The sequence below is a fragment of the Neorhizobium sp. P12A genome (assembly GCF_008365395.1).
Taxonomy (GTDB): domain Bacteria; phylum Pseudomonadota; class Alphaproteobacteria; order Rhizobiales; family Rhizobiaceae; genus Rhizobium.
Window position 1 is genome coordinate 1 of record NZ_QOVX01000021.1, and the last position, 87,586, is coordinate 87,586.

Genomic DNA, 87,586 nt, shown 5'->3' on the forward strand with positions numbered 1-87,586 from the left:
TCATCTTGCCAATGCGATGGCGGCGGGAGGCATTGTGCTTGAAAGGCATTGTCACGAAGACCGGTTATTGCGATTGCCGATCACCTACGACAACGCCATTAACGATCCGCGCACCAACGCCGCGTTGCACGCTTTATCCGTCGATATGGCGCGAGGACGGCTGCCGCAGTCATTTCATCGTCTGGCGTGATCATATCGTATGGTGCGGGCGCTTCGAATACGGCAATGAAGAACCGTCCTATGATGGTCGCCTCGAAGCCAAGGTCATCGCCGCACTGGATGAGGCGACCTATCGTAGCGGCTCCGATATCGCCATCGATATCGATGAGATCCCGTGGGATGTTCTGAGGGTCTTGCGGCGACTAGTCCGGGCGGGATGGTCGAAGAAGGCGATAAGGACCGGCGAGGGCATTTTCGGCTTGCGGGTGGCTGACAGCAATGGCGTGGACTCGTTTGAAAATACCCGCTTAAATCTAGGCCGCTGCCTTCATTACAGTACAGACGCTCGCTTCAGGTCGTCATGCTCGAATGCACTGGCCATACGATTGATTTCGCTATTGCGCGCGCCAACCGCCTTGGCCGTATCTCGCCAGGTCGAGGTAACGGTCGCCACCTCCTTGATGATGGTTCGTCCTTGCGCAAGCGTGAGCGCAAAATATCCTGATGCAGCCTCCAGGAGATCGAGCGAGCAGGTGCCTTCGTCGAGATCGATATTGGTGGACAGCACCCGTGCCTTAAGATCGGTCGGAACGGGATTGAGATCGTAGGACGGCGACAACGACCAGCCCGCCTTTCCCAGCCACAGGAACCCGTGATTGCGCAGATGATCGTCGACATTGGAGATCAGCACGTTGAAGACTACCCGCCGATAAAGAGCGTGGGCGTCGGTCTTTCCTTGGGCGCCGTGCTCCGCGAGCGCATCGACAATTTCGGGATAACTGCCGCGCTCGCCGTCCCTGGCATTCATCATCGCCATTGCCGACAGAAACGGAATGCGAATGACGCCATTGCGGTCGAAGCGTCGAGACAACATGACGGCTTTTCCGGCCACTTCGATTAGTTCGTGCCTTGGGGTCACTATACCGGCCTGATCGGCGAGCCTAAGTGCGATCTCCTCCCAGGTCTCCATGCTGTATTCGTCGGTCTCCTTCGGAAACTTGGCGATGGAAAGATGGCCATGCTGATCGACAACTGAGGCTTTCGGTCGCGCGCCGCCCAGTGACGAACCCGGAGCGAAAATGAGCCGGAGGTCTTCGTCCGTCTCCTCGTCACGCAGAATGCGCTCGGTGATCTGCAGAAGCCGACCAAGCTCGATGACGGCGGGAACACCGTTCTGGATGGGAGCCTGGAAGACCTCCTCTCCGACCCGCCGGAATCGAAGCGCGCCTAGGCGGGTTTCGTCGGCAATACCCAGCAGGTAGTCGCTTTCGGCGAGGGTGCGAACAGCTCGCGCCTCGCGTTCCGCGCTGCGACGCTCCGCGCGTTGCATAAGCCGTCGCCCCCAGCTGTCAGGAGCAGAGTCTCCAATCGACCCGAACGTTGCCAATCCTGCCGGCGGAGCGAAGGCCCCGCGGGTCAATGCGAGCGCGGGTTCCAGCGAGAAGCGATCAGGATCCTTCAGCCAGGCATCGTCATACTCGAACAGTATAGTCTCAGACCCGCGGATGCGATTGCTCCTTGCAAGACCAATTCTACGAGTCTCTCCAGTAAGGTCGATATGAACCTCGAAGTCAGCCATCGCGAGACGATCCCGACGCTGGCTTCAAGCGAACGCGCTTTGGCAGATCTGCACGTGCAAGCGCCTGGCCAACACTGTCGTTGCTGATGTCAGCAACCTGGGCCAGCTCGTCGAGCAGCCCTAATGCCTGGAGGACGCCCGCGTAGATACCGATGCTGACATTCGTGTCGCCCGCCTCGATCTTTTGCAGCGTCGAGCGCGAGGTAAATGCTCGTTCCGCCACCACAGCCATCGGCAGCTTACGTCGACGACGAGCATCCTGGATATCCGCACCGAGCTTTCGCAAAGCTCGCCTGACGGCCGCCGATGGTTGATGTGGGGTAGGCATGTGAGACCTTCACGCTACAGAAATTGACATTATGTAGCACGAAGCTAACAATATTTCCAGTATGGTTTACCGCTCTGTCAGAAGAGTAGGCTGTGTGTGCGGGTGCTTCACCGGACCTTTGCGACAGCCGTTACCTGCCTACCTGTTCGTTCTGGACGTTACATTCTTTGTTAAAGGAGAGCTTTTAATTCCGCTCGCCCTCGGCATTGGGGCCGAAAGGAATATTAGCATGCCAAAACAAGATATTGCATCACGTCAGTTTCCACGAGAAATCTCCGAATATTGCGAAGTCCGTATCGCGCCGATCGCATCGAAGCGGGTCCTGGGAAATATCAAGCCCTACCTCGTCAGCCTGATCATCTATCGTAAGTCGCCGCCCTTGCTGAATGGCCGCATCAACTGGGCGGCCATCGCCGATGCCTGCGGGATCGGAGACGACTTGACGCCGGAATTGAAAAACCAGCTGCGCCCCGCTCTCGACGCCATCCTCCGATGGCTGCGCATGCCGCCCGTGGCGGAAGACGTTCGACCGTCCAAGTCGAAAACCAAATCGCCCAAACCCGTTCGTCGCGCGCCAGCGCGAACCGCATCCTCCACCCGCAAGCCCCAACGGCTGGGCAGCGACAATACGCCGCCTCAAGCCGCCCCAGCATCGCCAGGCCCGCAGCCAAAACCGATCCAGGAATTTCCCGAGCCGCTGTTTGATGCGGCGGATGATCCCGAGAGTTTTCAGGACGCGCTCGTCTACCAGATGCGCCGCTTCGGCGACAGTTACTGGCAGCTCTATCGCGCGATCATTCGTCTCGGGGAGACTTTCGACCACAAGACTCTGTTGTCATGGATTCAAGGTGAACGCGCACCGAGATCGATTGCCAGTTTCGATGTCCTCGCCCGTATTGAGCGGCGCTACCGACTGACGCCAGGATATTTCAAGGCTAAGCTTCCGCATCAGTCGCGCTCGCTCGGGACCGGGCGATCCTGATGGTCGCCTTTGCCTCCGGCGGCCGCAGGCGTAGTGAGATCGCCGGGTTACGCGTCGAGCAGCTATCTGTCGAAACGCCGATCGAGGTGGCCGACGGCCCTCCCCTCCCCTCTTTGGCTATCCATCTCGGCCGCACCAAGACGTCCACTGGGGAGCAGGACGAGGTCGTCTATCTGACCGGCCGGCCAATCGATGCGCTCAACGCATAGCTGATTGCCGCGAAAATCGATGCGGGCAGCGTGTTTCGAAAAATCGATCGCTGGGGCAATGTCTCCAGGCGCTCACTCGATCCGAGCGCCATCAACGACATCGTCAAGCGGCGGGCGGAGCTGGCCGGGTTGGAGGTCGGAGAGTTTTCGGCGCACGGCCTGCGGTCGGGATATTTGACCGAGGCCGCAAACCGCGGCATCCCGCTGCCCGAAGCCATGGAGCAATCTCGCCACCGCTCCGTGCAGCAGGCATCAAGCTACTATAACAACGCAACCCGAAGAAGCGGTCGAGCCGCTCGCATGCTTTAGCCGGAGTCCGGTCGAAGCATTCATTGATTGTTCCAACTTGGCATGAGTTGCTCCCAAGGCACCGAAGGTTTCGCCCACGATTTCGATCGAAGTTGGTCGTCGTCACGCCCTTTTTTCGATGTGTCACACCTCGCCTACCCCGAGGGGTCGAGCAGTCACACCGTCAAGGCGCTTCGGCGTCCAATACGAGATTGCGATCGTAGCTGATGGTTTCAAGCGCAACCGGGAAATCGAACTCGCAATGCCCTTGTTCGTATTGGCTCACGGCCTGCACGAGTTTCCCCGATGCTTTCGATACCCAGATGTTGATGCTTGCCATCCAGCCATTTCGTTCCCAATGGGCGGAATAGCGTAGCGTCGGTTCACCGTGCAGATCTTCGCTGTCCTGAAGTCGGCAGGCCGTAAAAACTGGACGACCAGTCTTTCCATCAATCGCCGTTTGAACGGGGACGGGGAAGGACCGCTTCCACAGACCATGCTCGATTTTGATAAAGGAATTGCGATCGATCATTTGCCATTCGAGGTGCAGTCTCGGATTTGCATTGGGGGCTACTTCGTAGATTTTGCTGACGAAGCTGTCGGAGCTGTGGAATGATTCATAGGCTCTGTTCACATCGTAGCAAGACTGATCCTCTGTAGCGATCTCCGAGGAACGAGTTGTTGGTTCATTGTTGAGCGCCGCATCTTCTATCGCCGGTCCCGAAACGGCGGCATTTTCCTTTTCACCACCATTCACTTGGGGTTTGGCGCGTGGCCCGTATCCTTTCGCTCGTTCGCAATAGTGTAGCTTCGTCGCTAGAGCGAACATTACTCAATAACGAAGCCTGGAAGACAGCGCCGTCGAATAGCCGCGGCAACTAGAACCGGGCCGCGCCGGCTACTGTGCGGCGGCGGTTGGCGTGCTTGTCGACTCTGACCAAATGGCGTGGCCTCGGCGGCCCTTTACCTCCCCCGCCCTGAAATCTGCCATTCGTCTGGCAGGCCGAGCCACCCTTCGACCGCGCCGCCGCAAGAGTACTAGGGCCGTCACCGCCGACGTGCTTGTTCGGCTCATTGCCACTTGCCCGCGCGGCAGCCTGCGTGACCTGGGCGACCAGGCGATCCTGATGGTCGCCTTCGGATCCCGTCGCCTGCGCAGCGAGATCGCATCGCTTCATCGAGAGCAGATCAGCTTGGATGAGCCGGTCGTTCTCAAGGATGGAACCAGCCTACCTTTCGCGACGTCGCAGAATACAGAGTTCTGCGATGGCGTAATTCCCCTGTTGGCGCATTCCGGCCGACCCAGAACATTCCGCTGATCTTGGAAGACCAAGCAGCTATCATCAGAGCGCAATCGATTCCGCAAAACCACGCCGATCGACAGGCGGGAATCGCAGCAGAAATATGGGCCGACGCATCTGATCCCTTCAGCGTCGTGCGGCAAAGAACACATTCGACACCAACATTTGAGTAGGATTCTATCCCATCGCGTGATATAAAATGTGCGGATCGATAGGAGTCCAGTCCATGCGTTCGACGCAACAATTAAGCATCACGTTGCCCTTGGAAATGGCCAATCTCGTTAAGCAGCGAGTCTCCAACGGCGACTATGTCTCGGAAAGTGAAGTCATTCGTGAAGGTCTCCGAGCTCTGCAGGAGCGCGAGAGCGCGGTAGAGCACTGGCTCCGCACAAACGTCGCTGACACCTACGACGCTTACAGAGCCGATCCTACCAAAGCACGGCCGATCGACGAAGCCTGGAAGCAGCTTGAGGCAGGTATGGATGACATCGACCAGGAAGAAGGTTGATGAATCGCTACCATATTCGCCTCACGCCAGAGGCGGAGTTGGATTTACTGCACATCTATCGCTTCGTCCGCAAGAAAGCCGCATCTAACACTGTCGCTCGCTCCTACATAGCTCGCATCAGAGCATTCATGGAGGAATTTGAGGCTTTTCCCCAGCGGGGTACGACCCGCGACCATATCAGGCCGGGTTTGCGCATTGTCGGTTTCGAACGCCGGGTTAGTATAGCATTTGTGGTTGAACCAACCGAAGTTGTTATTCTCCGTGTCCTTTATGCAGGACAAGAGTTCGAAGGCGGATAGGCATCGACGAATATCGATAGCATTTGATCAGGCTCCGCAAATCAGCCAAAAAAGGGCTTCAGGCAGGACCGAGATCCGTCCGGAATCGCCGATCTGGAGCACGTTCGTGACCAAGCCGGAAAAATCAAAGGATGCTCTCGAGCGCCGCGCCGAAGAACGCGGCACTATTGCCGCGGCTCTGCCCATCGAACGCCGCGACGCTATCGCCGAACTGCTCACCGACCAAGATGTCGAAACACAATGCCGTTCATCCATGTCAGTGAAGACAGGAGATCGAACAGATAATTGCCTGCTGGCGGCCACACGCCGCGCCAGCCAGCTGATGGCGAACGCGCGCAAATCTGCTGCCCTACGGCCACTCTGATTGGGTTCAAGCAGGCGATCGGCGCCACTGCATGATCACAGTGAGAGATACCGCCACGAATGCCAGAGTCACAGCAAGATCGGGAAGCAAACCCAACGGCCCCCAGTAAGAAACACCTCTGATCGCATACGACATTTCGAGACCTCCTGGCAGAAGCTCCGTCGGATAAAGGATCATTGGGGCCAATCTCGCCAATTGCAAAATCCCGAGCAAACATAGCGTCCACGGCAGAAATGTCGAAACAGGCCCGCGATCAGTGGCCTCCGGAACCCACAACAGCGAAACGACTATGAAAACAGATAGAAATAGCGTTGTCACCGCCGCCCATGGCGTGCCGAACCGCCCAAATAGTTCGGGTGCCTGCAAAACAACGCGAATGTTTCCAATAATGATAAGGCTGGCGAATACCATGTACCAACGGGGCAATTTCAACCACTGCAACCGGCGTACAGCCGTCCAGACAACGCAAAGTAACACAACAACGAGAGCGGGCAGAGCAATAAACAAGATGATAAGGAGGCCAACGTCGCCGCAGCCCCCTCCGAGATCCCCGTGACAGGCAAGATCTGCACCACCGACAACCGCCAAAGGAGACAAGATCATGAAGGCAAGCAGAAGTGCGCCGCACAGAAGAAGCCGGCGGCGGTAAATTGTTGCGGGCATCGGCGCCCTCCTTCTTCACCTGAAGCGAATGTCTGTTGAAAGTCGTTAAGTATCCAATTTCGAGTTTACTGCAGTGGTATTTTTACTTCCTTAAAGTTGTCTAAAATCACTGTCATTCAACGTGCCGGATCGGCTTAAGATTCTCTGTCATCACAAGACAATTCGTCAATGCGCAAAGATTTGTAAGCACGAGATCACTGGTTCATTTTTCGGCGAATCTCACCGCAGAATTTTTGGACCGTTCTCACGCCGGCCACGCAGAAGCGCCACCAAATTCGTTATCGGAAGCTATAGGTACAAGCTGGTTGTACGCGAAGATTGGCCATGCTATCGTCCGCAGATCAAGGCTGGAGACCGCGATGCCGCAGACACGCTACAAGATCAGCGAGGCGCGCAAAAATTTCGCCGAGGTGCTGGAACGCGCCAACCAGGGCGAGGAAATTGTCATCATGCGCGGCAACGAAGTCTATGCCCGTATCGGTCCCGGATCGCCTGGCAACAAGCGGCCATTCGGCTTACTGCGCCACCGCGCCTTGCCCGATGACCTCTTCGACGAAAAGGATCTTGCACAGGAAGCGATCGATGCCGGCGACGGGAATGACGACGTGGGCGTGTTTCAGGGCAAGCCTGCTGGCGATGGAAACCGCCCGTGAGGGTGCTCCTCGACAGCCATGCCGTCTATTGGTGGACGATCGGCAGTGACCGGCTTTCGGCGACCGCACGATCCCTCATCGAAGACAAGGGCAACATCGTCCTCGTCAGCGCCGTGACCTTCTACGAGCTCAACAACAAGATGCGCTTGAAGAAACTCGATCTCAAATCACAGGAACTGCGCGCCGCCGTCGCTGACAGCGGCTTGCAGACGCTGGCGATCACCGATCTTCATGCCGAATTGGCGGCCTCCTTTGATTGGGACCATCGTGATCCCTGGGATCGGATCCTTGCCGCGCAGACAAGGCTTGAGCATTGCGCCTTGGTCTCGACAGACGTGGTGTTCGACGCCGTGCTGCACGAGCGGATGTGGTGAGGACGCGGGATGAGAGTCACCGGCGTCACGGTCAATGCTCTTCTGCCGGGCGGGGCAACTTTAAGCGGAATGATCCCCGATAGCGTCTCTGCCGAAACGCGGTCCCAGTTGCTCGATCCCCAGATCATCGTCCCGCCATTGCTTTGGCTGGCGTCGTCTGATGCAGATGGGGTCACGGGTAAACGCATCGTCGCAACACAATGGTCGCAAACGGAGCCGCCAGCGGATCAGACTGGATGGTCATAGCTGCCTTTTATTGGTCGCGCACTCCTGGACCAGGAAGAACCGGCATCTGACAAAACCTGTTCCGTCGATGGCGACGGAATAGAGAGGTCATTCCAACGTCGCCCACGTTTTGGCGGCACGTCATCGCGAAAGCCGACTTCCTGTACGGCCCGCGCGATGCATCTGGAAACGACACCTCTGAGAAATCAACGTCAGTTGGGTGTTTGCCGTCCCGGACGACGTTCCGGCACGGTCGCGCGCGAATTGGAACGACGGCTAAAATCTTGATGACCAGCGCCAGCAAGCGGCGCAGGTTTAGACGTCGCCTGTCGGAAGGCCCCAGTCCCGCCGAATTCCGCCGGAATCTTGGAATTGCAGCATAAGCCGTCCAAGAATTTATCCGCACCTCCAGGGGATCATCTTCTCACTTCGCCCCGACATGGGGTGCTGATAGTTCCGGTCAGCCGGATCACGGATATCCGCTTACGGGCGTCTGAGGCGTGATGGAAACCAAGACTTGCTGCGACCCCCGATCGCCACACGGGCCATTGATCGCACATGTCCGAGTTGTAACTTTATGTTACTGTGCGATGGAGACCCGAGTTCCACTATCAGCGACGATACGCAGGGTTCGGATCAGGTCAGCGGCGTCAAGTAAAGCGGCGCTTATCTCGTTGGCTGGCTGGTGCTCAACGGTCGTCTCAACCGCCTCGAGCTGGAAAAGAGCATCATGCTGGGTGTTGCTGCTGGGTATTCCGACGGCGTTCCGCAAACCGCGTACCGTGATGACCGCTCTCTGCAGCAGCCGCCGTGTTTCGGTGGTTGTTAGCTTGTCGGTTTCATTGGCGGCGCGCACGAGTTCGGAAACAAAATCGGTTATTGGACTCATGGGCTTTCACATCTCAGCATTTTTTCAACGCCTACCACTCCGTGGGGAAACGTTCCGGAGTCGTCCGAGCTCTGCTGTTCGAGAATGCGGCATACCCGTCGGCCAAGATGGTCGAGGAAAGTTCCTTCCATCAGGCTCCGATAGGTCTGGAAGCCGGGACCAGCCACCTCGATCGTTTGGCTCGCTTCTTGTGCCCGACGCCCCAGGAGACTCAAGTTCTCCTGGAACTCCTCCCAGGCCCTTACCATGTCCCGGTTGCGACAGACAGTCATGCAAGAAGTCTCCAATGATGATCAACCGCCCTCATTGATCCTGTCGGCGGTGATTGGCCGGTTGATTGGCGTCGTCAAGCAGTCAAAGAGAAGGCCCCACCGAGGCAGGGCCAATTGGTGTCTGTGGGGAGCCGGGAGATTGGTTCCGCGACGATGATGCGATCATTTCATCTCTTGTTCGTTAACGTTGCGGAGCAGGAATTTGCTGGACCGATCAGACCTCAGGAATCAATCGCGGAAAACATGAACCTTGGACAACCGATCTGAAATCGGGGCTTGATCGCGACAATGGCAAGCGGCAGAGCGGTTTAGGGGTGGTGCCAGTCCTCTCGCGAGCTTCATCCGGCTTACCGGGCGCAGGCGCACTATCCAGTTCCACATAAGCTCCGGAGCTCAGCACGACGGACGACAATCGCACTCGGCTTCTCGGCATCGCGTAGTTGGTCGCAAGTCCGATGGCAATGTTTTCGGCGTTATCAGCGATGCTCGGTGACACCCGGCTCGAGGAAGTGCTCTCGTCGCTTGCTAAGGTTCCCCGATCGGGTCGCCGAGGTGGCAAAAGGCGTTTCGGTCAGCGCAGGCGATTGACCAGCATTGCCGAGATAGCTGACGATGATCGGCGTGATCTCGCAATTGAGCGACGCCACTGTGCTCCCCTCCAAACGCCTTTCCATCCCCGGCGATATCATCACTCGTTTCTTCAACACGCATAGGCCCTGAGGACGAAGCTCCTCCGCCAATGAAGCTTGCCGTGACAACGGGAGGTCCACCCACCCTGCCTCTGTCCCACTCTCGGGAGACCTATGGGCTTTTGGTATAAAATCGGCCTCGGAGAGATTATTGCTCGCCCATTTCCGCCGCAGACGCCTCAGGACGTCCATTTCGATGCGCTTATGCCCTACCGAGCCTCGCTTCTTAAGAAACGCGCTCAGGCACCTCGCATTTCATCTACGCATTCATTATTTGTACAAAGCACCCCAAAGGCGCTCGAGAAAACCATGGCAAAACGGCAAGTCGCCAATCCGTCGCCGGGCCCAAAACGTCTTATCGGCTACGCGCGTGTCTCGACCGATGACCAGGTTCATGACGCACCGGCTTGACTCGGATAGGAAATGGCTACAAGGCGATTTTCAGCGTCCCAGCTGTAGTTTCGTTGCCCATCGGAGAGCAGGTTGCCATTGACGTCGCAGCTGTATGGCTGGCCGGTTAAATCCGTCAGTTGGTTGAGGTTATTAAGGGCGGCGGCCTGGGCAGCTGGACTCGGTACGGCCACCGCTGCATCGCTGGTCTGCCTGACGCCGGTAATGAAATTCTCCGGCGTCATGTCGAACGCAAAGTTTGTGAACTGGCCTGCGGTCAATCCAGTGTTAGCGATTCCCGCCAGCCGCCGATCATGCGTGTTGTCCAGATAGCTCCCGGTCGTCTTCAGACTGGAGGTCGCCGGCAGCAACTGTCGGGCGGTCAGCTGCTGTGTCTGCCCCAGATACTAAGCTGAAACGCCCCGAGATCGCTTGAATGATTGTCTATGCGGCCGATCGCATCATAGTGCCATGTCTCGGCGCCACTGCCGGAAATCTGCCGGCTGATAGACCGGCCGAGCGGATCATACCCGTAGGAGATCGTATGGGAACAGGTGCTCACGCCGATGGCCGTGAAGAATTCCTGCGCGATGTCCGGCAAACGAGACAGCATCGGACCGCGGCTCAAGAGCTGGTATCACTCGAGCTATTTGGAGAGCGCCTGACGAGAAACATATCTTCGCCGTAGTGATGAAGCCGGGTGTGATGCCGTCGGCATAACCATCGCACCTGCAACGGCTCATCATACTGATCCTGATGGGCATCGACCGATACGACACCGCAGACCTCGCAGGTTTGCTTTTCGAGGTCGCCAGCTTTCACGGCCCGCTGCACAGCAAGATGAGCGACATACTTGCCTGGATTTGAACGGCGCCAATTCGCTTGTCGTGTATCGATGTTCAGCATCGGCACCTCCGTATGTGCGCGTTTCAATCTGTTTTTAACATATTGATAGCACGATCTGGCGCCAATGGGGACCGGAGAATAGCCGCAAGATAGGCGCTCGGCATCTCCTGTCGGGTGTGTGGTTTGTCGAAGAGATTGCCAGTCGGCGATAAAAATGATTCAAGGCGCCATCATCTCAACAGAAACGTCGAGACATCGGGGCGCCCATGGCTGCGAAAACGACCCTCAACGCAAAGAACCTCGAAGCGCTCGGCATACAACGCCTGGCCGAGCTGCTCATCGAGATTTCCACTGGCAATGCCACGCACAAACGCCGCCTGCGTCTCGAGCTTGCCGGCAATCATTCCAGCGCCGAGATCGCCCGCGAAGTGCGCAAGCGGCTTTCGAGCATCGGCCGCGCCCGCACTTTTATCGACTGGCGAAAAGTGAAGGCGACCAGGCTGGATCTTGAAACTCAGCGCAAATTGATTGTTGAGACCGTCGCGAAGGACGATCCGACTGAGGCATTCGAGCTCATCTGGCAATTTCTAGCGCTGGCAGAATCGATCTTTGCCCGCTCCGACGATGGTAGCGGCACTCTGATCCAGATCTTTCATCACGCCTGCACGGACGCGGGTGTCCTCGCCAAGGCAGCAGCGATCAATAAAGACGGGCTTGCCGAAAAGGTGTTCATGGCGTTTCAGAACAATGGTTATGGCCAGTTCGATAGTCTGATTACGGCGATGGCGCCGGCGCTAGATGGCGCGGGACTGGAAAGTCTGAAAGCGCTGTTCGTGGCATGGTCTAAGGAACCGCAGGAAAAGTTAGCGAAGAAGGACCGCAAGATCATTGGCTGGAGCAGCCAGGGAGAGATCTATGAGGATGAAGTTTTCGGCCGCCACAAGGAACGCACCACCAGCTACGCGCTGCAGGCAATCGCCGATGCCCAGGGTGATGTCGATGCCTATATCGCCCAGCAACCGGAAAAGACCCGAACAGCGCCTACCGTGGCTGCCGAGATCGCCAAACGTCTGATTTCGGCAGGACGAGCTAAGGAGGCCCTCAAGGCACTCGATAGTGTCGATACCAAAAGGCACAACGAAGTTCCCTTTGAATGGCAGCTTGCGCGCGTCGAAGCATTGGAGGCGCTGGAGCGGGAAGACGAAGCCCAGGCGTTCCGGTGGCAGTGCTTCGAACAGTCGCTGAATGATGAACACCTCCGCGCCTATCTCAAACGCCTACCCGACTTCGACGATCTGGACGCTGAGGAAAGGGCATTCGCATACGCGCAACGCTTCGCAAACGTTCACCATGCTCTATATTTCTTCCTGCGTTGGCCCTCAGGCACTGAGGCGGCAAAGCTCGTGATGAAACGGCATATCGAGCTCGATGGCAATTATTACGAACTGATGACGCCGGCGGCAGAGGAGCTGTCGGAAAAACATCCGCTTGCCGCGACGCTGGTCTTACGGGCCATGATCGACTTCACGCTGGAGAGCGCAAGATCGAGCCGCTACAAGCATGCCGCACGGCATCTTTCAGAATGCCGGTCGCTGGCGAAGCAGGTCCATGATTTCGGTTCGATCAGCACGCACGAAACCTATCTCGCGAACCTGCGGCGCGTCCACGGTCGCAAATCAGGCTTTTGGGGCCTGCTGCCAACTCCCTGAAAAGGGGTTAGGGCGTCAGTCAAATTGCCTCACCATTTCTGCGGCGAAGTCAACGCATTGCTTGTCTGAACAACGATACCGAAATAGGGCCGAAAATCCACGGCAAAGTCGTCGAAGCGTGTATCCTGCCGAGAAAACCCTCAAGCTGCTGGTCGGGCGCCGTGCGATAGCCCGCCTCTCGCAAACGGAGGCATAGCCCTTCCAAATCGTCGATGAGCAAGGCGGAATGCGCGTTTCTTGCCGGGGTGAAATTCGGGTCGATGCCAAGATGAATTTTCACGCTTGAGCTTTCGAACCAATAGCCTCCACGGGAAGCCAGCTGCGCAGGCTTCGTCGTTTCTGAAAGTCCCAGCAATTCGCTGTAGAACGTTCGCCTTGCCTTCCTGCCCAGTTGGCATCGCCAGTTGGATATGATCAAATCCAGGGATGGTCACGTTCGTTCTGCCCGATAAATGGCGTGTCTGACGGCGTCCGCATTAGCGTCTCGGTCGAAGCGCCTCAAGCAGAGGACGTAGCTTGTGCTTGCGCCGATGCCGTTCGATCAAGAGGTTGATCTGTGTCATCCAATCGTCGAACCGATTGGCGGCATCATAGGCGCGTGCAGCCATTTCGAGCCACCTTGCGGCCAGGTCGTAGTGCGCCGATCGGCCGGCTTCCATGATGCCGGCAGCCATACGCCCGGCAATCTCTATCACCCAATCGGAATGGCTGGCGTGCGCAGCGTCAGCTAGCTGCATGAGAACTGCGTCGGACGGATTGTCGATCATGTTCGTCAGATCGACGGATTGTACCGCTTCATCGACCATGCCCTCGCCGAGATATATCTCAGTACGGTCACGAGCGTATTTCGCAGCCGCCAGACTTGCGAGAAGGTGGGACCGAAACGTGCTCCATTCCGCCCCTGCCAGGGCCGCGGTCGCCCTGAAATCCTCAAGCGACAAGCTGCGCTCAAAGGCTGCGCGCGCCGCATAAAAGGCAAGTGAACGCCTCCCCGACAGATCAGCAATGTCGCGCAACCAGCGCGCTAGGGTGACCGTTCCATACGAGGCTACGTCATCGGATCTCAGCGTCAGCCACCATTCGGCGATATCCAGCGCAGCGTCAATCTGTGATGCTTGCTTCAACAGCCGCGCAAACTCGAGCACCTCTTCGGCAGATCGGAATTTATTGCGTGCATGGTCTTGGGCATCCGCAATGCGTCCGAGCCGGATCAGCATCATAGCATGGTCACCATGGCGCCCAGCGGCGCTGGCAAGGTTGAGGAACGCCTCTGTATCTCCCTTTATATCGAGAACGCGCAGACGCGCCTCGGTCAACCGCGCCGTTGTCCAATCGCCACCGCCAGAAAGCGGCCAGGAGCGCGCCCGCCCGGCAAGAACATCCTGGAGACCCATCTCGTCCCAACCTTGATCAAGCGCGTCGATGGCAACCTGCAGATGTTCTTCGAGACCGTATTCGTAGAGCATGCCCTGCCACACATCTATCCGCATCATCAGCTCGTCACACTCTGCCGGGAGTAGATCGCTCATCAAAACTGCCTCGGCAATCATCTGCCCAAGCACGGGAAAGAACGCATGCAGCGTCTCGTCCCAGTCCGCCCGTTCGCGCCATACCGGCACGAGCGTCTCGGTCACCGCCTCGAGGATATTTAACGCATTGCGTCCGTCGCCCGCTTCGAGAAACGGCTTTGCCCTGTCGATCAGCGATCCGAAGGCTTCTTCGTCGACAATAATTTCATCATCACTCCGGCGGACCTTGGGAGAACCTCGCCCGGACAGCAGTGCCTTTGCCTGTCGCCTGATCGGTTCAGGATCAACGGCAGCTCGTTGTGCGCCCATTAGTCCGTCACCCGATTGACCGGTTGCCAGTTCCGTTTCGAGCCACGGTATGAACGCCGTATCTTCCTTGGCCCGCTTGACCAGCAGCTCAACCAGGGCTTCACGATCGAGTCCTTCCAGCATACCGGCGACGGAGGGTTTTTGTGTAATCGCGTCTGGAGCCGCGATATATTTGAGCAACACGGCGACGACGTGCTTGCAGGCACCGCCCCAGTCGTAGTGACAGGAGCACTGTGTGGCGGCCACGTTGTTATCAAGAAGTTCGACCGTGACGACATACGGCGTGTATTCGCTGCCTTCGACTTCGGCGATCAACTCGTCGCCGCGGCGTTCGAGCGCTAAAACGGCGCCATGCCGAACGTAGTCCCTGCCGCGCGCGAAAGACTCAGCCGTTGCCAAGGCGCGCACCGCGTTTTCATCGAGAGCCGTGTCCATCACTCGTCCCTTTGCTCCTCAAACGCGTCGCCGCTCCTATCGTAATCGAGACCTAATTCAGTAACCGACCCATAATTAACAAGAGCGCTGTCCCGACGAAATAGTCCAACATCATTCAACGCTCCGTCTATCTGACCGGACTGCCGGTCGGGGCCTCAACCGCTGGATGGCGGCCGCGAAGATCGACAAAGGCAGCGTGATCGGAAGGATCGCACGCTGGGGCACGGTTTCGAAGCGGGCACTCGATCCGCGGTCGGGCAATGCAATCCTGAATCAGCGGGAGAAGATGGCGGGGTTGGGGCCGGAGGAGTTTTCTGCGCACGGGCTGCGGCCTGGACATATCATTGAGGCCGCCAATCGCGGCATTCCACTGCCCGAGGTAATGGAGCAATCGCGTCATCGTTCCGTTCAGCAGGCTTCCAGTTATTACAACAATGCGACACGGCGTAGCGATCGGGCTGCCACCCTGCTATGAGGATAGTACGTGACTGATAACGTTGACTTATCTGGCGTTCTTCACGTTACAAAGAGATGCCCAGCTCCAGACCCTGGTATATTTCTTCCGGACCCCGACCCGCTCCATTCGTTACGTCGCAACCGGGGTCTTCTGGCCATAAGCGGCGCCGGTCGAAGCACCCACCTCCATCTCCATTAGTCGCTCGGCGGCGAAATCGATCGTCTCACGCAAAATATCGGCGTCGGGGGTCTTCTCTACGAGCGTGCGCAGGTTCATCATCACATCGGTCATCGGTGGTTCCTCCAATCAGGTTGGTGTGAGCAACCCGACTGTACCGGAGAACTTCGATGACCGCCGCTTCGGCGCGATTGAAAGCGCGCTCCCGAGCGGCTTCGTTACCGCCAAACTACACCACTCGGCAGGACACGACCCTCCTCCACTGCAAACGCACTGGTTAAATTCTCTGTCGCCTGCCGCGGGTTATCGCCGAATGGCCGTTTTTGTCTGGCAGGCATCCGCCGAAAGAGCCGCCCGCATGAAAGAATTCTCGATGACCACCTTTAATCCGATGGACCCTGTACACGCAGCAGCAAGAGCCTTCAGAGACGCTGTGAACGCGATATTTGACGCGAGGTTTGGCCTCCAGCCTGATCAATTCCATCGGCACGCCAATCGCTTGAAGAGACGCGCGATCGACCGGATGCGGGAAGAGTTGGCGCAAAGTCACGAGACGATAGACGGAATTCATAGCGCCGCCTTTCAGCTTGTTAACGGCGAAGCCAACGCAGATCCGGTCGCTCGCCAGAAGCTCGAGAACGCGCTGGTCGGTGCCGTCGAACTCGCTTTGATCGAGGATGGCCTTACGACCAGATGACCGCTCGCCCCTTCGCAACGTCAGATTTTGCATCAAAGGCTATTTTCGGCGCCTTGCTGAATGGAGAACCAAGTTGGGCAGCAGAAAAGCGGCCGCAGAAATACTCACCGGTCATTCTCTACGTCGTGATCGATCGGCGGAGATTAGATCGCTGCCCCTTGCAATCAATCTCGCAAGCTTCCCACAGCCTTTCGATCGGGCCTCCCGCAGTTGCCAATCATGAAGGGCCACGCGAGGAGTTTCATTGTATAGCCGAGGCATCCGCCACGTATCTCGGCATCATGCATGGGCGGCGGGGTCCACCAGCCAAGGGTTGGTACGTGTTGTCCGTGGACCGATACGATTTATAGCGACTGCTGCACCAGCCAGTTATCCCAGATTGAACCGAAGCTGTTGTTGTGTTCGACTGCACCGTCTCATCCGGGTCTGCGCAAGATCGGAGGGCTCCGTGGAACGATCGATACGTGTTCGTTTCGGGGTTAAAGGATCGATACCGGTTTGCGCACCGAGCGACGTGCTGCGCTGACAGCGTGATTATCTTTCCTCCCGCCCCGGGTCCCGCCACATCCTTATTGACCGCCGCCGGCAGCGGCGACGGTGAGGCTTGAGCGTAAGTCGAATCGTCAGGCGGAAGGCGTTCCAAGCGCTGGGATGCCCGCTCGATGCGCACCGGCACCGATGTCCAAAGTGGCGGGGCGGAGAGATTGGCGGTCGGGTGAGGATGCTCAACCACGATGAACGTGCTGGCGAGTTTCATCACGACAATGGCAGTTCCAACTACACCTGCCGCCAAGAATGCCATCAACGCCAGCGTCTTCATTCCGTGATCCCCTCCAGTGACAATCTTTCGAAACTGCGCCAACAAACGAGGAGCGGCGCGGTTCGTTCCCTGGCTCGGACTAAGGTCTGAACGAAACCGTGCGCCTGATTTGAAGGACTATGTGAGCGAAGAGTGCCACCGACCGGGGGAGAATCGGCATCTTTCGCGGCAGTTCTGACGATATCACCGCAATATACGCGGTCGCTAACCGTCAGCAGATTGAACGCGGACGCGCGTTATCCAGGCTGACGGGACTAAAGTCCGTATGCTGGAACCGATGTTGCGAAAACGCATTTCCCTCGCAGATCCGATCCCCACGCCGCTCCGGCGCTGGAATCGGACAAATAGGGAGAGAAGTCATGAACTCGAAAATTCTCATCGTTGTGGCCGCCGCCGGTAGCCTTCTAACCGGATCGGCCTTCGCTGCAAACTCGACCGTGACCGGCGCTGCCGGCGGCGCCGTAACGGGTGCTGTCGTTGGCGGCCCTGTCGGTGCCGCTGTCGGCGGTGTTGCAGGCGCCGTCATCGGCACTGCGCTCGCCCCGCCGGAACGGGTTGTCACCTACGTTCAGCAGCAGCCGATGCCTGCTGAAGACGTCGTTGTGCAGGACAAGATCGTCGTCGGCCACGAACTACCGGAATCGGTGGTTGTTACTCCGGTTCCTGACGATCCGTCCTTTGCCTATGCCGTGGTCAACCACCAACGCGTGATTGTGCAGCCGAAGACCCGCAAGGTCGTTCAGATTGTCGAGTGACGACTATGGAGGGGCCCTAGGGCCCCTCCTTCCTGTTCATGGGTGAATAGGTGCGGCGGGCGGCCACCTCTTCCGCCAAAACCTATTGAATTTGCTTGGTTTTTTGGATTTTTTTGTGTTGAAAATACCCGTTATCATGCCGGGTATTTTGCGGGCTTTGGCCCCAAGGCTACACCTTACATCCCTTGGCGTGCTGTTGATTCTGGATGGCCTGAACCTTTCCCTTCTCCACAGCGATATCTCCCGCCTTGTCGGCGCCGGTAAGACTAGAAACTGGCACACCAATCATGAACACGCCGAAGGCATCACCATTTGCTGCATTGTTCTGATCCTTCGACAGCGAGTCGAGCTTTGACTGTTCGGTCTTGAGGTTCGCGGCGAGCGCCGGACATCCATCGTTCTGGTACGCGGCCATAGGAATGTCGGCTGGCTCAATGGCGCCAGGTCGTTTTGCGCAAGAGGCAAGCGAAAGAAGGATAATAGCGGCGGTAAGCAATCTGCGATTCATAGTTGTCCCCAGCGTTGATGCTCGGAAACTAGCTTCAACTATTGCGGCAACGGAAGTGGCAGAAAGGCAACCAAACAAGATAATTGGTTATCGGGCTAAACGGCTCGCCCTGCGGTGTTATTTCGCCTGCTCTTCCCCCACGCCTCAGGGCGCTCCCTGCCGCGCGGTAAGCCGATCGCTCCGCCCGTCGGCATGCCCATCCAGTTGTTGTAGAACAGCCGAACAAGAGGCACCGGGCGCCCTCCGTGGAACTCATCGACCTCGGGCCACCCGGGCACCTTAACGAGCGCCGGCATGCGTTCCTTAACCCACTTGGCGGCGCGCTCCTTGCCGACAATCGCTTCAGCTATTTCAAGGTCGGTAGCGAAGAGCGGCAGGTGGTCGAATGGAGATGCGGACGATACTTGTGCCATAAATTCGACAATAAGCCTTTGATTTCATTAATTTCAGCTTATCGAGCTTAACCATCCTCGACAAGCAAACCTTAACCGGACCGGCGCAAGTTTCCTCCAACTAGAAAAGGAGGCCGACATGACGTACGGCATCATCTTCGTATCGGCACTGACGGCGCTGGTATTTGCCATTGCGGTAGTCGAAAAGGATCCACCAAGTGAAGCGGTGGCGACTCACGGCTGGTCACAGGACAGTCGAGCTCCCATCACCAAACACACAGCCGAATAGAGAAACCGCCGGCTGGTGAGGCCGACGGCGCCTGTTATCGATCTCTTGAAGGCGACTTGAGCTCCTCGCAACGCAACTGGTCACTGCCTGACAGGAACCGCCGTCGATTTCCCATCCTCATATCTTTATGCCGAGGACAGGTACCGTTTGTCTTATGAGGTTTGCAAAGTCCACAGGCAGCGATCCGCGGCCGTTTTCTTTTGTGGTGCATGATTTTCCCCGAACACGGTCGGTGCGCCCCAATGGCGCACGCGCATGTGTCGGAGATGGGAGGGACGAGTTCTCATAAGACATCACATAGCACGATCATGGCCAGCAAAAAACCCACCGGTTGGTAGCCGGTGGGTGCGCTTGTGGTGACGGTGGTGATAAAGGAGCCCGGCCGCGAGGCCGAGCGGCGCGCAGATCGCGCCTTAAAACTGTAGCGGGCGACGGCGTTGTGAAGCCACCGCCACCCGCCCGACCCGACGTGTCCAAGCACCGGGCCGCCCCGCGGGGTTCAGGAAACTGGCTGCAGTACCGATCCGAACACGTGCCTGTAGGGCCGGTCGCCTTTGTCGAAGAGGAAAATCTTATAGACCTCCCTGCCCTTCGCCGAGCGAGAGCGCTCCAGGACGACGGCAGGGGTTGATGCGAATATAACCGTCTGTCCAACGGTGAAGCGGTATGTGGCGACGTAGTTGCGGACGACTCGTCTGCCTAGCAGCGAGCGTGGCAAAAGACTTCTATTGGCGTGGGAAATCGGTGCGTGGACTGTCATGGCGCTCCTCGTTGCGTTAATGCTGTTCATTTGTTACAACACGATACAAAATACATCGACTTTCGACGAATTCAATAACTTTTACATAGGGTTGTAAAAAATGTCTATTACCGCTGCCCAATGCCGCGCCGCGCGTGGCCTCATAGGCTGGTCGCAGGGAGATCTTTGCGAAGCGGCGGACGTCGGTCGGGCTACGCTTGCCAATTTCGAGCTGGAAAAAAGCACTCCTTACGAGCGCACACTCCGTGATGTCCGCGCCGCCCTCGAATCGGCCGGCGTCATGTTCATTGACCAAAACGGCAATGGTCCTGGCGTTCGTCTACGGGATCGAACGAAAGGGACTTGATATTAGGCTGCCGCGGCTATCCTTTGATGCGCGGCACACCAACCGCAGCATTCACCACATCGAGGAGACTTTTGGCTCAACGACAAAGGAGAATGCTATGTGTTCACAAAGACTGAAGGGTTTGGCCAGGGTTCGCAAGCGCCCCGCGACAGGCAAGACCATCTACTACTGCTACGCCTGGCGCGGCGGGCCGCTCTTGCGCAACGATAGCGGCCCAATCCAGCCAGACGATCCGGCACTGCCCGCCGCCCATCAGGAGGCACATGAGCGACGTCGAAATCCCAACTCGACGACCATGGGCGGCCTTATCACGGCTTATCGCGCATCTGCAGATTTCAAACTGAAGGCGGCCCTGACAAGGCGCGAATACGATCGCTACCTCGACGATCTCCGCAGCGAATTCGGTAACCTCTCCATCGGCGATCTTGAAGCAAAGGAAACTCGTGTCCGGTTCAAGGCCTGGCGTGATGCCATGAGCGATCGGCCAAGAACAGCGGACTACGCGTGGTCCACGCTGTCCAGGGTACTCTCGTTCGGTAAAGACCGTGGCATTCTTTCCGTCAACATCGCCGAGCGAGGCGGGCGTCTCTATCGCGGCAACCGGCGCGACAAAATATGGAACTCGGCGGATATCAATGCCTTTCTGGCTGTTGCACCTCGCAGTCTTCAGCTCGCGATGCAGCTTGCAATCTGGACTGGCCAACGCAAGGCCGACCTGCTGAAGCTCAAGTGGAGTCAGTGTACTATTGACGTGATCCGCCTGAGGCAGGGCAAGACCGGCGCGCGGGTAGCCATTCCGATAGCCAAGCAACTCCGCGCTGAGCTCGACTTAGAGCCCCACGTCGCCGAGACCGTCCTGACGACAACGCGCTTCAAACGACCGTGGACGTCCGATGGATTCGACACGGCCTGGAAACTGGCGTGCAAAAATGCGGGCATAGAAGATCTGACCTTCCACGACCTGCGGGGGACTGCCGTCACTCGCCTCGCGTTAGCCGGATGCACCGCAGCCGAGATCGGCGCGCTGACCGGACACGCGATGCGTGACGTCGATTTGATTCTAGATGCGCATTACCTCGGCGGGCGCCCTGAACTAGCGCGGCGGGCGATCGAGAAATTGGAAGCCGTCTGAAGAGGAATGATTGCTCCGCATTGCATCACTACGGAACAAAAGCCAACCGGCCTCCATTACCCCTGTGACTTTTAGGAGGAAACAATATGGCTTACGAACCTAACGACCCTAACCGACCAAATCTGAATGATCCGAACCGCCCGGCTTCAGATCCGGAATTCATCCCAACGCAGAGACGATCTGGCATCGCAGCTTGGGTTGCTATCATCGCCATTGTCGCGGTGGCGGCCTTTGCGTGGTCGCAATGGGGTGGCACCGGAATCGACCGCAACACGACCGCTTCCACTACGGCAACTCAACCCGCGCCGGCTACGCCGGCGGCTCCTACTGGCAATACCGCCACACCTGCACCGGCGCCCGCAGCACCTGCCAACAACGGTCAGTAATGTGGCTTCTCGTTGACGCACCATGGGAGCCCGTCGTCCTGCATGACAGCAGACGACGGGCTTTTGCAATCCAATTGAAAAGCCGCCGCATTGCCGCGGACGATCAGCCGCGTTTTTGAGGCTCGTCGCCCTCCCGCCTAGCTAACTCCGCCTCGATCAACTCTCTAACGAATTGTGACCGCCGATTTTTCCCGACCAGCGCGTCGATTCTGGTGCAGGTACCTTCTGGCAATCGCACCAGCACCGCCTCCAGATCGAGCCGCGGCCGCCCCCTTCCTCTACCATTATCGTTGACCATCAGTCGCCCCGATTACCCATTAAGTGACATCACTTATTCCCATATTAAGCGATATCACTTAATCCTCCGTTGATGAGAACAGAGGAGGCTTGATGCTGACACAGCACGGATGGAAGGCGGCCAACGATAACGAGAAAAACCTTCGACGCCGCCGCTGACAGCTATCTGAGGATGGGCGGATCGCAGCGCTACGTGGCGCCGGTCGTCGAGTATTTCAGTGGGAGATTGGTGGCGACGATCGTCTCCACCGAGGTGCGGCAGACGGGGATAGAGGTTTTTCCTATCTGCAAGGCTGCCACCATTAATCGGCAGGTGCTGACGCCGGCGAGAGCAATCCTCAACCATGCCCACGAGTTGGGATGGTGCAGCGCGATCCGTGTTCGCTCCTTCAAGATCGAAAAGCCAGTAAAGCTTCCGGCAGTCAACGGCGAGTGGATGAGCAAGTTCATCAGCCAGGCGGACGCCGACGGCCTCTATCACCTGTCCGCCGTCGTCTTCTTTATGCAGGACTGTGCAGCGCGCGTGTCAGAGGCTTGCAACGTCTTGGGCGAACACGTCGATATCAAAAACAAGACGATAAGGCTGGCAAAGACAAAGACCGAAGAACGCGATGGCCTATCTCACGTACGAGTGCGCCTACCGCATCGCCCACCTGCCGATGAAGGACGGCGAGCGGGTTTTCCGCTACTCATCGAGGTGGTCTGTGAACGATCGCATTGCCGCGGTTTGCCGACGGGCGCAAATCGATTACCGGCCGTCGCACACAATAGGCAGACGCACATACGCAACGCGAGCGATCAAGCTTGGCGTCCCGATCAAGGTCGCGATGGACGGCGGCCGCTGGAAAACGCCGGCCGTGTTTCTCGGTTATGTCGACATCGACAATGCAGGTCGGATCGTTGCGGAAAAGATCAATTCGCATCGATATTCGAACCTCTAATTGACTCCGCTCAAAATGAGAACATAATAGGAACAAAACTACGGAGGTTTTCATGAGTGATATTGATCGCCCTGCCCTACAGCGCGCGCCCGAGCTGATCGCGCATCGCTGCCATTGTGGTGCCTACGCTGGGTTCGGGTTCTCCGCGCCAAGTCGGCGCCATCAGATGGAATGGTGGTGCTGGGCTCATTATCCCCACAAAGACCCCGACGCCCAGCGCGGGGCTGGTACGGTCGCCGAGCTCTTGGCGTCTTAGATGAGATGAGTGAAGTGCCTGAGCCGCGCTATCGTTGGCGCAAGACTTGGCCGGATGAAGCCGACCGCGACAGCTGGAAGACAGATTTCCAAGGATGGGATCGGCAGATCCCCGTCGGGCGCATCCGCTACGAGGCGAATGGTCTGAAACAAGGTTTCTGGCAATGGAGCGGGCACGGCCCGCGTGTGTGCCAACGGCTATTGCCACATCAAGGCTACGAGACAGACCCACGAGTAGCGGCGTTAAGACGGAAGACTATTACGATCGGCTGATGGCTCATAACGGGATCATCCGCTAGCGATCTGAAAAACCGCCGCGTTATCCTGTTTTTCCCTCAACCCCTTGTAGGAGGCATGGCGAAGCTTGCCATCATCCGTCCAGGCTCGGTACTCGATCTCGGCGATGAGCGTCGGTTGAACCCACACGACGCCCTTCCTCTTCAAATTGATCGGTGGTGTCACCGTCTTCAAACTGTCGAGATCGGCGGGGAGCTTGATCGTCGCTCGCTCTTTGAAGCCGGTCCCTACCCCGCCGACATAAACGAGCTCGTCACCTCGATAAGCGGCCAGCAACAGCCGGCCGATGCCACCGAGTGCCGCGGTCGACGGCTCATAGCCGACGATGAAGAAGCTGTCGCTCTGGATGCACTTGACCTTGACCCAATCGCCGAGACGGCCAGATCGGTAGGGCGCATCACGCCGCTTTGCGATGACACCTTCCAGGCCGTGCTCGCAGGCGGCATCAAAGAGCGCCTGCCCATCGCCTTCGAATTCTTCCGAAAGCCGAATACCGCCGGCACGATCCTTCAACAAACCTTCAAGCATGTGCCGGCGGTCGCTCAGGTCCATCCACGAGACGTCATGACCATCGAAGTAAAGCAGATCGAAGGCAAAAAACACGGCTTTCGATGCGTGACGCTCTCCGCTCCGTCCGCCGAGGGCCTGCTGCAGGGCGCCGAAATCTGATCGGCCCTGCTCATCGAGCACGACCGCCTCGCCGTCCAGGATAGCCGTCGTTCCGATCGAGGCCGCCTCTTCGGCAATCGAGGGGAAGCGATCGGTCCAGTCGTGCCCGCCGGGGGTGATGATCCGGACGCTACTCGGCTCAACGTGCACCGCTAGCCGATAGCCGTCCCACTTGATCTCGTAGAGCCAATCCGGCCCGATCGGCACTTTTGGCTTCAACACCGCTAAGCATGGCTCGATCCTGTCGGGCATTGGATCGAATTGAAGTTGCGGTTGATCCAGATCGAGCGGTCTGCGCGGCCGACTGCGCAGCGGAGCGTCGGTGTTGCGAAGGAGCGGTTGGGATGACTTACGCGGAACCTTTGTCATGTCTCGAAGTGCAACAGAGATCGGTCGAAGAGTCGAGTCGATTGGGAACTTTCCTTCACGCTGGAAATTAAATTAATGCTTACGTGTCCCCATGTAAGCAGAGCCAGGCGCCCTTGTTCCACCAGCATCACCCCGAGTGCCTGGCTCGTTTTCACGGGCGGGGTTGCCCCAAGAACTTCAGAACGATTGCTACTGTCGCTTCAGGGCATCACCCGACTGGGGAATTTCCCCGACCGCGCACCGGCCTATGTACTAGCTTGTCTGGAGAGACTGAGAGTAAGTCGCCACCTCTGGGGAATATGCGATGGGGTGGCGACACCAAATTAACGGCTTTTTAGAAACCGAGGTGCTTATGCCCGTACTTGGGCGTGTGGGTGAGCCGACTCTTCATGGCGACCGCTCAAAAAAAGCCAACAATGTGCTTACTCAGCGTGGGACAACTCGTATCCTTTGACAGTTGGCGCTGCCTCTCTGACCAGGACCTTCACCGATGAGATGCACAGAGCGGCAATCAACCCACCAGCGATGACATCAACAAGATAGTGGTTTGCGTTCGAGATTGCCGCAGCGGCCATAAATACGTTCAACAGCACAATCGGGTACCTAATCACCGGCACTTTCCAAACTGCCCAGCCGCAAAGAGCGGCTACACCAGCGTGCACGGACGGGAACGTGACAATGCCCGCAGCCTGGCTAAATGTAAAAAGGAAGCGTGGGGCATTTCGTACGGCATTGAATTGATCGAGAAAGAAAAATGCGAAGTGAGCGTCAATATTGTGGAGGTCTCTCTGATGAACGCCATACGTGACGTATGTCCCCAGCGCAGGGAACCAAGTCGAAATAATGCTAGAGACAAAACAAATTAGCGCATAGGAAACCACCATGGCATAAGCGCGCTCGGCACGCCCGATAGCTGCAAGCAATATTGGCAGACCCAGAAGTTGGAAAGCAAATGATTGGTAGGCAATTCCGAGCGTAAACGCTAGCCACGGTACCGAATCCACAAAATGAATGAAGCCGAACCAAGAAAAACCGAGTGCAGAGTCCATGCTCGACAGCCTAGCATCTGCCAGAGGCATCGCGATCCACGCTGCTAGATATGTGGAAATAACGACTGGCACCGTCAAGAGAACGCCAAGGAACGCACATTCTCCAATGCTTCGAAGCCGCGGCATGTCTCTCGCAGAGCAGTAGGCGCTGATGAATACAGCGCCCAGCCCCATTCCCGCCACCAGAGGTGCGAAGGAGCTATAATCAACGGGAAAGCCAGACAAATTTATCAACGAATATGTTGCGGAATACGCCAATATGGTCAACATCCACAGGGCAACACGGACCTTATGCAGAGAACATGGCATTCTGTCAGCTCCGTCTCCGGCCACGGCCGACCAGAAGTGGCTTGCAGTCGACCGTATTTATTCATCGAAAAATTGTATTATGAGCGATAAAACTACGCGTATTAGATTAAGAACTGACTATTCAGAAGTTACCAGATCTTGCCCAAGGCGAGCCGCTATGTACGAGGATTATCTCAAGCCGATGTTCTGGGGTGTGCTCATCTTCGCGTTGACCGGCGTGCCGGCTCTGCTTTTGGCGAAAGCGACCTTCGTGGCGGCGGTCTTCGTAAACAAATACTACCTGATAGCGTTGCCCATCGATCTCGTGGCGTGGATTGTGACCAGTCTGTTACTGATCCGCCTGGCCGAAAAGTGCTTTCGGCTCAGGTAGCCCCACCCCTATACGTGGTGACGGAACTTTCCCGCCCAGCAGAGCTTTGATTATCGCTTACATCCCAATGTGAGCAGAGCCAGGCTCGATCATCGCTGTTCCATCCCGAGGAGAGCCTGGCTCACCGCCCCTTGCTTCCCGCGCGGATGCTCGGGAACAATCTGAGCGCCGGCAGGTTGGGAATAGCTTGTATTCCTTTGCAAGCAGAGCCAGGCGCCCTTGTTTCCGCCAGCATCACCGCGAGTGCCTGGCTCGTCTAGCGGAAAACTCGCGTGCCGAATGTTGTCGGGGAATGCATATGGCTAAAGATGCCGATCAACCCAGCCGCTCTGATTGTGACATTCGCCGTTTGATAGCGATATTCTGCTTCACAGAGAGGTGAAACGATGAAACTGACGAAATCTGAAGTGTACCAACGCCTTGAGGCTGCCCTCGCGATACTTGGGGAAGAAGATTCCGAAGACGCGGAGGCTGATATGAGGCTCAGCACCGTGCGGATTCTGTTGAAGCATGCAATTGAAGAGCCGGCGGGGGAATTCGACAATGTCGCCCATGATATTACCGACAACTGACGTTGGCCCGTCGCTTCCTTGGGTCTCTTTTTGGTCATAGGTGGCGCCACCAGCTGGCAGCCGCCGCGGAATTGATTGGCAATAACCCGCGTCTGTGAGCTATGGCTGTACAGGCCGTTGTTAGTTCTCGCTGGAGAACAACTTACCGGCCTCGTCGGAGCCCGCTTTGTACCCCTCTGCGGGCTCCGACTGCCGCAGCTCTCGCTGTCCGCTACAAACCTCCCAGAATGCCTAAATTAGTCCTAGACGCGACATCGAGAACGATAAGCGAACGGAAGGAATACATTTCGCTCGCTCTCAGCCACGGCCCTCACCCCATGGCCAGACTTCGGTCCGATAGCTCGTCTGGATGATTTTCCGAACTCCCGCCCGCACTATTTCTCTTCCTATCGCCAGGGGACCAAGGGTCGCTGCCTCGGGGGAAGTATTGCGTTGTGGCAGCGATCCCCTCACTCTCACCTGTCGTAACGGGGGGCGGGCATGTTGAGGCGATATATTCATCCATCTGATCTTCCGCTCTTTTCGGAGGATCTCGATCGTTGCCAGAAGGTATTCGATATTGTCCGCGAAGAGTTGAGCATCGAGCGGGGAAGCGAAAAGGAAGAGGTTATCGCGGCCTCAATCATTCATTTCTATAAACAAGGTTTGCGAGACGAGATGCAGTTACTCATTTGGCGCGGACTGCCACGATCAGCTGAACGCTCGCCGCCCGTAATTCAAGTTGGCGAGTATGCCACTTGAAATTTCGCCAAAAGCGGGCATTCTTCGCGCGGGCCGACTACCCACCGGCCCACCTGCTGGAATGCTTGCTCTTACCCCGCCCTTGTGCGGGGTTCTTTTTGTCTCCCCTTTCCCAGGGTGCGCGATGGCGGAACTGGATATTAAAATCCATTGTTGGTGGCCCGGGTCGACGTTTGCGCGAATCCCGGCTGCTTTGATCCATTGGTTTGGCAACTACCGCGGGTTAGCTCACCGCCGACTCGTTCGAGGAAACTACTGAGACTTAATCGAAATCCCTCGCCGCTGGGACGTCTGGTCGAAACACCATTGCGACAAGGGATTTAAACTTTTCGCTGTATCCGAATCCAGATGGACATGGCACCTCGGAAAAATTCGAGGCCGTTCCCTGAATCCTAAGGGCATGTCGAAGATGCTATGCGCGAGTCAGTTAACGATTCAATCGAAACATGCGCGAAAATTTGAATGACCAGCCCGTTTGAAAAGCTTTCGGAAGTGATGACGCCTGCCCAGGTGGTCGCGGTATTTCAATCCAAGGGGATAATCATCTCCGAACGAACACTCCGAGAGCGCGCCCGCGGAGTGGGTGCGTATCACACCATCGGAAAAGCAATGTTCTTTCTTCCCGAGGACCTTGAAGCACTTATCGAAGCGTCGAAAGCGAATCCGAAAGTTCATCACTCCTCGGGACAGTTGACTAAAAAAAGTGCTCCGGCCCGTACGAAAGTAGTTCGGTGTCTACCTCTGGATGCGCGGGAGAAAGGCGTTTTACGACAATTGTATGGGAAGGGCCGCAATTCGAAAGTGCCGACCGGCGAACTTCGAAACTGTGGACCGGATACCGAGGAACGGCTTCTTGCTCGTGGATTCATCAAAACCTGCCCGATGAAGAAATACCCTGATCGCGTTGGATTCTATACGCTCACCGAAGTTGGTTTTGCCGCCGCATCGAAGGAAACGGGGTGAGCCGGCCGCGTGTCTTCCTAGGGTAACCATCATGCACTCACAGGACCTTAGTCCGTCTCGCGTCCGACTGGAGCCCAATGTGCAATTGGTAATCGGTCGCCTAGCTTAACATCAGATTCGATCGCGTGTTCACGACACGCTTCCATGCTTTTGCTTCTTCGAACGGGAGAAAATCTATGCGTCGGTTTACCTTGGCATCTGTGGCCGTCCTCACCCTCGCTTTCGCCGCCAGCTCGACCGTTATCGTCGGGTTTGACACCGTCGCTCTGGCCAAGGATGGTGGAAATGGAGGGGGGAACGGTGGCGGAAATGGTCACGGGAACGGTGGTAGCAACGGCAACGGTGGCAGCAACGGAAATAGTAGCCAGCACAGCCAGAACGACAACTCCGTACGGGGCAGTCTTCAGTCTCGAAAAAGCGCCCAGGATAATGACGACGCGGACGACGACTCTTCTTCCAAGACTGTAAAGACGGAAAAGCCGACGAAGGATAAAAGCCTTCACGCGCAGCTTGCGGGTCTGAACTCTCTAAATCGGAACTATCGGGCGTATATGAACTCATCCGATCCCAAGATGACGGCAATCTCCGCCTATGCCGTCGCCTACGCCCGCTATGAAATCGACAATGGCACCGAGCCTTCCGCGCTCGATCCGGCGCTCGGCGATCAGGCGCTGGCGAGAGCCCTGGCGTCGTCGACGAAATCAGGCACCATCAGCCCCGCCGCTCTCTCGGAAGCCAAAAACATCCTCGGTGTCGGCGCCACCAACGGAAAAATTGACCAGATACGAGACGCGATGGAAAGGACGTCAGCAGATTGACAAACCGAGGCGCGTTCTAGCAGCCGACCTAGCGCCGCGGGTTAGAGTTCGGTCCGACAGTCGGACTGAATGATTTCCGTGACCCGCCGGAACGGGCGCATTCTTACGATTACATGCCAAAACGACAGATCCTATCGAGACACATCCGTCAGCGGAAGGCCACACTCAAGTGGCAGTCTCCTCAATGAAGATAGAAAAAATTCACGCGGTTCTCCATGGTCCAGCGGGCGCAAGAGGAAAGGCCGATTCATCGTGCAGAAAGGTGCTTCTGATATATTTCCCAGGTCGATGAGGGTCGACACATCCAAAGAAAGGGAAATATGTATATTCGCACAATTATTTCTGCATGCACCCTTTTGATTCTGCCGGGTATCGCGCTGGCAGATCCGACAGGAACTTTCAAGGTCGTAGGCAAGAATGCCGATGATGGCAGCACTTATACAGGTACTGTGAAAATTACCCGCACCGGCGCGACCTATAAAGTCGTTTGGAATATTGGCGGGACCGAATCCGTTGGCACCGGCTTGGGTTCCCGCTTCGATGGGCATGACATCGAGTCCGGCCACGCTACTGCCGATGATACCGGCATCTCCGTTGGATATGTCAGCAAGGACTCGTACGGGATCGCCGTCTATTACGAACAGTCAAACGGCAATTGGGAAGGGGTCTGGAGCTACGGAGGATCGAAGGGTGTGACCAACGAAACCTGGATTCCAGAGTAATCGGGGAAGTTGCGCTTTTTGGCGTTGAGGGTGCGCCACCAGCGGCGCATCCTTCGGATGCCAGACTATGCCCGGACAGCGCTTGCAGGATCGGCCCGCAGCCGGCGGCTCGGTAGAGGCAACGCCGGAGCAGTCATCATCGTGAAGTGGCTTCCGGGTTTGTCGCTATCGTTTTGCATTTAACGGGGTCTTCCTCACTTTGTGTGGTTAGAAATCGTTGATAGCCACGCAGCTATGACGAGTATGCGTACGAAACCAAAATGGTCGCCCGGTCCGGGCATTAGGGTGCAAAGCGTAGTGTCCAACGGCGATGGCGATTGGGTTGTGTCAGCTTGCGGACCAGAGGCGATCTTAGCAAGGTGAGCACGCGGCAAAATTCTCGGGCCATTCGCTGCGTGCCGGTCTTGCCTCCTCGGCCGAGGGCGGCTTTCCATATTCGACCGAGGCATCGCCACCATTATGGCCTCCTGGTTTCGATATCTTATCGTCTTCATATCGCAAATATACCGAGTCACCTCGCTCGAAATTGTACTGGAGCATCTCGTCAGCGTGACACTCCTTTACGGCATCATTGGCATGTCCCCCTCACCCACATGCCAAATCCATGTTCGCATTTCCGGCCGCGCATCGATCATACCAAGGAGTGCGACCTCGTAAGCCTCGTCGGCATCCGCCGGCACGATGAACATTGCAACGGGATCCGGCCGCGGCTCCGGTAGGGTGACGCTGACCACCGGCTTGTCGGGTGACAAATTGAAGCGCAGACCTTTCACGCTTTTACGGCGCAGGCGAGCCAGGCGTTCGAGCAATTGCCGTTCGTGCGCCGTCTCGAAGGGAATCCAGTTTTCGGTGGTGATCATGAGCGCCATCTCCTCGACCACAGCGAGCCCAGCCGCGTTGAGACCGAAGGTCAAAATGGTGACGATGTGAAGGGCCGGATCGGCATTCCAGAAGGCGAACTCGTTGGCAAAGATCTTCTTCAGCCGCTTCCATGTTTCTTCCTCGATCACCAGTTGATAATCCGGCATATGCTTGACGACCAGGCGGCGGCCGCTTCGCGCCTCGGCAAACTCCTTGACCTCCCCGACAAGAACCATGAGCTTGCGTTTTCCGGTTCCGCTGTTTGCGAGGACACCCAGAGTCATTGCCCTCCGGGCCGCGATCGCCGATTTTTCCTCCGGATGAAACACCTCCGGCACGAACAGAACCTCGGAGAACGACCCGCTGCTGACGGTCATCCTTCGGGCTGCCTCGATCAGGCTGGCGCGCACGCGACCCCAGCCTCGCTTGCCCGCCCAGGCGGCCGTCCATTCGGTCAGTTCGCCCTCGTGCCACAGATAATGGAGCAGAGCGCGCAGGGAGAGCCGCTTGCTGGCGTTTTTCACGGTATCGGAGAGGGACGGTTCCGCCACGCGCGCTGGCCGAGAGCCGGTCTTTGCCAGCGGAAAATCCAGCCTTAGCGCTGCGACACCCTTCTCTTCATCGATCCGAATGGCATCCCCGATCAGGGAGCCCAGCCCGGACAGCTCGTGCGGAGGCTGATAGGCGCCGCAGGAGGGATCATGGCTCCCTCCCGAAGAGGGCATACGCTTGATAAGATGCTGTCCGTCGAAGCGGGCGATATACATTGCAACGCCATCAGGCCTGCAAAGCAGAGCGGCCGGAGCTTGCGAGCAAAAGCGTCCGCGAGCGCCGCCGCCAGTTCCGGCGCGTCCTCCGCAAGTTCGATCCCGTCGATCCGATACCGGCGCATGGGTTTCTCCTTCCGACTTCGCTCAAGGGCTTTGTTTGGCGGTCGCGACATCCGCCAACCGTAATTCCTTCACCTCTTCCGGTTCGCTCATCGATTGTTCATAGCGGGTCCGGAGATTCGTGAGTGCACGCGACAACGCGCTCGCGTCTCCAGCTCGGCCGGCATCGATCTCATCCCCTAAAAATTCTTCGATCTCGGCGAGGACGGTGCTTCCATCCTGGAAAAACACTTGCAGCCGATTGTCTTCGTCGTCTTCGGTTTCCTCGGCGATCGGAACGCCGGGCAGCGGCATTCCTGAAGAAAAGTAGAGCTCCGCCCCATTCGTAGTCCGTTCGAGACGCGCGGCAATCGCGGCCCACCGCGCGGCGGTGATCGCGTCTCGCAAGGGCCATACTGCGTCCAGCGCAGCGGTGCGGGCTTGGCGTGCTGTTGTGTCTAGTCTGCTCCGGTTGCCATGCAGCGCACCGATGGTGTCTGGCGCGGTTCTCAGCCGGAATAAGAGGTCGGCGACTGCCTGATCGTCAGCCGAGATAATCGCCTGTCTATAGGCGTGCATGAGGCTCGCGGGCTCGGAAAAGACCCCACGTGCCCGCATTAGGACAATATCATCATGATCGGGGCCGACAGTTACAAACCGCGCGACTTTTTGCGTCATGTCCGGATCTGATGCCCTCGGCCTTGCCTCAAACAATGGCCATTCCACCTGCAACGGTATCTCGGGAATGGACAGATCCCTGGCATAGGCCTCGACCTGCCGGCGCCGGGCGATGAACCTGTCCTGGGTGTAGAAGTTCATCTTATTGAGAATGGCGCCATAACCGCTACGGATCTGCAGGATCGTTTTCTCATCATCAAGGCGCTGGACCGCATCGGGATCCATCAGTGGAACGAGCTCGAAACGCCCCTGCGATGCCGTCTTCGAGCTCAGCACGCCTCGATTTCGCCCCCACCCTTCCCGCTCCTCATATTTCCGGCCCAGATGGGTGGAGACGAAACGCGCGGTGGTCTCGTCGCCAACGGCAATGAAGAGCTTTATGTCCATGTTGCCGATCAAGGCATCGCGGGTCCTCTGGCCATAACGCTCGTCGATCTGCGGGATGTTCTGGGCAACGAGCGCGATGGTCAAACCGTATCCCGCCACCAACGGCGCCCGTTTGACGATCTCTGGAAGACGCTCGAACTGGTAGAACTCGTCGAGCATCATCAGGATCTTGTGCGGCTCTTCTGGGCTTGGCAGCCGACGCAGCATGACATCGTGGATCTGCTGGATCAGGAGACGGATCAGCGGTTCCACCGTCCCGAAATCCGACACGGGACTGGCGATAAACAACGAAAACGGCCTGCGCCTGAGATCGCGGATATCGAAGTCGCTCGCCGCACAGGCCTCGGCCATCAGCAGATTGTTGAAAGGCCCGAGCACTGTCACGATGTGTCCCTCGAAAGACGGTCGCTGATCCTCGTCACGTCCAAGATGCTGCCGGAAACCGGCGAGGATAAAATCGTTCAGCTCGGGTTCGCCCGCGATGATTGTTTCAAGCACGTCGGAGAATGGCTTGCCCATTGAGAACAATCGCAGGACCGAGCGCAGGTGCCGCCGCCCCTCCATCGTCCTGGACTCGAGAACGTAGCCGATCAACGAAGCCATCAGGCCGCGGGCCGTCTGCTTCCAGTAGCCCTCCTCCTTCTCGCCGATCGGCAGTAGGGTGGTTGCGAGATTGATGAGGTCGGTCGAGCGCTCCGGCCAGTCCCGCACAAAATCCAATGGGTTCCAACGGTGCGAATTCTTTGATCCCGGCGCGAAGACGAAACATTTCTGGCCCATCGCGAGGCGGGCCGCGCCGGTCAGCGCAAAGTTCTCCAGCTTCACATCGAGAACGACCACCGAGCCCCGATATTCGAGCAGGTTTGTCATCACGAACCCCCTGCCCTTGCCGGAACGCGACGGACCGTTGACGAAGAAATGGCTGTCGCCGCTGTAGCGGATGTCGATAGCCTTCTTACCCTTGCCGAAGGTGCCGAGCAGGATGGATTTTCCGGGGTCGCCCTGGGTCAAGCCGCTCTTTTCCAGATCCTTCAGCGTTGCGAAGCGCGAACCCTCGCCCGGTGGGCGGACCTCCCAGGGACGGAAGATCAAAAGCAGAATGCCGCCGGTGGTGACGCCTGCCTCGATCAGCGTCGCGATCGCGGCCACGCCGATCAGACTGCGTACTTTCGGGTTTCCCAGGTAGACCCAGGCCTGCTTGACCGGCATCAACAGGTCGTCAGTCGTAAAACTCCTCCACATCGTCGTGCTTCTCAGGAGGAAGAAGCTGGCCGCCGCATAGTTGGTGGACCATGCGAAGAATAGGGCAGCAGCGGCAAGGAATGGACCGGCGACGATCAGAACGATCTTTTCATAGCGCTTCATGATGCCGACCATTTGTTGAAGTAGATCTCCGTGACACCACGCTTCATGGTGACCGGATCGCGGCTGATCTGCACCACGACCGGCGCGACAAACCGGACGAATTCGAGAAGCTCGGCCTTGGAAAGGCCAAGGCCAGCCTGCATGGTTGCCATCGCCAGACGCTCATAGGCGCCGAGGGGATTGTCGGCATGCAGCGTCGACATCGAACCGGGATGGCCGGTATTGACTGCCTGCAGGAACGAGAACGCTTCCGCGCCGCGAATCTCGCCCATGAAGATGCGATCGGGCCGCAGGCGCAAGGCGGCCTCGAGGCAGTCCTGGATGGTGGTCTTCGCTCTGCCCTGCCCGCCCTTGGAGGCGATCAGCGCCAGCGTGTTCTGATGGGGCGGCCTAAGTTCGCGCGTGTCCTCGATGGAGATGAGCCGTTCCCAGAGCGGGACATCCTTCAGCAGACCGTTAAAGAACGTGGTCTTGCCCGAGGAGGTGCCGCCGGAAATCAGCAGAGTGACGCGGTTTTCGACGGCGAATCGGAACCAGTCGCGCCGTGCCGTCGGCGAAGGATCGACCAGACGCCCGACCAGCTCGCGGTCGAGGTCGGAAAGATCGGCGATGGCTCCGGCCGGGCCGGACACACGAACGCTGTCGAAACCGCCAAGCGCGATATAGTCGTCGAGGCTTATGTCGCGGATGACCTGCTTGCGGATCGCAAAAGCGCCGCCGGCGGCTGCAACCGGGGCCAGCACCGCCTGAAACCGCTCGCCGTGGGGCATGGCTGCCGATAGCAGCGGCGTCTCTTCGTTGACACTTTGCTGGGTGGAGCCGGCGATCATCTGGGCGAGGCCGCGGATCGCCCGTTCGTCGAGGCTAGCTACCGTATGCCGGACCATTCTTGCCTGGTCGGCGCGCTCGACCCAGACTTCTCCGGGACAATTGCACATGATCTCAATGACGGCAGGATCCTCCAGCAGGGAGCGAATGGGTTGCGCGACCTGCCGGAAGAAGATCGGAAGGGATTGCCAAAGCGACGCGCCTTCAGCGCCTCTTTCCGGAAAACTGGGCGCGGCGAAGCTCATTGACGGCCTCCTTCACGGGATCGGGATAGAGCGTGGAGAAATCGAGATCGCGGCGCACGAAGACGACGATCTGGGTTCCCTGATCGACATAGATGGTCGGTGGAATATTGATCGAATCTTTCAAGGCAGTGTTTGCCATCTCGGCCATGGTTTGTGAGATGGTCTGCTGCGCCTGGGTCTGCGCGTCGGACGCAGTGGACGAGGACGACGATGACGTCGAACTGCTGCCATCAGTATTGAGGCCGGCAATGAAGGATGAAACGCCGCCGACGAGACTTAGCACGGCGGCAGCACCAAAACGCTCGAGGTAGTGCTTGTCGACGATACCCGGCAGGCCAGACCTGCCAAGATCGTCGGCGCCGTAGGAGCCGAGCGAAACCGAAGTACCGTCAGCTCGCAGGGCCCGTGTCCAGACGATCAAAACTCGGGTCTGGCCGCGGGCGATCCCACTCTTGTATTCGCCGGTCAGCATCGTGCCCTTCGGCAGCAGGATGCGGCGGCCATCGAAGGAATACACGTCGCTAGAGATGACCGCCCGAACCATGCCGGGAAGATCCGACTGGATCGCGGTTTCGAGGACGGCGCGGATGAGCGTGCCCTGGGGGATCAGCGCATCGATGCGATCGTTGCGGGTCGCTCTCACTGTCTCTACATCCTGCGCCCCGATGGCAGCGACGAACTTCCGGTTCGGATCGTCGTCTGGCGCCCCGACATCCGCCGTCGTGTTCGATGCGTTCGTGCCCATAAGGGAGCCCGCCGCGTCTCTCTGTTGAGCCTGGTCGACCACCAGCATGTTCGAGCGTAGGCGGGCCTGACGAAGCTCTTCGGCCTTTCTGGCGCGCTCCAGCTCTTCCGCCGCGCGGCGAGCCGCGCCGTCGTCAACGGGCGGCGCAGCGATAACCACCGGCTGGACCTTCTGCTCCGCCTCGGCGGGCGGTGGAGTGATCACCAGTCTGTTGTCGTCCGGTTCCGGGGTGGGCCTGGGATCCGTGGACCTCGGATCAAGGTCCAGATGACCAGAACGGCTGGCTGTTTTAAACTCTTCTCGCGTCGCATCGCGGGCCCCCGTTCCGCGCTCGCCGAACGAAACATAGGCGGCGTAGCCAAGAATGGCGAGGGCAGCGGAGCCGAGGAGGATGGGTAGGAGCTTCCCGCCCTTGCTACGGGTGGGACGCGCCACTGTTTCGGTGATCTTTGCCTCTTCCTCGAAATCAATGGCCATTGCCGCCTCCGTAGTGGTCGTCGGCAGCCATGACGACGGGTTGTCGATGTCCGGTTTTTTTGAGATTGAAGACACAAGTGGCGACGTCGCCGTTGCGCAGGGTCCACTGGTCCGCCACCTTGTCGATGACGATGTAGTCGCCCTCGCGCCGGAAGTTCACGAGGCTTTCATGGCCGTCCGACTTGACGGCGAAGAAAGCCGGCAGTTCACCGGAAAACTGGAAAAAGGTCTTGACGCCGTCATCGAACATGGCGGTCGGCCTGTTATCGACAGCACCTTTGTAGCCATAGTCGTAGTTGAGCCCGGCGGAGTTGGCGAGTGCTGCTTTGATATTCGGCATGGCGGCGATTTCCTTGGCTGTGGCCAGGAGTCTCGCGTTCGCTACGTCGTCCGGATAGGCGAAGCGCAGCTTGATGACGGCATTGCGGGTATTGCCGGGCGTCGCACCCGTCAGCATGAAGTTATAGACCCGCTTTGACGTCACGACATTCATGTTCGTAACCGCGTTCGGCTCGAGCGGCTTGATGAACAGGTACTGTCGCGACTGGTCGGGCACGGCCTGCCACGCGACGCTGTCGCCCATGGCGACCGTTGCGATCTTCTCGTCGTCGTTGAAGACGATCATGGTCGAAACGCCCATCATCCCGGCGAGCTGGATGATGTTGTCCTGCTGGAAGGGAACAGTGCGGATCCGCGCATCGGCTTTGACCGCCTGTGGCAGGCTTTCTGCCCTGGCAAGAGAGACAACGATAGTGAGCAACAGCGTGGCGATGAGAAACAACTTTATCTTTTGGGCGATCAATTTCTTATGCTCGATCACTGGCGATCCTCGGTCGAGCTGACTGTTTCCTGATCACGCCGGTATTCGGTGACCTGAAATCCCAAGGGATTGTCGAAGCGCCAGTCGTTGCGCATCGGCTCGGATGTGTATTTGAACCGGACGTTGGCGACCCAATGGTCGGTTTCAGATGCCCCCGTCTGGCCGTTTCGGGTTGTCGAGAACCGCACCGCGGCGGTCTGTTCGTTGAGGAAAATGATGCTTTTGATCGCAACAGAGATCGTGGTGTTCGCGCCATAGAGCTTGACGGGGTTGTTGGGATTGGAGCCGGAATAGGTATTGGCGAGATCTTGCGCCGCCTTGCCGGTCGAATAGAGCGAGGCCAGGTCGAAATTATCCCGCAAGCCCTTTGGATCGTAGGTTTCCCTCGCACGGATGAAGCGAACGATATTGGCCCGCGTCACGGCCTCGTTCTGGGTGAGGTCTCCTGCTTCGGAAAGCGGACGGCTTGCCTCGACATAGCCGGTGGTCTTGTCGACTTCGAGCACGACGACGTCGAAACTCTTTAGCGGCAGGGTTGCCCATAACAGTCCGATCATGGCGAGGAGAGCAACGCCGAGCGTGATTGCCACGACCCGCCAGACGGCGCGCGAGGCGGCGACCGAGCGATAGACGGATATTTCCCAGCGCTCGCCCTCCTGATAGTAGCGGGGGTCGATGGGCGGTAGCGCCGTTGACGTCGTCGCACCCGTATTCTCTTCTGCTTCCATTCAAAATCTCCTGGACATCATTTGCGGGCGTTGATCGCCGCCGCCATGACCTGGGCGGCCGCTGCGCTGCCGTCCGAAATGGTTGGGGTCCCTCCGGGAAACCCGCCCCACAACGCCCGGCTGGCACGCCATGCGTCTGTCGCGCCCAGATGGGTGCCTGCGGCGATCTTGCGCAATCCGGAGCTCGCGGAACCGTCGATACGTGGGCCGCCGCCTGCGATCGCCGCGGCAAGCCCGACGACTTCCTTCAACATCAGGGTTGTCGCCAAGCACATGAAGATGAAGGGGGTGACTGTTCCGAGTGTGGGCTCCCCCGATTGAAGCGCGGTCACGGTATTTCCGAGCAGGGTCGTCATCAGGCCAAGCACGGTGTAGACGAGGATCGGCAGCAGCGAATAGGTCGCAAGCGATCGGATCCAGCCGTCGACGACCCCCGACGTGATGTTGAAGAGGGCGCAGCAGATGACGATCGGACCGATCCCGAGCAGGATGAACATGGTCATCTTGCCCATGATCAGGATCACCGCCGCAGTCGCGCACAGGATCAGCACGAATATGATGATTGCGCCGGCAACGAAATAAAGCCAGAGGGCAGTTACGCCTCCCTGCGCAGCCACCGCAGACGCGCCTGCCATGCCGGCATGCCAGATGTCGGAAAGGCTCTGGCCCATCGAAGCCCCGCCCGTCCCGCAGCCCTCGCCGCCCGCAGCCTCGCACACGACGGTTGCGACAGCATTCGGGGCTTCGACGAGCGGTGTGACGATCAGCGGCTGGTAGGTCGCCCAGGTAACGATCAGGCTGTAGGCGATGAAGGCGCGACCGAACTTCCAGACAAAAGCGCCCGCTGTCATCGGCGCCCGACCGAACAGCATCTCGTAGCCCCACCAGACGACATAGACGGTGAGCGCGGCAAGGAAGAGCGGGCCGAGATAGGTGGCGAGCGGCTCGTACATGCTCTGCACAGCAGAGGTTCCCATGCTGTCGACCTTGCCGAACAGCGTATCGAATATGTCATTGGCCATGGGAGCTGGGCTTTCAGAACTTGGTGACGCCGTCCTGACGGATCAGCGGGCCGCAATCGGCTTCAGTGGCATAGGCGGCGGAAGAGAAAAAGCTCGGGCTCATTTGCGCCGAACAGGGCGCCTTCAGCTCCTTGTGGCCGGCACAGCCTGAAACGGTCGCGAGAAGCGCACCAAGTGCGAGAGCGAACAGGTGTTGATGCATGAGGTGTCCTATTGCCCAGTGAGGGTCACTTTGCTGCTGTCGTAGGTCATGAACTCGGCGATGGCGGCTTCAGCCGCAATCTGTTGCATCTGCTGGGCGTTGAGTGCCGCATTGCCGGCGTTGACCGCGCCAACCAGTTCGTTCACGGTTTGCGCCGTCTGGGTCTGGAGCTGCGAATTCTGGTCAATTGAGCCCTTGATGTCGGTGGTTGTGCCGATCTGGCTTTCGACATTCTGGAAGCTTTGTGCCCGCTGTTCGGTGCCGGCCTGGGTCCCGGAGATAGCCGCGGTCAGCGCGGTCGCTGTATTGACCAACGCCTGATAGGATTTGTCGCCGCGCGTGTAGCTCGCTCTGTCCGTCTGCCCGGACAGCGTCTTCACGAGGTTGAGACCGTTAAGAATTGTTGAGGCCGTCGTGCCGTAGGAGCCGAGCTTGCCCCAGGCCATCTGGCCGGAAAGAAGCGAGGAGAAGTCCGGTGCATTCCCCATTGTGAAGCCTGAGCCGAGTGCCGTGCCCGCGATCTCCGCGGTCGAGCGATTGCCGGTGACGGCGGCAAGCGTCTTATTGACGGTCTGGAGGATATCGCTGTTGCTGCTCATGATCTCGGCCGTGTTCGAGGCCGTTTCCTTCGCCTGTGACAGCGTTGCCTCGTCGATGACAGGGACCTGGGCAAACGCTGGTCCGGAGCCGGCAAAGATCAAGAGGGCGAAAAATACCGCGCTGGCGCTCCGGCGAACGGGCAAGACCTCCATCATTTGTTCCCTTCCTGGTTTTGCGGACTGGTCAACGTCACCTTGGACGGATCGTAGGTCATGACCTTGGCGGTCGCGCTGGCGGCCGCAGTCAGATCAAGGAGCCGCTGGTTGCGAAGCTGATTGGCTGCCCCGACCGCTTGGATCGCCTGATTCCAGACCTGCGCATTCGTGAGCCGGGTGACGGCGTTCTGCTCGAATGCGCCCTTGATCGTTGTCGCCTGACCTATCGTGCCGGACTGTATCGAAAATGATGTCGAATTGGCGGAGATCGCAGCGGCAACAGCCGCGAGCGAGGCAACAGCCTGCCCGACATTCTTCGTCTTGATCGCCTGGATCGTATTTGCAGCGCCAAGCAACAGCGCGAAGTCACTGCCGCCGATCGTGGTGCCGCTCAGCGGTTGACCGGTCACGGTCTGGCCGGTCACTGACCGGATGCCACCAGTGTCGCTCTGGATGGTGACGCTGCCATGGATATTCTTCGTCGGCGCAACCGATCCCTGCTTGAAGGTCCGCGCGCGCTGCATGCAAAAGGCCGTATTGGTCTCCGACTTTTTCCGTTGGGCGTCGGTGACCGGCACCTGGGCGAAGGATGGCGCCGGTGCGAGAAGCAAGCTCGCGCCGACAAGTGCGGTGAGCGGAAGCCGCATGGTCATTCTTGCCTCCAGCCGCAGAAATAGGGAAGCCAGTCTTCGGGCGCGTCACCGAACTTTTCCCGAAGGCGTCCGCATTCGGCGACTGTCTCGGTTCGCCCCGACAGGACCTTGATGAACTCAGGGAGTGCGGAGAGATCGAGCCTTGCGATCACGCTGTCGTGGTCATGTTTCACGAGGAATTGCCGACTGGTGGACGAGGTCGACTTCACCCAGTCGAATTCGGTCTCCGACAGGCCGAAGGCGCCCATATAGCTGTCGCGATCGGCTTTCGGATTCGGGAAGAAGATATTGGTTGGGCTCTGCTCGAGCAGCGTATGGGCAATCTTCGCTGTTGTAATATCGCGGGGCGATTGCGTTCCAAGCCCGACGATGCCGTTCTTTTTGCGGATCGTCTTGAGCTGGTCGTTGAGGAAGTTTGCTGCCTTCTCGTCGCTGAGCGCCTTCCATCCTTCGTCGATGAAGAGCATCATCGGCCGGACGCCATCGAGCATTCCGCCGATGCGGAAGAAAATGAAGCCGAGTGCGGCGGTGCGGATCTCGGGATCATCGAGAATGGCAGTGAGGTCGAACCCAAGGATTCCACGATCCGCATCCCAACGATCGACGGGATTGTCGAAGAGCCAGCCATGCGTGTCGCACCAGACCTCGAACCGTGAGGCGAGATCGTCCCGGCCGGCCATTTCCGTACCGCGCAGCAGATGGATGACATCACGGAAATGCCGCTCGCGGATGGGCGCTGCGAAGATATGCTCGACTGCGGCGGTCAGGATCTTCTCTTGTTCAGCGGAAAGCTTGTCGACTTCGCTGCGCGGCCGAACGAGATAGGCGAGCAGGTCATGGAGGAAGGTCCGCGCTTCCGGCGTGTCCTCGATTTGCAGGGGATTGAAGCCAGTCGCGACGCCGGGCTTCAGCACCTCGTATTGACCACCACAGGCACGGATGAAAATCTCCCCGCCACGATCCTTGTCGAACAGGGCGCAGCGCGGTTGCGGGCTGGTGCGCATCGCCTGCGAGAGCAGGAAGAGCAGGCCCACGGTCTTGCCGGAGCCGGTCGGTCCGGTAACGATGAAGTTGCCGACCTCGCCCTTGTGGAAATTGAAATAATACGGCGTCATCGACGCCGTCTGGAGGAGCGAGATCGCCGGCCCCCAATGGTTTCCCCGCGGCTTGCCGAGTGCAAAATTGTGATAGGAGGCCATGCCGCAGAAATTTCGCGAGGAAATGATCGCGCGCCTGGCGATGTAGGCGAAATTCCCCGGAAGCTGCGCCCAGAAAGCCGGCTCGGCATTGAGGTCTTCGCGAACCACCACCATGCCGGCGTTCTGCAGTTCCTTCGTGACCGCCTGTGAGCAAGCTTCGGTCTCCTTGATGGAATTGCCAAGCGCCATGACGGAGAGATGATGGTAGCCCATCACAGCGCGTCCATTGACCAGCTCGTCCTTGGCGATCGAGATTGCACTTTCTAGGCTGGTGCCACGCTCGTCGGAGACGCTGATCTGACGCTCAATCCGGTCCATTTCGGACAGGACCGGTGCCCGGTCCTGCAGGGCAAAGCTCTGACTGACGATGAACTCGCCCGGAACCTTCAGGAGCCCGTCCAACATCCCCGCCGCGGTATAGGGTGGGTATTCGCGCACCGAGAGCATGGCGCCGAACCGTGGGTCAGCATCGTCGCTACCCCGCATCTCCAGCATTCGCCGCCCGAAGGTGATGCGCCGTGTCGGCAGATACTCGTCTAGCGGCATTCGGGGCAGAAGCATTTTGACCGGAACGCCGCCACTCAAAAGTTGGCCAAGAAACTCCAGCGGCTCGGAAAAGGCGCTACCATTGCGCATCGTCGCCTTCAGAAGGCGCGCGCCATAACCTTCCATTCCCTTGACGATATTGGCAACATGATCACGCAATTCCTGTCGCGCCTCAAGGTCGAGCGCTCGGTCGGAGACGCCGCTTACCTTCCGGAACCGGGACAGCGCGTTGTCTGCAAGGCCGACCTTGCCCTGAAAACCACGCCGGATGACGCTAAGATAGAGTTCGTTCGAATACATGCGCATATTCGACAGCGCCTGCATGTAGCGCTCATCGAGAGATTTGCAGAAGTCGATGGAAAACGTTCCGTCGATATCAGGCGGGATGCGCCGGCGGATGATGTGAGAACAGACCGCGAATCGACTGTCCGATAAAGCGCGCAGCAGCGTGTTGCGATTGGCGGCTTCGTTGTCGATGAAGGCCTGGTCCGCGGTTTGATGGCAGAAGCCGTCAAAGCGAATGATCGAGACCAGCATGCCTTCCTTGGTGCGCAACGTTTCCTCATCGACGTGGCACAGATATGGAACATGTTTCGATACTGGCTTTTCCCGGGCTATTTCTCCGGCGAAACGGAGACCATCGCGGACGGCGCTCTGCATGACGTCTCTCCTCAAGGCTGGTAGGAATTGCCGCCCCAGAAGTGACGGTTCCGTACCCAGGGACATTTGGCAAAGCGCATTCTGACCACATTGGCCAGGTGCGGATCGCGAACGGTCATCACATAGGCGGCTGCGTGCAGCGGCAGGAAAAGCAGGAAGGTCGCCAGGTTCTTTGTGTTGAGAAATGTCATCACCACCACCATCAACTCGCCGACAAAGAGACCGATGGGTACGCCCCACATCATCCGGGGACGCGTCAGCGCGATCACCAGCGGTGCGATCTGAGGTTTTTCGAGATCGCCCATCAGTTCCCGAGCCCCGAGGACATCGTGGTGACGAGCTGGGAACCTCCGAAGATGAAGGCGATGCCGACGATGATCGAGAAGCACCAGGACCACGGGATACGGCTGGTCAATGCGAGATAGCCGACGGCGGCACAGGCGATTGTCGCAGCCGTTGTCGCGAAGGTGCCGGTCATGAAGTTAAGGAGCGTCGTAAATACCGATTGGATCGGTTGGAAGACATCGCCTGCTGCAAAAGCAAGACCTGTCTGACTGAACAGGATCCCGGCAAATGCCATGCCGTGGATGGCAGCCGAGCGGCTGCGAGGCGAAACGAGCATCTTCATGGTGCGTTGGGCGGTATTCATGGATCACTCCGTTCTACTGGACATAGAGAACCGAGCCACCGATCCAGGAGGGGACAGAGGGCTCTGCTTTGTTTTGGTTGACGGGTATCGGCTGGTCTGAGCCTGAGCCGGCATTGAGAAGATCGACGCCGGCAGTCGCTTCTGCCGGTTGATCGGCGCTGGCCGCCGCAGATGTGTGACGGCGGCCCCCTTTCAACGCATTGTTGAAGCCATAATAGGCATTGGCGACACGCGCGGTGTAGTTGACCGTCTCTGCGATCGGCGGAACCCCGCCGGACCGGATGATGCGGTCTTCGCCCGCATTGTAGGCAGCAACTGTCAGAAAGATGTTGCCGCCGAAGAGGCTGCCGAGATCCTTAAGATAGGCAATGCCGCCCCGAATGTTTTGAGCGGCGTCACATATGTCGGCCACGCTATAGCGGGTTGCGGTCGCGGGCAGCAGCTGCATTGGACCGCGCGCGCCGCTCAGAGAATTGACGTGCCGACCGAAGCCGGATTCCTGATCGGAGATCGCCAGCGCCAGGCGGGTATCGACGCCCTGACGTGCACTTTCCTGACGAATCATCTGCATGATCGCCTCGGGCCTAACGGCCGCGTCGGTGCAGGTGGGAGTGTTCGGGACGGCACGAATCTCGGTGGCGGCCAGCGGTGCCGTAGCGATTGTCAGAGCTATGAATGTGATCGGAAGGAGATAACGATTCATGGTGTTGCCCGTGTTGTTAATTTCATATATACAAAGTTAAAACAAAATATCAATCAAGAAATTGCTATGGAGCAACTTATGATGAGGAAGTGGCAGGCCGCCGTTCTCGGTGTTCTTTCGATTACAGCGAGACCCTCGGGGCCGGTGGAGGCTGCAGATGCAGAATGGGGCTGCCAAGTGCTTCTATGTGCGGCTGCGGTGAACCCCTCATGGCATGGCATTCCCTATTGCGTGCCGCCGATGGTCAAGTTGATCACGGAAATGGCGGAGCCGCACTTTTCGTGGCCGACTTGCTCGAGCGCGGGTACCAAGGCGCCTGGATATGAGAGATATGGTGATTGCCCGGCCGGTTATTCGGTCGGCTACAGCTCTCCGGATAGCGGCAATCACTCCACCAGCGAGCCCGATCTTTGCGTTAAGAGCAATATCTGCGGATCCGGCGGGCACAATGATGGCGGCTGTGGCGAGACGATCTCACAGCCGCGCCCAGTGAGAGGCCAGCCGTATTATTTCGATATCAGGCAGTCGTCCGGGAGTGCGCAACGTTTCTGGTTCGACTTGAACCATTGAGCAAGATAACTTTATATATGTGAAGTTTATACGCAGGAGGTGACCGATATGCGCGACGAGAGGATCGTCATCTACGAACCGGTCCGGAGAGCCGATCCGTGGAGCGTAAAATACTGGGTTCTCCTCTGGTTCGCGGTCATTGTCCTGCTACTGGCATCGTGGGGATTGAACTGGATGCGGCGGGAGGCTGAAGCCGTGATCCATCACCCGCTCGAAGCGCCGTTCTACACGCTCGTCGTCCTTGTGATCTTCGCTCTTGCCCACGGCATGCTCGTCTGGAGCGCCTATCGAATTCTCCGGCGGCTCTTCAGCTTCGGTCACAAGGTGATCCTCGCCCTTGATGATCTCGTCAGCGGTCTGCTGCGCGCGATCCGTACTTCCCTCTCCAGATTGAGGAAATGAACGGGATGAAACCGAACCGTTTTCTGTTTGCCGGCGCTATTCTTGCCGGGATTGTCTCCGGGATTATCGTCCCCGCCAGGCAAGCCTATGCCCAGCAAGGCTACGCATTGAGGCTGGAGCGGACGGTGCTGGACGCCCGTCACGATCCTGACGGCATTTGGAGCGATGACGATCTCGCCTCCATCCGGCAGATGGGCCAAGTGCCGGCGATTTATACCGCCCGGCTCACAACGCCGGCTGGGGAATGGCTGCTCTCCCAGACCAACGGCGATTGCAACATCCAGGGCATGTGCACCGCCCTTTTGGTCCTGAAGAAGGCGGGTGCTAGGGCCGTTACAATGGCCGACCCGCAGCTCCCGCTCGGCGGCACGGCGGTGCTGTCGCTCAACTACAAGAAACTCGCCACGAAGGAAGTCGACGAGAGGGGCCACCCTATCGACGGCTCGTATGACGTGGAGCCCATCCCATGAACATGTCGCCTTCTCCTTCCATCCTTGGCTGGCTGCGGCCCGGACGCCGCGACGTCAGCGCCAACGCCGGCTTGATCCTCGGTTTCATCGCGTCCCTTGCATTTGCAGGCGAATCGGCGGTTAGCCTCATGGCGGCCGGCATGCCCGCCGACTGCGCCGAATATGCCGCGAATGTGACGCAGAGCGAAGGAAGCTTCACAAGCACCTCGCCGGCAGTCAACGGCACGCGCTGCTACGGCGCCTTCCAATTTTGCGATAGCGGCACATTGCAATCTTACTGGTCAGGCTCGACCGCTGATTTCCTCGCCAGTCCCTCCGCCCAGGTCGCCGCCTGGGACAAATATGAGAACAACGAATGGGTCCAGGCCAACCGGCTCGGCCTCACCAGCGCAGTTGGCCAACAGATCTGTTATAACGGCACTTGCGCTGTCATCTCGCAGTCCTCGATCCTGAAAGCCTGTCAGTTCGGCTGCGGCAAGGGCGGAAAACTCTACGATCTTGTTCAATCCGGGCTCGACTGCAGCGCTCCGGGAACGAGGGATGGCGCGGGGACGAGCGTCTGCTCCTATCTGATCTCCGGCGCCGGGTACAATGTCAGTTGCATCACCAACGCCAATGACGGTGTCGATTGCCTGCCCGTCGAGGCCGGGCCAAAGAGCGAATAAGCCATGTGCCATCCGTGTCGTTTTCTGGGCGTTCTGTGCGCGAGCATCGTGTTCGCTTCAGCCGTACTCGCTGAGAATGCCGATCGAACCTTTGCGATCCCGCAGACCGGCGTCACGTTCCTGACGGGCGATAGCTGGCAGCAGGTAGGGCAGCGGTTCCGGCTCTATGGCGTGCAGTCCTGCCTGCGAGGCACGTTTTATACGGATAAAGCGGGCGGGCATCAGGATTGCGGCACGGTATCCACCGCCATGCTCGCCTCTTTCGTTCGCGACCTGAAACCGACCTGCTCGCCCGTCGCACAGATCGCCGTCGGAGGCTCGCAGCCGGGCACTCTGCTGGTGATCTGCACGGGCGAGGTCCATGGAAAGATGCTCGATCTCGGCGCCACGATGATTACCCAGGGTTTTGCTTTTGCTGCCATCGATAATGCGAGCCATCCCGTCTACCTCCCTTATCTCATCGAGGAAGGCATTGCGCAGCAGGCCCGCAAAGGCCTCTGGGCCTTCGCCGACCTGCCCCACCCCAATAGCGCGCTCCTGCCCGCAAAGCCGATGCCCTGAATTTCCAGCTGCGCCCTTCCCGATCGAAGCTAAATTCCGGGCCCATCCGGAGGCGCCTCGGAAAATGGCGTGGCGTGCCATATCGAACTCCACTACAACGGACACCAGCAACGCTCGCGCCGATGGAATGGGGATGATCGCAGGTTCTCGTAAACTGGATATACGGAAGAAGTGGTGGTCCGTGACCCTCGACGAGGACCTCGTCGAGTGCCGCGCTACCGTTCCCAAGGAAGGCCATGACCGGATCAAAGTCCTGGCCGGGCTTCTCGGCGAAAAGCTGCCGATCCTGGTCGGGAAACTGGTGATTTCGGCGCTGACGATGTACGAGCGCGGCGTCGAGGAGGCTCCGGAGATCGAGGCAGCGCGTCAGGCCGCAATGGCCCAGGTCGCTTCAAGATCTTCTGCCGGCACGTCCGTGGGTGATCTCTGCCGAGCGATCCTCCGCTCGCGCTTCCCGGATGACAATGGTGCGGCCCGTATGCGACAATGCGCCATGGTGACGGCGATTGCCGTCGAAGCAGACGCTGGTCATATGCCAAGCGTCTCGACAATCGCCAGGCTCACCGGCAATCACCCGTCCCAGATCATGTTGCTTGCGCAGGTCCTTGAAGACCGCAATGTACTACTGCGCATCCATACGCCGAATGTGAAGAAGGGACGCGCGGCGAAGATGCTCCAGATCCGGGCGGATGCAGTGGCTGAACTGGACAAAGTCCATATCAAGGCGACCGGACGGCCAATACTCGAGGCGCCGGAAAGCGTTGCGGTCGCAGACGACGTATCGAAGTAGTCGCATAATTACGGCCAAGCCGCGGTTGCGCCGGGCCTAAGGCGCTATGTAGCCAGTTCCAAACACCAGTCATTCGGCCTCGGTGACCCATACCGTTACCTCATAGCCGAATCCAGAGTTCGTCCGATAGGGATCGGGTTTGCTAGAGGTGTCGAGTTCGTCGGACTTCACCACTGAGGCCGTTATCGAGCGTCCCTTCTGAAACTGTGCGGCCGCCCATTCCCCAAAACTGTAGAATCCTTGAGCGTGGGAGAATTGCTCAAGCGCAAAGCCCATGCCTGCGATGCTTGAAAGACCATCATATGGTACCTCAAGAGTTAGGGTTGCAAAGATTTCTAGCATCGTGGCATCCATTCCATACAGTTTGGACTGGTTAAGAGGCGCCTGGGATGAACCGACCTGTAGAGAAAGCTCGCATTCAAATGTTTTATTCTCATCCCATATGGGCGGCTCGAACCTGTCGTGCCGAAAGGCTCTGTTCGCTTATTCGAATTACCAGATCGAAGGCGCATTCCCGCTGACCGATCCAGATGGTCGGATCGCTTCCAGTTGATGCCGTTATGCCCTCGTTGTTTTCATCAAAGTCAAGCCTCCAACGAGCCACGATCAACACGACGAATTGCGGGGCGTTCAGCTCTCATTCTACAAGCCAAAGGATTGACTAAAGCGTTGGTCGGTCGCTAGATGCGGCTCAGCGGTCCGACGGCTTCCTCGGGCTCGCAAGCCGCACCCGATCATACAAGCGAAACGGCAGCTCGCTATACGTATATTCGGCGGGTAGCGCCGGTCGCCCCATCTTCGAGACCAGACGTTTGAGATTGTTAGGGCTGTTGCTCGCAGCCAGCGTATAGAAATTGCCGCTGTTCCATGTCACGAAGCAATCGAGAAAGACATCTCGCAGCACCGCCGTGATCTCCTCGAGCGTAACTTCGTTTTCGTTCATCTGGGTCAGTACCTCCTCTTCCTTGGCGAGGATTTGCACTCTGCTGAAGTAGCGAGCCTTGAAGCCAAAATCTTTTTGGTCCTCGCGCCGCTTGTACTCGCTGTCGTCGCCGTGCCTGAATTTTTCAACGAGCAGAAGAATGCCATCCGGCTTCAGGTTCTGCGCAACAAAGGCAATTTGCTTCTTCCGGTTCGGCGAATACATCTGAAATGTCGTGTCTTCCATGATGATGTCGAAGCCGGCCTGAAAATGTCGAAGCGCCTCGCTCTCGATAAATGCGGATGGCATCAGGTGATGGAACGGACCGCAGAAAAAGCTAGCATGTGGCGGTGTACCATGAGCAAAAAAGCTTCGTTCGTTTTCGACATTGGGGCTGCAGGACAGCGTTTCGACCAATCCGTCGGCAAGTTCGCTGATCGTGCGCGCCATCGTCCCTTCGGCGGTCCCCAATGAATACAAACTGATCGGATCACTTCGGTCCGAGGCATATCGAAGGATTGCGCACCCCAACCGGCACTCTTCCTCGAATCTATATGGGATGCTGCTTAGGTAATGTTGATCGAAGGGACCCTGCCGGCGCTCGTGCAGCGCGATGAACCGCTTCACGAGCGGATCGCGAGGCAAAAGGCGTCGATCAACGTCCGGTCGCCGCCATGGCATTCCTGACCGGCCGGCGGCCGTTGCCGAAAAAAATGGCGCGAGTTCGTTCAGCCGAGGGGCGCGATCGCACTCGGCAATGAAATCAGTAAAATCTTCCATCCTGATTTTAGGCCTCTCTGCTTTGCCAAGGCATCCGCTTCCTGTAGATGCGGTGCCTTCTACCCCTGGCAGTAAAACGCGGTGTGCCCCCACGCCACCTTGGCCGCTAATTCCGCGTCGGCGCTTTCATGATTTTGATGCACTTTCAGAAATTTGATTTGAATTCCCACTCAGAGTTAACGGGTGTTTGATTGGCAACCTCTGGTAAAATAACTTCAGATGGAGCGGACACGTGCATCGCCCTTCGAAAGGGAGCAAATGAAAACATCGAGCGGAGAAATCGTCACTTACCGGGAAAAGCAATGGCATGGATTCAAAACAGAACTCGTGCGCCGCATCGGGCTGGCCCGACAAGAGATTGAAGTCTCGGGCAATGCGCACGCGATTTTCCTTAATCTGGAGGGGGCGGCAAGGTCAGGGGAGAATTTTATTGATGGCAGACGATCGAGTTTCGTTGTCCGGCCCGAGGGGTCGCTGACTTACGTGCCGGCAGGGCGAAGCTGGAGTGGTTGGGACGAGGGCGACAGTCGTGCAGCCTATTTGCTGCTCACGGTCGATCGAGCGTTCGCCGGCAACTTCTTTGACGACCCCCACAAAGTCGAGCGATTGCGTCCAGAGCTCGGATTTCATGATCTCGCCGCGCAGTTCGCCGCCCGAAAAATCGCGGCCGAACTTTTTCATTTGGACCAGGCGAGCGAATTGATTGTCGAGGGGCAGCTCACAACGATCTTTGGACATCTCGCGCGACGTGCCAATCAAAGACAGCGTTCGGTCAAAGGTGGCCTGGCGCCCAACACCCTGAGACGCGTCGTCGAGCGGTTGAACGATATCAGCGAGGAGCGCGTCTCTTTGACCAGCCTGTGTCAGGAGCTGGGGATGAGCCTTCCGCATTTCAGCCGCGCCTTCAAGCAGTCGACAGGGGTGACACCGCACGCCTATTTCAATCAAAGGAGACTCGAGCATGCCAGCATGCTTTTGAGAACGACCTCGTCGCCGGTCACTGAGATTGCGCTTATCTGCGGCTTTGCCAGTGCAAGCCACCTTTCGACAACCTTCACCCAGGCTCTTGGGGTATCGCCAAGCGTCTACCGCTCCGTTTGGGGCCGTGCCGGAAAATAACATCAAATTCCTGAAAGCTAAAATGCCGCCGCTTCGCTAGCCTGCCAGCGATCAGCACGTGCAATGGGCTCAACGGGAAATGAGTTTACAACAAGAACTTCGTCTGCGCCGACGCTACATGACCGCTGTTGCTGCATCGGCAACCGGTCGCAATGCATACTTCGTCATTGTCGCCTGGCTGGAAGCCGCTTTTGATAATGGCCCCGCATGGATTGCGGTTCTACTCGCGCTCGGAAGTATTGCCGAATTTCTCACCGCAAACCTCAGCGGGATCATTGCCGATCGCTACGAGCGTCGGATCGTCTGCCTGATCTGCGATATAGCACGCATACTGCTCATGATCACGACGATGTCGGGGATGATGTATCTCGATCCCGTCGCAGTTCTTGCCGTCTCCTGGGTCGTCTATGCCGTGATTGACCGCACCCATACAACGGCGCTGCAGGCTATGATCCCATCGATGGCAGCGCCGGGGCGGCTGATTCGGACCAATTCCCTGTCCTACATGAACATGCAGGGCGGCAATCTGCTGGCCGCGATCGCCGGCGGTCTGCTGCTGGCACTGTTTCCAAATCACCTCGCGTTCGTCCTGCCGCTCGGATTCTATGCCCTGTCCTTCTGGGCCATGCTAAGCAGCCAGATCAGGTCGACCTGTCATCAAGCACCAACCATGCATCGCCCGACCCTCTGGGCGCGAGAGCTGCTGCCGAGTGCCTTGCCGGCCGGCCCTTTACGGGGGGCAGCCGTGATCTACGCGCTCATTTACGCGATGGGCATGCTGGTTAGCGTTCTCGGATCGGCGCTTGTCATGAAAGATCTGAAGGGCACAGCCCTGGCTTTCGGCTATCTCGAAGCGTTCTGGGCCGCTGGCGCCATAGCGGGGTGTGCCTATCTGATGACGCTGACACGCCGCTCGCACAGCTTAGCCGCGCAGTTGGCCGCATCGGGCTGCGTTCTGGCGATCTTTCTGGTCGTCCAAGACCTCAATCTCGCACTCCTGCAAATGACCGCGCTCGGCATCACGTACAATATTTCGCGCATTCTTATCGACGCGCGCGTACAAGAGCTGGTGTCGATCGATGCATTGGGCCGTGGCAAATCTCAGATCCATACACTTTGCGTTGGATTTGGCTTACTTACCTACAGTTTTGTGGCAGTTGCGGGAAACAGCGTAAAGCCTTCCGTGGTTTTCGGATGCTTCGGTCTGCTGATGATTGCTGTCGGCGCAATCCTCTTGATCCTGCCAAAAAGTGAACCGAGGTCGGGTGGATTGTCAGAAACATGACGCAGACATCCATCCAACCCATCGATCGCGAGCGGCTACTGGCCGTCATCTTCGATCTTTTTCCATGGTTGCGCGCATACAGGCACCGGCCCGTCCGGGACTATGCGGCGGCGATTTACGATGTTGGTGCGGAGCCTGCGAGCTCGTCGCGATCACACGCGCGGGAGCTTCTCTGCCGGTGGATTGAAAGCAAGGCCCTGCAGAGCGGGCTAGGACGCAATTCAGCTAAAAAAATGGCCACGGAGCTCGAAGACCATCCCGTCTTACAAACAGGCCCGCATCTGCATTTGCTGATAGAACCCGACGCCTTCTTCACGCATCTGTTCAGCTTAATGGGCTTGCGCGGGCGCGAGAGTCGTTCCTATATTTCCTACGCGTGTTCGACCGTGAAATTTGCCGAGCGCAGCCGCAAGGGGCCAGGATGGTTGCGATTGGGCGACCAGTCGTTCAATGTCTTCGGTCTAAGCCGCCGCGAGATGATCCCCTACAGCGTCCTGGCACGAAACCGGGCCTATAATTTCCAACTCGCGCCGAGCGACGCCAATGCGGGTCTTTCGCATGAACGAGACACGCTCTCCCGCCTCCTGCCAGATGGTCAATTTCCGTGCGCGGCGGAGGCAATCAAAGCGGGAAATCGGCGACTGTGGGCGAATTATTTTGATGAGGGAATCGACTTTCTCCAGCTTGACGACGATGACGTTGCCGATCTTGTGGTGGCGCACCTGGCGGATCCCAAATCATGGCTGTGTGACCGGTTCCTGCGGGACAAAGCGTTCCCGACAACAACCCTTAAAACCATCGATCTTCTGGCCTCGACGCCGTGGCGAAACTGGCTCAAAAACAGCACGCATTTTTTCTGGGGCTGCGACGACGGCCGGATTTTTCCTATGACGCTGATCGACGGCTTTTTGGGACCGAGGGAAAGCCAAGGGCAGTGGGAGCGGGAAGGAAAGGCGATTGCCTTTACCGCCGACGGATTGATCGAGGCCCTCGGTAGGCGACGCATCATTCCAAACCTGTTTATCGTGTTCATGGTGATTGCGATCCTGCCTGGAGTCAGGGTACTCGGCGGCAGCCGCCACACCGTCTATTACCCGCTGATGCGACATGCATTCTGCTCGGCCCTCAGCGATGGTGGTCGAGATGACGACCTTTTGCGGTCTCTGCATCATGACAGGAGACCAGGCGCCTGGGGTCACCGGGTGATCTCGGACCAGATGGAGCCCTTCAGCATATTGCATTCGCCCGAGGGCAACGTTTCAAACCTACTGTCGCACTATGGATCGATGAGTTTTGACGAGGCCTGCGGTTCTTTGAGCAGCTTTACCGAGGACCCTCTTTGGTCCGATCTCTCCGCGGCGCTCACGACCGGAGCGGCGAGCACGATGCGTAGCCCGTGGGCTTTCAACTGAGCACGATGGGCTCGTGCAGTGTTGCATGTTCGCTTGGCTTCTAACATAGAAGCCTTTGAATCTTCGCCAATTTTCCTTGAAAAACGCAGCCGGAACGTGTAGATTCTTTGGCGAGGCAGTCACGCGCTGCCTTGGGGCTTCATAACCCCTACACGCGGTTGATGCCGGCCGATACGGCATCACACTCCTTGACCTTCGGTCCGGGAGCCTGTGGCGTATGTCCAGGTTCCTCGGAACTAAAGGCCACAGGGCCGTCGTGTACGGTTATGAACTCCCGGTCACGGGTTAAGTGAGTTCTTCAAGCGGGGGCGTACCGCCTGAAACTCTCTCGTGGGGAGTTCGCGATGAACCAGCGATCCGCAGTGCATTCATCCAATTCAAAAATCAAAAATGTATCCGCCGCGCTGACGCCGTCAGCCGATGCGCATCCGGTCGACAAGCATGTCGGTCAGCAGATCCGGATCCGGCGCATCCAATCCAATGTCACCCAAAGCGATCTGGCTAAAAGCATTGGTGTCAGCTTCCAGCAGGTTCAAAAATACGAGAATGGCAAAAATCGTGTCAGCGCTTCGATGCTTTACCTGATGGCTCGGTCCCTCAACACGCCAGTTAGCCGTTTTTTTGAGGGCCTGCCAGAAGCGGACGATGGTTCGCATGCCGATTTCGTGAACGAGATCGACGAACGGATCGCCTATGTTTCGACTGCCGAGGGGCGGCGCCTCATCGAAAGCGTTCTCAATCTGTCTCCTCGAGTCCGTAGCAGGTTCGCCGCGCTGGTGAACTCGCTCGTCGAGGACGACGACGCACAAACGACAGAGCGGGCCTGAGCCCGCTTTGTCGTCGATTGGCCATAGGCGAAGGCAATCAGGTCGCGCGTTGATAACGCGCGATCGGCCGATCGCGATCGATGAAGGTTCCGAACGCCTCGGAGCGCTCGGCGAGATCGTCGAAGATTTCCTCGGCTAGGTGACCAGACGCGAGAACCGGGAATTGAAGGCGCCCGTGCCCATGGCTTTCGAGAGCCTCCGCGCCACCGACGACGATCGGGTGGAAATCAATCGTCTCGATCTCGTTACTGGCGTTGAACGTACAGCTGGCGATAACGCTCTTCCAGACTTCACGCGGGCTCCACTCGGTTTCTCCGTGGGATGTGTGAAACAGGAAATTACCCAGGCCATAGAAGATCGGCGCGCGCCGGTAGATTTCGACACCCTGTAGTACCGGGACACCGTGGCAGACAAAGATTGAGGCCCCGTTGTCGACGCAGAGATGTGCGAATTCTTCGACCCACCCGGGGACCTGGCACCAGTCGGGTTCCCAATGATGGTGATGAAGGTAAGCGATGACGAATTCGCCCTTTGCCTTCGATCTCCTGATGGCGGAAAGCTGCGTTATCGCGCTGCCGGGCTCAAACTTGATACGCCGCACATTCGATGACGCCTTGCGAAAGATCGTTCCAAAGAAGTCCATCTCTGCCGCAGTTGTTGGCGCGGGATCGTTGGGCTGGGCGTAATTTGCAAGCTCGAGATGAGCGACACCAAACCGGTTCTTGACATCCTGCAGCAACGCAAACGTATCTTCGTCGACGTCGAACGTTCGTTCGACCCGCAGGCCGTTGAGACCAGGACGCGCGGGACGGTGTGCCCCCGCGTTGTCGGCATACATGAATGCAGGCCCCGGACCTGCATCCATAGACACCAACGACACGTTCTTCTCGGCAAATGACGCCGAAGCGGCTTTCGATGCGCGGCGTTCATCCTTTCCGATGCCGGCATGCAGAAAGCCGCGGCGGGATGCCTCCTCGATGGTCGAGAGCACACCGGATGGGCCCAGATCGAAGGCGTGATTGTTGGACAGCGACAATATGGAAAAGCCGATGTCCTTCAGCGCATCGAGCACTTCGGGCTTGGCGCAGCTGAAATAGGAGCCCTTCAGCGGCCACCCTGCATGACGGCCGTAGACCGTCATTTCGAAGTTTGTGAAAGAGGCGTCCGCCCCTCTGATGATGGCTTTGATCGCCTCGAGACGATCATCGACAATCGAGCGTAGGTCATGATGGATCAGCGATTGGCCGGTCGCAATAAATTTGAATTGAATGGTCATGAACATTCCTACCCAATAGGCGGTGGCCGCCGCTTGCGGCGGCGGCGTGGCGAAGATTACGGTTGTGGAGATACGTCGAGGCCGAACCATTGCAGGCTGAGGCGGCTCAAAGTTCCATCGGCTTGAGCCTCGCCGATTGCCTTGTCGAAAACAGCAACGAGATCCGCGTCGGATTGCCTCAGACCAATTCCCACTCCTGGACCCCATGGGCCTCCGGACAGCTCCGGACCAAAGAATGCAGCTTCCTTGCCGTTCGGCCCATCCAGGAACGTCTTCCAGGTGAAATAGTCAGCAAGCCCCCCGTCGATGCGTCCTGCCGCGAGGTCGAGCTGAAGATTATCCTGTGAATCGTAACTGCGGATGGTCGCGTCCGAACCGACGAGGCTCTTCAATACGACTTCGGAATTCGACGACCTGAGAACGCCGAGTGTTCGACCGCTCAACGCCTGTTTGAGGATATCCATAGTCTTTTGTTTTGACGCGTCGATTTCGGTGAGATCGAGCTTGGCGGTCGTGTCCAGAGCCGGGACCTTGATCTCCTTCCTCAGGACGATCTGGTTGAAACCTCCTGCATAGGGCCGCGAGAACGCAATCGACTTTTTGCGTTTCTCGGTGATCGCCATGCCAGACATAATCGCGTCGAACTTCCCGACGGTCAGGGCGGGAATGATACCATCCCAGTCTTGCGCAACGAACCGGCAATCGAGATTTGCGCGCCGGCACAGGTCCTTGCCCACATCGATGTCGAAGCCTGCCAGCTTGCCGTCGTCTCCGATCTGATTCCAGGGCGGCGACGCGCCCTCAGAACCGATCGCAATCGGGCGCGGCGCGGCCGCCGCAGCAATGGTCATTGATAGAAGCATGGAGATCGCAAGGATCGAACTTTTCATCTTGTTCCCTTTCCCGTTCTGTTGGCCGGCCTGTCTGATGCCGTTCTCAGGGCCGGCAGCCCGAGACGACGGTTGGTTTTCGATGCCTTGGAAGGCGAAGGCGAGCGCGCGAGCGGGTTCAGGGCTCTCTCGAGGCGGCTCGCCAGACCAGAGACAACGAAGGTCAAACCGAGATAGATCAGGCCGGCAACGATAAAGACCTCGTAGGGGGCAAAGGTTGCGGCCACCAACTGCCGGGCGAGGCCTGTTACCTCCAGGAGCGTGATGGTGCTAGCAAGCGAACTCGCTTTCAGCATGCCGATCACTTCGTTGGTGTAGGCCGGCAGAACGATGCGAAAAGCCAATGGGAATTGGATGAGGCAAAATGCTTGCGACCTTGATAGGCCCAACGACGTTGCGGCCTCCATCTGTCCTTTCGGGATCGCCCTTAAGCCACCCGCGAGAATTTCGGTCGTATGTGCTGCCGAATTCAAGGTGAAGGCGATGAACGCGCACCAAAACGGATCTCGAAACAGTAGCCAGAGGGCGCTATTGCGCACCAGTTGCAACTGTGCCAGCCCGTAGTAAACGAGAAATAGCTGGACGAGCAGCGGCGTGCCGCGGAACGCGTAGGTGTAGGCCCAAACGATCGTTGACGATACTGTCGGCTTCGAGGAGCGAATTAGGGCCAAGGGGATAGAGAGCAGAAAACCCGCGGCAAGAGGCGCCACCGTAAGGAGTAGCGTGAGGACAACACCACCGGGCAACAGGGACCCTGCTTCAGAAATGGCTCCAATGTTGATCATGAGTGGCGCACCAGGCGGTATTTGCGGTCGAGCTGTCTGAAGCCAAAGAGAGCAACGCTCGTACAGGCGAGATAAATTCCTGCGGCCATCAGATAAAAGGGCAAGGGTGCATGCTGAGATCCAGCACCGACGAACGCTATGCGCATGACATCGCTTAGCCCCACGATGGAAACGAGCGCCGTGTCCTTGATGAGCGAGACGCACAGGTTCGTATAGGCAGGGATCGCGAGCGGAATCATCTGCGGTACGATCACGAAGAGCCAGGACTGCCAGCGAGAAAGCCCGAGCGAGTGAGAGGCTTCGATCTGTCCTTTGGGTATTGCATTAAGGGCTCCGCGAAATGCTTCTGCGGCGTAACCGGCGAAGACAAATGTCAGCGCACCAACGCCGGACGCAAAAGCATTCACCTCGACATATCGGCCGAAAATTGCGCTAATCGCAGCCGTGCCGCCGAAGTAGGCGAGCAAGATGATGAGGAGCTCGGGTACGCCGCGTATGGTCGCGACGAAAGCCTTAGCAAACATCCGCCCATAAGCAAAATTTGAGATGCTGGCGGCAGCAATCACCAGTCCGGCGAAAGTCCCGAACACAACGGACACGCAGAACACTGAGGCTGTGATGATGAAGCCATGTATAAAATTATGATACATTGACACACTCGCTGTTTAATCAATCTTCTGTTTTGAATCTTGCGATATTTCTCGCGATTACAGATAGAACTACTTGCGTTCCTGCGGCATAATAACTCAAAGGCGAGTTTCAATATTGAACTAACCTCTGGTTATTCTGCTTATGATCGAAATTCATACTTTACAATCACGCGGTCAATTTATAAGTTTCAGAAATATCCGATAAGCTGAACTTATAGGTATCGATGGAACTCTCTGGCACCGGCATCAAACTCCGTCAGCTGCAGGTCTTTAGAGAGGTCATCCGTACCGGTTCCGAGCGGCTTGCGAGCAAACTGCTGGGTGTGACACAGCCGGCAATCAGCCAGAATATCCGCCAATTGGAAGAGGCCGTCGGCTTTGCGCTTTTCGTTCGAGAAAAGGGAAAAATGCGGCCGACCGATCAGGCTTGGGAATTGGTCAGGTCGGTTGAATCGGCGTTCACGGGACTTGATCGCATCCGCGGAGAAATCGAAGGTATTAAATCGAGTGATCGCCGCTCGCTCTCTATCGCAGCGCCCGGTCCTTTTTGTTTGCGGCTGCTGCCTGAGGTGGTGAAAGCTTTAAGGCGCGAACGCGTGTTCCATCGCGTTCGGGTCAGGTCGGCGAATTATCAAGAGATTGCCGAGATGGTTCACGATGGGCGATCGGATATTGCGATATCGCGTCTTCCGATTGACGTCAGACGGTTCGACTATGTCCCTGTCGCGAAGGCGGTGAATGTCTGTCTTTTCGGCAAAGACCACCGCTTCTCAAAATTGGATATCGTCAGGGTCGAGGATTTGGTGGACGAGGCGTTGGTTGATATCGACCCTCAGTTTTCGGCCCATCAGATGAACGTCAACGCGCTGCGCTTCATGGGCAACGAGCCTGATATCGCCGTGGAGTACGACGCACATGGTCATGACGCTGGTTTCGTCTCTGCCGGCATCGGTGTTTCCATCACCAACAGCGTGATCGCTACAGAATACCGTCACTTTGGTCTTCAGACGCGGTTGTTCGAGCCAGGCGCCTCATATCACTACGTCGTTCTCTGGCAAAGAGGGCGGGCACTCAACCCCTCAATGCAACGAGCCGTCCAACTCATTTCAGACTGTATGCAGGCAGAGGGGAGAGATTAGCCCGTCCAGATTTGAACCCTGTTCATGGTCGAGGTTTGCAATCGGCGATGTTGACATGAATCGTCATCCAGCTGAGAGGAGACTGGCCTACTTTCCGCAGTATCTCATTGGCCTGCCGCGCTCGCGGTTCTCCCGCTCCAGAGCCTTCATCCACTTCGGCCTTCTTCACCCATTCATTGAGCGTCTGCGCCGTGCAGCTGATCTTGGTGCGATCGAGGAAACCGCTGCCCATCGCGAGGAATATTCGCCTTGGTGATCCAAAACCATCCGCACTGCGCGGGCGCGGACTTCCGGTGAAAATTTGTCTGTCGTCTTGCTCATATCCGCTCCACTTTCCCAGAAGTTGGAGCCTCCGACAAACCCGGTGCGTGTGTGGATGCACCGGCTTGAGAAGCGACGAGATAATGTGGGAAAAATGTGCTTCCGTTATTGTTTCGGACGGGGCTTTTGTCGCTGCTTGGGTGTCCTGGCCTGTTTGTTGGCTTCCTTCTCGGACAAGACCTCATCCTGCACCTGCCCCTGGCGTTCGATCTCGGGCGACTGATTGATATCGGCCGGGATCGGCGCAGACGGACTCTGCTCGACTGATCGTTCTGCTCGCCGCGCTGCGGCGGCTTCTGCCTTCGTCCGATAGGCATGATCGTCCCCTCCTCCGTCGAACGGCCGCTCGCTCGTACGTTCGGAACGTTCGGCCTGCGTGGTCTCGCGTATCGCCTCGGTTCGAGTGTTTTCCTTGACGGTCTCGAGTGCAAGCGCGATCTCTGCATCGGTTCGCGGCCCCGCAACCGCTTCGCTCGTGCCGGCCACAAAGCCGAGCTGCTTGCGCTCACGGGCATCTTCCCTAGCCCGGCGGTCCTGGACCTTCGCCTGTGCCGCTTTCACGTGATCCTGAAGCTCCGGGTTGCTGATGGCAATGCCGTGCTCGGCCGCCAATTCCACGGCAACGGCCTTCTCGCGATCAGTCCCATTGACGGTGATCGCACCCCACTTCTCCGAGGCCGCGCGCATGGCAACTAGCATGGAGTCGCGGTCCCGATCAGCGGGTTTGACCTTGTCACCGGTGTCGACGGGGAGTTTCGGCACCTCGACGAAAGCGGATGCAGCCTGCGTCGGCTCCGTTTCCTGCGCGATCTTCGCACCGTCGACAAACCCGAGTTTTTGCTGCTCCAGCGCCTCCTCGCGGCCGCGGCGGTCCTCGGCCAGCGCCTGCGCTACCTTCAGCTGGTCCTGAAGCTCGGGATTGGTGATCCTGAAGCCGTGCTCCGCGGCAAGCTCGACGGCGAGCGCCTTGTCCCGGTCGCTGCCGGTGACCGCGATCGTATTCCATTTCTTCGCAGCCTCCTGCATCGCCGACAGCATGGCGGCACGATCGCGATCCGAAAGTCTGATCTTGTCACCGGTATCGACAAAGGTCGGCGCCGGCTTTGCTGCCTCTTCGGCATTCGATGGCGCGGCAGTTCCCGGCGTCGGCATCCCGGCTGAAGTTGGATTTGCCTTTTGGGCCTCGACCGCTGTTTCAGCGGGCGTCCGGGTGCCGGCCGTGATACTTGCCTCCTTCGGACGCTGGCTCGCCAACCGGTCGCGGGCAACAGCCAGCGCATCCTGCAGCTCAGGATTGGTCAGCCTAAATCCATGCTCCGCCGCAAGTTCGACGGCGAGCGACTTGTAGCGGTCGGTTCCGTTGACGGTGAGAGCGCCCCACTTCTCGGCTCCTAGCTGCATGGCGGCAAGCACCGTTTCACGGTCCCGCCAGTTTCCGATCTCGACGCGGTCGCCGCGATCGGTGAAGGCAACGGCGCCCACCCGGCCATCCGTCTTGCGATGGTTGTAGCGGACGTCCTCTCCGCGCTTCTCCGCGACGAAGCCCGCAAATTGATGGGGCACCGGCATCACATAGGTTTCGCCCTCGATGCTGCCGCGCTTCTTCTCGATGCCCGTCTGTGTTTCCAGCATCTTCGTCTGGCTGACCTTCAGCCTCTTGCGCAGCCCGTCCAACTCCTGAAGCCGCTCGGGCGGCAGGTTCTGCCCGATCTGGTCGAGACTGGTTTCCATCTCCGTGAAGGCGTTGTTCATCACATTGAGGTCCGGCATGTCCTGCTCCCTGATCGTTGCGGGTTTCGTGGTGATGGTGTTCTGTTCGGCCGCCGTTTCGCGACCCTGTGCGACGGCAACCATGGCCCGGTCGCGGAAATATTGAACGAGCGCGGGATCTGTCACGTCGATCGCCTCGCTTCTGGCGGCAAGCCCCCGGGGCACGACGAAGACATTCTCCGGATCCTGCCGGGACGGCGTGAGTGTCTGCACCGCATCGAGGGGGACATCGATATAACGAAGCACCCCGCCGTCTCGGACAACCCTTTGTGCGGCGACATGACGGTCACGCGTAAACAGCGGCGCCGAGGAACGCGCTTCCTGCCGCTCCGCCCGATAGAGGCGAACAATGCCGGGACGCTGCGGCGGCTCCGGAGGGTACTGCCTGGGAGCAACCCGCTCTGCCTCGCCGTTCCAGCCGATTGCGACGGCCCGCGCATGGCGCTTACCCATGTCGCGGGAGGGGACGTGGATGATGCCGTTTCGCACCGCGTCGACCCGGCGCCGCATGCTTTCCGTGGCTTCGCCGCGCTCGACCCGCCGGATGTCCTTCATTTTGTAGCCCGGTGGGTTCGCCCGCTCGAAACGGCTCACCGCATCCATCGGAATGTCGCGCTCGCGCGCCTCTTCGGCGATCGTCCTTCGCCAGCGTCGTAGATCCTCGATCTTCGGATGCAGACGCTCACCCGTCTCCGACTGCATCTTCACCACCGCATGCACGTGAATATGGCGACGATCCTCATGGGTGGTGAACAGATAGCGATGCCCCGCGAACTCGCGGGCAAGCATGGCTCGGGCCGCATCGAGAAAGGCGTCTTTCGGCGTCCCCGGCCGGGCACTGAGAACGATATGGGCCACGTCCCGACGCTCCTGGGATCTCAGATCGCGTTTCCAGTTCTTCGCCTCATCGAGAACAGAACTTTCCCCGTCGAGAATATGTTCGCCAGCCGGTTGACCAGCCTTGTCCATGCGGCTGACAGTGACGCGTCGGCTACCGCCCTTCCGCAATTGACCGAGATAGCGAGCGACACCCTCCACCCCATGTGCGAACCCATGCACGTCAACCGCCGTATCCGGACCGAAAGCGGCCATCAGTTTGTCGTCCAGGGCGGCTAAGGATTTCCGGTTGTCATAGATGCGTCCGGCCTTATCCTCCCCGGGCTGCCGGCGGCGCGCCGCGCTCACCACCAGCTCGATCTCCCTCCCATCATCCAAGGTAGCAGCGGCGCTGTGCCAGGCCATGCGATGGCCAGCCAGCGCGGTCTTGAGGGCTTTGCCGACTGCTTCGTTATCGGCAAAACGGGATGCATCGACCGTCAACGACAAGCGCAATACATCTTTCGAGGGCTCACGCCCGTCCCCCTCCGACCACTCGTCGGCAAGCTGGCCGATCCAGTCGCGTCCTTCGGACGTGGCGCCGGCCTCGTTCTCGACGGTGAGTTCACCGCCGCGGCTCTGATAGGCCAATAGCTTGCCGACACGGGCACGTCCGGCTGCAAAGCTCACGAGCTTCACGACAGCAGGCTGGGAGCCGGAGGCAAGCGCAATACGGTCGCCGGTCGCACCACCGGAGGGCAAACTCGATCCGGAGCGATCCAGGGTAGCCTCAACGTGGCCCCCTAGTTCCAAGCGGGGTCCGGCAGCCGATGGCTTCCTCCCTCCACCGCCGCCGGCGCGTCGGCGCCTCTCGTCCTCCGGCAGATCCGCTTGCGGCGCGGCCGGTCCCGTCCAGGGGCGCCCGCCGACGGCAGGCAACCCGCTGTCGCCGGCGTCTGCCTGCTTCCGCCTGCGCTTGCGTCCAGGGCCGGGCGTCTGAAGGGACGTCCCAAGCCCCGGGTTCGCAAGACCAGCCGGCCGGGCCGTGCGTTTCCGCTCGAGATCGTCCACCAGCGTGATGAAGGCATCAAGGTCAAGCATCGGCGTTGACCTGCAGCTTCGCCTTCGTGCGGCCAGCCTCGCACATATCCTTCATATCCGCTGCCTGCGCCCCGACCAGCCGAGCCAATCGCCCGACCCCATCCAGCAGCACCTCGAATTGCGGCTCCCGGCTGCCGTTCAAGATGCGGGCGATCTGGTTGAGATTGACGGAGACCCGGCGCAACTCCTCGGCATGGGCGAGCATGATCTCCTTCAGGTCGTCATCGAATGCCGGACCGAGCCCTGCGGCCTGCCGCACGAGACGACGCAGCACCTCGCTGACAGTCAGCTTCGCATCCGTGCAGAACGCCTCGAACGCCAGAAGCTCCGTTTCGCTCAACCGCACATGAACAACTTTCTGTCGGGAGGTTCGCTTTGCCATAGCCTCTTGCCTTGCCTTTTTCTCTCCCGGTCGCCGTCCTGCGACTGCCGGGAGAGCCTCATCGCCCGCTTCGGGCACTGTTCAGTTTTCGTATCACGGAAACTGCTATCCTGCCAACCACACAATGACGAATACATACATTATTTCAATGACTTATGTGGCTATATGGCCCTTGCTGGCTATGGTGGCTGGTGTGGCCAAACTGGACAAAAAGCCTTGCCTGGTCGGGCGACCCTGACTGGTCCTACCGGGTCTTCTGGCCCCTGGGCGACAGGTGGCTTTCAGGGCTATTTCGCGCATCGCGGCCCTATGACCATCCGGATCACCAGGGGCGGTGATGGCCCGGCTGCGGGCGGTGGCAGGAGTGGCTTGGAAGCCCAATGGGATCGCGGCGGCCCAAGGGGTACGAGGACCGCGTCAGCCCAATCAGCCAGTCGGGCCCTTCATGGCTTACAAGCCATTGCGGGCCTTGGCAGACGCAGCCGATTTTGTTAAGTTGATATATATCTACTCTTGGAAAAAATGGATTGTATACGTTGACCATTATCGCATTCGCGCATACCAAGGGCGGCGTCGGCAAATCGACGCTGTGCCTTCTCATCGCATCGGAACTCGCCAGAAGCGGCACCAATGTCCTGATCGTCGATGCCGACCAGAAACAGCAATCATGCCTGCAATGGGTCAATCGCTGCAAGCAGGCCGGTACCCTGCCACAGACGCTGCAAGCCGTCGCGGTGACAAAGACAGAAGAACTGAAGTCCGCCCTGAAGCGCACCGACGCCGACGTCATTCTGATCGACGTGCAGGGATCGATGAACGATCTTCTAATAGCTGCAATCGTCGCGAGCGATCTCACTCTCGTCCCGACGAAGGCCAACGTCATCGAGATGGTCGAGACGGTCAAGCTGTTCGAATGGGCGGAGACCAATCTGAAACGCGCGCCGCTTCGCCTGGTCCTCAACCGGGTCGACGGCATCGACACCAACACGGCAGCGTTTCAGGATGCTGTGCGCATGATCCGCGACAACAAGCTGCCGACATTGCCCACCTTCGTGCGAGCGCGAAAGGTCTACGAGCAGTTTGCGCGGGACGCCGGTACAATGAGCGGGATCGCGCGGGATCCATCCAAGGCCGAGCAGGTCGCCAAGGCGCAGAACAATATCATCGGCCTGATCACCGACATGACCTCCACCATTGAGCGGACGGCCTGATCCGGGATCATCCATGACACAATCGCCATCCATTCCGCGCTCCCGCCGCAATCTGAACGATCTGGATTCTCTGATCGACGCATCGATCGGCAAGAGCGACACATACGGCGCCGTCGGGTCCCCTGCCGCGAAGACGAAGCCCGATCCCGAAGCCGGGAGCTCGATGAAGGAGACAGCGCCCTCCCCCAATCCATCGGAACCGGTGGACCGGCCATCGCTGAACGCGTCAGACAATGACACTGCATCGGGAGAGCCGAGGCCCGAGCGGTTCAGGATCAGCATCGACGCCTCCGTCATCATGGCAACCAAGATGCTTGCCATTCAGCAAAAGACATCTCCTTCGGAAATCGTCGAGCGCGCCCTTCGACGCTATCTGGACCTAGGAGCAAACTGACAGACGCAGCCATTGTCAGGTCCTTTTCGTCAAAGCGAAGATGAGACCGTGCCCTAGACCAGGGCGTCAAGATCGGGGAACGCGACCGCGAGCCGCGTCGGAAGGAGCCGATGTCCAAACTGTGCGCAGAGCACGGCAACGGAAATTGCAGGTGACGGCAGGCCTGGACTTCAGAGGGGCGAAGGGCTCGGCGTCGATCGCCCCCTCCTGCTCTACGGAGATCATTGCCACTCGGCGAAAGCCAGCTCCAGTTCGATTTCAATCTCACGGCGGTCCACCGGGTCGACGGCTTCGCGCGGTTCGAGGCGTTATCCTGACAGTCAATTGAAGATTTTCCCCACGGAAGGAAAAACGAGAGGAGCAAACCCTCTCGTTTTGTCGCCGACCTCATTCGAGGTCAGCGGGATAGAGTGCGATGTCGCGAGCAAACTGCTCATCCTCAGCTTGCGCCTGAGCGACAAGGGTGGCGAGGTCGGCCTCCGCCATGGCGCGCTCGGTTTTGGTGAAGAAGCAGCTCCGAAGCTCCGCGCGCAGTTCGTTGATTTGATCGAGAGTGGTCATGTTGATCGTCTCCTTTTGATGACGTCAACGGGCGACGTGCACACGAAGCCCGGGTCAAGGAGCGCGAAGCGACCGCCAACGGCGGCGAGTGGGGTGCCGGTTTTGTCGGAGCGCAGGGAAACGGAGCGGAGGCAAAATCGGGGGCCCACACTCGTCCTTGAGGCGGGCTGAGTAGCCGTAAAGTAGGACGGCAGAAAGAAGAGAACCCGCGGCCCCGACCAGGGGACGCGACCGTATTCGACAATTAGCTATTGTCTGGTGACGTCGATATCGGACAGAACCTTCTCGATCCTTTGGAGGTCTTGCTCGATGGCCAAGCGCTGAAGTACGGACAATCTCAATGCCAGGGATTCTGCGTCTGACACGATGCGGAGAAGAAAATGACCACGACCAACGAAATTGCCGACAAGATCGCGACCGAACACAGCCTTACAAAGGCGCAGGGGAAAGCCATCGTCGAGGCGGCATGCTTCTATCACCGAAGCCGCAGTGGCCGGTAACGAGACCTCCCTGCCCGGCTTCGGCACGTGAGGCTCGCAATCCTGCGACCGGCGCGACGATCAAGGTTGCCGCGGCCAAGACGCTCGCCTTTACGCCGGCAAAGGCACTGAAGGATGCTTTGAACAAGTGATCTTGGCAGCCAAGCAAAAAACAGCCCGGGGCCGTGCCGGGCTGTTTCCTTTTGGGTCTGCGTCAGCGAAGGACATCCCGTTGAGAAGATCGTCGATGATCGTGTCGCTCACCGCGTGACGCGCTTCAAAGGCATGGTCGTCCAGCAGATTGTGAAGAACGCCTGATGCCAAGGGTAGGAAGTCGAAGCCCCTTGCGACTGCCGCGGCCCGCAGTTTCGACAGTGTCTCAAACTCCCGGAAGCCAGTGCCAAGCCAGAGTTCAAGATTCTCGCCATCGGCGTCGGGCAATGGCTGAAGGAACAACGTCTGAAGCGGACGGTCGTAGCCGATGATAGCATCCATGGCGGAGTGGCGGGATGCGGTCCTGGTGACGGTCATTGTGTAGCGGCTCATGGCTGCCTCCTTTCGAATGGGGAACGCCGGCCCCGATTTCGGAGCCGGCGGTCCGGTTCAGGCCGGGCTGTTCCAGAGGATGACCTTCTTGCCGGGTTCGCCGCCGGGCGCCGGGGCGACGTTACCGAAGATCACGCCGATCTCGGGCGCTTCGATCTTCGTGGAGATGTATTCCTCGCCTGTCTGGCGGGAGATGCGGTTCCAGCCTGCGCCGATCTCAAAGCCGGTCTTGCGATGGATGATGCGATAGTCCGGGGCTTCTTCGCTCGCCTTGCTGGCGTTCGGGACAAGGGCGATCGGGGCGTTGACCCGGATGGTGGCGAAGACGCCTTCGAGAGTGCCGTCGGTCTTTTCGGTGAGGGTTGCGATCGTGGTAGCCATGGGATTGTCTCCTTCGTTGCATCGGGACCATTCCCGATGGCGCCCGAAGAAGGGGCTGCGCCGCAGGCGTCACCGAAGCTTTAGCGGAGGGGAACCCCCTTGCGGGGTTGACGCTGATCGCGGCCGGTCCCTTAGAAAGGCGACAGAAAGAACGGGAATGGTCCTTTGATTGCGACGTCGCAGGAGACCTCACTTGTTGCGGCCGTTCGCTGCCGCGTGAAGTGCCGCGCTCATGGCCTGCGTCGGTGGTGTCCGGGTGAACGAACGCTCGCCGTCAATCAGGCGGATGCGACGCGATAGATCAGCACCGTTCTGATCCCAGCCTCATCACCAATGACGGCTTCGATCGGCGTGGCACCCGATTGCGGCCTCTTCTGCTGCAGCTGCAGGTCCACGGGGCAGGGCCGCGGGACAGACGTGATTTGAGGGGATATCGCCTTCGAGTGCGGCAAAGCGAGGCATCGAGATCGATCGAAAGGCCCACGATGAACCGACCAATTGAGCAGAAGCGGCAGAGAGCCGCCATGGCGAGACGCGTTCAGGGAGCGGCGGGGATCATGAAGGGGAAGAAGCGGTGTGAAGCGATGGCAAGTCTCACTCGAGCCGGTTGACCCGACCGGTTCGGCCGCGCGCCTCGGCAAACAGTCTGGCGATCTTTATCATGAAGGATTTGCTGAAGCGGCCGAGGATGCCCTGATCGGGCCCGATGTACCAGGAGCGTTCGACGATGTCGTAATTGTATTCGTCGGCCATGATCCAGCACTGCTTCAAATCGCTTAGGCCCGCGCGCTTGCGCTCGATCTCCGGGATCTCCAGAGCGGCCCGACCCGTCTGCGGCGGCTGCGTGGGGATGGCGAGAAGGGCCAGATGGGTATTCCCATCGGAGGCGCTTCGGATGGCGATGACGACGCAGACCGGTCACTGCTTGCGGCCTTCGGTCTCGCCGCGCTGCTGCATATTTTCCATCTTTCAAGGAAAACGGCGCTCACGCGCCGTCTCCTGAAGCCTGCCAGACCGGGATGCCGAGGCGACGCGCCTTGTCGGCAAGATTGCCGGTGATGCCGTTTCCGGGAAAGGCAATCAGTCCGGCAGGCATGACCGAAAGCATCTCGTCATTGCGCCGGAAGGGAGCGGCCTTCGCGTGCTTGGTCCAATTGGGTTTGAAGGTGATCTGCGTGACCTTGCGGGCTTCCGCCCAGCAGGCGGCGATGCGTTCGGCACCTTTCGGCGAGCCGCCATGCAGCAAAACCATATCAGGGTGTTTGGCATGCGCCTGATCGAGCTTGGCCCAGATCCGCTGATGATCGTTGTAGTCCATGCCGCCGGAAAACGCGATCTTTGTGCCGGCCGGGATCAGCACCTCTGTCTCGGCGCGACGTCGGGCGGAGAGGAAGTCGCGACTGTCGATCATCGCCGCGGTCATGTTGGTGTGATTGACCTTCGAGCCGGTGCGTGGCCGCCAGGACGAACCGGTCTGCGCCTCGAACAGGTCGGCACTGAAGTCGCGCATGAACTCGAAAGCATTGCGGCGTTCCAGGAGCGTGATGCCCTCGGCGATGAGGCGTTCGAGCTCGACACTCTTCACCTCCGAGCCGTCCTGTTCGCGCTGGCCGGTGCGCTGGGCTTCCTCGTTGCGGTCGAGATCGCGCTGGATGCGTTCGCCGGCGCGATGGAAGAGGTTTGGGACCGACCAGAACAGGTCTTCGAGATCGGGCTCCAGGCGTGTGTCGCCGAGCATCTCGGCAAGGGCGCCGAAGATGGCGGTGATCGATGACTGGACCTGCGGTTCCTCCGGCAATGGCCGCGGATCGGGCTCGTCCTGGAAGGGGCGATAGCCGAGGACTTGCATTTCGTAGATGAAGCGGTCGGTCGGGGAGGACGCGTGGTTGGGCTCGACGTCGTCGTCGGAGTAAAGGATCAGGTCCATGGTGGTCTCCGTCTGGTAGGCCGCGCCTCTCGCGGCCTGACGGCGAACCCGGTCACGCGGGTCGAGGCCGGAACCGCAAGCAAAGCGCAGCGGCCCAGCGAAGCGCCGGGCGGCGGAGGGAAGGTTTCTTGGTCCGCGAGGAATGACGGGCCATCGCATCGGCCCGAAAAGTGGGAACCGGTTTTCGGAAGCGCCGATGCGTGAAAACGGCCAGGCAGGGGAAGAAACCCGATCGACCCGCTGAAGGCCCGGAGGCCCGCGTGGTAAGGGTCGCCTCTCGGCAGGCCCGCGGGCGCGCGCCTCAACACGGGGGGAGACGCCCTCGACCGTCCGTCACCCACGTCGCAGCAATCCCGCCTCCCTTTCCGATAAGCCTCATCAGGGCAGGAAGGCCATCGCATCGTCCGGCGTGAGTTGAGCCCTGAGGCTTGCGGTCAGCCGGTCGGGACCCAGCCAGCGCAGATCCTCGTTGAAGTCGCCGAGCTCCGGCGACAGCACCAGCGGCAGAATCCCGCAGTCCCTTGCCCTGCGGCTCAGTCCCTCGATCCCGTGGCGACCGGCGGCATCCGCGTCGGCGCCGATGTAGAGGCGATGACATCCAAAGGGGAAACGGAAGGCGGCAAGGTGATTGGCCGTCAGGGCGGCTACGATCGGCATGTCGGGCATCACGTGTGAGAGCGACAGCATGGTTTCGAGGCCCTCCCCGGCCGCCATTACGGGGATAGGTGCATTCACAGGAAAGCGGAAGCGGACGCCATTACCGAGCAACCGGCCGAGCGCGCGGCGCGGACCGTCGACGTTCGCCTTGCCGACTCCGTCAGCGTCGTGCTCAGGAGACAAATAGGTGCGGTGCACGCCGGTAATTACTCCGGCGTCATCGGTGACGACCGCAACCAGAGCCGGATAGCTGGTCGTCCGGCCCGTGACGAGATCGCGATAGTAGCAGGACGGATGGAACCGCAGCGCCGCATGGGTGGATGCCCGCAGGATACCGCGCCGGCGCAGATAAGCGTCGGCAAGCGTGCCGGCCAGAGGTTGCGTCATCCGAAACAGACGCCGCGCCCGTTCAGCCGTGGGCCGTTGGACCAGCGCGGGATGACCGGCGTCGGTCCTGTGAGAGAACACCCGCTCTGGCTGGGGCAGGCTGAGAAAATGCCGCACCTCCTCGGCTACGTCACGGAAATCGACGAGACCGCAGGTCTCGCGGACGAGATCGAGCAGATCGCCGAACTGACCCGTCGCCGAATCGGTCCATCGACCGGCGCGCGGACCGACCAGATGCACGTAGAGCGACCGGCCCTTGTTGTTGCCGACATCGCCGACAAGCCAGTAATTGCCAGCCCGACGGCCTGAAGAAAGGTAGTGGCGGCAGACCGCCTCCGCGTCCTGCGCGAGACGGCACGCCAGATCCGAGGCGGAGAGCATGGGCAGACCTCTCTCATGACCGGAGCGCGACATCGATGAGGCGACGAAGCAGCATCAGATTGAACAGGAAAGCCGCAACCTCATCGGTGACAGGCACGGAGAAACGAAGCTTCCAATTGATCATCTCCGAGAACCGGCCGATCGACCCCAGCCAGTCGCGCATCTCATCGGTGAAGCCTGTCAGTTTTATACGGAACTCGTTCATGACGCGCACGCGGCGGAGCGTCATGTCGCCCGCAAGCCCCATGATCGAGGATCCCTCAACAAGCCACTCGGCTGCAAGAGATGCGACGTCGGCAAGAGGGATCGGCTGCAGGGACTGGCTCTCCTCGGATCGGCGTCTATGGGTCACCTTCGCCAGCATCGCGAGCGTCGACTGGGGAGACTGGGTTCGGGATACGACCGCGCGGCATTTGCGCAGAAACAGGACCTGGGCGATCTCAGTCACTTCGTAGGCGTCTTTCCAGAGCCAGAGGCCCCGGGCGTCGCTGTCGCCGAGGGCCTCGATCATGATCTGTCGCAGGTCACCTGTGGAGACGATCTGCTCCAGTCGCGACGTGATTCGACCGGCAGCCTCCATAAGTGCTCCAGCGCGGGTTTCGGTCTCGAGACGCGGAGAGGTGGAAACGGTGTGAGCATGCGAGATAATATTCATCGAAGGATGCTCCGAAAGAGAGGGGGAATGGGGTCTGCCCAAGTGCTCTCGTCCGAATTTCGGGAGGATGAGAACTTGCGGCGTGAGGGTGTGGGATGTGATCGTTGAAGTCTGCCGGCGATCGTCAGAGCCTAGATCGTCGGACCTACGATGAAGCCAGCGGGATCCTTTGGCTCCGGCGGGCGTCGTCGGGGTTGCCGTCGGCAAGATGGCCGAATGGCGGGAAGACGTCTTCCCCGTCCCTGCGGCCGACTGCGCAGGGCACGTAACGTGGCTCGCGGGTAACGGCATCGAGGCATTCCATGAGAGCAAGATTGCCGTCGGACGCGGCGGGCAGCAGCGTGTCGAAACTTCTGCGGGCATGATCTGGGATAGCCATTGGGTGCTCCAGACAAAATGATGCCCGGCGCTTGACCGGGCTGCAGGATGAGGACGATGGGGTTCGCAAGCGCGGCCGGGTCTGAGTCAGGCGCGCGTGACCCTGTCAGGCGGCGCTCTCGAGCAGCTTCTTCGCCTTGCCTTCGAGTTCGAGACGCGTGTCCTGATTGGTCTTGGTGCGCGCCAGCGCGGTGATGCCCTGTACGAAATCGAAGATCGATGCAGGCGGCCGTCCTTCCTCCGACAGTACCATGTCGATAACCCTGCCGGTCTCGCCTTTCGAGAGGCCGCGCCGACGCAGGAAGGTCTCCCGGTCGTCGTCGTTGCGCGCGACGATCCGCTCGCGCGCCGCCTTGATGCCGGCAATGAATGGCGCAGGCGACGAATTGGCGAAGCTGCTCAGCGCCGGTGCTGCTTCATGCGCGAAACGTTGTGCGGCAAACTTCGAATGGCGAATGGTGATCTCCTCGAAATTCTCCGTGCCCCACAGGTTGCGGTTAGCGCAGACCGCCCGCAGATAGAACGAGGCAATGCCGAGCGTCTTCGATCCGACCTCCGAGTTCCAGGCATAGAAACCGCGGAAGTAAAGGTCCGGATCGCCGTTCGGCAATCGCCCAGCTTCGATCGGATGGGTGTCGTCGACCAGGAACAGGAATACGTCGCGGTCGCTGGCATAGAGCGTGGTCGTGTCCTTGGTGATGTCGACAAACGGATTGTGGGTCATCGTCGTCCAATCGAGAACGCCCGGTACTTTCCACATGGTGTCTCCGGTGCCATTACCGGCGATCCTCATCACCGCCGACACGAGTTCGTGGTCCCAGATGCGGCCGTATTCCGGTCCAGTGACGGCTCTCAGCTCAAGCCGGCCATCATCCATCTCAAGCGTCTTGACCAGCTCGGCACGGTGATTGAGCAGGCCGTGCTGCAGATTGATCGCAGCCAACGGCGCTGGCAGTTGCCGCATATAGGTGGCGGGGGCGCCGACAAGACTGCAAAGCTGGCCGTAGCTCCAGTGGGTCGGTGCAATCGCTTGGCGCTGACCGGGCAGGAGGAGTCCGAGCCGTTCGGCGTTGTCGCGGGTTGCGTCGACGCGGATCGCGGCACTCTCGATCGTACGGGCATGGGTGCGCTCGGCTCGGGATCGGACGGTATCGTAGAGATCGGTCAGCGACAGGAATCGTTCGTCGTCGGGGCGCGAAAACCATTCCGACGAAACGCGGCCGATCCGCTCGCCGCGGGAAATATCGACCTTAAGTGGCGAACGTGCAAACGGGCTGTTGGAGGTGAGAGAGGTCATAAGCATTCTCCTTAAAGCGGAAACCCGACGCGATGGCCGGGCGAGGTTGAGGGATGTCTGGGGAAGAAAACGGATCAATCGGAAGCCAGCCGGCGTTGCGCCGACCGGATCGCCGAGAGCGCCGCCTGCAATTCGGCGCTTCCGACCGCATCGGAAAGATCCATCGTGGTTGCGATGGACAGACACGCGGCGTGGACCTCATCGTCGGTCACCGCCTCAGGTGCTAAACCCTGAAAGCTCGAGTCGACGTCGAGCACTGCGATGATTGCGTCGCGCCCGCGATCCTCCTGCAGCCTGACCAGGACGTGGGAAGGTTTTGGTAAGTCGACCGGCTCGTCGGGATCCGGGTCTCCGCCGAGAATGGCTTCTCCTCGAGCGATCGCCCAGGCAGATCGGGCGAGCCAATCAGGCGACGGTCGCCGGGCCGCATTGATATCATCGAACAGGATCTTCAACAGACCGAGCAGGATCTCGAAATGACGGGCCCGGCGCTGGACAGGTTCGTCGAATTGCGGGGGGATCTGGACTGACGAACCCATGTAGGCTGCATGTGCGCCGTTCCAGATGCCGGTGACATGAATTGGACCGGAGGAATCGACGTCCTTCTCGGCTATATCCCAACTGTCATCCTCGATGGCAGCACGGCACGCCGCGTCCAGTGTGTCGGCCGCGTGGGTGCGATGCCGGAAGACCGGCAGATGATAGGTAGTCTCGATGGTGAATTCGGGCATAAGTGCCTCCTGAAACGGAAAAACCCGGCGCGATGGCCGGGCTGTTTGCAAAGAAGACCCGACCGCAATTGCGATCGGGTCAGGCCGCGGTGTTATGCTTTTGAAATTATTCGCCAGCGGCGAAACGCTCTCCGTCGACCCCACGACCGGTCTCGCCGGACTGATCGCGCGATGTTTCCGACGCGTCGAGCAGGGATGCCGGCAGGTCCTGAACTTCCACGGTCTCAGCGCGATCGGGCTCGGCGGCGTCATCTTCGACAGCGCCGCGATCGCTGATGCCAACCACCACCGTCGTGCGAAGCGGTTCCGGTAACCACCTGCTGCCTGTCATCAGCCGCTCTGCCTCGCGGGCCATGTCTGTCCTCTTGAGATGGCCGATCAGTTCCGCTGCCTGGTGACCCTTTGCCTCGCGAACCGCCTGCAGGATTCGGGCCTTTGTGACCCGACCGAGATAGTTGTTGACGGTCGGCGTCCACCCAGCTTCCACCATGTCAAAACCGATAGAGCGGGCCAGCTGCTCAGCGTGGGCGATCGCCCGGGTGCGCTTGTTCCAGGGTTCGATCACCGCGTTCAGCGAAAGCGACGCGCAATGGGCAAACAGCGCCTGCCGGCTGACCTCGTCGAGCCTGATCAGGAAATCCCAAAGGTCATTGGGATCCTTGGGGAGATCCTGGCCCCAGGCTTCGTGTCGCTGATCGATCTCCTTGGCCCAGACTGTATCGCCGAGCCCCGGCGTCTGGGTGAAGCGAGCGCTCTGCAGCGTCACCTCCAGGCAAGAATCCGATCCGTAGACGTAGAAGGACTTGAGGACAAAGGCATAAAGGACCGCGATAAAGGCGATGACAGGATCGTTCGCGAGCGCATTGCGCAAAGCAACCGTGCGCGCCGCCGTGAGATCGAGAATCAGGCGATCCGGAAGCGGCTTGATCGTTTCGTCCTCGTCGTCCGGTTGGGTGTCATCGCCGCCGACGGCGCCGGTTACCGGAAGATCACTGCCATGATCGTCACGATCGTGACCGACATCAGCCGGCGGATCGGTCTCATCCTTCGGTTCATCTTCGGGCAGCACGAAGCCTCGCTCGATCTTAAGCTCGCCACTGGCGCCGAGCGAGACGAAGAGACCGCCCAGGGCGACCTCCTGCGGATCGAACACATATGGCCGGCCGTTGAGCCGGTCGAGTTCGCTGCCAAGCTCCTCGAGCTTCTGTTCGGTCGCTGCCGAGTACACGTCCGCCGTCGCATATTCTGCGTCGAGCTTGTCGTACTCGGCACGGACGGCGTCGCAGCGCGCCAGTTCGTCTTCCCTCATCTCGGCCTGCTCGCCGTAGAAGCGGCGCAGGCCGGATGTGTGGCCATAGGGAAAATCGAAGGCGGCTTCGACCCATTTCCAGCCTTCGCTCATCTTGATCGCCTCGGCGTCAGCTTTCAGCTTTTCCATCACGAGTTGCTCAAGGAGCGCCGGATCCTGCAGCCATCCGCCCTGATCCTGCTCGAACAGATCGCGCATGGTCACACCACCGGCCGCTTCATAGGCTTCGATGCCGACATAGACGGCGCGGCGGTCGCTGGCGCGGATTGCGGTTTCGGTCAGCAGTCGGCGGATGTAATAGGGCTCCCGGCTATGGGAGCGCGAGATCGCGTCCCATACCTGCTCCTGGCGAACATGGTCGTTGGTGATCGAGAACGCCATGATCTGTTCGAGCGTCATCTCGTCTTCGGCATAGAGATCGAGAAGCCGCGGTGAGACGGAGGCCAGTCGCAGGCGCCGCCTGACGGTACCAACCGAGACGAAGAAGCGTGCCGCGATCTCCTCCTCGCCAAGCCCCTGCTCGCGCAAGGTCTGGAAAGCCCGGAATTGATCGAGTGGGTGCAAGCTGACGCGCTGAAGGTTTTCGGCGAGCGAGTCCTCCACCTCGAGCGTCTCGCCCTTACTGACGATGCACGGGACACCCGCAGTCTTTGCCAGACGCTTCTGCGCGATCAGGCGTTCAAGGGCGCGATAGCGACGACCGCCGGCAGGAATACGATAGATTCCGGTCTCGTTGCCGTCGCCGTCGAGTTCGGGACGGACGTTGAGGCTGGTCAGCAGACCGCGATGGGCGATGTCTTCCGCCAGGTCCTCGATCGAGATGCCCGCCTTGATCTTGCGGACGTTCTGCTGGCTGAGCACCAGCTTGTTGAACGGGATATCCCGGGCTGCACTGAGGGTAATTTTCTCCATAGCCTGAGCCATGTCGTTTCTCCATGGCGGACCGGCCGGAACCTCTCTCAAGCCTCCTATTCCGCCACAAACCCCTTGTCCCTCCTCTTCCTCTATTCCGCCGCTTGAACCCAGCCGTAATCCACCGCCGCCAACTGGTTGATCAGCGCCGCCCAACCCGCTATTCGATATTCTTCCTTCGCCGCTGCCCCGGGCGTTTTCGATGAGGTCCCAAGTGATAAAGTCCGAGCTTGCCGCGCTGATTGCCAGTCGAAACCCTCATCTCTATCACAACGAGGTGGAACGGATCGTCGAGACGATCCTCGAGGAAATCGCCGAGACCCTCGCACAGGGCGGACGGGTTGAGCTTCGCGGGTTCGGGGTATTTTCTGTTCGCAACCGCCCATCCCGTTCGGGCCGCAATCCAAGAGACGGCACGTCGGTATTCGTGGAGGAGAAATGGGTCCCTTTTTTTCGGGCTGGCAAGGAAATACAGGATCGGTTGAATTCGGCCAATACCGCCTTGTCCGGCGATTAGCGCAGGAGTTTGGCTCCAGCTCATCCCCTCCCCGGAAGCCTGTCCGTGAGCAGCAAGTCCTCTCTGAAGGAAAGCCACCATTGTCATGGGGAGGGTAGCAGCGCGTGGGTATTCTCCCGCGACAGCTTCCATCCAAAGTCCGCATGTTGTTCAGTCATTAAGGCCTCCTCAAATGTCATGCCGGGATGGGTCCGGCAGGTTCTTAATCAAGACATATCGTTATAAATCAATGGCGGGTCGATGGCGTTGCCTCGGTCTCCGGGATGAGCCCTCATCGCTATTTTCAGATTAATTCAGCAATCCCGGACTGAAGTCCGATGGCCTGAAAGGCGAATGTGACAGTATGGTCGCCGAAAAGGAATCGTGATGCCCCATATCGAAACTGAATCGCTCGAACCCGAAGGGCTTTATTGGGCAAGGCGAAACAGTGCCGGCCCCGTGGAAGTGGTCCAGGTATCCACAGTCTTTGGCCGGGAGAAGGAATTCCTGACCGTCGCTACTCTGGGCTCAGACGAGCACTATGCGCTTGAGGATTTCGAATTCGTGGCCGAGATCACACCCCCAAGGTTTTGACCACCCCGTCCTCGTATGCAGCTTGGCGCGACGCTGAACTCAGGCGCCAAGCTCGAAAGGTCGAGAAGCAGACATAACACAGGCATTCATAACGAGATCGCGGGCCGCGAGCGACGCAAATCGTCAGCGGCCAGCCGATCGTTTACATGAGTGAATAGACCAGCACCCCGACCGCAGTCCAAAAACCAATGAGCACAAAGGGCATCGCCAGTACCAGAAGCTTTGTCATTGCGATCTCCGTTTCACCATTTTCAAGATCTAGGGTGACTGCTCCGAGAAGATATCGGACCGAGGTCTTAAACGAGGGAGACCAAGGCCCCATGGCGATCGGAACCGCAGGCGATGACATTCGGATGGGTTCAGCGCAGCCTCGATCATGATTTTCGCTTTGTCGCGTGAGTTCGAGGCAAGCGACCGTCATTGACGTCTTGCCGGTGGACTATAAGTTAATTCTGGAATAGCCGGCGAAAGGCCCGGCGGCACGGGCTGGCTTGCATGGCATGGATGAAACGTTGGAATGCCCAGTCGCTTGCGTTGCAATTTTTAGTCACGGGCGGGTGCGTCTCTATCATTGCCATGCTTGCGGTCGGTATTTTTGTCAGTCATTCGATCGAAAACGCCGTCACCCGAAATTCAGCAGCGACGACCGCGCAATACGTAGACAGCGTCATCGCACCACTGCTCCCCGACATGCGCTCCGCCCAGCCGCTCGATGATACAATCGCTCGGGCTCTTGATGAGACGCTCGATCAAGGCGCTCTCGGCCGGCGTCTCATGTCCTTCCGTCTGTGGCGCAGCGACGGCACCGTGCTTTATTCGAACGAGAAGAACCTGGTTGGGAAACGGTTCGAGCCCAATCCAAAACTGCAGACAGCGTTCAGCGGCAACATGGTCTCGAACTTCGAGCGCGCTGTCGACCCTGAAAGCCAGGCCGAACGCGCCATGGATAAGCCGCTGCTGGAAATCTATAATCCGGTGCTTCAGCCCTGGTCCGGCCAGGTCGTTGCGGTTTCAGAGTTCTATGAAGTCGCCGACGGGCTTCAACAGAGCCTGGACCAGGCCCGATTGCAAAGCTGGCTTGCAGTCGCCGGAGCCACCCTCGCCTTTTTCCTTGTACTGTCGGCAATCGTCTTTCGCGGCAGCCGCACGATTGACGTGCAGCGCGATTCGCTTAGAAAGCGGGTCAGCGACCTGTCCGATCTGCTTGCCCAGAACGAGACGCTTCGCCGTCGTCTCCAAAGGGCATCGCAGCGCGCCGTCGCCCTCAATGAAAGCCATTTGCGAAAGATCGGCGCCGACCTGCATGACGGGCCGGCCCAATTGATTGCTTATGCATCCCTGCGGCTGGATAGCGACATCATGCTCAGCCCACGAATAACAAAAGGGCGTCGGCAGGAAGAAGTGCAAATCATCCAGAGAAGCCTCACCGATGCAATGACCGAACTACGCAGCATCAGCCGGGGTCTGGTATTGCCGCAGATTGAAAACGCATCGCTCTCCGAGATCGTGGAGCGCGCGATAAAAGCCCACGAGGAACGAACCGAAACAATCGTGCGGCGGACACTGCCTGATGTGGATCCCCGCCTTACACCGTCAGGAAAGATCTGCGTGTTCCGATTTGTCCAGGAGGCATTGAACAACGCCTACCGCCATGGCGAGGGGCGCGGACAGGCGGTCGAGGTCACGACAAATGGACAACGACTTGACCTCATGGTGAAGGATGAAGGGAACGGTTTTGATCCGAACCTCGTTCAACCAGAAAATATTGGTCTTGCCGGGTTAAGGGACAGGGTGGAGAGCCTCGGCGGAAGCTTTGAGATCGAGACCTCTCAAAACGGCACGACGGTTCGAATGACGCTTGGCGCAATGGAGGTTGGAGATTGAAGGAAAAGATTAGCCTTGCGGTGGTGGATGACCATCCGCTTTTCCGGGAGGGTGTCACACGCAGCCTCTCTGAAAACGACGAATTTGTCGTTGTCGGCGAAGGCGAAAGCAAGGATGACGCTATCCGCCTGGTCGCCGATTTTCACCCCGATATCCTCTTGCTCGATATCTCAATGCCGGGTGGCGGGCTCGAAGCGATACCACCGATCCTCGAGCGCGCGCCTGCGCAGAAAATTATCATGCTCACGGTGTCGGAATCGAGCGACGACCTGTCCGCCGCGCTGTCGATGGGCGTAAAGGGTTACGCTCTGAAAGGTGTCGGTTCAAAAGCGCTGGCGGAGATCGTCCGCTCAGTTGCTGCCGGGGAAAGTTATGTGAATCCGAGCCTGTCGGCCCGCGTTCTTTCAAAGGCGCTGACAACCCCGGACCAAGAGCCCTCCGGCATCGATCAACTCACGGGTCGCGAGCGCGAAGTTCTCGAGCTTGTGGCCGAAGGGTTGAGCAACAAGATGATCGCGCTGAGGCTCGATCTCATGGAAAAGACCGTGAAGCACCACATGACGCAAATTTTGTCGAAGCTGGGGATCTCCAATCGAACCGAAGCGGCGTTGGCCTGGCGCGATGCCGTCGATATGACTTTGCGCTAGCGGCCGAGTGACCGAAGTCGCCGAATGTCGTCGGGTTTCGCGCGGCGATTGACGATGGTTCTGCCCTTCGGGTCCTTCATAATGTAGCTTCCCTGACTGACAGTCTCGGTAAAGCCATCCGGATGTTGGATGTCGATCGAACCATCGCTGCTTACGCTTGAGGTGACGCTACTCCTGCCCTGATTGCTGGACCCGCTATTCGATCCGGCAGTGCCCGACGAGCTGGAACTGGAGCTTCCGCCGGCGTTGCTGCCCGCTCCGCTGCCGGAAGTGCCGCCGTTGCTGTTGCTGCCATTGCCGTTTCCGTTCCCGTTATTGCCGTTCCCGTTGCCGTTGCTGCCGTTCCCATTCCCGTTTCCGTTCCCGCTGCCGCCGTTCCCGTTTCCATTGCCGTTGCCCCCACCATTGCCGTTATTGCCGCTCTTTGCATGAGCCGAAAGGAGGTGCATTCCGGGGGAACCAGAGATGGTCGAAACACTCAATGGAAGGACGGCCAATCCAAATCCAAGGGCACCTGCGAGCGAGTGACTAAGCCAGCTTCGGCGCTTTCGCATCATGTACTCCATGATTTTGCCAGCGAACCTGCCATCAGCGCCGAGTGGCACCTTGGCTGTCCCTGCAGCGCGGCTCCTTATGGGCGGGAGCGCATTTGGTTTCAACGCTTGATCGCAGGATAGCCTCGCCAAGTCCAGTACAAACGAACGTAGCGACTACGATCCGTAGCCGCCACATTCGCTCAGCAGAATATGCTGCCTATGGTTTAATGGCACATCCGCGTTTCTTTCACCATGGTGTGGCCATTGCGATGGACTTCCACCGTCTTGGTCATGCAGCGAGCCCGTTGATAGCGGGGCCGATGCCAGTCACGGTCCCAATGGCGATCGTGATCATAATAGCGGTGATGATACTGAGGACCGTTATCATCGGTGATGACGACCGACTGTGCATTCGCTGCGCCGAAGGTTGAAGTGATCGCCGCCATGGCGATCGCGGCTGCTACCATGAGCTTTCTCATTGGACATCTCCTTTTTGGATGGGTGGGGTTCGCCGTGGACCGCGACGTCAGTCGAGGACCCTAACGACCTTGCGCGTCGTCGGCTGGACGATCACCCGTTGGTGGTTGACGACCGCATAGGCATATTTCGAGTTTTCAGGCACGGGCGTTACGACGACCCTCTCAGGAAGAGGCTCTCCGACCACGACCTTTTCCTTTACGACGACTTCGTCATCAGGAATGGGTTGTTGCTCGACATAGGTGACAACCTTCTGCGGCGGCGGATCGATGGCAGTACCGACGATCGCTCCTGCCACACCACCCACGGCGGCACCGACAGGGCCTCCGACAACGGCACCGGTAACTGCTCCGCCGGCTGCACCATTGACAGTAGAGGATTGGGCGAATGCGCCGCCGGCCAGGAGACCAAGCGATGCCGCCGCTGTAACAATGATCTTCATGCTCATAACATTCTCCTTTGTTGTCTGCCCTGGCCACCTGTGGCGCCATGGGTTGGGCAGAACTGTAGGGAAAATGTACGTAACTTCAAATAGTTCCGAGACTAGGCTTAGGTCCGGATCGGCATCAGACTTTGGTCTTGCCGCTCAAAAGACCTACGGCACATACACTATTCGAGAGAAACTTTTCGGCAGTACAAGTTCGATACGCGTGCAAGATTTGGTTGGCTATGGCGACCAATGGCTTGATGAATTGATCCGCGAAATGCTCGGCCGATGCGTCCAATGGCAGTCGGCGGTCACCCGGCGACAAGGCGTTTTGGAGCGCAGTGCGTTGGCGCTTCGACACGCGCCCGGGAGCGCCAAAGAAATTCCATTCGTCTTTGCTTCCAAGGCGTTGGCGGTGCGAAAGGTTCTTTGCCCTGTCACTATCAGATAGGTCATAACGCCAACGGAATAAATGTCGTCGCCTTCGCTGGGCTCGGCGCCCATCAGGCGTTGCGCCGAGGCGTAAATGGGCGTCACGGCGCCGAGGCGACCGAGGTCCGCACCGTATTCTCTTCGCCGAGCGACGAACTGCACGCGACGGGATATCTTCGCAACCGGGGTAGCCCAGGTGTTTCCTCACAAGAGGCGCGACGCTGCAGTCGCTGGGCCCGGGGCGGTGTAATCATGAGCAACGGCCGCGCCCTCGCCATCGATCTTCGCATCTGCCCGTAGACTTCACCAAATTCGCCGATCGTGCGACGATCGTCTTTGTTGTTGAGAGGCATGTGGCCGAGAACGGAACCGGCTATGAAGTCGGCGGACAAGTCATTCTCGATCGCAAGACGCTGGCTATCTCGCAATCGAAGTCATGCCGACAGTGGTCAACCCCGGTGTTCGCAGCAACTGCTCACCTCGGTCGAAACCCTGCCTCAATCAACTGATTTGCGCCGATGCATCGACAACGGAAGCAACCGCATAACGGCCACGGTCGGCTGGACGAAATCGCAGAGACGATCGGCCTTGTAACAAAAAGAGCGAAAATCTGGATGAGACCCCTTGCAGTTTTTCCCGGTTCCGCATAGATGACTGCCACCGCAAGCGCGAACGACTGAACCGCGCAAGAGGGCGATTAGCTCAGTTGGTAGAGCGCCTCGTTTACACCGAGGATGTCGGGAGTTCGAGTCTCTCATCGCCCACCATATTTCCACATTCAAAGCATCGTTTTTTCCAATATTTACAGTGCATTGAGCGTTTTTGCTCGTGTTGATTTCCTCTCACCTTCTCGCCCAAAATGGCCATTGATTCTATTGCGAAACCTGAAACGCGCCCCTCACCTAAAAAGGGCACGTACGCCGATCATCGGCCACGTCTCCGCAATACTGATTCTGATTTATTCTGCATGCCCGGAGAGTAGGTCGTACGTAGGATCACTCGCCGGGATGCCGCCGCGCAACCGGGTCAGAATAAACACCTTGGTCCCAACTGTGCGTCTCTGCCACCCACGCCGGGAGATATGCCGCTCCTCCGAGGAGGAGAGCCAAGATCAAGGCAATAATCGTTGCGAGGAAATTTTGTCGGGTGAAGCGCCGCATGGGGGCGATATAGGGCGCTGGGTCAGGGGGAGGTAGTCTGCGCAACGCGGTCCGGCAACTGAAGTCGGAGATATGTCACATCTAGCCAAAGAGAGCAGACGATGTTTCCTGGTCATCGCCCGCTCCCATCCGGCCGCGCTACGCCGCCTTTGCGACCGAATTGCGCCGCTTCTTACATTTCCTGAACCACGTAACGGCTAGCGCACGCCAGAAGGTGGTTTTATGGCTCGCCGCAAATATCTTCGCCTCGTCCTCTGCGGTGAATAGCAAGTCGACGATGGCAATTGTGAGATCATCCGGAGTGATCAGGTCGGCATACTCAGGCGCGGTCAGCAGCAATTCGACCGCTTTGATCTGGGGAGCGGTTAGCGGCCCCCGTTCGGCGTTTGCAAGAACTTCCAAGATTTCACGAGCAAGCTTAGCGCCGTGTCGCTCGATCATACCTTTGATCTGGTTGACGGCGATCGTTTGACGGTTGCCGCCGCCGGTGTAGGAATTTGTCGTCTTCAAAACTTTGATGTTCGCCCTTGAGCAGACGAGTTCCAAGGTCTGTGCATCCTCGTCCGCGGCGGCAAGCGCCGCTTGGTGAAGCTGCAGGGTCGTCACTCCGACGCGTTCAGTGCTCTGACCTATGAAGGCCTTGGCCTGCGCAACGGTATCTTCCGCCTCGACGATCATCACCGGGATCAGTGGGACGTGCGGTTTTGACGCCGCAGCTATGGCGGTGTGCTGGCCATCCAGCACTTTGAGGATCGTGTGACCATCGGATTCGGCATACGCGCAGATGGGAGGTTTGTATTTGGTCCAATCGAAACCTCCGATGATACGCCTGATCTGCCGCAAGCCTTTTTCGCCGATGTTACGCTGATAGGCGGGATCAACATAAAGGTCGGTCGGCTTCACCATTTCAAATATCGGCAATCCCGAAGGCGGCATTTGGGGGTCGATCCCGGAGATGCCTGATCGGCGCAATTGGTCTAACATTATCCTGCATTGAACTCCCCTTCGCGAAGATCGCTAATGGGACGAGTTTTGGGGGAGATTGAGCGTACGCTCCAAGAGGGCCTTCATCTAGGCTTTGCGAAAAGCTAACATCCACAGCGCACTGTTCAGCTATAGCGCAAATGGTGGAAAACTGCGGCACAGCCCATAGCGTCTGGAGTTCCAAATGATCGACGAAGAGCGAGAACGTCTGCACGACCAACGCAGCAAGTTTGGTTTTCAGATCGAGCGGGCGAAGTACTACCTGTGGCGCCTCAACGCTGACGCGATCAGGATCATCAACAGCAAAGCCAACCTACCTGCAGCCGATATCGAAATCATCACCGAGGATTTAGCCGAACATCTCGAATGGGAAATCGACGCGATGATTTTGGCGATCAAACTGATCGACGCGAAGCTGAAAGAGCTGGACGGCGACGACGACGAATATGAGGACGAGTGAGCACGAAACCGACTTCATCGCTGAGCTATACCGAGCAGCCAACGAAATCGACCGGCTAATGTCAGCCGAAACGCGACGGCTCCTAGAAGGTAAGCGGCCGATGGAATGCTTTTTCAAACTTTTGGCTGGAACGGTGAAATTTGGGCAGAGGCAGAGTATAAACCCCCAGAGGTGCTTGAGGAGCGTGCTGATTTTGAGGCGAGAGCGTTTCCGATGAAGTGGACAAAGTTGAAACAGCTTGTCGAAGCTCGCTTTGCCCCAGAAGTTATCGGTCGAGTGCAGGTTCAAACAACGCGATATCGCTACGCACACGATCACGAGGGGGAATTTCTGGTCACCTTAGACGGAAAGAAAATCTACGGAAGCGCCTATTACCAATATTGGAAAGAGCGGGTCGCGTTGTGCGACGAGCACACCGGTGAACTACCCAGTGAAGAAGTGCAAGAAATCGAGCGGAAGCTTCGAGAGCGTGGAGTAGCGGATCATTTTGATTTGCATCAAGCGATGTTCGAATCCCTCAATCAACCCCTTGACGCAATGCTCACGAATTCCAGACCGTTGATCCGGGCGCTTGGTATTCTTGATGCTCGTTGTGGCAAACGACGGCTAGCCAAGCTGGACGATGCCAGTGAACACGAACTGGTACGTTGCGTCTTTCAACTGCGTCAGCCGTCCGGGCGAGGATTATTAGCATCCTGAAGCAATTGCTCATCAACTCTCGTGAACGGATGGTCGACAATGCGGAACAGGACAATTCGCAGGTAGGCTTCCGCATCGAAGCTGTTCAGCTTTGCGGCTTCGATCAGTGACCGAATTGCCGAGGAGCTGCTGAATCTGACTGGGATGGTTGCGCACGGGATGCTGGAGGGGCGGATGCGATCAGGCGGCTGAGAATTCTGGGAGAGGAAGCCGACCGCTGACTCGACTTTTAGGCGACTCCAGATATTCTCGGCGCAATCGACCGCATACGAGTCTAGCGACACTTAGCACCTCAGTCTTGTGATCGGGTAATTTCTCATCACGGACAAAAAATATGGTTGAGCGATATCTTTTTGCGGACGAGGCACGCTGCTTTACTTTTAATCGGCAGCCAAATGTAAGCCGCTATTTCATGCTCTGCACCATCACTATGACCGATACCAAAGCAGCTTCATCGCTGCACGATCTCCGACGACAACTTATCTGGGAGGGCGCAGAAATAGGCGATTATTTCCATGCCAACGTTGAAAAGCAAAATGTTAGAGATCGGGTTTTCGAAACCATGCTTGGCCATGATTTTGAGATTCAGGCTACCCCTTTGCGAAAAGTCAAAGGCGCAGCCTCAAGTCAGGCGAGATAAAGCTAGGTTTTATCAATACGCGTGGTTTTATAATTTCAAGTTCGCAATCGCCCGACATATTCCCGCTGACACCGATTTGCTTGTGACTGCAGCGTCACTCGGGACAAAAAAGGAGAAGCTCTCCTTCACAAATTGTCTTTCCGATGTGATGGGGCAGACGATAACGACGGGTCGCTGGGCAGTTGATTTTAGGCCCTCCGTAGCGGATTGCTCGTTACAGATGGCAGACTATTGCGCTTGGGCGATTCAGCGGAAATGGGAGCGCAACGACACGAGATCGTATGACATGATTAAAGACAGGATAACTTACGAATACGACCTATGGCGCCGTGGCGCAGTGCACCACTACTGAATTGGTACAGCCCGCCATATCGGCGATCTTGGCTATCAATCGAAAGGCCCAGGGGCCACTTCACCAAGCAAGGGCTCCGCAGTTTACTTAGCACCTGAACTGTCTGATTCCCATATCTGGCTGCGAAATGTTTTTCCAAACTAACCCAACTTGCGATGCGTCTAATCGAAACGGTCTCACAAGCGTTTCATCAAGCGCATCAGTCCCTAGGGCCGAATGACTGGCGTCAGAAACGCGGTCTTATCCGCCCCCTTCCCCTGCATGTCATCGAGCTTAGAACTCAAGACCTGGACCTGCGTCGAAACCTTGTTGATCGTGTCGATGACGTTGTCGAGTTTGCCGCCGAATGATTCCACGACGCGATCGATCCGATCGTTTGCCGCGTCTATGCCCTTCTTGTTCTCTGCCGTCGCCTCGATGGCGCGGGTCACCTGGAATGAGATGGGCGGGATCTGGGCAACCTGCTGCTGCAGACTGCTGATCGAGTCCTGATAACCCTTTAGCCGATCCTTAGGCGCCTCGGCTTCGACATCGAAACGCACCTGCAGGGCCTTGATGTCGCGCTGGGTATCATTCCAGATCTAGCCGGCCCACGCCCCGTTGACCGCTATGCCGCCCACGATGATGGCGACGTTCCAGACGTTTACCCGCCAGGTCTCAAACTTCACCGGCATGTTCATTTCCTCGTTAGCCACCCGCTGCCCTTTCGGTATGCACTGTTTTTTGGATTGACTCTCGTAGAGCCTGGAGCCCCTACAAAGATCCCAATGCCCGTCGCCAAGCTGGTATGCTCGCCGAACCGCTGGCATCATGACCCGGGGGAGATGGAAGGAGCGTCGCAATGGAGGACATCACAAGGTCGAATGGCACTACATCGCGCCGGGAAAGCCGATGCAGAACGGCTATGTAGAGAGTTTCAACGGCCGGATGCGCGACGAACTGCTCAACGAGAACCTGTTCTTCGGTCTCGAGCATGCCCGCAGCGCCATTGCTGAATGGGCGGACGACTATAACCATTTCCGGCCACACTCATCGCTCGGATATCAGACCCCGGCAAGCTTTGCCGGGACCATCGCCGCAACCGGCTCCAACGCTGCGCAAGATGAAAGCTTCGCGTTTCCGCCGGTTGCTACCACCGCGCCACTTGGCGTATTCAAAACCGCCGGAACTCTAGTCGCCGCTGGAGGAAATTCTCAGTGGCATGTATGGACGGCCTCCGCGTGGCAAGGTGCAAGTTGGTGTTTCTGACGGGTTGGTCGGGTGCAGGCATGTATTCGGCCTTTGAATGCGGCGCGCTCATGCCGCTGGCCCTGATGTAGTCCGCGGATCGGATCCCAGACAGGTCAACGCGCTTTCAAGCGGCACCCACTGATCGGGTTTGTCCGATCCCGGCTCGACCGTTCGCCATCACGCCATCAGCACCTCACCAATTTCTGCATCCTCTGTGAGCATTCAAACGGCGGCGGTCGCCTCAAAGCGCCTGCCCGTCGTCATCAACGCCCAGACGATCCGCGCCATCTTGTTTGCCAAAGCAACAGCGACGACGTTGTACGGCTTCTTCGCCAGAAGCTCGGCAGCCCAACGCGTCGGCGCCGTTTTGCCGTTCCGGCTGAAGCGGAGGACCGCGTGCGCCCCGACGACGAGAAGCCGGCGGAGATAAGGGTCGCCTTGTTTGCTGATCCTTCCGAGGCGGTCCTTGCCACCCGATGAGTTTTGCCGCGGCACCAGGCCTATCCATGCCGCCAGTTGTCGGCCGGATTTGAAGAGCGACGCGTCGGTCACCGTTGCGGCAATTGCGCTGGCAGTGATTTAGTCGGATCCCTCATTCGGTGTCACGGCACCGGCGGGACACACATCAAATTCTGTTGTGCTTGAAAAACGAGGCACTACAGACAACCGCAAGAACAATGAGATAGGAGACATCAGGGATACTCCATACCGAAAACTGATTTGTCGTGAGTTGATTGATGCTGTGGGTCGTTGCGAACCAAAGCAGCGGTATGGCGAACACAAATGAACCAATGTGCTGCTGCTTCTTGTCATCCGCTGTAATCTTAGAGCCTGACCGAAAAAGAGTTGAGTGATTTCAGTAGGATGTGATTCCGTCGGATTTGTTCAAGATTCGAAGGAGTTCACGATGGCCTGGACCGAAACCACTCGGCGGCAATATGTTCGT

The 87,586-nt window shown here is 58.6% G+C and carries 89 protein-coding genes, 1 tRNA gene and 13 pseudogenes; 48 read left to right on the top strand and 55 right to left on the bottom strand.

The window, feature by feature from the left end; translation table 11 throughout:
• Window positions 1-190 (top strand): hypothetical protein (locus DTW90_RS37340; RefSeq protein WP_188080108.1); only part of this gene is annotated, 190 nt, incomplete at its 5' end.
• 300 nt (window positions 191-490) lie between these two features.
• Here DTW90_RS37340 and DTW90_RS30900 read toward each other — a convergent pair.
• Window positions 491-1,738, bottom strand: a complete 1,248-nt coding sequence (locus DTW90_RS30900) for a HipA domain-containing protein (protein ID WP_149343358.1) — start codon at window positions 1,736-1,738, stop codon at window positions 491-493.
• Complete coding sequence (locus DTW90_RS30905) at window positions 1,731-2,066, bottom strand: helix-turn-helix transcriptional regulator (protein WP_132528377.1); 336 nt, start codon at window positions 2,064-2,066, stop codon at window positions 1,731-1,733. The genes DTW90_RS30900 and DTW90_RS30905 overlap by 8 nt, the downstream gene beginning before the upstream one ends.
• A gap of 229 nt (window positions 2,067-2,295) precedes the next feature.
• Between DTW90_RS30905 and DTW90_RS30910 the strand changes: the two are divergent.
• Both DTW90_RS30910 and DTW90_RS30915 read left to right on the top strand, forming a co-directional pair.
• Window positions 2,296-3,030, top strand: a pseudogene (locus tag DTW90_RS30910) (hypothetical protein); the annotation flags it as partial.
• Window positions 3,030-3,566, top strand: a pseudogene (locus tag DTW90_RS30915) (tyrosine-type recombinase/integrase); the annotation flags it as partial. The pseudogenes DTW90_RS30910 and DTW90_RS30915, both read left to right, overlap by 1 nt.
• A gap of 163 nt (window positions 3,567-3,729) precedes the next feature.
• On the opposite strand, the gene DTW90_RS30920 reads toward DTW90_RS30915, so the two are convergent.
• Window positions 3,730-4,302 carry a hypothetical protein gene (locus tag DTW90_RS30920; protein ID WP_149343360.1) on the bottom strand — a complete coding sequence of 191 codons (573 nt, stop codon included), beginning with the start codon at window positions 4,300-4,302 and terminating at the stop codon, window positions 3,730-3,732.
• A 134-nt stretch (window positions 4,303-4,436) separates the two neighbouring features.
• On the opposite strand from DTW90_RS30920, the pseudogene DTW90_RS30925 reads away from it, so the two are divergent.
• The 4 genes and pseudogenes from DTW90_RS30925 to DTW90_RS30940 all read left to right on the top strand — a co-directional run.
• Window positions 4,437-4,780, top strand: a pseudogene (locus DTW90_RS30925) (integrase); the annotation flags it as partial.
• 292 nt (window positions 4,781-5,072) lie between these two features.
• Window positions 5,073-5,354 carry a type II toxin-antitoxin system ParD family antitoxin gene (locus DTW90_RS30930; RefSeq protein ID WP_132528373.1) on the top strand — a complete coding sequence of 94 codons (282 nt, stop codon included), beginning with the start codon at window positions 5,073-5,075 and terminating at the stop codon, window positions 5,352-5,354.
• Window positions 5,354-5,653: a type II toxin-antitoxin system RelE/ParE family toxin gene (locus DTW90_RS30935; protein ID WP_132528372.1), complete on the top strand. Its 300-nt coding sequence runs from the start codon at window positions 5,354-5,356 to the stop codon at window positions 5,651-5,653. Before DTW90_RS30930 ends, DTW90_RS30935 begins: the two co-directional genes overlap by 1 nt.
• 106 nt (window positions 5,654-5,759) lie before the next feature.
• A pseudogene (locus DTW90_RS30940) lies at window positions 5,760-5,891 on the top strand (integrase); the annotation flags it as partial.
• A 132-nt stretch (window positions 5,892-6,023) separates the two neighbouring features.
• On the opposite strand, the gene DTW90_RS30945 reads toward DTW90_RS30940, so the two are convergent.
• Window positions 6,024-6,680, bottom strand: coding sequence for a hypothetical protein (locus DTW90_RS30945; protein ID WP_149343364.1), 657 nt, complete (start codon window positions 6,678-6,680; stop codon window positions 6,024-6,026).
• A gap of 359 nt (window positions 6,681-7,039) precedes the next feature.
• Between DTW90_RS30945 and DTW90_RS30950 the strand changes: the two genes are divergently transcribed.
• Window positions 7,040-7,333 (top strand): type II toxin-antitoxin system prevent-host-death family antitoxin, encoded by a 294-nt coding sequence (locus DTW90_RS30950; RefSeq protein WP_149343366.1) that lies wholly within the window; start codon window positions 7,040-7,042, stop codon window positions 7,331-7,333.
• On the top strand, window positions 7,330-7,707 hold the full coding sequence (locus DTW90_RS30955) for a type II toxin-antitoxin system VapC family toxin (protein WP_149343368.1): 378 nt from the start codon (window positions 7,330-7,332) through the stop codon (window positions 7,705-7,707). Before DTW90_RS30950 ends, DTW90_RS30955 begins: the two co-directional genes overlap by 4 nt.
• Window positions 7,708-8,512: 805 nt before the next feature.
• Here DTW90_RS30955 and DTW90_RS30960 read toward each other — a convergent pair.
• Both DTW90_RS30960 and DTW90_RS37345 read right to left on the bottom strand, forming a co-directional pair.
• The gene (locus DTW90_RS30960; RefSeq protein WP_149343370.1) at window positions 8,513-8,821 is read right to left on the bottom strand and encodes a hypothetical protein; all 309 of its coding nucleotides are present in this window, start codon (window positions 8,819-8,821) and stop codon (window positions 8,513-8,515) included.
• Between the two features lie 748 nt (window positions 8,822-9,569).
• Entirely contained in the window at window positions 9,570-9,740 is a 171-nt protein-coding gene (locus DTW90_RS37345; RefSeq protein WP_188080109.1) for a hypothetical protein, read from the bottom strand.
• Window positions 9,741-9,986: 246 nt separating this feature from the next.
• Between DTW90_RS37345 and DTW90_RS37835 the strand changes: the two are divergent.
• Window positions 9,987-10,184: pseudogene (locus tag DTW90_RS37835) on the top strand (hypothetical protein); the annotation flags it as partial.
• Here DTW90_RS37835 and DTW90_RS30970 read toward each other — a convergent pair.
• The 3 genes from DTW90_RS30970 to DTW90_RS30980 are packed head-to-tail and all read right to left on the bottom strand — an operon-like array spanning window position 10,175 to window position 11,078.
• Complete coding sequence (locus DTW90_RS30970; protein ID WP_188080110.1) at window positions 10,175-10,543, bottom strand: hypothetical protein; 369 nt, start codon at window positions 10,541-10,543, stop codon at window positions 10,175-10,177. The pseudogene DTW90_RS37835 and the gene DTW90_RS30970 sit on opposite strands and share 10 nt — an antisense overlap.
• Before the next feature lie 11 nt (window positions 10,544-10,554).
• Complete coding sequence (locus tag DTW90_RS30975) at window positions 10,555-10,785, bottom strand: hypothetical protein (RefSeq protein WP_149343374.1); 231 nt, start codon at window positions 10,783-10,785, stop codon at window positions 10,555-10,557.
• Window positions 10,786-10,796: 11 nt separating this feature from the next.
• Entirely contained in the window at window positions 10,797-11,078 is a 282-nt protein-coding gene (locus DTW90_RS30980) for a hypothetical protein (RefSeq protein WP_149343376.1), read from the bottom strand.
• A gap of 206 nt (window positions 11,079-11,284) precedes the next feature.
• On the opposite strand from DTW90_RS30980, the gene DTW90_RS30985 reads away from it, so the two are divergent.
• Window positions 11,285-12,727, top strand: a complete 1,443-nt coding sequence (locus DTW90_RS30985) for a DUF6880 family protein (protein WP_149343378.1) — start codon at window positions 11,285-11,287, stop codon at window positions 12,725-12,727.
• A 476-nt stretch (window positions 12,728-13,203) separates the two neighbouring features.
• Here the strand turns inward: DTW90_RS30985 and DTW90_RS30995 are convergent, their stop codons facing one another.
• Window positions 13,204-15,000 carry an SWIM zinc finger family protein gene (locus DTW90_RS30995; RefSeq protein WP_348642671.1) on the bottom strand — a complete coding sequence of 599 codons (1,797 nt, stop codon included), beginning with the start codon at window positions 14,998-15,000 and terminating at the stop codon, window positions 13,204-13,206.
• A gap of 125 nt (window positions 15,001-15,125) precedes the next feature.
• On the opposite strand from DTW90_RS30995, the pseudogene DTW90_RS31000 reads away from it, so the two are divergent.
• Window positions 15,126-15,475 (top strand): annotated as a pseudogene (locus DTW90_RS31000) (integrase); the annotation flags it as partial.
• Between the two features lie 126 nt (window positions 15,476-15,601).
• Here the strand turns inward: DTW90_RS31000 and DTW90_RS31005 are convergent.
• A pseudogene (locus DTW90_RS31005) lies at window positions 15,602-15,748 on the bottom strand (IS256 family transposase); the annotation flags it as partial.
• Between the two features lie 259 nt (window positions 15,749-16,007).
• Here DTW90_RS31005 and DTW90_RS37350 point away from each other — a divergent pair.
• Both DTW90_RS37350 and DTW90_RS31020 read left to right on the top strand, forming a co-directional pair.
• On the top strand, window positions 16,008-16,331 hold the full coding sequence (locus tag DTW90_RS37350) for a hypothetical protein (RefSeq protein WP_165928023.1): 324 nt from the start codon (window positions 16,008-16,010) through the stop codon (window positions 16,329-16,331).
• 1,179 nt (window positions 16,332-17,510) lie between these two features.
• Window positions 17,511-17,906 (top strand): DUF1236 domain-containing protein, encoded by a 396-nt coding sequence (locus DTW90_RS31020; RefSeq protein ID WP_132528362.1) that lies wholly within the window; start codon window positions 17,511-17,513, stop codon window positions 17,904-17,906.
• 169 nt (window positions 17,907-18,075) lie between these two features.
• Here the strand turns inward: DTW90_RS31020 and DTW90_RS31025 are convergent, their stop codons facing one another.
• Both DTW90_RS31025 and DTW90_RS31030 read right to left on the bottom strand, forming a co-directional pair.
• Entirely contained in the window at window positions 18,076-18,414 is a 339-nt protein-coding gene (locus tag DTW90_RS31025) for a hypothetical protein (RefSeq protein ID WP_132528361.1), read from the bottom strand.
• 95 nt (window positions 18,415-18,509) lie between these two features.
• Window positions 18,510-18,827 carry a hypothetical protein gene (locus tag DTW90_RS31030; protein WP_132528360.1) on the bottom strand — a complete coding sequence of 106 codons (318 nt, stop codon included), beginning with the start codon at window positions 18,825-18,827 and terminating at the stop codon, window positions 18,510-18,512.
• 118 nt (window positions 18,828-18,945) lie between these two features.
• Between DTW90_RS31030 and DTW90_RS37355 the strand changes: the two genes are divergently transcribed.
• From DTW90_RS37355 to DTW90_RS31050, 3 genes are all read left to right on the top strand, one after another.
• On the top strand, window positions 18,946-19,095 hold the full coding sequence (locus DTW90_RS37355; RefSeq protein WP_165928022.1) for a hypothetical protein: 150 nt from the start codon (window positions 18,946-18,948) through the stop codon (window positions 19,093-19,095).
• Window positions 19,096-20,142: 1,047 nt separating this feature from the next.
• On the top strand, window positions 20,143-21,333 hold the full coding sequence (locus DTW90_RS31045) for a tyrosine-type recombinase/integrase (protein WP_246665119.1): 1,191 nt from the start codon (window positions 20,143-20,145) through the stop codon (window positions 21,331-21,333).
• 86 nt (window positions 21,334-21,419) lie between these two features.
• Window positions 21,420-21,719 (top strand): hypothetical protein, encoded by a 300-nt coding sequence (locus DTW90_RS31050; RefSeq protein ID WP_132528357.1) that lies wholly within the window; start codon window positions 21,420-21,422, stop codon window positions 21,717-21,719.
• Between the two features lie 486 nt (window positions 21,720-22,205).
• Here DTW90_RS31050 and DTW90_RS31060 read toward each other — a convergent pair whose 3' ends face one another.
• Window positions 22,206-22,466 (bottom strand): hypothetical protein, encoded by a 261-nt coding sequence (locus DTW90_RS31060; protein WP_149343386.1) that lies wholly within the window; start codon window positions 22,464-22,466, stop codon window positions 22,206-22,208.
• A gap of 161 nt (window positions 22,467-22,627) precedes the next feature.
• Here DTW90_RS31060 and DTW90_RS31065 point away from each other — a divergent pair, with 161 nt between their 5' ends.
• A complete protein-coding gene (locus DTW90_RS31065) occupies window positions 22,628-22,957 on the top strand; it encodes a hypothetical protein (RefSeq protein WP_149343388.1) in 330 nt (109 codons plus the stop codon).
• Between the two features lie 543 nt (window positions 22,958-23,500).
• Here DTW90_RS31065 and ligD read toward each other — a convergent pair.
• Both ligD and DTW90_RS31085 read right to left on the bottom strand, forming a co-directional pair.
• On the bottom strand, window positions 23,501-24,547 hold the full coding sequence (ligD, locus tag DTW90_RS31080; protein ID WP_149343391.1) for a non-homologous end-joining DNA ligase: 1,047 nt from the start codon (window positions 24,545-24,547) through the stop codon (window positions 23,501-23,503).
• A 422-nt stretch (window positions 24,548-24,969) separates the two neighbouring features.
• The gene (locus DTW90_RS31085) at window positions 24,970-25,596 is read right to left on the bottom strand and encodes a phosphatase PAP2 family protein (RefSeq protein ID WP_188080111.1); all 627 of its coding nucleotides are present in this window, start codon (window positions 25,594-25,596) and stop codon (window positions 24,970-24,972) included.
• Between the two features lie 466 nt (window positions 25,597-26,062).
• On the opposite strand from DTW90_RS31085, the gene DTW90_RS31090 reads away from it, so the two are divergent.
• The 6 genes from DTW90_RS31090 to DTW90_RS31115 all read left to right on the top strand — a co-directional run bounded on the left by DTW90_RS31090 (window position 26,063) and on the right by DTW90_RS31115 (window position 30,091).
• Entirely contained in the window at window positions 26,063-26,275 is a 213-nt protein-coding gene (locus tag DTW90_RS31090; RefSeq protein ID WP_132527591.1) for a hypothetical protein, read from the top strand.
• A 386-nt stretch (window positions 26,276-26,661) separates the two neighbouring features.
• Window positions 26,662-26,847 (top strand): hypothetical protein, encoded by a 186-nt coding sequence (locus tag DTW90_RS31095; protein WP_132527593.1) that lies wholly within the window; start codon window positions 26,662-26,664, stop codon window positions 26,845-26,847.
• Between the two features lie 480 nt (window positions 26,848-27,327).
• Window positions 27,328-27,588 carry a hypothetical protein gene (locus DTW90_RS31100; protein ID WP_246665120.1) on the top strand — a complete coding sequence of 87 codons (261 nt, stop codon included), beginning with the start codon at window positions 27,328-27,330 and terminating at the stop codon, window positions 27,586-27,588.
• 462 nt (window positions 27,589-28,050) lie between these two features.
• A complete protein-coding gene (locus DTW90_RS31105; protein WP_132527601.1) occupies window positions 28,051-28,551 on the top strand; it encodes a hypothetical protein in 501 nt (166 codons plus the stop codon).
• 176 nt (window positions 28,552-28,727) lie between these two features.
• Entirely contained in the window at window positions 28,728-29,369 is a 642-nt protein-coding gene (locus DTW90_RS31110; protein ID WP_149343395.1) for a hypothetical protein, read from the top strand.
• A 320-nt stretch (window positions 29,370-29,689) separates the two neighbouring features.
• Window positions 29,690-30,091 carry a hypothetical protein gene (locus DTW90_RS31115; RefSeq protein ID WP_149343397.1) on the top strand — a complete coding sequence of 134 codons (402 nt, stop codon included), beginning with the start codon at window positions 29,690-29,692 and terminating at the stop codon, window positions 30,089-30,091.
• 560 nt (window positions 30,092-30,651) lie between these two features.
• On the opposite strand, the gene DTW90_RS31120 is transcribed toward DTW90_RS31115, so the two are convergent.
• From DTW90_RS31120 to DTW90_RS31185, 14 genes are all read right to left on the bottom strand, one after another.
• Complete coding sequence (locus DTW90_RS31120) at window positions 30,652-31,719, bottom strand: DUF1173 domain-containing protein (RefSeq protein WP_149343399.1); 1,068 nt, start codon at window positions 31,717-31,719, stop codon at window positions 30,652-30,654.
• A gap of 147 nt (window positions 31,720-31,866) precedes the next feature.
• Window positions 31,867-34,263 carry a type IV secretory system conjugative DNA transfer family protein gene (locus DTW90_RS31125; RefSeq protein WP_246665121.1) on the bottom strand — a complete coding sequence of 799 codons (2,397 nt, stop codon included), beginning with the start codon at window positions 34,261-34,263 and terminating at the stop codon, window positions 31,867-31,869.
• Window positions 34,248-35,324, bottom strand: a complete 1,077-nt coding sequence (virB11, locus tag DTW90_RS31130) for a P-type DNA transfer ATPase VirB11 (protein WP_246665122.1) — start codon at window positions 35,322-35,324, stop codon at window positions 34,248-34,250. The genes DTW90_RS31125 and virB11 overlap by 16 nt, the downstream gene beginning before the upstream one ends.
• A complete protein-coding gene (gene virB10 / locus DTW90_RS31135; protein ID WP_132527609.1) occupies window positions 35,284-36,546 on the bottom strand; it encodes a type IV secretion system protein VirB10 in 1,263 nt (420 codons plus the stop codon). The genes virB11 and virB10 overlap by 41 nt, the downstream gene beginning before the upstream one ends.
• Window positions 36,536-37,366, bottom strand: a complete 831-nt coding sequence (locus tag DTW90_RS31140; RefSeq protein WP_245513103.1) for a TrbG/VirB9 family P-type conjugative transfer protein — start codon at window positions 37,364-37,366, stop codon at window positions 36,536-36,538. Before DTW90_RS31140 ends, virB10 begins: the two co-directional genes overlap by 11 nt.
• Window positions 37,363-38,094 carry a type IV secretion system protein gene (locus tag DTW90_RS31145; RefSeq protein ID WP_149343400.1) on the bottom strand — a complete coding sequence of 244 codons (732 nt, stop codon included), beginning with the start codon at window positions 38,092-38,094 and terminating at the stop codon, window positions 37,363-37,365. Before DTW90_RS31145 ends, DTW90_RS31140 begins: the two co-directional genes overlap by 4 nt.
• 17 nt (window positions 38,095-38,111) lie before the next feature.
• Complete coding sequence (locus tag DTW90_RS31150) at window positions 38,112-39,116, bottom strand: type IV secretion system protein (RefSeq protein WP_132527613.1); 1,005 nt, start codon at window positions 39,114-39,116, stop codon at window positions 38,112-38,114.
• 13 nt (window positions 39,117-39,129) lie between these two features.
• Window positions 39,130-39,318, bottom strand: coding sequence for a hypothetical protein (locus DTW90_RS31155; RefSeq protein ID WP_149343402.1), 189 nt, complete (start codon window positions 39,316-39,318; stop codon window positions 39,130-39,132).
• Between the two features lie 8 nt (window positions 39,319-39,326).
• Window positions 39,327-40,073: a type IV secretion system protein gene (locus tag DTW90_RS31160; protein WP_246665123.1), complete on the bottom strand. Its 747-nt coding sequence runs from the start codon at window positions 40,071-40,073 to the stop codon at window positions 39,327-39,329.
• Complete coding sequence (locus DTW90_RS31165) at window positions 40,070-40,726, bottom strand: hypothetical protein (RefSeq protein WP_149343404.1); 657 nt, start codon at window positions 40,724-40,726, stop codon at window positions 40,070-40,072. Before DTW90_RS31165 ends, DTW90_RS31160 begins: the two co-directional genes overlap by 4 nt.
• Window positions 40,723-43,131, bottom strand: coding sequence for a VirB4 family type IV secretion/conjugal transfer ATPase (locus DTW90_RS31170; protein ID WP_149343406.1), 2,409 nt, complete (start codon window positions 43,129-43,131; stop codon window positions 40,723-40,725). The genes DTW90_RS31165 and DTW90_RS31170 overlap by 4 nt, the downstream gene beginning before the upstream one ends.
• Before the next feature lie 11 nt (window positions 43,132-43,142).
• The gene (locus DTW90_RS31175; RefSeq protein ID WP_132527621.1) at window positions 43,143-43,436 is read right to left on the bottom strand and encodes a VirB3 family type IV secretion system protein; all 294 of its coding nucleotides are present in this window, start codon (window positions 43,434-43,436) and stop codon (window positions 43,143-43,145) included.
• Window positions 43,436-43,780, bottom strand: coding sequence for a TrbC/VirB2 family protein (locus DTW90_RS31180; RefSeq protein WP_132527623.1), 345 nt, complete (start codon window positions 43,778-43,780; stop codon window positions 43,436-43,438). Before DTW90_RS31180 ends, DTW90_RS31175 begins: the two co-directional genes overlap by 1 nt.
• Before the next feature lie 13 nt (window positions 43,781-43,793).
• On the bottom strand, window positions 43,794-44,483 hold the full coding sequence (locus tag DTW90_RS31185; RefSeq protein ID WP_149343408.1) for a lytic transglycosylase domain-containing protein: 690 nt from the start codon (window positions 44,481-44,483) through the stop codon (window positions 43,794-43,796).
• Between the two features lie 78 nt (window positions 44,484-44,561).
• Here DTW90_RS31185 and DTW90_RS31190 point away from each other — a divergent pair, with 78 nt between their 5' ends.
• From DTW90_RS31190 to DTW90_RS31215, 6 genes are all read left to right on the top strand, one after another.
• A complete protein-coding gene (locus DTW90_RS31190) occupies window positions 44,562-45,053 on the top strand; it encodes a hypothetical protein (protein ID WP_149343410.1) in 492 nt (163 codons plus the stop codon).
• Window positions 45,054-45,101: 48 nt separating this feature from the next.
• On the top strand, window positions 45,102-45,455 hold the full coding sequence (locus DTW90_RS31195; protein ID WP_149343411.1) for a hypothetical protein: 354 nt from the start codon (window positions 45,102-45,104) through the stop codon (window positions 45,453-45,455).
• 5 nt (window positions 45,456-45,460) lie between these two features.
• Entirely contained in the window at window positions 45,461-45,925 is a 465-nt protein-coding gene (locus DTW90_RS31200) for a hypothetical protein (RefSeq protein ID WP_149343413.1), read from the top strand.
• Window positions 45,922-46,590, top strand: coding sequence for an acyltransferase (locus DTW90_RS31205; RefSeq protein WP_149343415.1), 669 nt, complete (start codon window positions 45,922-45,924; stop codon window positions 46,588-46,590). Before DTW90_RS31200 ends, DTW90_RS31205 begins: the two co-directional genes overlap by 4 nt.
• A 48-nt stretch (window positions 46,591-46,638) precedes the next feature.
• Window positions 46,639-47,151, top strand: coding sequence for a thermonuclease family protein (locus tag DTW90_RS31210; RefSeq protein WP_245513106.1), 513 nt, complete (start codon window positions 46,639-46,641; stop codon window positions 47,149-47,151).
• A gap of 133 nt (window positions 47,152-47,284) precedes the next feature.
• Window positions 47,285-47,941 carry a hypothetical protein gene (locus DTW90_RS31215; protein ID WP_132527637.1) on the top strand — a complete coding sequence of 219 codons (657 nt, stop codon included), beginning with the start codon at window positions 47,285-47,287 and terminating at the stop codon, window positions 47,939-47,941.
• Between the two features lie 69 nt (window positions 47,942-48,010).
• Here DTW90_RS31215 and DTW90_RS31220 read toward each other — a convergent pair whose 3' ends face one another.
• On the bottom strand, window positions 48,011-48,283 hold the full coding sequence (locus DTW90_RS31220) for a hypothetical protein (RefSeq protein ID WP_132527639.1): 273 nt from the start codon (window positions 48,281-48,283) through the stop codon (window positions 48,011-48,013).
• Between the two features lie 349 nt (window positions 48,284-48,632).
• Window positions 48,633-49,643, bottom strand: a complete 1,011-nt coding sequence (locus DTW90_RS31225; RefSeq protein ID WP_132527708.1) for a class I SAM-dependent methyltransferase — start codon at window positions 49,641-49,643, stop codon at window positions 48,633-48,635.
• Window positions 49,644-49,901: 258 nt separating this feature from the next.
• On the opposite strand from DTW90_RS31225, the gene DTW90_RS31230 reads away from it, so the two are divergent.
• The 4 genes from DTW90_RS31230 to DTW90_RS31245 all read left to right on the top strand — a co-directional run bounded on the left by DTW90_RS31230 (window position 49,902) and on the right by DTW90_RS31245 (window position 54,286).
• Window positions 49,902-50,762 (top strand): AraC family transcriptional regulator, encoded by an 861-nt coding sequence (locus DTW90_RS31230; protein ID WP_188080112.1) that lies wholly within the window; start codon window positions 49,902-49,904, stop codon window positions 50,760-50,762.
• Window positions 50,763-50,841: 79 nt separating this feature from the next.
• On the top strand, window positions 50,842-52,047 hold the full coding sequence (locus DTW90_RS31235) for an MFS transporter (RefSeq protein ID WP_149343419.1): 1,206 nt from the start codon (window positions 50,842-50,844) through the stop codon (window positions 52,045-52,047).
• A complete protein-coding gene (locus DTW90_RS31240) occupies window positions 52,044-53,459 on the top strand; it encodes a hypothetical protein (RefSeq protein ID WP_149343421.1) in 1,416 nt (471 codons plus the stop codon). The genes DTW90_RS31235 and DTW90_RS31240 overlap by 4 nt, the downstream gene beginning before the upstream one ends.
• Before the next feature lie 344 nt (window positions 53,460-53,803).
• The gene (locus tag DTW90_RS31245) at window positions 53,804-54,286 is read left to right on the top strand and encodes a helix-turn-helix transcriptional regulator (RefSeq protein WP_149343423.1); all 483 of its coding nucleotides are present in this window, start codon (window positions 53,804-53,806) and stop codon (window positions 54,284-54,286) included.
• A gap of 37 nt (window positions 54,287-54,323) precedes the next feature.
• Here the strand turns inward: DTW90_RS31245 and DTW90_RS31250 are convergent, their stop codons facing one another.
• Genes DTW90_RS31250 through DTW90_RS31265 form a run of 4 tightly spaced genes read right to left on the bottom strand, consistent with a single transcriptional unit; the run spans window position 54,324 to window position 57,887 of the window.
• The gene (locus DTW90_RS31250; protein WP_149343425.1) at window positions 54,324-55,562 is read right to left on the bottom strand and encodes a CapA family protein; all 1,239 of its coding nucleotides are present in this window, start codon (window positions 55,560-55,562) and stop codon (window positions 54,324-54,326) included.
• A 56-nt stretch (window positions 55,563-55,618) separates the two neighbouring features.
• Window positions 55,619-56,452 carry a transporter substrate-binding domain-containing protein gene (locus tag DTW90_RS31255; protein WP_149343427.1) on the bottom strand — a complete coding sequence of 278 codons (834 nt, stop codon included), beginning with the start codon at window positions 56,450-56,452 and terminating at the stop codon, window positions 55,619-55,621.
• Complete coding sequence (locus DTW90_RS31260; RefSeq protein ID WP_149343429.1) at window positions 56,449-57,237, bottom strand: ABC transporter permease; 789 nt, start codon at window positions 57,235-57,237, stop codon at window positions 56,449-56,451. Before DTW90_RS31260 ends, DTW90_RS31255 begins: the two co-directional genes overlap by 4 nt.
• Window positions 57,234-57,887, bottom strand: coding sequence for an ABC transporter permease subunit (locus DTW90_RS31265; protein WP_149343431.1), 654 nt, complete (start codon window positions 57,885-57,887; stop codon window positions 57,234-57,236). The genes DTW90_RS31260 and DTW90_RS31265 overlap by 4 nt, the downstream gene beginning before the upstream one ends.
• Before the next feature lie 224 nt (window positions 57,888-58,111).
• On the opposite strand from DTW90_RS31265, the gene DTW90_RS31270 reads away from it, so the two are divergent.
• On the top strand, window positions 58,112-59,026 hold the full coding sequence (locus tag DTW90_RS31270; RefSeq protein WP_149343433.1) for a LysR family transcriptional regulator: 915 nt from the start codon (window positions 58,112-58,114) through the stop codon (window positions 59,024-59,026).
• A gap of 142 nt (window positions 59,027-59,168) precedes the next feature.
• Here DTW90_RS31270 and DTW90_RS31275 read toward each other — a convergent pair.
• The 3 genes and pseudogenes from DTW90_RS31275 to mobC all read right to left on the bottom strand — a co-directional run.
• Window positions 59,169-59,347 (bottom strand): annotated as a pseudogene (locus DTW90_RS31275) (transposase); the annotation flags it as partial.
• A 105-nt stretch (window positions 59,348-59,452) separates the two neighbouring features.
• On the bottom strand, window positions 59,453-63,034 hold the full coding sequence (locus DTW90_RS31280) for an LPD7 domain-containing protein (protein WP_149343435.1): 3,582 nt from the start codon (window positions 63,032-63,034) through the stop codon (window positions 59,453-59,455).
• A complete protein-coding gene (gene mobC, locus DTW90_RS31285) occupies window positions 63,027-63,416 on the bottom strand; it encodes a plasmid mobilization relaxosome protein MobC (RefSeq protein WP_149343437.1) in 390 nt (129 codons plus the stop codon). Before mobC ends, DTW90_RS31280 begins: the two co-directional genes overlap by 8 nt.
• 536 nt (window positions 63,417-63,952) lie before the next feature.
• Between mobC and DTW90_RS31290 the strand changes: the two genes are divergently transcribed.
• Both DTW90_RS31290 and DTW90_RS31295 read left to right on the top strand, forming a co-directional pair.
• Window positions 63,953-64,627 carry a ParA family protein gene (locus DTW90_RS31290; protein ID WP_149343439.1) on the top strand — a complete coding sequence of 225 codons (675 nt, stop codon included), beginning with the start codon at window positions 63,953-63,955 and terminating at the stop codon, window positions 64,625-64,627.
• A 13-nt stretch (window positions 64,628-64,640) separates the two neighbouring features.
• The gene (locus DTW90_RS31295; protein ID WP_149343441.1) at window positions 64,641-65,021 is read left to right on the top strand and encodes a CopG family transcriptional regulator; all 381 of its coding nucleotides are present in this window, start codon (window positions 64,641-64,643) and stop codon (window positions 65,019-65,021) included.
• A gap of 387 nt (window positions 65,022-65,408) precedes the next feature.
• On the opposite strand, the gene DTW90_RS37360 is transcribed toward DTW90_RS31295, so the two are convergent.
• Window positions 65,409-65,582, bottom strand: coding sequence for a hypothetical protein (locus DTW90_RS37360; protein ID WP_188080113.1), 174 nt, complete (start codon window positions 65,580-65,582; stop codon window positions 65,409-65,411).
• Window positions 65,583-65,962: 380 nt separating this feature from the next.
• On the opposite strand from DTW90_RS37360, the pseudogene DTW90_RS31300 reads away from it, so the two are divergent.
• A pseudogene (locus tag DTW90_RS31300) lies at window positions 65,963-66,213 on the top strand (HU family DNA-binding protein).
• Here the strand turns inward: DTW90_RS31300 and DTW90_RS31305 are convergent.
• The 10 genes and pseudogenes from DTW90_RS31305 to DTW90_RS31350 all read right to left on the bottom strand — a co-directional run bounded on the left by DTW90_RS31305 (window position 66,173) and on the right by DTW90_RS31350 (window position 75,634).
• Window positions 66,173-66,607 carry a hypothetical protein gene (locus tag DTW90_RS31305; protein ID WP_246665124.1) on the bottom strand — a complete coding sequence of 145 codons (435 nt, stop codon included), beginning with the start codon at window positions 66,605-66,607 and terminating at the stop codon, window positions 66,173-66,175. The pseudogene DTW90_RS31300 and the gene DTW90_RS31305 overlap by 41 nt on opposite strands.
• A 57-nt stretch (window positions 66,608-66,664) precedes the next feature.
• Window positions 66,665-66,988, bottom strand: coding sequence for a DUF736 family protein (locus DTW90_RS31310; protein ID WP_017958522.1), 324 nt, complete (start codon window positions 66,986-66,988; stop codon window positions 66,665-66,667).
• 594 nt (window positions 66,989-67,582) lie between these two features.
• Window positions 67,583-67,954 (bottom strand): annotated as a pseudogene (locus DTW90_RS31315) (hypothetical protein).
• 19 nt (window positions 67,955-67,973) lie between these two features.
• The gene (locus DTW90_RS31320) at window positions 67,974-68,915 is read right to left on the bottom strand and encodes a DUF2493 domain-containing protein (RefSeq protein ID WP_149343443.1); all 942 of its coding nucleotides are present in this window, start codon (window positions 68,913-68,915) and stop codon (window positions 67,974-67,976) included.
• 378 nt (window positions 68,916-69,293) lie between these two features.
• Window positions 69,294-70,340 (bottom strand): toprim domain-containing protein, encoded by a 1,047-nt coding sequence (locus tag DTW90_RS31325; protein ID WP_149343445.1) that lies wholly within the window; start codon window positions 70,338-70,340, stop codon window positions 69,294-69,296.
• Between the two features lie 13 nt (window positions 70,341-70,353).
• Window positions 70,354-70,995: a hypothetical protein gene (locus tag DTW90_RS37365; protein WP_188080114.1), complete on the bottom strand. Its 642-nt coding sequence runs from the start codon at window positions 70,993-70,995 to the stop codon at window positions 70,354-70,356.
• A 131-nt stretch (window positions 70,996-71,126) separates the two neighbouring features.
• Window positions 71,127-71,374, bottom strand: a pseudogene (locus DTW90_RS31335) (DUF6117 family protein).
• A 105-nt stretch (window positions 71,375-71,479) separates the two neighbouring features.
• On the bottom strand, window positions 71,480-72,670 hold the full coding sequence (locus tag DTW90_RS31340; protein WP_149343447.1) for a DUF932 domain-containing protein: 1,191 nt from the start codon (window positions 72,668-72,670) through the stop codon (window positions 71,480-71,482).
• Window positions 72,671-72,744: 74 nt separating this feature from the next.
• Window positions 72,745-73,401: a hypothetical protein gene (locus tag DTW90_RS31345; protein WP_149343448.1), complete on the bottom strand. Its 657-nt coding sequence runs from the start codon at window positions 73,399-73,401 to the stop codon at window positions 72,745-72,747.
• Window positions 73,402-73,507: 106 nt separating this feature from the next.
• Window positions 73,508-75,634, bottom strand: a complete 2,127-nt coding sequence (locus DTW90_RS31350) for a ParB/RepB/Spo0J family partition protein (RefSeq protein ID WP_132527682.1) — start codon at window positions 75,632-75,634, stop codon at window positions 73,508-73,510.
• A 202-nt stretch (window positions 75,635-75,836) separates the two neighbouring features.
• On the opposite strand from DTW90_RS31350, the gene DTW90_RS31355 reads away from it, so the two are divergent.
• The 5 genes from DTW90_RS31355 to DTW90_RS38175 all read left to right on the top strand — a co-directional run bounded on the left by DTW90_RS31355 (window position 75,837) and on the right by DTW90_RS38175 (window position 79,675).
• Window positions 75,837-76,139 carry an integration host factor subunit beta gene (locus tag DTW90_RS31355; RefSeq protein WP_132527684.1) on the top strand — a complete coding sequence of 101 codons (303 nt, stop codon included), beginning with the start codon at window positions 75,837-75,839 and terminating at the stop codon, window positions 76,137-76,139.
• Window positions 76,140-76,505: 366 nt separating this feature from the next.
• The gene (locus DTW90_RS31360; RefSeq protein ID WP_149343450.1) at window positions 76,506-76,712 is read left to right on the top strand and encodes a hypothetical protein; all 207 of its coding nucleotides are present in this window, start codon (window positions 76,506-76,508) and stop codon (window positions 76,710-76,712) included.
• Between the two features lie 495 nt (window positions 76,713-77,207).
• Window positions 77,208-78,596, top strand: a complete 1,389-nt coding sequence (locus DTW90_RS31365; protein ID WP_149343452.1) for a sensor histidine kinase — start codon at window positions 77,208-77,210, stop codon at window positions 78,594-78,596.
• A complete protein-coding gene (locus tag DTW90_RS31370; RefSeq protein WP_149343454.1) occupies window positions 78,593-79,243 on the top strand; it encodes a response regulator transcription factor in 651 nt (216 codons plus the stop codon). The genes DTW90_RS31365 and DTW90_RS31370 overlap by 4 nt, the downstream gene beginning before the upstream one ends.
• 210 nt (window positions 79,244-79,453) lie before the next feature.
• Window positions 79,454-79,675: a hypothetical protein gene (locus DTW90_RS38175; RefSeq protein WP_165927977.1), complete on the top strand. Its 222-nt coding sequence runs from the start codon at window positions 79,454-79,456 to the stop codon at window positions 79,673-79,675.
• Window positions 79,676-80,003: 328 nt separating this feature from the next.
• Here DTW90_RS38175 and DTW90_RS31380 read toward each other — a convergent pair whose 3' ends face one another.
• Complete coding sequence (locus DTW90_RS31380) at window positions 80,004-80,258, bottom strand: hypothetical protein (protein WP_132527694.1); 255 nt, start codon at window positions 80,256-80,258, stop codon at window positions 80,004-80,006.
• A gap of 47 nt (window positions 80,259-80,305) precedes the next feature.
• Window positions 80,306-80,704, bottom strand: a complete 399-nt coding sequence (locus DTW90_RS31385) for a DUF1236 domain-containing protein (protein WP_132527696.1) — start codon at window positions 80,702-80,704, stop codon at window positions 80,306-80,308.
• A gap of 1,102 nt (window positions 80,705-81,806) precedes the next feature.
• Here DTW90_RS31385 and DTW90_RS31390 point away from each other — a divergent pair.
• Window positions 81,807-81,882 (top strand) — tRNA-Val (locus DTW90_RS31390).
• A gap of 531 nt (window positions 81,883-82,413) precedes the next feature.
• Here the strand turns inward: DTW90_RS31390 and DTW90_RS31395 are convergent.
• A complete protein-coding gene (locus DTW90_RS31395; RefSeq protein ID WP_149343455.1) occupies window positions 82,414-83,181 on the bottom strand; it encodes a hypothetical protein in 768 nt (255 codons plus the stop codon).
• Window positions 83,182-83,443: 262 nt separating this feature from the next.
• Here DTW90_RS31395 and DTW90_RS31400 point away from each other — a divergent pair, with 262 nt between their 5' ends.
• The 3 genes from DTW90_RS31400 (at window position 83,444) to DTW90_RS31410 (ending at window position 85,058) form a co-directional block, all read left to right on the top strand.
• Window positions 83,444-83,719, top strand: a complete 276-nt coding sequence (locus DTW90_RS31400; protein WP_149343457.1) for a hypothetical protein — start codon at window positions 83,444-83,446, stop codon at window positions 83,717-83,719.
• 105 nt (window positions 83,720-83,824) lie between these two features.
• Window positions 83,825-84,418 carry a hypothetical protein gene (locus DTW90_RS31405; RefSeq protein ID WP_149343459.1) on the top strand — a complete coding sequence of 198 codons (594 nt, stop codon included), beginning with the start codon at window positions 83,825-83,827 and terminating at the stop codon, window positions 84,416-84,418.
• Window positions 84,419-84,752: 334 nt separating this feature from the next.
• The gene (locus DTW90_RS31410; RefSeq protein WP_149343461.1) at window positions 84,753-85,058 is read left to right on the top strand and encodes a hypothetical protein; all 306 of its coding nucleotides are present in this window, start codon (window positions 84,753-84,755) and stop codon (window positions 85,056-85,058) included.
• Window positions 85,059-85,616: 558 nt separating this feature from the next.
• On the opposite strand, the gene DTW90_RS31415 is transcribed toward DTW90_RS31410, so the two are convergent.
• On the bottom strand, window positions 85,617-85,952 hold the full coding sequence (locus DTW90_RS31415; RefSeq protein WP_149343463.1) for a hypothetical protein: 336 nt from the start codon (window positions 85,950-85,952) through the stop codon (window positions 85,617-85,619).
• Window positions 85,953-86,262: 310 nt separating this feature from the next.
• On the opposite strand from DTW90_RS31415, the pseudogene DTW90_RS37845 reads away from it, so the two are divergent.
• Window positions 86,263-86,475, top strand: a pseudogene (locus DTW90_RS37845) (transposase); the annotation flags it as partial.
• Window positions 86,476-86,862: 387 nt separating this feature from the next.
• On the opposite strand, the pseudogene DTW90_RS31425 reads toward DTW90_RS37845, so the two are convergent.
• A pseudogene (locus DTW90_RS31425) lies at window positions 86,863-87,219 on the bottom strand (transposase); the annotation flags it as partial.
• Between the last annotated feature and the right edge of the window lie 367 nt (window positions 87,220-87,586).

Excerpts from the sequence above, each read along its gene's own strand:
- DTW90_RS31340 (WP_149343447.1), bottom strand. The coding sequence starts at position 72,670 with ATGACCTCTCTCACCTCCAACAGCCCGTTTGCACGTTCGCCACTTAAG.
- DTW90_RS31320 (WP_149343443.1), bottom strand. The coding sequence starts at position 68,915 with ATGGACCTGATCCTTTACTCCGACGACGACGTCGAGCCCAACCACGCG.
- DTW90_RS31085 (WP_188080111.1), bottom strand. The coding sequence starts at position 25,596 with ATGGACTCTGCACTCGGTTTTTCTTGGTTCGGCTTCATTCATTTTGTG.
- DTW90_RS31405 (WP_149343459.1), top strand. The coding sequence starts at position 83,825 with ATGCTTTTTCAAACTTTTGGCTGGAACGGTGAAATTTGGGCAGAGGCA.
- DTW90_RS31360 (WP_149343450.1), top strand. The coding sequence starts at position 76,506 with ATGCCCCATATCGAAACTGAATCGCTCGAACCCGAAGGGCTTTATTGG.
- DTW90_RS30985 (WP_149343378.1), top strand. The coding sequence starts at position 11,285 with ATGGCTGCGAAAACGACCCTCAACGCAAAGAACCTCGAAGCGCTCGGC.
- DTW90_RS31160 (WP_246665123.1), bottom strand. The coding sequence starts at position 40,073 with ATGATGGAGGTCTTGCCCGTTCGCCGGAGCGCCAGCGCGGTATTTTTC.
- DTW90_RS31365 (WP_149343452.1), top strand. The coding sequence starts at position 77,208 with ATGGCATGGATGAAACGTTGGAATGCCCAGTCGCTTGCGTTGCAATTT.
- DTW90_RS31295 (WP_149343441.1), top strand. The coding sequence starts at position 64,641 with ATGACACAATCGCCATCCATTCCGCGCTCCCGCCGCAATCTGAACGAT.
- DTW90_RS31205 (WP_149343415.1), top strand. The coding sequence starts at position 45,922 with ATGAACATGTCGCCTTCTCCTTCCATCCTTGGCTGGCTGCGGCCCGGA.
- DTW90_RS31345 (WP_149343448.1), bottom strand. The coding sequence starts at position 73,401 with ATGCCCGAATTCACCATCGAGACTACCTATCATCTGCCGGTCTTCCGG.
- DTW90_RS31020 (WP_132528362.1), top strand. The coding sequence starts at position 17,511 with ATGAACTCGAAAATTCTCATCGTTGTGGCCGCCGCCGGTAGCCTTCTA.
- DTW90_RS37355 (WP_165928022.1), top strand. The coding sequence starts at position 18,946 with ATGACGTACGGCATCATCTTCGTATCGGCACTGACGGCGCTGGTATTT.
- DTW90_RS31155 (WP_149343402.1), bottom strand. The coding sequence starts at position 39,318 with ATGCATCAACACCTGTTCGCTCTCGCACTTGGTGCGCTTCTCGCGACC.
- DTW90_RS31200 (WP_149343413.1), top strand. The coding sequence starts at position 45,461 with ATGAAACCGAACCGTTTTCTGTTTGCCGGCGCTATTCTTGCCGGGATT.
- DTW90_RS31025 (WP_132528361.1), bottom strand. The coding sequence starts at position 18,414 with ATGAATCGCAGATTGCTTACCGCCGCTATTATCCTTCTTTCGCTTGCC.
- DTW90_RS31060 (WP_149343386.1), bottom strand. The coding sequence starts at position 22,466 with ATGAACTTGCTCATCCACTCGCCGTTGACTGCCGGAAGCTTTACTGGC.
- DTW90_RS31145 (WP_149343400.1), bottom strand. The coding sequence starts at position 38,094 with ATGGAAGCAGAAGAGAATACGGGTGCGACGACGTCAACGGCGCTACCG.
- DTW90_RS31195 (WP_149343411.1), top strand. The coding sequence starts at position 45,102 with ATGCGCGACGAGAGGATCGTCATCTACGAACCGGTCCGGAGAGCCGAT.
- DTW90_RS30935 (WP_132528372.1), top strand. The coding sequence starts at position 5,354 with ATGAATCGCTACCATATTCGCCTCACGCCAGAGGCGGAGTTGGATTTA.
- DTW90_RS31305 (WP_246665124.1), bottom strand. The coding sequence starts at position 66,607 with ATGAGCCGCTACACAATGACCGTCACCAGGACCGCATCCCGCCACTCC.
- DTW90_RS31225 (WP_132527708.1), bottom strand. The coding sequence starts at position 49,643 with ATGGAAGATTTTACTGATTTCATTGCCGAGTGCGATCGCGCCCCTCGG.
- DTW90_RS31220 (WP_132527639.1), bottom strand. The coding sequence starts at position 48,283 with ATGCTAGAAATCTTTGCAACCCTAACTCTTGAGGTACCATATGATGGT.
- DTW90_RS31180 (WP_132527623.1), bottom strand. The coding sequence starts at position 43,780 with ATGAATACCGCCCAACGCACCATGAAGATGCTCGTTTCGCCTCGCAGC.
- DTW90_RS31270 (WP_149343433.1), top strand. The coding sequence starts at position 58,112 with ATGGAACTCTCTGGCACCGGCATCAAACTCCGTCAGCTGCAGGTCTTT.
- DTW90_RS31115 (WP_149343397.1), top strand. The coding sequence starts at position 29,690 with ATGTATATTCGCACAATTATTTCTGCATGCACCCTTTTGATTCTGCCG.
- DTW90_RS31255 (WP_149343427.1), bottom strand. The coding sequence starts at position 56,452 with ATGAAAAGTTCGATCCTTGCGATCTCCATGCTTCTATCAATGACCATT.
- DTW90_RS30980 (WP_149343376.1), bottom strand. The coding sequence starts at position 11,078 with ATGCTGAACATCGATACACGACAAGCGAATTGGCGCCGTTCAAATCCA.
- mobC (WP_149343437.1), bottom strand. The coding sequence starts at position 63,416 with ATGGCAAAGCGAACCTCCCGACAGAAAGTTGTTCATGTGCGGTTGAGC.
- DTW90_RS30950 (WP_149343366.1), top strand. The coding sequence starts at position 7,040 with ATGCCGCAGACACGCTACAAGATCAGCGAGGCGCGCAAAAATTTCGCC.
- DTW90_RS31120 (WP_149343399.1), bottom strand. The coding sequence starts at position 31,719 with ATGTATATCGCCCGCTTCGACGGACAGCATCTTATCAAGCGTATGCCC.
- DTW90_RS30900 (WP_149343358.1), bottom strand. The coding sequence starts at position 1,738 with ATGGCTGACTTCGAGGTTCATATCGACCTTACTGGAGAGACTCGTAGA.
- DTW90_RS31395 (WP_149343455.1), bottom strand. The coding sequence starts at position 83,181 with ATGGTGAAGCCGACCGACCTTTATGTTGATCCCGCCTATCAGCGTAAC.
- DTW90_RS31215 (WP_132527637.1), top strand. The coding sequence starts at position 47,285 with ATGATCGCAGGTTCTCGTAAACTGGATATACGGAAGAAGTGGTGGTCC.
- DTW90_RS30995 (WP_348642671.1), bottom strand. The coding sequence starts at position 15,000 with ATGGACACGGCTCTCGATGAAAACGCGGTGCGCGCCTTGGCAACGGCT.
- DTW90_RS31170 (WP_149343406.1), bottom strand. The coding sequence starts at position 43,131 with ATGCAGAGCGCCGTCCGCGATGGTCTCCGTTTCGCCGGAGAAATAGCC.
- DTW90_RS31260 (WP_149343429.1), bottom strand. The coding sequence starts at position 57,237 with ATGATCAACATTGGAGCCATTTCTGAAGCAGGGTCCCTGTTGCCCGGT.
- ligD (WP_149343391.1), bottom strand. The coding sequence starts at position 24,547 with ATGACAAAGGTTCCGCGTAAGTCATCCCAACCGCTCCTTCGCAACACC.
- DTW90_RS30945 (WP_149343364.1), bottom strand. The coding sequence starts at position 6,680 with ATGCCCGCAACAATTTACCGCCGCCGGCTTCTTCTGTGCGGCGCACTT.
- DTW90_RS37350 (WP_165928023.1), top strand. The coding sequence starts at position 16,008 with ATGACCACCTTTAATCCGATGGACCCTGTACACGCAGCAGCAAGAGCC.
- DTW90_RS30975 (WP_149343374.1), bottom strand. The coding sequence starts at position 10,785 with ATGCTGTCTCGTTTGCCGGACATCGCGCAGGAATTCTTCACGGCCATC.
- DTW90_RS31065 (WP_149343388.1), top strand. The coding sequence starts at position 22,628 with ATGGCCTATCTCACGTACGAGTGCGCCTACCGCATCGCCCACCTGCCG.
- DTW90_RS31380 (WP_132527694.1), bottom strand. The coding sequence starts at position 80,258 with ATGAGAAAGCTCATGGTAGCAGCCGCGATCGCCATGGCGGCGATCACT.
- DTW90_RS31030 (WP_132528360.1), bottom strand. The coding sequence starts at position 18,827 with ATGGCACAAGTATCGTCCGCATCTCCATTCGACCACCTGCCGCTCTTC.
- DTW90_RS31310 (WP_017958522.1), bottom strand. The coding sequence starts at position 66,988 with ATGGCTACCACGATCGCAACCCTCACCGAAAAGACCGACGGCACTCTC.
- DTW90_RS31050 (WP_132528357.1), top strand. The coding sequence starts at position 21,420 with ATGGCTTACGAACCTAACGACCCTAACCGACCAAATCTGAATGATCCG.
- DTW90_RS31385 (WP_132527696.1), bottom strand. The coding sequence starts at position 80,704 with ATGAGCATGAAGATCATTGTTACAGCGGCGGCATCGCTTGGTCTCCTG.
- DTW90_RS31150 (WP_132527613.1), bottom strand. The coding sequence starts at position 39,116 with ATGGCCAATGACATATTCGATACGCTGTTCGGCAAGGTCGACAGCATG.
- DTW90_RS31185 (WP_149343408.1), bottom strand. The coding sequence starts at position 44,483 with ATGAATCGTTATCTCCTTCCGATCACATTCATAGCTCTGACAATCGCT.
- DTW90_RS31400 (WP_149343457.1), top strand. The coding sequence starts at position 83,444 with ATGATCGACGAAGAGCGAGAACGTCTGCACGACCAACGCAGCAAGTTT.
- DTW90_RS37360 (WP_188080113.1), bottom strand. The coding sequence starts at position 65,582 with ATGACCACTCTCGATCAAATCAACGAACTGCGCGCGGAGCTTCGGAGC.
- DTW90_RS31110 (WP_149343395.1), top strand. The coding sequence starts at position 28,728 with ATGCGTCGGTTTACCTTGGCATCTGTGGCCGTCCTCACCCTCGCTTTC.
- DTW90_RS31100 (WP_246665120.1), top strand. The coding sequence starts at position 27,328 with ATGTTGAGGCGATATATTCATCCATCTGATCTTCCGCTCTTTTCGGAG.
- DTW90_RS31165 (WP_149343404.1), bottom strand. The coding sequence starts at position 40,726 with ATGACCATGCGGCTTCCGCTCACCGCACTTGTCGGCGCGAGCTTGCTT.
- DTW90_RS31245 (WP_149343423.1), top strand. The coding sequence starts at position 53,804 with ATGAACCAGCGATCCGCAGTGCATTCATCCAATTCAAAAATCAAAAAT.
- virB11 (WP_246665122.1), bottom strand. The coding sequence starts at position 35,324 with ATGAGCTTCGCCGCGCCCAGTTTTCCGGAAAGAGGCGCTGAAGGCGCG.
- DTW90_RS30905 (WP_132528377.1), bottom strand. The coding sequence starts at position 2,066 with ATGCCTACCCCACATCAACCATCGGCGGCCGTCAGGCGAGCTTTGCGA.
- DTW90_RS31230 (WP_188080112.1), top strand. The coding sequence starts at position 49,902 with ATGAAAACATCGAGCGGAGAAATCGTCACTTACCGGGAAAAGCAATGG.
- DTW90_RS37365 (WP_188080114.1), bottom strand. The coding sequence starts at position 70,995 with ATGAATATTATCTCGCATGCTCACACCGTTTCCACCTCTCCGCGTCTC.
- DTW90_RS31125 (WP_246665121.1), bottom strand. The coding sequence starts at position 34,263 with ATGGTCGGCATCATGAAGCGCTATGAAAAGATCGTTCTGATCGTCGCC.
- DTW90_RS31265 (WP_149343431.1), bottom strand. The coding sequence starts at position 57,887 with ATGTATCATAATTTTATACATGGCTTCATCATCACAGCCTCAGTGTTC.
- DTW90_RS31105 (WP_132527601.1), top strand. The coding sequence starts at position 28,051 with ATGACCAGCCCGTTTGAAAAGCTTTCGGAAGTGATGACGCCTGCCCAG.
- DTW90_RS31350 (WP_132527682.1), bottom strand. The coding sequence starts at position 75,634 with ATGGCTCAGGCTATGGAGAAAATTACCCTCAGTGCAGCCCGGGATATC.
- DTW90_RS30930 (WP_132528373.1), top strand. The coding sequence starts at position 5,073 with ATGCGTTCGACGCAACAATTAAGCATCACGTTGCCCTTGGAAATGGCC.
- DTW90_RS31325 (WP_149343445.1), bottom strand. The coding sequence starts at position 70,340 with ATGCTCTCCGCCTCGGATCTGGCGTGCCGTCTCGCGCAGGACGCGGAG.
- DTW90_RS31190 (WP_149343410.1), top strand. The coding sequence starts at position 44,562 with ATGATGAGGAAGTGGCAGGCCGCCGTTCTCGGTGTTCTTTCGATTACA.
- DTW90_RS31095 (WP_132527593.1), top strand. The coding sequence starts at position 26,662 with ATGAAACTGACGAAATCTGAAGTGTACCAACGCCTTGAGGCTGCCCTC.
- DTW90_RS31175 (WP_132527621.1), bottom strand. The coding sequence starts at position 43,436 with ATGGGCGATCTCGAAAAACCTCAGATCGCACCGCTGGTGATCGCGCTG.
- DTW90_RS31240 (WP_149343421.1), top strand. The coding sequence starts at position 52,044 with ATGACGCAGACATCCATCCAACCCATCGATCGCGAGCGGCTACTGGCC.
- DTW90_RS31090 (WP_132527591.1), top strand. The coding sequence starts at position 26,063 with ATGTACGAGGATTATCTCAAGCCGATGTTCTGGGGTGTGCTCATCTTC.
- DTW90_RS31410 (WP_149343461.1), top strand. The coding sequence starts at position 84,753 with ATGGTTGAGCGATATCTTTTTGCGGACGAGGCACGCTGCTTTACTTTT.
- DTW90_RS31280 (WP_149343435.1), bottom strand. The coding sequence starts at position 63,034 with ATGCTTGACCTTGATGCCTTCATCACGCTGGTGGACGATCTCGAGCGG.
- DTW90_RS31250 (WP_149343425.1), bottom strand. The coding sequence starts at position 55,562 with ATGACCATTCAATTCAAATTTATTGCGACCGGCCAATCGCTGATCCAT.
- DTW90_RS31235 (WP_149343419.1), top strand. The coding sequence starts at position 50,842 with ATGAGTTTACAACAAGAACTTCGTCTGCGCCGACGCTACATGACCGCT.
- DTW90_RS30960 (WP_149343370.1), bottom strand. The coding sequence starts at position 8,821 with ATGAGTCCAATAACCGATTTTGTTTCCGAACTCGTGCGCGCCGCCAAT.
- virB10 (WP_132527609.1), bottom strand. The coding sequence starts at position 36,546 with ATGGCCATTGATTTCGAGGAAGAGGCAAAGATCACCGAAACAGTGGCG.